This window comes from Pseudoalteromonas sp. APC 3694 (genome assembly GCF_030407565.1).
GTDB lineage: Bacteria > Pseudomonadota > Gammaproteobacteria > Enterobacterales > Alteromonadaceae > Pseudoalteromonas > Pseudoalteromonas tetraodonis.
The window spans coordinates 57,219-172,561 of sequence record NZ_JASDDE010000001.1; the positions used below are offsets into that span (position 1 = coordinate 57,219).

General features: G+C 40.6%; 108 protein-coding genes, 1 tRNA gene and 1 pseudogene (2 of these 110 cut by a window edge). 29 read left to right on the top strand and 81 right to left on the bottom strand.

Annotation, left to right across the window (positions count from 1 at the left end; translation table 11 throughout):
• The 18 genes from flhA to QMA00_RS00385 form a co-directional block, all read right to left on the bottom strand.
• Nucleotides 1–215 carry the 5' end (the start) of a flagellar biosynthesis protein FlhA gene (gene flhA, locus QMA00_RS00300; RefSeq protein WP_214551940.1) on the bottom strand. 1,894 nt of this gene lie to the left of the window's left edge, so the window shows 215 of its 2,109 coding nt (coding positions 1–215); it begins with the start codon at nucleotides 213–215; the stop codon falls past the left edge of the window.
• A gap of 71 nt (nucleotides 216–286) precedes the next feature.
• Nucleotides 287–1,417: a flagellar biosynthesis protein FlhB gene (gene flhB / locus QMA00_RS00305; RefSeq protein WP_290155418.1), complete on the bottom strand. Its 1,131-nt coding sequence runs from the start codon at nucleotides 1,415–1,417 to the stop codon at nucleotides 287–289.
• A gap of 9 nt (nucleotides 1,418–1,426) precedes the next feature.
• Complete coding sequence (gene fliR / locus QMA00_RS00310) at nucleotides 1,427–2,206, bottom strand: flagellar biosynthetic protein FliR (RefSeq protein WP_290155419.1); 780 nt, start codon at nucleotides 2,204–2,206, stop codon at nucleotides 1,427–1,429.
• Between the two features lie 2 nt (nucleotides 2,207–2,208).
• Nucleotides 2,209–2,478 carry a flagellar biosynthetic protein FliQ gene (locus tag QMA00_RS00315; protein WP_010387922.1) on the bottom strand — a complete coding sequence of 90 codons (270 nt, stop codon included), beginning with the start codon at nucleotides 2,476–2,478 and terminating at the stop codon, nucleotides 2,209–2,211.
• A gap of 41 nt (nucleotides 2,479–2,519) precedes the next feature.
• Nucleotides 2,520–3,260: a flagellar type III secretion system pore protein FliP gene (fliP, locus tag QMA00_RS00320; RefSeq protein ID WP_013465552.1), complete on the bottom strand. Its 741-nt coding sequence runs from the start codon at nucleotides 3,258–3,260 to the stop codon at nucleotides 2,520–2,522.
• Nucleotides 3,261–3,264: 4 nt separating this feature from the next.
• A complete protein-coding gene (gene fliO / locus QMA00_RS00325) occupies nucleotides 3,265–3,648 on the bottom strand; it encodes a flagellar biosynthetic protein FliO (RefSeq protein WP_010387917.1) in 384 nt (127 codons plus the stop codon).
• A complete protein-coding gene (gene fliN, locus QMA00_RS00330; protein WP_138563536.1) occupies nucleotides 3,645–4,043 on the bottom strand; it encodes a flagellar motor switch protein FliN in 399 nt (132 codons plus the stop codon). The genes fliO and fliN overlap by 4 nt, the downstream gene beginning before the upstream one ends.
• A gap of 20 nt (nucleotides 4,044–4,063) precedes the next feature.
• The gene (fliM, locus tag QMA00_RS00335; RefSeq protein WP_262976046.1) at nucleotides 4,064–5,155 is read right to left on the bottom strand and encodes a flagellar motor switch protein FliM; all 1,092 of its coding nucleotides are present in this window, start codon (nucleotides 5,153–5,155) and stop codon (nucleotides 4,064–4,066) included.
• Nucleotides 5,156–5,164: 9 nt separating this feature from the next.
• Nucleotides 5,165–5,671, bottom strand: a complete 507-nt coding sequence (gene fliL / locus QMA00_RS00340) for a flagellar basal body-associated protein FliL (RefSeq protein WP_290155423.1) — start codon at nucleotides 5,669–5,671, stop codon at nucleotides 5,165–5,167.
• 57 nt (nucleotides 5,672–5,728) lie between these two features.
• Nucleotides 5,729–7,540 carry a flagellar hook-length control protein FliK gene (locus tag QMA00_RS00345; protein ID WP_138563530.1) on the bottom strand — a complete coding sequence of 604 codons (1,812 nt, stop codon included), beginning with the start codon at nucleotides 7,538–7,540 and terminating at the stop codon, nucleotides 5,729–5,731.
• 87 nt (nucleotides 7,541–7,627) lie between these two features.
• Nucleotides 7,628–8,074 (bottom strand): flagellar export protein FliJ, encoded by a 447-nt coding sequence (gene fliJ / locus QMA00_RS00350; RefSeq protein ID WP_008112186.1) that lies wholly within the window; start codon nucleotides 8,072–8,074, stop codon nucleotides 7,628–7,630.
• A complete protein-coding gene (fliI, locus tag QMA00_RS00355; RefSeq protein ID WP_076920613.1) occupies nucleotides 8,074–9,408 on the bottom strand; it encodes a flagellar protein export ATPase FliI in 1,335 nt (444 codons plus the stop codon). The genes fliJ and fliI overlap by 1 nt, the downstream gene beginning before the upstream one ends.
• A gap of 17 nt (nucleotides 9,409–9,425) precedes the next feature.
• Nucleotides 9,426–10,229, bottom strand: coding sequence for a flagellar assembly protein FliH (fliH, locus tag QMA00_RS00360; RefSeq protein ID WP_290155426.1), 804 nt, complete (start codon nucleotides 10,227–10,229; stop codon nucleotides 9,426–9,428).
• 3 nt (nucleotides 10,230–10,232) lie between these two features.
• Nucleotides 10,233–11,273, bottom strand: coding sequence for a flagellar motor switch protein FliG (gene fliG, locus QMA00_RS00365; RefSeq protein ID WP_036981734.1), 1,041 nt, complete (start codon nucleotides 11,271–11,273; stop codon nucleotides 10,233–10,235).
• Nucleotides 11,266–12,981 carry a flagellar basal-body MS-ring/collar protein FliF gene (gene fliF / locus QMA00_RS00370; RefSeq protein ID WP_069438712.1) on the bottom strand — a complete coding sequence of 572 codons (1,716 nt, stop codon included), beginning with the start codon at nucleotides 12,979–12,981 and terminating at the stop codon, nucleotides 11,266–11,268. Before fliF ends, fliG begins: the two co-directional genes overlap by 8 nt.
• Before the next feature lie 20 nt (nucleotides 12,982–13,001).
• Complete coding sequence (fliE, locus tag QMA00_RS00375; protein WP_008112177.1) at nucleotides 13,002–13,334, bottom strand: flagellar hook-basal body complex protein FliE; 333 nt, start codon at nucleotides 13,332–13,334, stop codon at nucleotides 13,002–13,004.
• Nucleotides 13,335–13,491: 157 nt separating this feature from the next.
• Nucleotides 13,492–14,916: a sigma-54 dependent transcriptional regulator gene (locus tag QMA00_RS00380; protein ID WP_290155428.1), complete on the bottom strand. Its 1,425-nt coding sequence runs from the start codon at nucleotides 14,914–14,916 to the stop codon at nucleotides 13,492–13,494.
• Nucleotides 14,913–16,025 carry an ATP-binding protein gene (locus QMA00_RS00385; protein ID WP_290155430.1) on the bottom strand — a complete coding sequence of 371 codons (1,113 nt, stop codon included), beginning with the start codon at nucleotides 16,023–16,025 and terminating at the stop codon, nucleotides 14,913–14,915. The genes QMA00_RS00380 and QMA00_RS00385 overlap by 4 nt, the downstream gene beginning before the upstream one ends.
• Before the next feature lie 129 nt (nucleotides 16,026–16,154).
• Here QMA00_RS00385 and QMA00_RS00390 point away from each other — a divergent pair, with 129 nt between their 5' ends.
• Entirely contained in the window at nucleotides 16,155–16,742 is a 588-nt protein-coding gene (locus tag QMA00_RS00390) for a DNA-3-methyladenine glycosylase I (RefSeq protein WP_076920617.1), read from the top strand.
• Between the two features lie 138 nt (nucleotides 16,743–16,880).
• Here the strand turns inward: QMA00_RS00390 and QMA00_RS00395 are convergent, their stop codons facing one another.
• Nucleotides 16,881–18,317, bottom strand: a complete 1,437-nt coding sequence (locus QMA00_RS00395) for a sigma-54-dependent Fis family transcriptional regulator (protein ID WP_290155431.1) — start codon at nucleotides 18,315–18,317, stop codon at nucleotides 16,881–16,883.
• 362 nt (nucleotides 18,318–18,679) lie between these two features.
• On the opposite strand from QMA00_RS00395, the gene fliS reads away from it, so the two are divergent.
• A complete protein-coding gene (fliS, locus tag QMA00_RS00400; RefSeq protein WP_290155432.1) occupies nucleotides 18,680–19,081 on the top strand; it encodes a flagellar export chaperone FliS in 402 nt (133 codons plus the stop codon).
• Between the two features lie 5 nt (nucleotides 19,082–19,086).
• Nucleotides 19,087–19,383 (top strand): hypothetical protein, encoded by a 297-nt coding sequence (locus tag QMA00_RS00405; protein WP_069438718.1) that lies wholly within the window; start codon nucleotides 19,087–19,089, stop codon nucleotides 19,381–19,383.
• 108 nt (nucleotides 19,384–19,491) lie between these two features.
• Here QMA00_RS00405 and fliD read toward each other — a convergent pair whose 3' ends face one another.
• The 17 genes from fliD to QMA00_RS00490 all read right to left on the bottom strand — a co-directional run bounded on the left by fliD (nucleotide 19,492) and on the right by QMA00_RS00490 (nucleotide 38,326).
• Complete coding sequence (gene fliD / locus QMA00_RS00410; RefSeq protein ID WP_290155435.1) at nucleotides 19,492–20,931, bottom strand: flagellar filament capping protein FliD; 1,440 nt, start codon at nucleotides 20,929–20,931, stop codon at nucleotides 19,492–19,494.
• 52 nt (nucleotides 20,932–20,983) lie between these two features.
• Complete coding sequence (locus QMA00_RS00415; RefSeq protein WP_290155436.1) at nucleotides 20,984–21,406, bottom strand: flagellar protein FlaG; 423 nt, start codon at nucleotides 21,404–21,406, stop codon at nucleotides 20,984–20,986.
• Nucleotides 21,407–21,561: 155 nt separating this feature from the next.
• On the bottom strand, nucleotides 21,562–22,962 hold the full coding sequence (locus QMA00_RS00420; protein WP_290155480.1) for a flagellin: 1,401 nt from the start codon (nucleotides 22,960–22,962) through the stop codon (nucleotides 21,562–21,564).
• A gap of 309 nt (nucleotides 22,963–23,271) precedes the next feature.
• A complete protein-coding gene (locus QMA00_RS00425) occupies nucleotides 23,272–24,438 on the bottom strand; it encodes a flagellin (protein WP_290155438.1) in 1,167 nt (388 codons plus the stop codon).
• A gap of 944 nt (nucleotides 24,439–25,382) precedes the next feature.
• Nucleotides 25,383–26,639 (bottom strand): flagellar hook-associated protein FlgL, encoded by a 1,257-nt coding sequence (gene flgL / locus QMA00_RS00430; protein WP_290155440.1) that lies wholly within the window; start codon nucleotides 26,637–26,639, stop codon nucleotides 25,383–25,385.
• Between the two features lie 2 nt (nucleotides 26,640–26,641).
• Nucleotides 26,642–28,654, bottom strand: a complete 2,013-nt coding sequence (flgK, locus tag QMA00_RS00435; RefSeq protein ID WP_290155442.1) for a flagellar hook-associated protein FlgK — start codon at nucleotides 28,652–28,654, stop codon at nucleotides 26,642–26,644.
• A gap of 1 nt (nucleotide 28,655) precedes the next feature.
• Nucleotides 28,656–29,651, bottom strand: coding sequence for a flagellar assembly peptidoglycan hydrolase FlgJ (gene flgJ, locus QMA00_RS00440; RefSeq protein ID WP_290155444.1), 996 nt, complete (start codon nucleotides 29,649–29,651; stop codon nucleotides 28,656–28,658).
• 275 nt (nucleotides 29,652–29,926) lie between these two features.
• Nucleotides 29,927–31,036, bottom strand: a complete 1,110-nt coding sequence (locus QMA00_RS00445; RefSeq protein WP_290155445.1) for a flagellar basal body P-ring protein FlgI — start codon at nucleotides 31,034–31,036, stop codon at nucleotides 29,927–29,929.
• A 12-nt stretch (nucleotides 31,037–31,048) separates the two neighbouring features.
• On the bottom strand, nucleotides 31,049–31,732 hold the full coding sequence (flgH, locus tag QMA00_RS00450) for a flagellar basal body L-ring protein FlgH (protein WP_290155446.1): 684 nt from the start codon (nucleotides 31,730–31,732) through the stop codon (nucleotides 31,049–31,051).
• A gap of 14 nt (nucleotides 31,733–31,746) precedes the next feature.
• Complete coding sequence (flgG, locus tag QMA00_RS00455) at nucleotides 31,747–32,535, bottom strand: flagellar basal-body rod protein FlgG (RefSeq protein WP_010387879.1); 789 nt, start codon at nucleotides 32,533–32,535, stop codon at nucleotides 31,747–31,749.
• A 21-nt stretch (nucleotides 32,536–32,556) separates the two neighbouring features.
• Nucleotides 32,557–33,300 carry a flagellar basal body rod protein FlgF gene (locus QMA00_RS00460; RefSeq protein ID WP_076920629.1) on the bottom strand — a complete coding sequence of 248 codons (744 nt, stop codon included), beginning with the start codon at nucleotides 33,298–33,300 and terminating at the stop codon, nucleotides 32,557–32,559.
• 133 nt (nucleotides 33,301–33,433) lie between these two features.
• Nucleotides 33,434–34,819, bottom strand: coding sequence for a flagellar hook protein FlgE (gene flgE / locus QMA00_RS00465; RefSeq protein WP_033104114.1), 1,386 nt, complete (start codon nucleotides 34,817–34,819; stop codon nucleotides 33,434–33,436).
• Nucleotides 34,820–34,877: 58 nt separating this feature from the next.
• Nucleotides 34,878–35,555: a flagellar hook assembly protein FlgD gene (locus QMA00_RS00470; protein ID WP_076920630.1), complete on the bottom strand. Its 678-nt coding sequence runs from the start codon at nucleotides 35,553–35,555 to the stop codon at nucleotides 34,878–34,880.
• A 13-nt stretch (nucleotides 35,556–35,568) separates the two neighbouring features.
• Complete coding sequence (gene flgC, locus QMA00_RS00475) at nucleotides 35,569–36,000, bottom strand: flagellar basal body rod protein FlgC (protein WP_013465593.1); 432 nt, start codon at nucleotides 35,998–36,000, stop codon at nucleotides 35,569–35,571.
• Nucleotides 36,001–36,002: 2 nt separating this feature from the next.
• The gene (gene flgB, locus QMA00_RS00480) at nucleotides 36,003–36,413 is read right to left on the bottom strand and encodes a flagellar basal body rod protein FlgB (RefSeq protein WP_076920631.1); all 411 of its coding nucleotides are present in this window, start codon (nucleotides 36,411–36,413) and stop codon (nucleotides 36,003–36,005) included.
• Between the two features lie 129 nt (nucleotides 36,414–36,542).
• Complete coding sequence (locus QMA00_RS00485; RefSeq protein ID WP_033104115.1) at nucleotides 36,543–37,373, bottom strand: protein-glutamate O-methyltransferase CheR; 831 nt, start codon at nucleotides 37,371–37,373, stop codon at nucleotides 36,543–36,545.
• A gap of 20 nt (nucleotides 37,374–37,393) precedes the next feature.
• Complete coding sequence (locus QMA00_RS00490) at nucleotides 37,394–38,326, bottom strand: chemotaxis protein CheV (protein WP_076920632.1); 933 nt, start codon at nucleotides 38,324–38,326, stop codon at nucleotides 37,394–37,396.
• Nucleotides 38,327–38,464: 138 nt separating this feature from the next.
• On the opposite strand from QMA00_RS00490, the gene flgA reads away from it, so the two are divergent.
• From flgA to flgN, 3 genes are all read left to right on the top strand, one after another.
• Entirely contained in the window at nucleotides 38,465–39,172 is a 708-nt protein-coding gene (gene flgA, locus QMA00_RS00495; RefSeq protein ID WP_076920633.1) for a flagellar basal body P-ring formation chaperone FlgA, read from the top strand.
• 75 nt (nucleotides 39,173–39,247) lie between these two features.
• Nucleotides 39,248–39,568, top strand: coding sequence for a flagellar biosynthesis anti-sigma factor FlgM (flgM, locus tag QMA00_RS00500; protein ID WP_036983407.1), 321 nt, complete (start codon nucleotides 39,248–39,250; stop codon nucleotides 39,566–39,568).
• A complete protein-coding gene (flgN, locus tag QMA00_RS00505) occupies nucleotides 39,561–39,992 on the top strand; it encodes a flagellar export chaperone FlgN (protein ID WP_013465599.1) in 432 nt (143 codons plus the stop codon). Before flgM ends, flgN begins: the two co-directional genes overlap by 8 nt.
• A gap of 86 nt (nucleotides 39,993–40,078) precedes the next feature.
• Here flgN and QMA00_RS00510 read toward each other — a convergent pair whose 3' ends face one another.
• Nucleotides 40,079–40,537: an LPP20 family lipoprotein gene (locus QMA00_RS00510; RefSeq protein WP_010387855.1), complete on the bottom strand. Its 459-nt coding sequence runs from the start codon at nucleotides 40,535–40,537 to the stop codon at nucleotides 40,079–40,081.
• Nucleotides 40,538–40,676: 139 nt separating this feature from the next.
• On the opposite strand from QMA00_RS00510, the gene QMA00_RS00515 reads away from it, so the two are divergent.
• Nucleotides 40,677–41,864 (top strand): flagellar assembly protein T N-terminal domain-containing protein, encoded by a 1,188-nt coding sequence (locus tag QMA00_RS00515; protein WP_013465600.1) that lies wholly within the window; start codon nucleotides 40,677–40,679, stop codon nucleotides 41,862–41,864.
• A 14-nt stretch (nucleotides 41,865–41,878) separates the two neighbouring features.
• On the opposite strand, the gene QMA00_RS00520 is transcribed toward QMA00_RS00515, so the two are convergent.
• Nucleotides 41,879–42,778: a LysR substrate-binding domain-containing protein gene (locus QMA00_RS00520; RefSeq protein WP_076920634.1), complete on the bottom strand. Its 900-nt coding sequence runs from the start codon at nucleotides 42,776–42,778 to the stop codon at nucleotides 41,879–41,881.
• 114 nt (nucleotides 42,779–42,892) lie between these two features.
• On the opposite strand from QMA00_RS00520, the gene QMA00_RS00525 reads away from it, so the two are divergent.
• The 4 genes from QMA00_RS00525 (at nucleotide 42,893) to QMA00_RS00540 (ending at nucleotide 46,885) form a co-directional block, all read left to right on the top strand.
• A complete protein-coding gene (locus tag QMA00_RS00525; protein ID WP_008466566.1) occupies nucleotides 42,893–43,621 on the top strand; it encodes a glutathione peroxidase in 729 nt (242 codons plus the stop codon).
• 54 nt (nucleotides 43,622–43,675) lie between these two features.
• Nucleotides 43,676–45,124 (top strand): dihydrolipoyl dehydrogenase, encoded by a 1,449-nt coding sequence (locus tag QMA00_RS00530; protein WP_076920635.1) that lies wholly within the window; start codon nucleotides 43,676–43,678, stop codon nucleotides 45,122–45,124.
• Between the two features lie 133 nt (nucleotides 45,125–45,257).
• Nucleotides 45,258–46,190 (top strand): exopolyphosphatase, encoded by a 933-nt coding sequence (locus QMA00_RS00535; RefSeq protein WP_076920636.1) that lies wholly within the window; start codon nucleotides 45,258–45,260, stop codon nucleotides 46,188–46,190.
• Nucleotides 46,191–46,480: 290 nt separating this feature from the next.
• Nucleotides 46,481–46,885, top strand: a complete 405-nt coding sequence (locus QMA00_RS00540) for a DUF1801 domain-containing protein (RefSeq protein ID WP_054201741.1) — start codon at nucleotides 46,481–46,483, stop codon at nucleotides 46,883–46,885.
• Between the two features lie 343 nt (nucleotides 46,886–47,228).
• Here the strand turns inward: QMA00_RS00540 and QMA00_RS00545 are convergent.
• The 13 genes from QMA00_RS00545 to rppH all read right to left on the bottom strand — a co-directional run bounded on the left by QMA00_RS00545 (nucleotide 47,229) and on the right by rppH (nucleotide 57,380).
• A tRNA-Arg gene (locus tag QMA00_RS00545) sits at nucleotides 47,229–47,303 on the bottom strand.
• An 81-nt stretch (nucleotides 47,304–47,384) separates the two neighbouring features.
• Entirely contained in the window at nucleotides 47,385–48,056 is a 672-nt protein-coding gene (locus tag QMA00_RS00550; protein ID WP_076920637.1) for a FlgO family outer membrane protein, read from the bottom strand.
• Between the two features lie 8 nt (nucleotides 48,057–48,064).
• Nucleotides 48,065–48,742 carry a FlgO family outer membrane protein gene (locus QMA00_RS00555; RefSeq protein ID WP_076920638.1) on the bottom strand — a complete coding sequence of 226 codons (678 nt, stop codon included), beginning with the start codon at nucleotides 48,740–48,742 and terminating at the stop codon, nucleotides 48,065–48,067.
• Nucleotides 48,743–48,754: 12 nt separating this feature from the next.
• Nucleotides 48,755–49,348, bottom strand: a complete 594-nt coding sequence (locus QMA00_RS00560; protein WP_076920753.1) for a FlgO family outer membrane protein — start codon at nucleotides 49,346–49,348, stop codon at nucleotides 48,755–48,757.
• A 67-nt stretch (nucleotides 49,349–49,415) separates the two neighbouring features.
• Nucleotides 49,416–49,679, bottom strand: coding sequence for an SPOR domain-containing protein (locus QMA00_RS00565; protein WP_076920639.1), 264 nt, complete (start codon nucleotides 49,677–49,679; stop codon nucleotides 49,416–49,418).
• Nucleotides 49,622–49,927 carry a hypothetical protein gene (locus tag QMA00_RS00570; RefSeq protein ID WP_249928742.1) on the bottom strand — a complete coding sequence of 102 codons (306 nt, stop codon included), beginning with the start codon at nucleotides 49,925–49,927 and terminating at the stop codon, nucleotides 49,622–49,624. The genes QMA00_RS00565 and QMA00_RS00570 overlap by 58 nt, the downstream gene beginning before the upstream one ends.
• Nucleotides 49,928–49,993: 66 nt before the next feature.
• Entirely contained in the window at nucleotides 49,994–50,845 is an 852-nt protein-coding gene (locus QMA00_RS00575; RefSeq protein ID WP_175610025.1) for an SPOR domain-containing protein, read from the bottom strand.
• A 276-nt stretch (nucleotides 50,846–51,121) separates the two neighbouring features.
• The gene (galU, locus tag QMA00_RS00580) at nucleotides 51,122–52,000 is read right to left on the bottom strand and encodes a UTP--glucose-1-phosphate uridylyltransferase GalU (protein ID WP_076920641.1); all 879 of its coding nucleotides are present in this window, start codon (nucleotides 51,998–52,000) and stop codon (nucleotides 51,122–51,124) included.
• A gap of 17 nt (nucleotides 52,001–52,017) precedes the next feature.
• Nucleotides 52,018–52,869, bottom strand: a complete 852-nt coding sequence (locus QMA00_RS00585; protein WP_010387816.1) for a thymidylate synthase — start codon at nucleotides 52,867–52,869, stop codon at nucleotides 52,018–52,020.
• A gap of 13 nt (nucleotides 52,870–52,882) precedes the next feature.
• Nucleotides 52,883–53,686 (bottom strand): prolipoprotein diacylglyceryl transferase, encoded by an 804-nt coding sequence (gene lgt / locus QMA00_RS00590; protein ID WP_076920642.1) that lies wholly within the window; start codon nucleotides 53,684–53,686, stop codon nucleotides 52,883–52,885.
• 12 nt (nucleotides 53,687–53,698) lie between these two features.
• Nucleotides 53,699–54,508 (bottom strand): sulfite exporter TauE/SafE family protein, encoded by an 810-nt coding sequence (locus QMA00_RS00595; protein WP_069440014.1) that lies wholly within the window; start codon nucleotides 54,506–54,508, stop codon nucleotides 53,699–53,701.
• 65 nt (nucleotides 54,509–54,573) lie between these two features.
• Nucleotides 54,574–56,838, bottom strand: a complete 2,265-nt coding sequence (gene ptsP / locus QMA00_RS00600; RefSeq protein ID WP_076920643.1) for a phosphoenolpyruvate--protein phosphotransferase — start codon at nucleotides 56,836–56,838, stop codon at nucleotides 54,574–54,576.
• A gap of 23 nt (nucleotides 56,839–56,861) precedes the next feature.
• Nucleotides 56,862–57,380, bottom strand: a complete 519-nt coding sequence (gene rppH, locus QMA00_RS00605) for an RNA pyrophosphohydrolase (protein WP_008111786.1) — start codon at nucleotides 57,378–57,380, stop codon at nucleotides 56,862–56,864.
• Between the two features lie 528 nt (nucleotides 57,381–57,908).
• Between rppH and mutH the strand changes: the two genes are divergently transcribed.
• Nucleotides 57,909–58,580 carry a DNA mismatch repair endonuclease MutH gene (mutH, locus tag QMA00_RS00610; protein WP_033102795.1) on the top strand — a complete coding sequence of 224 codons (672 nt, stop codon included), beginning with the start codon at nucleotides 57,909–57,911 and terminating at the stop codon, nucleotides 58,578–58,580.
• A 118-nt stretch (nucleotides 58,581–58,698) separates the two neighbouring features.
• Here the strand turns inward: mutH and eno are convergent, their stop codons facing one another.
• The 5 genes from eno to rlmD form a co-directional block, all read right to left on the bottom strand.
• On the bottom strand, nucleotides 58,699–59,997 hold the full coding sequence (eno, locus tag QMA00_RS00615; RefSeq protein ID WP_076920644.1) for a phosphopyruvate hydratase: 1,299 nt from the start codon (nucleotides 59,995–59,997) through the stop codon (nucleotides 58,699–58,701).
• A gap of 101 nt (nucleotides 59,998–60,098) precedes the next feature.
• A complete protein-coding gene (locus tag QMA00_RS00620) occupies nucleotides 60,099–61,733 on the bottom strand; it encodes a CTP synthase (RefSeq protein ID WP_076920645.1) in 1,635 nt (544 codons plus the stop codon).
• A gap of 161 nt (nucleotides 61,734–61,894) precedes the next feature.
• On the bottom strand, nucleotides 61,895–62,716 hold the full coding sequence (gene mazG, locus QMA00_RS00625; RefSeq protein WP_076920646.1) for a nucleoside triphosphate pyrophosphohydrolase: 822 nt from the start codon (nucleotides 62,714–62,716) through the stop codon (nucleotides 61,895–61,897).
• On the bottom strand, nucleotides 62,697–64,853 hold the full coding sequence (relA, locus tag QMA00_RS00630; protein WP_076920647.1) for a GTP diphosphokinase: 2,157 nt from the start codon (nucleotides 64,851–64,853) through the stop codon (nucleotides 62,697–62,699). Before relA ends, mazG begins: the two co-directional genes overlap by 20 nt.
• 8 nt (nucleotides 64,854–64,861) lie before the next feature.
• Nucleotides 64,862–66,187: a 23S rRNA (uracil(1939)-C(5))-methyltransferase RlmD gene (gene rlmD, locus QMA00_RS00635; protein ID WP_076920648.1), complete on the bottom strand. Its 1,326-nt coding sequence runs from the start codon at nucleotides 66,185–66,187 to the stop codon at nucleotides 64,862–64,864.
• 111 nt (nucleotides 66,188–66,298) lie between these two features.
• Between rlmD and barA the strand changes: the two genes are divergently transcribed.
• Nucleotides 66,299–69,085: a two-component sensor histidine kinase BarA gene (gene barA / locus QMA00_RS00640; protein WP_175610028.1), complete on the top strand. Its 2,787-nt coding sequence runs from the start codon at nucleotides 66,299–66,301 to the stop codon at nucleotides 69,083–69,085.
• A 23-nt stretch (nucleotides 69,086–69,108) separates the two neighbouring features.
• Complete coding sequence (locus tag QMA00_RS00645) at nucleotides 69,109–69,765, top strand: hypothetical protein (RefSeq protein WP_076920650.1); 657 nt, start codon at nucleotides 69,109–69,111, stop codon at nucleotides 69,763–69,765.
• Nucleotides 69,766–69,806: 41 nt separating this feature from the next.
• Here the strand turns inward: QMA00_RS00645 and pdxJ are convergent, their stop codons facing one another.
• The 10 genes from pdxJ to rpoE form a co-directional block, all read right to left on the bottom strand.
• Nucleotides 69,807–70,538, bottom strand: a complete 732-nt coding sequence (pdxJ, locus tag QMA00_RS00650) for a pyridoxine 5'-phosphate synthase (protein WP_076920651.1) — start codon at nucleotides 70,536–70,538, stop codon at nucleotides 69,807–69,809.
• Between the two features lie 21 nt (nucleotides 70,539–70,559).
• A complete protein-coding gene (gene recO / locus QMA00_RS00655; RefSeq protein ID WP_055013221.1) occupies nucleotides 70,560–71,252 on the bottom strand; it encodes a DNA repair protein RecO in 693 nt (230 codons plus the stop codon).
• 20 nt (nucleotides 71,253–71,272) lie between these two features.
• Complete coding sequence (era, locus tag QMA00_RS00660) at nucleotides 71,273–72,205, bottom strand: GTPase Era (RefSeq protein WP_013465632.1); 933 nt, start codon at nucleotides 72,203–72,205, stop codon at nucleotides 71,273–71,275.
• Entirely contained in the window at nucleotides 72,195–72,872 is a 678-nt protein-coding gene (gene rnc / locus QMA00_RS00665) for a ribonuclease III (RefSeq protein WP_076920652.1), read from the bottom strand. The genes era and rnc overlap by 11 nt, the downstream gene beginning before the upstream one ends.
• Nucleotides 72,873–72,874: 2 nt before the next feature.
• Nucleotides 72,875–73,810 carry a signal peptidase I gene (gene lepB / locus QMA00_RS00670; protein WP_010387798.1) on the bottom strand — a complete coding sequence of 312 codons (936 nt, stop codon included), beginning with the start codon at nucleotides 73,808–73,810 and terminating at the stop codon, nucleotides 72,875–72,877.
• Between the two features lie 15 nt (nucleotides 73,811–73,825).
• Entirely contained in the window at nucleotides 73,826–75,613 is a 1,788-nt protein-coding gene (gene lepA, locus QMA00_RS00675) for a translation elongation factor 4 (RefSeq protein WP_024602342.1), read from the bottom strand.
• Nucleotides 75,614–75,735: 122 nt separating this feature from the next.
• Nucleotides 75,736–76,185 (bottom strand): SoxR reducing system RseC family protein, encoded by a 450-nt coding sequence (locus QMA00_RS00680; RefSeq protein ID WP_010387796.1) that lies wholly within the window; start codon nucleotides 76,183–76,185, stop codon nucleotides 75,736–75,738.
• Entirely contained in the window at nucleotides 76,186–77,139 is a 954-nt protein-coding gene (locus QMA00_RS00685) for a MucB/RseB C-terminal domain-containing protein (protein ID WP_076920653.1), read from the bottom strand.
• Nucleotides 77,140–77,143: 4 nt separating this feature from the next.
• The gene (locus QMA00_RS00690; protein WP_076920654.1) at nucleotides 77,144–77,758 is read right to left on the bottom strand and encodes an RseA family anti-sigma factor; all 615 of its coding nucleotides are present in this window, start codon (nucleotides 77,756–77,758) and stop codon (nucleotides 77,144–77,146) included.
• Between the two features lies 1 nt (nucleotide 77,759).
• Entirely contained in the window at nucleotides 77,760–78,341 is a 582-nt protein-coding gene (rpoE, locus tag QMA00_RS00695; protein ID WP_010387792.1) for an RNA polymerase sigma factor RpoE, read from the bottom strand.
• Between the two features lie 244 nt (nucleotides 78,342–78,585).
• Between rpoE and nadB the strand changes: the two genes are divergently transcribed.
• Nucleotides 78,586–80,196: an L-aspartate oxidase gene (gene nadB / locus QMA00_RS00700; RefSeq protein WP_076920655.1), complete on the top strand. Its 1,611-nt coding sequence runs from the start codon at nucleotides 78,586–78,588 to the stop codon at nucleotides 80,194–80,196.
• Here the strand turns inward: nadB and QMA00_RS00705 are convergent.
• Complete coding sequence (locus QMA00_RS00705; RefSeq protein WP_254843605.1) at nucleotides 80,171–80,500, bottom strand: hypothetical protein; 330 nt, start codon at nucleotides 80,498–80,500, stop codon at nucleotides 80,171–80,173. The genes nadB and QMA00_RS00705 overlap by 26 nt on opposite strands.
• 82 nt (nucleotides 80,501–80,582) lie before the next feature.
• Nucleotides 80,583–80,834, bottom strand: a complete 252-nt coding sequence (locus QMA00_RS00710; RefSeq protein WP_010387788.1) for a succinate dehydrogenase assembly factor 2 — start codon at nucleotides 80,832–80,834, stop codon at nucleotides 80,583–80,585.
• Nucleotides 80,835–80,984: 150 nt separating this feature from the next.
• Between QMA00_RS00710 and QMA00_RS00715 the strand changes: the two genes are divergently transcribed.
• Both QMA00_RS00715 and QMA00_RS00720 read left to right on the top strand, forming a co-directional pair.
• Nucleotides 80,985–81,896: a folate-binding protein YgfZ gene (locus tag QMA00_RS00715; protein ID WP_076920656.1), complete on the top strand. Its 912-nt coding sequence runs from the start codon at nucleotides 80,985–80,987 to the stop codon at nucleotides 81,894–81,896.
• Nucleotides 81,897–81,907: 11 nt separating this feature from the next.
• Entirely contained in the window at nucleotides 81,908–82,393 is a 486-nt protein-coding gene (locus QMA00_RS00720) for a peptidylprolyl isomerase (RefSeq protein ID WP_013465643.1), read from the top strand.
• A gap of 41 nt (nucleotides 82,394–82,434) precedes the next feature.
• On the opposite strand, the gene QMA00_RS00725 is transcribed toward QMA00_RS00720, so the two are convergent.
• From QMA00_RS00725 to QMA00_RS00735, 3 genes are read right to left on the bottom strand one after another with little or no spacing between them, the layout of a single operon-like run.
• Nucleotides 82,435–82,920, bottom strand: coding sequence for a hypothetical protein (locus QMA00_RS00725; RefSeq protein ID WP_076920657.1), 486 nt, complete (start codon nucleotides 82,918–82,920; stop codon nucleotides 82,435–82,437).
• Nucleotides 82,921–82,947: 27 nt separating this feature from the next.
• A complete protein-coding gene (locus tag QMA00_RS00730; RefSeq protein ID WP_076920755.1) occupies nucleotides 82,948–83,760 on the bottom strand; it encodes a DUF481 domain-containing protein in 813 nt (270 codons plus the stop codon).
• Nucleotides 83,761–83,806: 46 nt separating this feature from the next.
• A complete protein-coding gene (locus QMA00_RS00735; protein WP_076920658.1) occupies nucleotides 83,807–84,127 on the bottom strand; it encodes an HI1450 family dsDNA-mimic protein in 321 nt (106 codons plus the stop codon).
• A 289-nt stretch (nucleotides 84,128–84,416) separates the two neighbouring features.
• Here QMA00_RS00735 and QMA00_RS00740 point away from each other — a divergent pair, with 289 nt between their 5' ends.
• From QMA00_RS00740 to QMA00_RS00775, 7 genes and pseudogenes are all read left to right on the top strand, one after another.
• Nucleotides 84,417–85,208: a crotonase/enoyl-CoA hydratase family protein gene (locus QMA00_RS00740; protein WP_076920659.1), complete on the top strand. Its 792-nt coding sequence runs from the start codon at nucleotides 84,417–84,419 to the stop codon at nucleotides 85,206–85,208.
• A gap of 83 nt (nucleotides 85,209–85,291) precedes the next feature.
• Nucleotides 85,292–85,645: a CidA/LrgA family protein gene (locus QMA00_RS00745; protein ID WP_076920660.1), complete on the top strand. Its 354-nt coding sequence runs from the start codon at nucleotides 85,292–85,294 to the stop codon at nucleotides 85,643–85,645.
• The gene (locus tag QMA00_RS00750) at nucleotides 85,638–86,369 is read left to right on the top strand and encodes an LrgB family protein (RefSeq protein WP_090495323.1); all 732 of its coding nucleotides are present in this window, start codon (nucleotides 85,638–85,640) and stop codon (nucleotides 86,367–86,369) included. The genes QMA00_RS00745 and QMA00_RS00750 overlap by 8 nt, the downstream gene beginning before the upstream one ends.
• A gap of 37 nt (nucleotides 86,370–86,406) precedes the next feature.
• Entirely contained in the window at nucleotides 86,407–87,240 is an 834-nt protein-coding gene (locus QMA00_RS00755; RefSeq protein WP_016899673.1) for a mechanosensitive ion channel family protein, read from the top strand.
• A gap of 76 nt (nucleotides 87,241–87,316) precedes the next feature.
• Nucleotides 87,317–90,571, top strand: a complete 3,255-nt coding sequence (locus QMA00_RS00760; RefSeq protein WP_290155458.1) for a winged helix-turn-helix domain-containing protein — start codon at nucleotides 87,317–87,319, stop codon at nucleotides 90,569–90,571.
• 23 nt (nucleotides 90,572–90,594) lie between these two features.
• A pseudogene (locus QMA00_RS18915) lies at nucleotides 90,595–90,978 on the top strand (DP-EP family protein).
• Nucleotides 90,979–91,306: 328 nt separating this feature from the next.
• Complete coding sequence (locus QMA00_RS00775; RefSeq protein WP_076920661.1) at nucleotides 91,307–92,302, top strand: GGDEF domain-containing protein; 996 nt, start codon at nucleotides 91,307–91,309, stop codon at nucleotides 92,300–92,302.
• A 451-nt stretch (nucleotides 92,303–92,753) separates the two neighbouring features.
• On the opposite strand, the gene QMA00_RS00780 is transcribed toward QMA00_RS00775, so the two are convergent.
• Together QMA00_RS00780 and QMA00_RS00785 are read right to left on the bottom strand one after the other, a co-directional pair.
• Nucleotides 92,754–94,106, bottom strand: a complete 1,353-nt coding sequence (locus QMA00_RS00780; protein ID WP_016899669.1) for a magnesium transporter — start codon at nucleotides 94,104–94,106, stop codon at nucleotides 92,754–92,756.
• A gap of 298 nt (nucleotides 94,107–94,404) precedes the next feature.
• Nucleotides 94,405–96,072, bottom strand: coding sequence for a methyl-accepting chemotaxis protein (locus tag QMA00_RS00785; RefSeq protein WP_076920662.1), 1,668 nt, complete (start codon nucleotides 96,070–96,072; stop codon nucleotides 94,405–94,407).
• 406 nt (nucleotides 96,073–96,478) lie between these two features.
• Here QMA00_RS00785 and purU point away from each other — a divergent pair, with 406 nt between their 5' ends.
• Nucleotides 96,479–97,309: a formyltetrahydrofolate deformylase gene (gene purU, locus QMA00_RS00790; RefSeq protein ID WP_036981614.1), complete on the top strand. Its 831-nt coding sequence runs from the start codon at nucleotides 96,479–96,481 to the stop codon at nucleotides 97,307–97,309.
• A 465-nt stretch (nucleotides 97,310–97,774) separates the two neighbouring features.
• The gene (locus tag QMA00_RS00795) at nucleotides 97,775–99,661 is read left to right on the top strand and encodes a hypothetical protein (protein WP_069440029.1); all 1,887 of its coding nucleotides are present in this window, start codon (nucleotides 97,775–97,777) and stop codon (nucleotides 99,659–99,661) included.
• Nucleotides 99,662–100,200: 539 nt separating this feature from the next.
• Here the strand turns inward: QMA00_RS00795 and QMA00_RS00800 are convergent.
• The 3 genes from QMA00_RS00800 to acs all read right to left on the bottom strand — a co-directional run bounded on the left by QMA00_RS00800 (nucleotide 100,201) and on the right by acs (nucleotide 104,650).
• Complete coding sequence (locus tag QMA00_RS00800) at nucleotides 100,201–101,808, bottom strand: AbgT family transporter (RefSeq protein ID WP_008111547.1); 1,608 nt, start codon at nucleotides 101,806–101,808, stop codon at nucleotides 100,201–100,203.
• 158 nt (nucleotides 101,809–101,966) lie between these two features.
• The gene (locus QMA00_RS00805) at nucleotides 101,967–102,617 is read right to left on the bottom strand and encodes a response regulator transcription factor (RefSeq protein ID WP_076920663.1); all 651 of its coding nucleotides are present in this window, start codon (nucleotides 102,615–102,617) and stop codon (nucleotides 101,967–101,969) included.
• A 92-nt stretch (nucleotides 102,618–102,709) separates the two neighbouring features.
• Nucleotides 102,710–104,650, bottom strand: a complete 1,941-nt coding sequence (gene acs / locus QMA00_RS00810; RefSeq protein WP_076920664.1) for an acetate--CoA ligase — start codon at nucleotides 104,648–104,650, stop codon at nucleotides 102,710–102,712.
• Between the two features lie 417 nt (nucleotides 104,651–105,067).
• On the opposite strand from acs, the gene QMA00_RS00815 reads away from it, so the two are divergent.
• Together QMA00_RS00815 and QMA00_RS00820 are read left to right on the top strand one after the other, a co-directional pair.
• Entirely contained in the window at nucleotides 105,068–106,237 is a 1,170-nt protein-coding gene (locus QMA00_RS00815) for a DcaP family trimeric outer membrane transporter (protein ID WP_076920665.1), read from the top strand.
• 202 nt (nucleotides 106,238–106,439) lie between these two features.
• Nucleotides 106,440–108,560 carry a TonB-dependent siderophore receptor gene (locus QMA00_RS00820; RefSeq protein WP_175610029.1) on the top strand — a complete coding sequence of 707 codons (2,121 nt, stop codon included), beginning with the start codon at nucleotides 106,440–106,442 and terminating at the stop codon, nucleotides 108,558–108,560.
• A 127-nt stretch (nucleotides 108,561–108,687) separates the two neighbouring features.
• On the opposite strand, the gene recA is transcribed toward QMA00_RS00820, so the two are convergent.
• Together recA and QMA00_RS00830 are read right to left on the bottom strand one after the other, a co-directional pair.
• Nucleotides 108,688–109,731 carry a recombinase RecA gene (gene recA, locus QMA00_RS00825; RefSeq protein ID WP_013465663.1) on the bottom strand — a complete coding sequence of 348 codons (1,044 nt, stop codon included), beginning with the start codon at nucleotides 109,729–109,731 and terminating at the stop codon, nucleotides 108,688–108,690.
• Between the two features lie 68 nt (nucleotides 109,732–109,799).
• Entirely contained in the window at nucleotides 109,800–110,288 is a 489-nt protein-coding gene (locus QMA00_RS00830; RefSeq protein WP_076920667.1) for a CinA family protein, read from the bottom strand.
• Between the two features lie 21 nt (nucleotides 110,289–110,309).
• Here QMA00_RS00830 and mutS point away from each other — a divergent pair, with 21 nt between their 5' ends.
• Complete coding sequence (gene mutS, locus QMA00_RS00835; protein ID WP_076920668.1) at nucleotides 110,310–112,895, top strand: DNA mismatch repair protein MutS; 2,586 nt, start codon at nucleotides 110,310–110,312, stop codon at nucleotides 112,893–112,895.
• A gap of 61 nt (nucleotides 112,896–112,956) precedes the next feature.
• On the opposite strand, the gene rpoS is transcribed toward mutS, so the two are convergent.
• From rpoS to QMA00_RS00850, 3 genes are all read right to left on the bottom strand, one after another.
• Nucleotides 112,957–113,928: an RNA polymerase sigma factor RpoS gene (gene rpoS / locus QMA00_RS00840; protein WP_033102888.1), complete on the bottom strand. Its 972-nt coding sequence runs from the start codon at nucleotides 113,926–113,928 to the stop codon at nucleotides 112,957–112,959.
• 117 nt (nucleotides 113,929–114,045) lie between these two features.
• Nucleotides 114,046–114,870 carry a peptidoglycan DD-metalloendopeptidase family protein gene (locus tag QMA00_RS00845; protein ID WP_076920669.1) on the bottom strand — a complete coding sequence of 275 codons (825 nt, stop codon included), beginning with the start codon at nucleotides 114,868–114,870 and terminating at the stop codon, nucleotides 114,046–114,048.
• 41 nt (nucleotides 114,871–114,911) lie between these two features.
• Nucleotides 114,912–115,343 carry the 3' portion of a YqaA family protein gene (locus tag QMA00_RS00850; protein WP_033102817.1) on the bottom strand. It continues 147 nt past the right edge of the window, so only the last 432 of its 579 coding nucleotides appear in the window; the start codon falls outside the window, past its right edge; the stop codon is at nucleotides 114,912–114,914.

Below are 115,343 nucleotides of genomic sequence, written 5' to 3' on the forward strand. Positions count from 1 at the left end.
ATCCCAAACTCAAGCGGTTTCATGGTGTATACAGTGACCAGTAATACAACTAACGCAAGCGCGATATTAAACGAAAATAATATATCAAGCAGAAATGGAGGCAGGGGTAAAATAACCATGCCCAGCGCAGCCAACACCAAAAGCGGTGTACCAACGCCTTTTGCATATTCTTTTTTATCTTTATTAAGTTGTTGTAATACCGCTTTAAATTCCATAACTCTACAATTTCAAAAAATTGACACTACGCTGAAATTGCAATAACTATTCCAAGTTAGCTGGTTAGCAGTTAATACTTAAATTCATCGGGGATAGGCAGCTTTTTATTAAGGGCAACAGGGCGTTTTCCACGGCCTTTTTTAAACCGTTTAAGCTGAAACACATAAGCAAGTACTTGAGCAACTGCAGTAAAGAGCTGATCGGGGATTTGATCCCCTACTTCAGCAGTATGATAAAGCGCTCGGGTTAAAGTTGGAGACTCAACAATAGGCACTTCATTACCCAATGCAATTTTACGAATTTGCATGGCGAGCTCATCCACACCTTTGGCTAATACAATAGGCGCGCCTGCTCGCTCTGTATCGTATTTTAAAGCTACGGAATAGTGAGTAGGGTTGGTAACAATAACATCGGCGTCTGGCACATCCTGCATCATTCTCTTTTGCGACATTTGACGTTGGGTTTGCCTTATGCGCGCTTTAATCTGCGGATCACCTTCTGAGTTTTTATATTCGTCTTTTACCTCTTGCATAGTCATTTTAAGCTGTTTGTTATGACTATAGCTTTGAAATGGGGCGTCAATAGCAGCAATAATAATTAAGGTGCAAGACATGGCTAAAAACATCCACGCTAAAATTTCCAAAGCATGAACAATATTGCCAGGCGCACTTTCTATACTTAAATGTAAGATTTCATCAAAAAACGTATTAATTAAAAAAATAGCAAATGCGGCCACCAAGCCAAACTTTAATAATGACTTAAGCAATTCTATAGCCGCTTGTGGACCAAACATGCGGGTAAAGCCTTTCATTGGCGACATTTTACTGGCTTTGGGCGCAGCTGCTTGCCAACTAAAATTAAAGCCGCCAAGCATGGTATTACCGATAAATGCAGCCAATACAATAATGAGTACAAACATCGACATAGGAAATAACAGTACGTCGGCCACCTCTCCCCATACGGCAAACATTTTGGTGGTGTCGTAGGTTTCATTGCGGTTAAGACTCAGCATTCTTCCCATAATGCGGTACAAGCCTTTGCCAATTTCAGGCCCATACATTAATAAGGAAATAGCAGAAAAAATAAGCACAAACATGGTACCTAACTCTTTAGAACGCGCTATTTGGCCTTTCTTTTTAGCATCATCAACTTTTTTTGGGGTGGGTTCTTCGGTTTTTTCTTGTCCGGAATCTTCAGCCATTACGCTCTCCTAAGGGGAACAACCAATTAGAGTACACATCAGCTCAACCATTTTTAGCCATTGGAACTCAAACTGAGTGACAAAGTTACCGAGCGTTGCCCAAATAATAACGAGCCCTGCCACTAAGGTAAACGGGAAGCCTATCGAGAAAATATTTAACTGCGGTGCAGCACGGGTCATAATACCAAATGCCATATTAATAACCAGCATGGCGGTTAATGGTGCTAATGACAGCACTAATGCAGTGGTAAACATCCAACCACCCCATGTCACTATGTCCCAGTAATGATCAACCGCCCACCAATTGCCATCAATGGGCAATACCTGAAAACTATGTACCACCATTTGAATCATCATTAAGTGGCCATTAAATACAAAAAATAATAAGGTAGCTAATATTAGATAAAATTGCCCCACTGCAGGCACACTCATCCCATTAGAGGGGTCAACAACAGATGCAAAACCTAAACCGGTTTGCATAGCAAGGATTTGCCCGGCTAACACAAACGTATTGAGTAATAGTGTGGACGCAAAACCAATTGCGACACCAATCAACATTTGTTGGAGTACCACTAAAATCATTTCAAAAGAAAATAGATTAGTAAATGTAGCAGCAGGAAGAACAGGAACAACTAAGAAGGTGACCACAACAGCCAAGCCCATTTTTATTCGAGCAGGTACGTTTTTTGCGCCAATACCCGCCATGATCATGATCATAGAGCTGATACGCACTAAGGGCAGTAAAAAATCACTTAACCATTGAATGACAACGGAAAATGGAAATTCCATTGTTAACCTGCAATTTCGGGGATAAGCAGCACTAAGCGATTAAAAAAGTCCATTAGCTCTTGAGTAAACCAATGACCTCCCACAATCAGGGCACTGATGGTAATTAATAAACGCGGTAAAAAACTCAGTGTTTGTTCGTTAATTGAGGTTGCTGCCTGAAACACAGCCACAACCAACCCAATAATTAAGCCAGGTACCACAATGGCAGACACCAGCTTAATCACTAAAAATAGGGCTCCACTTAAAATATCAACAAATACTTCAGGTTCCATGGACGACTCCTAGTGTGGTTGGTTCAATGAAGAGTGCACAACTACGTGCCCAAGCCAAAGCTTTTAGCGAGTGTACCCATCACCAAGCTCCACCCATCAACCAATACAAACAACATAATTTTAAACGGTAGCGACACAATCATGGGCGATAACATCATCATACCCATGGCCATCAATACCGATGCAACCACCAAATCGACAATCAAAAAGGGAATAAAAAACATAAAACCAATAATAAAAGCGGTTTGTAACTCACTGGTCACAAACGCAGGAATAAGCACAACCATTGGCGTTGCTTCAGGCGAGTCAAGCTGATCGTAACCTGCTATTTTAGCAAAGGTTTCTAAATCTTTTATACGTACCTGTGAGAGCATAAACGCTTTCATTGGCTCTTTGGCTAAATCAAGTGCTTCAAGTGACGTTACTTGTTCACTTAAATACGGTTCGATAGCGCGCTCATTTATTTGCTCATAAATTGGCGCCATAATAAAAATACTTAAAAACAGCGACATACCTAGTAATACTTGGTTCGAAGGCGTTTGCTGCAAACCAATGGCTTGGCGCAAAATAGCTAAAACAACAATAATTCGAGTGAAAGAGGTCATCATGATAATGGCGGCTGGAATAAAGCTCATAGCCGTCATGATCGCCAACACTTGTAGCGTCACTGAGTAGTCTTGGGTGCCATCGGCATTAGTGGTGATCGTCAGCGCGTCAATCCCCTCGGCATTGACCCCTGGGACGAACACCATGGCAAATAGGAAAAGCAGCCATTTAGTCATAATATTAGTTCTTTTTATTTTGATTAAGTTGCGGATTCAACATTTTGCCAAACCGCTTCGCTAATTCTGGTAACTCTTTTTCTGTTAGGGGGGTTTCTAACTTGTGTAGATAATTAATACTGTGTGGAGTAACCCCTAATAGGTGCTGTGCATTATCTATTTCAACCACCATTAAGCGCTCGCGTGATCCCAACGGAAGACTGCGGATCACTTTGAATTCATCGTTATTGGTTAAATTTGGATTAAGCTTTTTAACAAAAAAAGCCAACACTAAAATTAACACTACCACCACACCTAACGACATAACCATTGAAATAATGTCTGTGGTGGGTGTTGCAGCATCGGTAGCTGCAAACACTGAATTGCTTAAACCAAGTAATGCTATCATCGTAATTTTTTGATCCGTTCAACCTGACTAATTACATCCGTTAAACGAATACCGAACTTATCGTTCACCACAACCACTTCGCCATGCGCAATCAAAGTACCATTAACTAAAACATCAAGCGGTTCGCCGGCAACCCTGTCAAGCTCAATGACCGAACCTTGGTTAAGTTGTAATAAATTACGAATATTAATTTTAGAACGCCCTACTTCCATAGAAATAGTAACGGGAATGTCTAAAATAGTATCGAGTTTACGTTTTTCTTCACCGCTGAGTTCATGCTTTGAATCATCAAGCTCATCAAGCTCGGTTACTTTGACCTCAGGACTATCGTCAGTGCCTTCAGCTTCAGCAAGTGCTGCTGCCCATTCGTCCATTGTATCTTGATCATCGCTCATACTTTTAACCTTTTAATCAATTACCAGTCTAAGTCTACACCGTTTGAAAGGTGTAAATCATCTTCTAGTTCTGCTAATTCTGCATCTGAATCAATTTTTTTGCCGCCTTTGGTAAAGACATGTAGCTCAGATTTAACTGAATCAGGGCGTTTAATTTTTTCACTAATTTGTAGCGCAACGTTATCGCGTGAACGACCCATTTTAGCTCTAAATGTAGGGAGTTCTTCCACAAATACGGTAATATGCTCAGGCATTTCAACTGGAATTATATCCCCGGCTTTGAGCTCCATTATTTGTTTTAAGCTTAAATCAACTTCAAGTAGCTGGGTCGATAAATCGACTTCTACGTCCATTATTTCGTCACGAAGCGCCTTACTCCAACGTAAATCGGTATCTTCAGTATCAGACTGAACACCCGCATCCAATAGCTCTCTGATAGGTTCGAGCATTGAATAAGGTAGCGCAATATGGAAGTCTCCCCCGCCACCATCCAGCTCAATATGAAAAGAGCTAATAACCACCACTTCGGTTGGGCTAACAATATTAGCCATCGCAGGGTTTACCTCAGAATCGAGGTACTCGAACGACACATCCATCACTGGTGCCCATGCTTCTTTGTAATCTTCAAAAATTATTTTCAGCAGCATTTGCACGATTCGGCGTTCTGTTGGGGTAAATTCACGTCCTTCAATTTTGGCATGATAACGGCCATCGCCACCAAAGAAGTTGTCTACCAGTATAAATACTAAGCGTGCTTCCATGGTAATAAGGCCGGTGCCTTTTAGTGGACGAAAACGCACCATATTCAAACTCGTTGGTACAAACAAGGTATGTATGTACTCACCAAACTTGATCATTTGCACGCCGTTAATTGACACCTCAGCGGTGCGGCGCATCATGTTAAATAAGCTAATTCGCATATGACGGGCAAATCGCTCGTTAACAATTTCAAGTGTCGGCATGCGACCACGCACGATGCGATCTTGCGAAGAAAAGTCGTACTGTAGTGTACTTAGCTCACCATCTTCACCGTCGTGTGTATCTTCCTCTTCGACTTCATCGACACCATGTAATAGTGCATCAATTTCGTCTTGGGATAATAAATCGCTCACACTGGCCCCTTATTGCATCACAAAGCCGGTAAATAGTACCCGCTCAATTACTTTATTCCCTTCAATATCCATCATAGCGGCCTGTACTTTATCAAGTGCAGTAAAACGCAGTGTTTCTTTGCCTACACTGGTGCTAAGTTCATCAGCCGTTGTCATGGAAAATACACTCAGGAGTGTGCCTTCAATCAGTGGAATGTGTTTTTTAGCCGTTTCTTCATTATCATCGCCGCGCACTAATAATTGCACTTTAATCTGTACAACTCTATCGCGACTAGCCCCTGGCACATTAAAAATAAACGGTCTAGGCATCGCAACATATAAAGCAATGCCAACCGTTGCCGAAGAACTTGTTGGCGCAGCATCATCTGCAAGGGTTTCTACTGGCTCATCACCACCTGATAATAAAAAGTACCCTGCCACAGCGCCAACAATAAGTAATACAGCGGCAATAATTATTATGAGTTTGCTTTTACTTTTACTTACTTCTTCTATTTCTAAATTAGTATCTTCAGCCATTGTATTTCCTTTATTTGCAAAGGTATTTGCTTGTTTTAACTATTATAATAGCAGGACTTAGGCATAGTAATCTATTGATGATGACGTTTGTTGTCCAGAACCCTGTATTTGCTTATCTGGTTGCTCACTATTTGTCTCATCTGTAGAGCGATTATTGGCCATTTGCCCTTGTGCATCACCTTCTTGTTGCTGTGCTTGCTCACCTGAGGAATCACCGTAAGAAATACTGCTTTCACCTAGTTCTAAACCTTGCTGCATCAGCATGTCTCTAAGCCTAGGTAACGACTGCTCCAGCGCTTCTTTGGCTTGCTGGTTTTGCACTACAAAGTTGATTTGTGCTTGCTCAGCATCACTTCTAATACGAATTTGCATGCTGCCCATTTCTGGCGGATCTAGGCGAATTTCAGCTTCTTTATTATTAATACTTAACATTGAGCTAACCCGCTCTTGTAGCATTTTTGCCGCATCACTTTTAATAATGTTTAAAGCCTGTAACGTGGCAGGATCAATGCTTACTTGTTTCGCTTGTGCTGTACTTTGTAACTGTCCTGCTTGCAAGCTTTGCGCTTCAATAATAGCTTGTTCGTACCCTAAAGTATCGTATTTAGCGAGACTACTAAGCGACTGTTTGTCAAATATATTAATGATCTGAGAGAAAATTTGTGCTGCACGCGGTGGCATTTGCTCAGCATTAGTGCCGCGCATGCTCTCTTTTTGTAATGCGTCTAACTGTTTGGCAAGCTCTTCAGGGTTATCAGCTACCGATTTTGAACTCTCTAATTTTAGCTCAGGTTTTACATTGGCTGATTCAGTACCAGCCTGTGCTTTTGGCGCTATTGCTCCCGCCAAAGCATTATTTGAAAATAGTGGCTTATCTTTGGCGCTAAACAAGCTGTCCGCGTTAATCGCGGTCTCTAAATCACTGATTACTCCTTTTAGCGAGGTAAGTTCTTTCGTTGATAAAGATTCATTTTTAACGTAATCCTGCAACTGATTGAGTAAGGCCTGTTTTTCTGAGGTAGTTAACGTACTTATTTGTGCATTAATGGTCTGCTGAGGTGTTTGCGGCTTCTCACTTTCACTCACATACTTACTGAGTAATTGCTTTAAATCCGCTAGATTATCTTTATTAATTGGCTTGCTCATCGCATTAAGCTCAGTGGCTAATTCACCTTGCTGAGCAGGTGTTAAATTTGTCAATAATTTATCTGCTTTAATGGCATTATCATCTTTTGATAACAGCGCCAAAACGGAAGCATCTAGCGATGCTTTAATGTTCATAGTCTCGGTCGGCTTATCCGATGGTTTAGCAGCCGCGAGTTCATTTGTAACAGCCTCATACTGTCCGGTTGGGGCAGCTGTAGCTAAAGGTTTCGTGTCAAGCTGTGAAGACTCAGCTGCAGTTTTGCTTGCTGATTCAGAACCTACAGTCTTTTGTGACTGCACAATGGCCGTATCATCAACAATTTCATCACTTGGTAAATTAATAATAATAGGTGCCAGCTTATCTTCAGGCTTAGCGTTTATTTTAACAGCGTCTTTGTCTATTAACTGCGCACCACCATGGGGGTTATTTTTTACTGAGGTATCGATGACTTGTGCCGCATTAATTTGCGCCAGCATATCTTCACCGCTCAAAGGCTTTTCTTCGCTACTTTGCCCTTTTAGATCGGATTGTTGATCTGCTGATTGTTTGTTTGGCGCTTTAGCTTGCGTACTGTGTGTTTCAGAAGCTTGGTTAGCAAGGGCTAATTGATCAAAAAAGCCAGCATCATTACTGCTATCTAGCTTTGTTTTATCACTGTCTTTTTTAACTAAGTATGAGTCTTGCTCAGATACCGCTAACATTGAAATATCATTTATCGCCATAAATCACCTAATAAAAGCGGCAACAGCCCACCGCACAATCCTAAAAATCATTGCTCTTGTAGAATCTAAGCAATTAGCATGCCTACCTTATAGTGCTTTATGCCTTTGATAAAACTGATTAGAGGAAAATTCATCGAGCATTTTTTGCTCACTTTTAGCGGCCAACATATCCGCTTTTATCTGTTGTTTTTCAATTAACTTAGCAACCGCTTTCGCTTTTACTTGTTGCTTTAACCACAAGGTTTTACGCTGGCTAACCACCTGCTTTGCAGTGTTAACAGTGCTTGCTTGTTGACGTATCGCTTCTTCAATCTTAGCAATGAATGCATGATACTGACTAAATCCGGCACTTGATAAACCCGACTGCCCCTTAATATGAAGTTGCTGCGTGTATTCAAGTCGAAAGTCATTTAAGCCCTGCAGCTTTTGCTGATTTACTTGCAAATTTTGATTAGCTTGCAAGTAGCTCATGCGTAACGTTTCTTCTTTTTCGTTTTCAAGCCTGAGCAACAAATGCAGTTTATTTTTTGCCATTATGCTTGTCCTAATAATTGCGCTAGCCCTTGAAGGCCATCATCATAACTAATCACATCACGCATCCCTTGTTGTAAAAATGCGTTCACTCTTGGCATCATGTTTATTGCCTGATCGAGCATTTGATCACTGCCTTTTTGATAAGCGCCCAAGGTGATCATGTCTTTGTTCTGTTGATACATTGAATACACTTGCTTAAGCACCCGAGCTTGTTGCATGTGCGATTCAGACACCACTTGAGGCATAACTCGAGAAATCGATTTTTCTATGTCAATGGCAGGATAATGGCCGCTGTCGGCTAAATCACGCGATAAAACAATATGCCCGTCAAGTATGGCACGTGCAGCATCAGCAATCGGGTCTTGCATGTCATCGCCTTCACTCAGTACGGTAAAAAAGGCAGTAATAGAACCTTGCCCTTCCCCGCCGTTACCCGCTCTTTCCACCAGCGCAGGTAATTTAGCAAATACTGAAGGTGGGTAGCCTTTTGTTGCAGGGGGCTCACCCACAGCCAGCGCGATTTCACGCTGTGCCATAGCATAACGCGTCACCGAGTCGAGTAATAACAACACGTTTAAACCTTGATCTCGAAAATACTCTGCAATGGTTACCGCACTTTCGCAGCCTTTTAATCGCATTAATGGTGAGGCATCAGCGGGGGCTGCAACAACAACTGAACGTTTACGCCCTTCAACACCCAGTATTTCTTCAATAAATTCTTTTACTTCTCGACCACGCTCACCGACTAAACCCACCACAATCACATCGGCTTCACTGCCTCGGGTCATCATGCCTAATAATACTGATTTACCCACACCAGAGCCTGCAAATAAACCCATACGCTGACCTTGGCCTACCGTAATTACTGAGTTAATAGCCCGCACCCCCACATCCATAGGTTTACTAATGGGGCGCCGTGCCAGTGGGTTTATTGCATTTTGAGCAAATTTGAGTGTATGTTCTGCATTAATTTTACCTAAGCCATCTAAAGGTCTGCCTAAGCCGTCTACCACTCGACCAAGTAAGCTCATGCCAACAGGCAAACCTGTGTCATTAACTTGGGGGATAACTCGCGCACCAGGCAGTACGCCTGAAATGTGGTCGTTAGGCATTAAATACAAAGTTTGATCGTTAAAACCAACAATTTCAGCGTCAACAAAGCCGTTCATTGTTTCAATTTTACATTGGCTGCCTACCGGAGCGCGCAAACCTTTGGCTTCCAGTGTTAAACCAACCACACGGGTTAAAACGCCCGCAACCGCAGGCGTTGGAATTTTAATATGCCGTTGGTATTGAGATAAGCGTTCGCTTAATGAAGTATCGCTCACAGACATGACACGCCAATAAAAAGTTAGATACCACTGTTATGCAAAAAGCTATCCAATGTTTCTTTGATACGGGTTTTCAAGGTCATATCTAAAGATGATAACGTTGTTTTAACTTCACAACCGCCCCGCTCTAGAGTGGGTTCTGCAATTAGTTGCCAATGATTATCTTCAATAGCTTGCTCACCATAACTGGTTTTTATTAGCGTTAAGTCATCTGGATGAAGATGAATTTTAACTTTCTGTTGTTCTGCATTGAGTGCATCAATACTTTTTTTCAAAGTATGTAAAATAATATCAGGTGATGTTTTTACTTCTTGATAAATAATCGCTTCACTGAGCATAGTGGCTAGCTGTACCAGCTGTCTTTCTGCTTGCTCGTCCACTTTTTTAAGCGGGTCGCTTAAACTATCTAGTAAGCCACGCAGGCTGGTCAACTGCTCATCAATTAATGGTTTAACGTCTTCTTGACCTTGTGTTTTACCCAGCTCTACACCTTCTTTGTAACCCGCCTCTTTACCCTCGGTTACGCCTTTGTCAAAGCCATCTATATAGCCTTGTTCGTGCCCTTGTTTAAGGCCTTCTTCGTAGGCATCTTGGCGAATACGCTCCAGCTCTACCATAGTTAATGAAGGCAGCTCTGGTTCTTCCGGTTCTTCTACTTGTTCTTTTGCTATTTTTTTACGGTATAGCTCGGCTAAGGGTGTGCCATAAGCCGTAGAGCGATTGCCAAAACTTCGCTCATCGGGAGCAACATCAGGAATTGGCCAATTTTTTAATAACTCATCAGCTTCATCTGCATGTAATGGGCGACCTTTAGAGTGACTCATAGATTATAAGAACTCCTCACCACCGCCACCACCAAGCATAATTTCACCTGAATCAGAAAGGCGACGTGCTGTTGATAAAATTTCTTTTTGCGCCGCTTCTACTTCACTAATGCGCACAGGAGCCATAGCTTCTAAATCATCAGCGAGCATTTCAGCGGCACGTTTTGACATGTTACCCAAAATTTTCTCTTTAAGGGCATCGTCGGTCCCTTTAATGGCTTTCATTAATACATCTTGCGGCACTTCACGCAGGATTGCTTGAATGCCTCTGTTGTCTACATCCATTAAGTTTTCGAAGACAAACATTAAGTCTTGAATTTGTTGCGACATTTCTTCGTCATGCTCACGGATAGAATCCATTAACTGCCCTTCAACATTGGTATCGAGGTAGTTCATAATATCTGCAGCCGCTTTTAAGCCCCCCATCTTCGCAGCTTGTGCGCCTGCTTGACCAGCAAATTGTTTTTCCATAATTTCGTTTAATTCTTGTAAAGCTGCTGGTTGTACTTCTTCTAAATTGGCAATACGCATGGTTAAATCTAGGCGCACTTTTTCAGTAAATTGCGCTAAAATTTCAGCTGATTGTTCAGGCTCTAGGTAAGAGAGAACAATTGTTTGAATTTGTGGATGCTCATTACGAATAATGTTAGCCACCTGTTTAGAGTCCATCCATTTTAATGAATCAAGGCCTTTAGCGCCTGAACCCATCACTATTTGGTCTATCAAGCTGGCGGCTTTATCTTCACCTAATGCGGCTGTAAGTGCTTTTTTGATGAAGTCTTCAGACTGAAAACCTATCGTACTAAAGCTTTGAATTTGTTCAATAAATAAATTATGAACCGCGCTAATTTTAGCTTGTGACAAATCATCGATTGCCGCCATGGCCATACCGACCTTTTGCACTTGTTTTGGCTCTAAGTGCTTTAGGATTTGCGCTGCATCTTCTTCAGATAAGCTCAGCAATAATATCGCCGCTTTATCTACACCATCGAGCTTATCAACATCAAACGCCGCTGGTAGTTGTTTTTGTTCTTGATCAGTCATCTTCTGTTAACCACGCTTTCACTACTTGTGATGATAGTTCTGGTTCATTGGCTACAAGCGCACGAACCGCTTTGAGCAAGTCTTCGTCGCCATGTAGGTCTGGTAAGCGTAGTGTACCATCGCTAGAGAAGCCAACAGAAGCAGAATCAAAGTCATTATTTAGCATATCTAATGTGCTGTCACCAAGGTCAACACCTGAACTAAGAGAGTCTTCATCGTATTCTTCAAGTGTATTATCTGGGTAAATTAAGCGTTTAAGCATAGGTTTAACAACAGCTAATATCAGTACAATAATAACCAGCGCACCTAACACTAAGCGCAACATTTTCATAAACCAGTCTTGTTCCCATAAAGGCAATTCAAAATCAAGCGCTGAGTCTTCACGAACAAATGGTACGGTTACTACTTCAAGAGCATCACCCCGTTGCATATCAAAGCCTACGCCACCTTGTAACAAGCGACGAATATTTGACAGGGCTTCAACCGAGCGTGGCGTCATAGTTGTTTCACCATTTTCACCCACCGTAGGCAGGTAATCAACCGCAACAGAGACGCTTATTCTGCGGATCACTCCAGTTTGCTGACGCTTATGTGAAATAGTGGTATCGAGTTCATAGTTACGAGTGGCTTCTTTGTGAGTTCTACTCGGTGAGGTTGCAGTGCCTGCACCGCCCGCCATCGCATCTTCAGGAATAGTTGAGTTAACTGGTGGCTGATTAGTCAGCGCGCCTGGAATACCAACCGCTAGGCCACCAATATTATTTTCTTCAAAGGTCGTTTCACTTCTTACCGCAGGTAAATCTGGGTTGTAACGTTTTTGTGTTTCTTCTACCGCACTAAAGTCCATACTTAAATCTACTTGTGCGGTGTAATTACCTAATCCAACCACGGGGATCAAAATACTGTCGATTTTTTCTAGGTATTCTTGCTCACGTTTACGTTCTATATCGTATTCTTTACGCGAGCGTGCAGCTAAAGAGGTTTGCGAGCCTGAATTTAATAAACGACCATTTTGATCGGTCACAGTAACGCGCGAAGGCTCAAGCCCTTGTACCGCTGAAGCTATCATATCAACAACCGAGTCAACTTCTTCGCCATCTAGAGAGCGACCGCGTTTAAGAGTAAGTACAACAGTCGCAGAGGGTTTTTTCTCTCTACGGGCAAATACATTTTCTTTGGGAATAGCTAACAATACTTTGGCGCGAGTAACATTATTTAGCTCTTCTATAGTACGGGCAAGTTGTTGCTCACGGCCATGTTTAAGGCGCTCACGTTCTAAACGTTGGCTTACCCCAAACCCCATGTCTTGCATAATAATGTCGCTACCTGATGTAGGCCCTTGATCTAAACCTTCACGGGTCATCAATAACTTGATATTTTGATATTCAGTTTCATCCACCGAGACCACATTGCCATCAAGTTGGTAGTCAATTTTTTGTGCATCTAAAAAGTCGAGTGTTTCTATTAACTCTTCAGTTTGCATTTTACCTAAAGGGCGCATATCTGGCTGACGAGCCCAAATAATAACGAAAATAGCAATGGCTAAACAAATAGCTAATGCAACAATCAGGGTAATTTGACGTAAAACATCAACACCGCCAAGGGCACTGAAATAGCCTGATTTTTGCTCTTGTTGATCTTCGTTTTCACTTTGCTCCATCATGCCATCAGCAAGTGCCAGATCTGTAGATTGATTAGATTGCGCCACAATAATTCTCCACTACCTAATTAAACAGGCATGTTCATAATTTCTTTATAAGACTCAACAAGCTTATTACGAACCTGTACCGTAGCTTCAAATGCCACAGAAGACTTTTGCGAAGCAATCATAGCCTCGGCAAGTGACACGCTTCTGTCGCCATTCTCTACCGCTTTTACTTTTTGCCCTGCGTCTTGCTGAAGTTCATGCACTGTATTAAGGGCATTACTCAACATGTCACCAAACTGTGCTGTAGAGGTTGATTGCACTTGCGTTGGCAAGTTATTAACTTGATTACTACGTGTGGCCTCTGCAGCCATTGATTGCATTTCTTGAAATAAAGCACTGTTTTGAATTTTCATAATTGTCTCTGATAATGCAGTAAACTCTTAAAGAGAATAATGCACAAAACATGCCAAAAATTAAAATCAATTAAAACAACGCTTTAAGTAAAATAATTAAGCAGTCAGAGTTTTGACAGCCCTAAATTCAAGTGATTGAACTTAGGGCTTATGGGGGTTATGCTGGGAGGGAAATACCTAAATCACGCATTTGTGCTAATTTGTAGCGTAAAGTACGCGGGCTAATACCTAAGGTTTCGGCGACCTCTTTACGCTTTCCTTGACAGCGTGCCAAGGTTTCTAAAATAATACGATGTTCTTTATCTTTAAGCTCATCTTTGTAACTACCAGTATCGACGGCTAACAAATCATTTTTTTGCTCATCTACAGGCGCTGCTTTTTCATCATAATAAGCGTTACTGAGACTACTTTTTACAGGCTCAATGTCAGCTTTAGTTTCTGCCACAAAATGCGTTGGGGCTAGATTTTCGATAAAAATAGCATGCTCATCAATACTATTCCCACTGCGTAAAATTAATGCTCGCTGAATAACGTTATCTAGTTCGCGTACGTTACCGGGCCAGCTATGGCTAAGCAGTTTTTGCTCTGCACTGCTATCTAAATACGCCATTGGCTCTTTGCTTTTACTTAAGTGACGTTCAATCAAATGTTTAGCCAACACTATAATGTCCCCTGGGCGCTCACACAGTGGTCGCCACAGCAGTGGGAAAACATTGAGTCGATAGTATAAATCTTCGCGGAACTGGTTTTCAGCAACCGCTTCTTTTAACTCTCGGTTACTTGTGGCAAGCACACGTACATCCAGTGCAATGGTTTTACGACCACCTAAACGCTCAACTTCACGCTCTTGTAGTACACGTAACAGCTTGGCTTGCAGGCCTAAATCCATTTCGGTGATTTCATCAAGTAAAATAGTACCGCCCTGTGCTTGTTCAAACTTACCAGGGCAAGCTTGAATAGCACCGGTAAACGCGCCTTTCTCATAACCAAATAAAGTGGCTTCGAGCATATTTTCAGGAATAGCCGCACAGTTAATCGCTACAAACGGTTCGTTACAGCGTTTTGATTTGTCATGAATATAACGCGCCAGTACTTCTTTACCAGAGCCACTTGGGCCAAGCACCATCACACTGGCATCTGATCGAGCAACTTTACCGGCAAGTTCGAGTAATTGAATACTACTAGGATCGGCGACAATGGGCCCGTCTGTTTCTTTTTCTTTTTCTGGTAAGTAACGACTCACCATATTCAATAGCACTTCTGGTGCAAATGGCTTAGCCATATAATCAATCGCGCCTAAACGCATTGCCTCTACAGCATCATCAATAGTGGCGTAGGCCGTCATCATTAGTACGGGTAAATCAGGGTAATTTAATTTAATACTACGTAATAAATCCAAGCCGCTCATTGCGCCCATTTGTACATCACTGACCACCAATGAAAATACTTCTTTTTTTAGTAGCACCATGGCTTGCTCTGCACTATTGGCCGCCATACAGGCTATACCTGACATTTCAAGCGTATCAATTAATGCTTCACGAAGTCCGGCGTCATCTTCTACAACTAAAATAGTGTTACTCATTGTGACTCCCCTAATTTAGATGTGACACTAATAGGTAGCAACATACTAAAAATTGCTCCCCCTTGTGGGTTGTTGTTTGCTTCAACACGTCCCTGATGTGCACTGGCCACTGAACTTACAACGGCAAGTCCTAAACCAGTACCTTGGCTTTTAGTGGTATAAAAAGGTTCAAATATTTTTTCACTTTGTGCTAAATCAAGCCCAGGGCCATTATCACTAACACTAATGCGGACATAATCAGGGTCTTGCATATCACGCAAAGCACTAAGATGTACTTGTGCGCCACTGCCAATGACTTGAATACTATTATGAATTAGGTTTTGAATTGCGCTAGCCAATGCTGTTTTGTTACCCATAATTTCAATATCGGGTTCAGGTAAGCTCACATTTAATTCGCTATCATTGAGCGCTACCATAGCATCGACACCGGTTTTAACTTCACTTAGTAGCTGTTGCATCGACACTTGCTCAACAACTTGCTGATCACCACTTTTAGCAAATAACAGCATGTCGTTTACTTGGGTTTCTAAATCTTTTAAACGTGACATTAATTTAGTATGAAAACTGCCGCGAGACGCTTCGGGTAAGCGTTTTGAGCCTAAATTTGCGGCATACAACATAGCCGCTGATAACGGTGTGCGTACTTGATGAGCTAAAGACGCAACCATTTTACCTAAGGCACTTAAACGCTGCATATGCGCGACTCGCTTTTGTAAGCGTCGGGTTTCGGTTAAATCGGTCATTAGTATAAGTTGCCCAGGCTCTGGCGCAAGTGCAGTAATATCGAGCTTTATTAAGCGTCCATCTTTTAACGACACTTCATGACCATCATCTTGATGAGGACGAAATGAGCGCTGAATAACGCTAAACCACTTCTCACCTTCTAATGGCTCGCCGAGCATATCGATAGCTATTTGGTTTGCCTTAGCGATCATTCCTTTACCATCGAGTACAATCACGCCCGCAGGCATGGTATCAACCAGATGAGAGAGCCAACTTGCTTGTTGACGCAAATCACTCAACTCACCAACATACTCCTCTTGCAGTAAACATGGGTTATACTGATTAGCAGAAATAAACTGAGGTTTTAGCACACTTGCAAGGGCCATAATCAACTCTCTAAAATAATGTAGATACACTGGCTAATGCACAATATGTACCAAAATTATTTTCTTATAATATCAACAACTTAAACGATTAAAATACGTGTCGTAAAAATGACGCGCTAAGGAATAAGTATGAAAGAAGAAGCTCAGTATCGCTGTCCATGGTTAGATACTTCAAAACCAGACTACGTGGATTACCATGACCATGAATGGGGCGTACCTGTGTATGACGATCACCTACTTTTTGAGTGTTTAACCTTAGAATCGGCACAAGCAGGGTTAAGTTGGTACACCATATTAAAAAAGCGCGCTAATTATAAAAACGCCTTTGCAAACTTTGATGTAAATAAAGTAGCGGCCTTTACTGAGCAGGACCTAGAAACATTAATGCAAAATCAGGGAATTGTTCGCAACCGCTTAAAAATAGCCGCAGCAATTAATAATGCAAAGTGCTTCATAGCTATTCAAAAAGAGTTTGGCAGCTTTAGTGATTACCAGTGGCGGTTTGTTGGCAATAAACCTCAGGTAAACGATTTAGAGACGCTTGCGGATTACCCTGCAGTTACTGAAGCATCAACGTTATTTGCAAAAGATTTAAAAAAGCGCGGTTTTAAGTTTTTAGGCCCAACCACAGTGTATGCCTACATGCAGGCGTGCGGTATGGTTAACGATCATAGTAATAATTGTTTTAGAAAAGAAGAAGTTAAAAAACTCGGCTAGGAGCGGGTTTCGGGTTACGAGACGCGAGGTTAACCCGCTGACAAGTATAGCGCTGAGTTTGCATTAAACGCGGTGTTTATTTTTTCTAACCTAACACCTAACACCTAGCGCCTAGTACCTAGCACATGCACTTAGCTCTCAATCTCTCGACAGGTTATATTTTTTCATTTTTTCGACCAGAGTGGTTCGTCTTACACCAAGTACTTCAGCAGCACGGGCGACAACGTAATCAAAGCGCTCTAATGCCTGTGTGATTAAGTTAATTTCAAGCTCAGCTAAGTACTCTTTAAGCTCAATACCTTCATCGGGCAATAAACCAGGTGCGGCTTGAACAAAATCATCTTCTAGATCTATTTCATCTTCGCTAAATCCGCCACTAAAAATATCATTAAAAGCATCACGCTCCATCAGCTCTTCTGGGTACTGTGGCTCATAGGCTTCAACTTCAATGTAGCGGTATTTATTAGGTAAGTCAGGAACATCCACCACCTTATCTGGAAACATAATAACCATGCGTTCAACAAGGTTCGCCAGCTCACGAATATTACCCGGCCAAGCATGTTCTTTTAAACTATCAATAGCACGCTCTGTAAACTTAGCCGTAGTACCGCTTTGCTCATTTACGCGGCGCATAAGCTCTTTAAGTAGTAATGGTATGTCTTCTGCGCGTTGAGCAAGAGATGGACTCTCAATAGGAAAAACATTTAAGCGATAGTATAAATCTTCTCTAAATGAGCCTTTTTCTATCATGCTTTCAAGGTCACGGTGGGTTGCAGCAATCACACGCACATCAGCTTGGATCGCTTTGGTACCACCAACGCGCTCATAGCTACGCTCTTGGAGCACTCGCAGTAACTTAACCTGCATTTGCAGTGGCATATCCCCTATTTCATCTAAAAATAGCGTGCCACCTTGCGCTAACTCAAAACGGCCTTTTCGTGCTGAAATAGCCCCAGTAAACGCGCCTTTTTCATGACCAAATAGTTCACTTTCTAGTAGCTCTGCAGGAATTGCCCCACAGTTTACTGGTACAAATGGGCCTTTATTACGTTTAGAAAGCAAATGTACGTTACGGGCGACTACTTCTTTACCTGTGCCCGACTCACCTAAAATAAGTACGTTAGCATCGGTTTTAGCAACTTGAGTAATTAAAAAGCGTAAATCCTTCACGGCTTTGGTTTCACCTACAAGGCCATCAAAGGTACTTTTTTCTTTATTGTGCTGATGCTCATGAGGGAGCATACGCTGATATTGCTGACAATCATGTAGTAACTGGGTAGTAACTTCATGAGTAAATGGCTCACAAATTAGTCCAACAACATTAGCCAAACTCAACAAAGGTTTAAGCGTTTCACCTATCAGTAAAAAAGGAAATGTTGGGTATCGTTTAATTAAACTTTCATGATCTAAAGACTGCAAAGCACCTAACACCACAATACATTCTTTGTTTTGATAGTGGCTACATGCCTGTTCAAAGTCAGCTTCAGTTTGCAATTGTACCGCTTCACCAATAAAAGTAAGGGATGCATATAATCCAATAGAGCGATTGTTATTATTATCTAAAATTAAGATCATCTTTAGCGAGCCATTTATTTCACTAATTTGTTTTATTAATCAAATTGTAAGCCAGTTGGATTTTGATGCAAGTAATAGCGGCGATTTTTTGACATTAACGCCAAAAAACAGACACATCAAATAAAAACCACCCCTAAAAGCTAGGTAATTAGTACTAGAATGAAAATAATTAGTTAACAAAATGCTGCCACCCTCTTTATTAAGCAAGTTCATCCTGTATTGTTATTATATTTATAATTAATTTAAATTGTTTACTTAAGTTGTGACCATAAATGCCGATAACAAGTTATACAAAAAATGTTTGGCATTATAATTGCTTTCATTTAGTCACTTTTTTATTTAGCTAAATTTAGGACTTCCCCATGGCTCATGCTTCGTTAAAAAAATATTCTCAAGTTCGTACCAGCAGCATCGCCGAAATGGCACCGTATGAACAAATAAATCTAATTTTTAGTAACATAATTGGTCGCTTGGCCGCGACTAAAGGTTTTATTGAACGCAAAGAAATAGCAAAAAAAGGCGAAAACATCTCTGCCTGTATTTTACTATTAGGTGCACTGCAAGATGCGCTTAATTTAAAAGTAGAACAAGACCCGAGTATTTCGGATAATTTATTGGCTCTTTATGATTATTGTCAGCGTCGTTTAACGCAAGCGAACATAAACAACGATATTGAAGCGATTACTGAAGTATCAAGCATTGTTAAAGAAATTAAAGAAGGTTGGGAGGGTATTCCTGCCGACCAACGTATGCCGGCTATTTAATAACTATGCCAAAAAAGTCAACACAAGCCGCAGAGCAAATTAAACAATTACTCTGCGAGCTTCAAGCTCAAGTTAATAGCAACAGGGCCGATGGTGCTGCTAATTCGCTTGAGTTATTAAATAAACACTTAGTAAATTGGTGCGAAAGTACCTCACCGCCAAGTGTTGATGAGTTAAGTGTACTGCAAACGCAAATTAATATGATTTTAGCAACCGCAGAAAACCAAAAAGTAGAGTCGTTTAATGCGATACTCAAACATAAAAAGTCGGATAAAGCCATAAACGCTTATAAGTCGACTTAACAGTAAAAACCAACCCTTAGCATACCATCACCAAGCACACTAAGTGGCACACAATAAAAAGGCCGCTAAGTTAAATACTTAGCGGCCTTTTTAAATCAATAATACATATTATTTAGACTGCCTTACCACACCTGGCATATTGTCTAACTGCGCTTGAATATAGCTACTGGTAGAGTTTAAGCCTGCCACCAATAAATCCATACTATTGTACTGCGCATACAAGCGCGACTCTAGTGACTCCATTTTACGCGCAAACGACACGCGCTCGTCATCAATATCGCGCAGCTGCCCTTCTTTACTTTCTATTCTGTTTTGAATTAAACCATCTGACTTAGTATAAAAGTTCATTAACTCATCAAACGATTGGGCAAAGCCGCCTTCGTCTTTATTTTCACCAATAAAAAACTGTTGCACTAAATCAACATCATTTTTTACTTGCTCATCTAAGCGTTCGCTATCTAAGCTTAATTTACCATAGCGGTCGGCTTCTACACCTAACTGCGACAACGACAAAGAGTTACCATCGCCCAAATCAACACTGTTGGTAATTTCTTGCCTTAACTTTGACATAACACCGCGCAGCAGAGAATCACCCGCCATTACGCCTGCGCCATCTTCGCCAGATTTACCTAAGTTTTTACTCAGCTCTAACAGCTCATTGTAACTTTTAACAAACCCATCAAGTCCAGCTTTAATATTATTATTGTTTTCTTTTACTGTTAATGTACTTACGTCATCATCAATACCTTGGGTTTTTTTAGCCGTAATATCTACGCCATCAATAACACTTTTAAACTCGTTCGTACTACTTGAAGCAATTAAAGTACCATCAATGGTTATTTGAGCATTTTGCGCCGCATTTACCTCAGTTAAATTAGTCGTATGGTTTGCAGGGTCCGCATCAGACACGTCATAGGCTAAGCGAGAGAGCCCGCCTACATCGGTATTGTTACCATCGCTATCTTGTACGGTAATGGTAATGGCGTTTTCTTCACCGGTTTGTTTACTGGTTAAAACCAAATGTTGACCTGCATCACTGGTTACTATCGTTGCTACCACAGAGTCATTAGAGTCAGAGCCAGTGTATGGGCCGTTATTTATTTGGTCTCTTAAATCTTCCAGTGTATTAGTAGGCGACAGCACAGTCGAAAAACTGTTATCTCCAGAGCCAATAGTAATCACACCACCACCAATCGCCTCATCGGCAGCAAATGCAGGAGACGATAACTTATGGGCTTGTGCCAGTGCATCAACTTTTACATTATAACTGCCTGGCTCGGCGTCTTTGTTTGAGCTAAGAGATATAAAATCATCATTACCCGATGCTGTGCGCTTTTGGTAGTTATCGACCTTGCCAAGCGCGGTCATAGATTCTTGCACTTTTACAAGTGCCGCCTTAAGTGCCCCAGCGGCAGAAATATCTGTGGTTAAATTACCCTCTTTTCTATTTAAACGCGATTCAAAAGGGGCTTTTTCGGCATTTACCAATGCACCTACAATTTCTGATACTTGTAAGCCTGAGCCTAACCCTGTAAACGAAATAGCCATATTACCCTCTTTAATAACTATTTAAATGAAAAATTAAGCCACCATTTAGGCGCTATACAGTGTGATCTATCAATAAGCCCGCAGTTTCAGATAACTTAGACACTAAATTTAACACCTCTTCCGATGGATATTGTTTAATAATATCGCCAGTGTCTTTATCTAGCACTTTAATTACATCGCGGCCAGAGTCCTCGTCTACCTGAAACTGTAAGCTACGGTTCATTTCACCCATAAACTCCTGCAATTGCTGCGCCATTTTTTCTAGTTGTTCACGCTCTAACGGCTGAGCAGTTACTTCTTGGTTATTTTTTTCGTATTGATTTTGCTGTAATCGTTGCTGATTTTGTGTATCAGCTTGCTTTACATCGTCAACAGCGCGTTCGGTTAGCGAACTAGCCGCTTGACCAACTACTTTATCTTCACTCGCAAGCGGAGTTGGTAATGTAACTTCTGCATTGGAATTAATGGTATTCATAACAGATTCCTATTTATTAGTTAATTAAACAATAGCTCAATTAAAACCCTTAAACCACAAAAGGAGGTAGCTAAAGCCACCTCCTTTTTTGTAAAACTAATACTGACTTTATGTACTAGCTAGCTAACTAACCATTAAGCTATTGCTTTAACTTATTAACCTAATAAGCTAAGTGCTGCTTGTGGTAACTGGTTCGCTTGCGATAAGATTGACGTACCTGCTTGTTGCAAGATTTGGTTCTTCGTCATGTTAGCTGTTTCGGTTGCAAAGTCAGTATCTTGAATACGGCTACGTGACGCAGATACATTTTCTTGAATGTTTGCAAGGTTACTAATAGTGTGACCAAAACGGTTTTGTACCGCACCTAAATCGGCACGTTGACTATCTATTTGCGCAAGCGCATCATCAATTACATCAATTGCACTTTGTGAACCTAGCTCTGTTGTTAAATCAATATCTTCAACAGTATCGCCTGTGGCTGCAACAGTAACAGGACCTGCAGCGCCATCAGTTACAGTAAAATCAGCTTTTGAAGATAAAGTAACAACTTCCGTTGTAGCTGAAGCTGTCGCTGCAGTTACTGGAGTTCCTGTTTCATTCAGGTCGGTCTCATTTGGAGTCGAAGCGCTATCAGTAAATTTTGCTGCAGCAGCAGTACCTGTACCTGCACCTGAAAAAGCAGTCAGTGCAATAGGAGCCCCTGCAGCATTTGTGATTGTGATTGTACCTGAATCATTAACTGCTGTGTAACCATCTATATCATTTATTGAAGCTGCAAGTGAATCAGCATCAGTACCAGTTACATTATTAGACCCATCCAATGTAAAATCGATTGTGCCGCCATCAAAGTTCATAGCTGAAAGAGTTGCAGTTGTAACATCAGCAACTGCTGCTGTTACACCATGGTCACCTGTTGTTGCATTAATCGCTGCCGCTTTACCGGCTGCGTCTGATGCACCTGAAGCATCTACATCGTAAGTTTCACCACCTACTGCAAATGAAACGCTTCCAGCTGTAGCAGTGATGTTAGTAGTTGCTTCTAATGAACCAATTTTATCTGCTGCTGTGCTACTTAAGCTAATAGAGATAGTTTCATTGGCATTTGAGCCAATTTGGAAGTTTCTTGAACCAAAATCTCCATTTAATAACTGCTGACCACCAAATGAAGTGGTATCAGAAATACGAGTTAGCTCGTCTTGCAGGGCAACAACTTCTTTTTGCAGTGACTCACGATCTTCTGTTGAATTTGAACCATTCGCTGATTGAAGTGCTAGTTCACGCATACGTTGCAAAATGTTTGTTGACTCTTGCATTGAACCTTCAGCAGTTTGCGCCATAGAAATACCATCGTTAGCGTTACGCTGCGCTACACCTAAACCATTAATTTGCGATGTTAAACGGTTAGATATTTGCAGGCCTGCCGCATCATCTTTTGCGCTATTGATACGCATACCTGATGATAAACGTTCCATTGATGTTGCTAAATTAGAACCTGATTGAGACAGGTTACGTTGAGCGTTTAGTGAAGATACGTTTGTGTTTACTGAAATCATAATAAAACTCCTGATTACTTTCGTAATGTTGCTATTTTAATTTAACCAAGAGCTGTCACAAATGTATGCTCAGCTCCGTACTGATTAAGTTAACGGCAGGAGATAAATTAACTTTAGGAGTATTTTTAAAATAAATTAGTTTATTTACTCAGAAAAAGCTAACTGACTGTTTTAAAATTAAAAATAGTTATTTGTTAATTTTTATAACGCATAAATTTATGCTCTAAATAATTTTTACTATCTCAAAAAACAAAAAAAACGCACTTCAAATTGAAGTACGTTTATATAAACAGCTATTAACAAGCTGAATAATTAGCCACCTAATAAACTAATGGCTGCTTGTGGTATTTGGTTTGCTTGCGAAAGTATTGACGTACCCGCTTGTTGTAATATTTGGTTTTTAGTCATTTGTGCAGTTTCGGTCGCAAAGTCTGTATCTTGAATACGACTACGTGACGCAGATACATTTTCTTGAATATTAGCAAGGTTACTAATTGTATGACCAAAACGATTTTGTATAGCACCTAAATCAGCACGCTGATCATCAATTTTCTTGAGGGCGGTATCGATTGAAGCAATCGCGCTTTGTGCTCCAAAGCCATCATCAGCACTAATATCAATCGTGTTAATATTTTCAGATACAGTAAATGTGTTTATTAAGCCAATCGTACCAGCTGCAGATGTCGTTGGTACAACACCTGCATCGCTTGCAATATCACTTCCTATTGCTACTGCACCTACAGTATTATCCGCATAAAACTCTATTGCACCATTTTTATCAAATCGAGCATGTACACCCTGTTCATTTAATGTTGCATTAGCAGCATTTACGAAATCCTCAGCTGAATCTCCAGCCGAAATACTTAGTTCGGTACTAACAGTATCAATAACGAAAGTTAACTTTTCATCAACAGCACCTATTTTAGTTGAGTCAAACGCTGTAAAACTCAATGTTTTTGCTTTTTCCTCACCTAAATCTTTAGCCCTGAAACTACCTAAAGTCATATCAATCGTTTCATTTGCATTAGCACCTACCTGAAACGATTTAGTTCCATAGTTTCCATTAAGTAAATTTTGACCGCCGAATGATGTAGTATCAGCTATTCTAGTTAACTCTTCTTGTAATGCTGACACTTCTTTTTGTAATGAATCACGATCATCAGATGAATTTGAACCATTTGCTGATTGTAATGCAAGCTCTCGCATACGCTGTAAAATACTAGTTGACTCTTGAAGCGCACCTTCAGCCGTCTGCGCCATCGAAATACCATCGTTTGCGTTACGTTGAGCTACAGCTAAGCCATTTATTTGCGAGGTTAAACGGTTTGAAATTTGCAAACCTGCCGCATCATCTTTTGCGCTATTTATACGCATACCTGATGACAAACGCTCCATTGACGTTGCTAGGCCTTCGCCAGATTTTGTTAAGTTACGTTGTGCGTTTATTGACGACACATTAGTATTTACTGTTAATGCCATTTTACCATCTCCGAGTGTTGAACAGGGTGTGGTTCAAAATGCTTTTGCAGGAACCACTATTAGATGTAGTTAATAAAGCAGGTTTTGTGCCAACTCACCTAACAAACTCAACGCATTGTTTTTAATGCAAAATATAAAAATTAAATTGGATTTTAGAGTAAAAGTGAGCTTTATAATGGAAAGTTAATAAATAGTGACGTTTTTTTGCCGCTTGGTTAGTGGGAATATTCGGGGGCGATTACCGGGGTATAACATGTTTTTACTTTAGTGTATTTGGCTCTCTACAGCGTAGCGCCCTCTTAGCTTTTTTGTGAGTAAAGCATTTAAATATTATTGTGCACAAAGAGAAAAAAATGAGGATAAATGAGAACTAAATTGAAAAACTCGGAAACACATAATTGAGTGCTTTTTTCTTCTCTAAAGCGTAGCGCCCTCATAACCTTTTTGTGAATAAAGCATTTAAATATTACTGTGTACAAAGAGAAAACAATGAGAGTAAATGAGGAGTAACTTAAACACATAATTTATGTGTTTTTCTTCTCTAAAGCGTAGCGCCCTCTTAGCCTTTTTGTGAATAAAGCATTTAAATATTACTGTGCACAAAGAGCAAACAATGAGGGTAAATGAGGAGTAACTTAAACAGGTAATTTATATGTTTTTCTTCTCTAAAGCGTAGCGCCCTCATAACCTCTTTGTGAATAAATTCACTTAAATCCATTTGCACAAAAAGCAGTAAATGACAAAAACTAAAGGTGTCAGATAGTCGATAACCAAAAAGCGCGGTATATAACCGCGCCTCCATCAACAAAAACGCCTAGCTTGGCTTGTTTTTGTCTAAAACCTGATACCTGATACCTAAAACCTGCTCTTTCACACCGTTCTTGGTTAATTTTTGCCTAAAACCTGATACCTGATACCTGACACCTAAAACCTGCTCTTAACCTTTAAATATAATCAAATAACGAGAGTTTGGCTAAGCGGCCAAAGGTGGCTTGCGATGCTTGTAGTGCGGTTTCTTGCTGAGTGAGTTCGCTAATTGCAGCAGCCATATCTACTTCAAGCAGGCTTGAACGATTACTTTGATTTTGAATGTCTAACGCAGAGTTAGAGTCGGTTACTCTTTCTAGCACATTCATCCGCCCACCTAAACTCGCTTGGGTAAACACAACTTGTTCGCTGGCGTTTTGCAGCTGCGTTACGCCATCGTTAAGTACTTGCTGAAAATCATCCCCCGCAAGCGTGCCATTATTTAAACCTGTAATTAAACCCTGCAGTGTATTAAGTACGTTTTCTTTATGAGGTGGCTCTAGGCTAAAATCAAGCTGCCCAGGTGCTGCGCCGGTTAGCTGAATTTTCATTCCGGCAAACTCTATTGGCTCGTCGGTTACATTACCGCTAACTGGTGGTATTTGCGCTACTCCATCACGTAAAATTTCATACTGATCCGGATCGCCAGGGTTAGCACCAGCAGTAACCACTACATTAAAAGTATTTGCTGTGGCTGACACTAAAGGGTCTGGATCAGGGTTATATTGCTCTTTATGAAACTGATCGAAAACACCTTGTTTATCTACATAAACAGAACCCGTAAGCGTACTTGATGCATCGCCTGTGTTAGATGCTACATCGAGGCGTGCATTGGTTTTTTCAAAGGTGTCGTAGCCGTTGTCGCTAGATTTAATCGACACACCTTCGGCAATAGTAATTTTATGCTGGCCTTGATCGCCTTGGTAATTGTACTTGCCGCTAGCGGCATCAAACTGATACGGTTGCGTGCTGTCTTGGTAGCCTGAAAATATGTATTTACCGTCTTCTGAACGGGTGTTCATTAAATTAGCTAACGTTTTTTGTATTTCGGTTAGCTCCGACGCTAACGACTTTAAGTCGTCTTTACTGTATGCGCCATTACCTGCTTTTAAGGCAATATCTTTAGCTGCTTGAATACTTTCGTTAATACCTTGCAGTACGCTTTCTTCGGTTTTGAGTCGGCCATTGAGCTGGTTAATGTTTTTTGTATATTGCTCATTACTTTGTATTTTATTGGTATACAGCATAGCTTGCGATATATCGGCAGGCGCTTCTGAGGTAGATAAATACTTTTGCCCGGTATTTACTCGCTCTTGTGCGTTTGCTACGCCATTTTGATTTTGTAGTATTTTATTAATGCTATTTTGATACATTAAGTTATTTGATAAACGCATAATTACCTCGCCGCACTCAGTAAAGTGTCAAAAATAGAACGTGCTGCAGACAATACTTGAGCTGATGCAGCATAAGATTGCTGAAAACGCAGCAAATTAGCCGCCTCTTCATCTAAGTTTACGCCAGATAATGACTCGTACCATGCCTCTGACTGCTGTGCTAAAGCATCAAATGCAGCACCATTGGTTTTTGCTTGACTGGTTACCACACCAATGTCGGTTACTAATCCGGCATACGCTTGGTTAAAGGTTTTATGGTTATCGGCATCTGAGCTTGAAACAACATTTTGGCGCACTAAGTCACCGTTTTGTAACTCAGCTAATTTTAAGCCATTGCGGTTATCGTCAAAGCCGCCTTTGTTAAACTCTAACGTAAAGCTATCGCCTGTGGCTGGCGAGCCTTCAATATCAAAGTCAAAACCATAACCGTCATAAGGAGCACCAAGGCCTGCCAAAACATTTTTACCTGGTGGTGCAATAGTAATTGGCACATTGGCGCCGTTTCCATCGCTAATTAAGTAATCATTTGTACCCGCGGCTTTAACAATGGTTATATCTCCATTAGCGAGTGCAGGAGGAGTGGTAGTTGTAAAGCCACCAGCGGTAACACTACTCACACTGCCAGCAGAAATAGCGCCGCTACCGGTGTTATTTATGTCATCGGCGGTGCGTATTGGCGATGCTAACGCTAGGTCTTCACCGCGCCCAGTGGCGAGGGTAATATTAGCTGCTGCTTCTGAATTGAGCTTAATTTGAAATTTATCGCCTTCATTTCCTACACCAGCCATAGTTAACTGCAAGCCAAATAAATCAACACCAGGGTTATTTGCCGAGTTAATTTCGCCGCCGACAAATGTTGCTGTTGTAGCAGCGCCTAATGGCTCACCTTTATTATCTACTGGCTGAATACTCACTTCGTTTGGGTTTGCGGTATAAGTCACAATAAAATCACTGGCAGGTAAATTACTGCCTTTGCCGGGCTCTACTGTTGCACTAACCCCTGCACCACCGGTATTAGCTTGATAGGCAAAGCCTTTTGCCGTAGGTATATTGAATAAATCGCCACCCAATTTACCGTTAGCATCCATTCCCAAGTGATTTTGCTGATTAAATGCATCAGCTAACGCTAAACCCATTTGGCCTATTTGATTTTGCGCAGGTACTAAAATATCGTCTCTGAAGGCAAGTAAACCACCTATTTTGCCTTTTAATTTACTGGCATCAACTTCAAGCGGCACGGCTTTGCCGCCGTTTACATCAAGCTTGAGCTCTTTAAAGTTAGGATCTGGATCGCCGGTTGTTGAAAATAAATTAAACGAACCATTTTGCATTACCACCGCTTCGCCTGTGCCCATAAATATGAGCTTTTCGCCGTTGGGGCCATCAAGTGTTTCTATGTCTATTAGCTTTGATAAGTCACGAATCGCTTTATCACGCTCGTTAAATGTTGAACTGGCGTCGGCGGCATTATTGGTGCCATTTACAGCAGCTATGTCTTGATTTAGTGTGCCAATTTTTTGAATCAATCCATTTGCTTCATCTGTAAAAATATCGAGCTGTTGATTAACCACATTTTTTTGATCCAATACAATCCCTGACAATCTATCCATTTGGTTTATTAAGTTTTCAGCGTCGGTCATAACTAAAGAGCGTGCAACTGTTGATGAGGGCTGATTAAGGGACTCTTGTACATTATTAAACAATGAGTTAATACTGGTTGATAAGCTATTAGACTCCTCAGAAAATAAGGTGTCAACACGGTTTGACTCAACCACAAATTGATCAAAAAATGTTTTGTTTGATGTATCTCGGTTTAGTTGTTTTTGAGCAAATTCATTCAGTAGTCGATATGTATTTCCCCGCCCTACCTGATTGTCGATCATGGTAGAATGCTCTGTGCGTTCACGCACATAACCATCTGTATTCACGTTGGCAATATTTTTACTTGTCGTTTGCAATAACTCAGAGTTTGCTCTTATTCCTGAATTAGCAATATTTAATAAATTAAACGACATGTTACTCTACTCCTTGGCGGATAACGCTTGTGGCGATATTCTTTAACTCGTTACTGTTAAGCACTCTTTTTATTTTGTCTGCATAGTTAGGGTCGGTTGCATAACCTGCTTGCTGTAGAGAGTCTAAAAATTTATGCGGCTTTGCTGTATTTTTTAATGCATCTTGATAGCGAGGGTTTTGTGTTAAAAAGTCCACAAAGTCATTTACGCTCTCTTTAATTGAGTCATACGCTCTAAAATTTGCCTGCTTTTTAACGGCTGTGCCATGTTCAAATTCAAGTGTTAGTTTACTGGCCTTTTCACCATTCCAACGATTATCAGCTTTAATATTAAATAAGTTATTGGAGCTATTGCCATCGCCCTTATTAATAATATGCTTACCCCAGCCGGTTTCTAATGCCGCTTGAGCGACCATAACCGCCGGATTTAAACCAATTTTTTTAGCCGCTGTTTTTGCGTGTTCCCACACTGTACTTACAAATTCCTCAGCATTTTCAAATGTGCCAGACGCTATGTTTTGTTCGCTTTTTTCAGTTGAATCAACGAGCGGCACTTTTTCAGTGACCTTTTGGTTTTCTTGATGAGGTAAGGTGCTACCCGCACGTTGGTCACTAAAGAAATCTGACGTTGTACGAAGAACAGAGCCTGGCATAAAGTTTTTTCCATCTGGCGATAGTTGCTGCACAATTAAATCTGCAAGCCCTAATGAGCCATTTGATGAAAGCTCTGTAGCCATCTGTTGGTCGTGCATTTCTTCAAAAAACTTCACGCCACTTGCATTAAATGGGCTTTCTTTGTCTTCAAAAGCCTCATTGGCTTTACGCATACTTTTCAGTAGCATTTGGGTGAAGATAGCTTCAAATTGTGCCGCCGCTTTTTTTAACGCCGCTTTAGATGCATCGGTTGATGCATCACCGCTGTTTAAAGCATCTCGACGCAAAGAGTCTAAGTTGCCTAAATCAAAAAAGTTTTGCTTATCTAGATGATTTGTTTCCATCAGCTTTTTGACACAATAATTAATAATACCTAGTTAAATGCAATAATTGAGCCAAGAGAAGTGAAAGGTTCTAGGTTCTAGGTTCTAGGTTCTAGGTTCTAGGTTCTAGGTTCTAGGTTCTAGGCAAAGATTAAACTAAGTGAGAGACGCGAGGTAAACTCGCTGCTACTTATTGTGAAAGGTTAAATTCAATGTTTATTGTTGTGGTAGCAGGGGCTTTATGCCGCGTCTTTTTTAGGTTAACTGTTAAAGACCCTAAATAGGGTCTTATAAAACTAAATTACAACAAGCTGGCCATTAATGGCGCCGGCTTCTTTAAGTGCTTCAAGAATCGCCATTAAATCGCCAGGGGCAGCGCCAACTTCATTAATAGCACGTACTAAATCGTCAAGGCTCACGCCAGGGTTAAACACAAATGCCCGTGAGTCATCTTGGTCAACGTCGATGATACTTTGGTTAGTAACAACAGTTTCCCCTTCACTTAACGCATTAGGCTGAGATACATTTTGCTGTTCTGCAATTGTAACCGTTAGGCCACCATGGGTAATTGCCGCTGCTTGTAACTTTACATTTTTACCTATTACTATAGTGCCTGTGCGTGAATTAACGATAATTTTTGCCGAGGTATCGGCTGGTTTAAACTCTAAATTTTCAAGCGTTGATAAATAAGCAACACGCTGTGATGCATCACGCGGAGCAATCACACGAATTGATGCGGCATCAAGTGCATGGGCACTATCAGGGCCAACCAACTCATTAATCGTTTGCTCTAAACGTTTTGCAGTAGTAAAGTCAGGACGGTTCAAATTAAAGGTAATGTAATCACCTTGCATAAAAGGACTGTTAATCGCACGTTCGACTGTTGCGCCGTTAGGAATACGCCCAACTGTTGGGGTATTCATTACAACGCGACTACCATCAAGGCCTTCAGCGCCTAAACCACCTACAATTAAACTACCTTGACCAATAGCGTATACGTTGCCGTCGACCCCTTTTAAAAAGGTTTGTAGTAAAGTACCACCACGTAAACTACCTGCACTACCAATAGATGATACGGTAATATCTATAGTTTGCCCGGGCTTTCTAAAAGGCGGTAGCTCAGCATGCACTGCAACCGCAGCCACGTTTTTAATTTTTAGTTTTAAGCTTGCCGGTAGCGTAATGCCAAAGCTGTTTAACATGCCTTTAAAGCTTTGCTCGGTAAATCGGTTTTGCTCGCCCGTACCAGGCTCGCCCGTACCAGGTAAGCCAACAACTAGGCCATAGCCTACTAATTGGTTTGAGCGTACGCCCTCAACCGTAGACACATCTTTAATGCGCTCGGCCATGGCAGGAAGTTGCCAGCCAAGTAACACCATTAAACAAAGAACTTTAAAACCATTCATGTTGAATGTCCTCTAAAAGGGAAACAATGAGCTACTAAAGAAACGCGTTAACCAACCCGGGCTTTGTGCCTCTTGAGTTTGACCCTTACCTGAATATTGAATTCGTGCATTAGCAATTCTATTTGACTGTACGGTATTATCTGCAGTTACATCTTGCGGGCGAACAAGCCCTTCAAGACGAATAAATTCTTCACCGGTGTTTAAGGTAAGCCACTTTTCACCACGGATCACTAAGTTACCATTGGGCAATACTCGCATCACATTGACCGATATATCACCAAACAAGCTATTTGACTGATTCGATCTAGAGTCACCTTTAAACGATGAATCACTGCCAATACCAAATTGGATACTATCGCCGCCAATATTAACTGGTAGTCCGCCTAAACCAATGACAGGGTCGAGGCTAGCATCTGTTTGTTTATCCGTTTCAGTTTTAGCTGCTTTTGATGATTGCGTTGATTCTTGCAGTTTAACTGTAATGATATCCCCGGTGCGTAAGGCTTTTTTGTCTGAATATAAATCGTTTGATAATTGTGTACTGAATAAAGAGCCAGTTGCTACCACTGGCTCCATATTAGGCTCAGGATACATAGGTGCATAGTAGGGATCGTCCTGCACTACTTCATTATTTTGTGTAGATACACAACCGCTTAACAGTAAAGTCCCTACTGCAAATAACATAATATTACGCATACAATCCCCCAAAACTATAATTGTTGATTGATGTAGCTCATCATTTCATCAACCGCTGAAATTACCTTTGAGTTCATCTCATAAACGCGCTGCGTTTCAATCAAATTCACCAACTCTTCGGTCACATTTACATTTGATGTTTCAAGTGAACCTTGAATAATTGTACCTAAGCCCTCAACCCCCGGGTTACCTTGAACAGGTGCACCACTTACTGCAGTTTCGGTATAAAGGTTTTGCCCTATAGGCTCAAGGCCCGACGGGTTAATAAAATCACTAATCGTGATCTGACCAATAACCACGTTTTCGGCCTGACCTTTAACGCGAACTGACACTTCACCATCTTGAGATACGGTGATCGACTGTGCATCGTCAGGTACATTCATTTCAGGCTGAACAACATAACCAGCGCCCGAGGTTACAACACGCCCGTCGCCGTCGGTAGTAAACTGGCCGTTACGCGAATAAGCAATATTGCCATCTGGTTGCAATACTTCAAAAAAGCCAGGACCTGAAATCATCCAATCTAATGAATTTTCAGTGGTGAGCATATTACCTTGCGAAAAGTTTTTTTGGTTAGCCACCACCTTAGTACCCGCGCCCAACATTAAGCCTGACGGCATTTCGGTGTCTTGCGATGAGCGACCGCCTGGTTGATTAATATTTTGGTAGAGTAAGTCCTCAAAAATAGCGCGGCTTTTTTTGTAACCCACTGTACTGGCATTCGCTAAGTTATTTGATATAACCGATATATCAGTTTGTTGAGCGTCAAGCCCTGTTTTACTTATCCATAATGCTGGATTCATAATAATATCCTCACGTTATAGTTAAACGATGCGCATCAGCTGTTCTTGACGTTCGTCAATCTCTTCAGCTGTTTTCATCAGTTTTACTTGTAATTCAAATTGGCGTTGGTGACTGATCATATCGACCATTTCATGCACAGGATTTACATTCGATTTTTCTAATGTGCCACCTAATACTTGTACATTGGCTGATGTTTCAACTATTTGGCCTGGTTTAGCTCTAAATAAGCCATCGTTACCCTTTTCGAGTGTAGCGTTGTTTGCATCAACTACTTTTAGGCGATCAACTTCTTCTAAAAAGTTAGCCGGTGCACCTTGAGGGCGAACTTGAATAGTGCCATCTTTGCTAAATTCAATTTTTTCAATCGGTACAGGTAATATGACTGGCCCACCTTCGCCAATAACTTGACGACCGTCGCTAGTAGTCAACATACCTTCAGCAGTTATATTTAACGAACCCACTTTTGTATAGGCTTCATTACCAGAGGCATCCTGAACACTCAGCCATGCGTTATCACTCATAGCAATATCAAGGCTGCGACCTGTTTCAACAACACCGCCCGATGCCATGTTTGATCCTGGGCGCTCCTGCATAGCAAAAACACGAGTCGGCAAACCTTCACCGAAAGCCTGCATTGATCGTGCTTGCGCAAAATCAGATTTAAACCCAGTGGTATTCGCATTTGCCAAATTATTGGCTTTAAGAGCAAGCCCTTGCATGCTTTGTTTAGCGCCAGATGCGGCTATGTAGACCATTTTATCCATAACATCGACTCATTAAGAAATCTATATATGGGTAAATGCAATATAAGTGCCAAATTAAATTAAAGCATGAATAAGATTTTAAGAGAGGAATAAAAAAGGCTGCACGTAGCAGCCTAAATAAATCAAAATATGATTATCTGATCTGAAGGATGTTCTGTTGAATAGTTGAGTTAACCTCAAGCGCACGAGAGTTTGCTTGGAAGTTACGCTGCGCACTAATCAAATCAACCAGCTCATTGGTTAAGTTTACGTTAGACTGCTCAAGAGCTGACGAATTAATGTTGCCTAGTGTGCCTGAACCTGGCTCACCCGCAATTGGTTCCCCCGAGGTCAAACTTTTTTTCCATGAAGTGTCACCTACTTGCTGTAGACCTTGCGAGTTTGAAAAGCGTACCATGGCAACTTGTCCCAAAAATGTTGAATCGCCGTTACTATAAGACGCCACTACTTTGCCGTCGGTGCCAATATCAATACCCGCTAAACGTCCTACTGTCGCACCATCTTGTTCAAGTGCTTTTACTTCAAAGCGACTTGCATATTGTGTTGGTACTTTATTGGCGGTTCCAGCCTGATCTCGCCAATTTATATCTATGTTAGCAGGAAAACTAGCTCCATTTGTTAACATATCAGATAACCCTGGTGTCCCTCCTCCACCGGCTACAATAGATAACGGATTAAATGTGTTACCTACATTAGGTGTTGTTGTGCCATTTACAGTTGTGGTCGAGGGTAAACCGCTCGAATCAAATTTAAACGTACTAATAGGCTCAAACGGAAGAGCTGCTGTTCCATCCTGTTCAACGCCATCACTACCAAAAGATTTGCCATCAAGCGTAGCATGTACATCCCATTGGTTTTCATCACCAGGGACTGATGGATCGTTCTTCACAAAGAAAAACTGAAGCACGTGAGGTTCACCCAAAGAATCATAAACAGTTGTTGATGTTGATGAATTGTATGTTGCGCTTTCAGTAGGATTAAAAGGAAGCGTTGGCGCATCTGCACGGGAGTCTAAATTAAATGAACTGTACACACTAGAGGTAGCACGTGGAGACCCGGACGAGTCTGGTATTTGTAGTGCTGAAGAGGTACTTAAGCTTACGGATGTTGTATCACCAGTTGCTTCGTCAACGGGGAACCCTTGTAAAAAATTACCCTTTGCATCAACAACAAAATTGTCTTTGTTTAATTTAAATGCCCCGGAGCGTGTGTAAGTAAAATCTTGAGCGCCTAAATCTTGACTCATGGCAAAATAACCCTCACCCGTAATCGCTAAATCAAGTGAGTTATTAGTAAACTGCAACGAGCCTTGGTGAAACTGCTGGGCAACCATAGTGGTTTGTACACCATCACCATTTTTCGTTTTACCGGCGCTAAATACTGATGATGCGTATACATCAGCAAATTCAGCGCGAGACTCTTTAAAGCCCGTGGTATTTACGTTGGCAATATTATTGGCGGTAACATCTAAATCTTTTTGTGCGGCAGCAAGGCCTGTTAATGCAATATTGAAGCTCATAATTAACCTCTAACCTAAAAAATATTTAGCCTATTGGCTAAAAAATACATAAAATCTATTACGCGATTTCTGCGACATCAGTCAGCCTAACCGCACCTTCTTTGGTATTAATAATAATGCCGCTTGAGCCATTAATATTAACACTCTCAATATTTTTGAATGTAGCTAATGGGAGGCTTGAAAATTCCCCATTTGTACTACCTTCGGCCGCTACATTGTATTCACCAGGAGGTAGACGCTCACCGTCTTCATTGGTACCATCCCATGCAAAGCGGATAGCTCCTGCAGGCTGAGTGCCTAAATCTATAGTTTTAACCAATTGCCCTGATGCATCTTCAATGCGAATCATTAAACTATCGACTGGCTTTTCAGCTACAACAGAACCTCTTGATTCACCCGACTCATTAAGCTCCAGTGTATCCGACTCCAACAAAGCTTGTTTGCCAACCAGTGTTGATGCTTGCAATGCTGAATTTGATGTCATCGACGCAGCTAAAGACTCAAAGTTAGAGTTTAAATTTGAGATCCCTTCAGCCATGGTAAAGTTTGTCATTTGTGCAATCATCTGATCGTTATCAGCTGGTTTGCTGGGATCTTGATATGACAACTGCTGTGTTAACAACGAAAAGAAATCTTCTTGGGTTAACGCATCACTCTCATCTTTTTTTGGCACTTGCTTATCTTGCCAACGTAAAGAGTCCATGTAGGATGAAGAAGTACTAATATCGTTACTCATGAGCTACCCTCAGTTACCGCTGACCTAACAGCAGTGTTTTACTTAACATTTGCTTAGCTGCATCAGCAACTTGAACATTTGTCTGATAAGAGCGAGAAGCAGAAATCATATTTGCCATCTCCTCAACAACATTCACGTTGGGTTTGTAAATATATCCATTTTCATCCGCACTCGGGTGATTTGGGTTATATTCGATTTGTAGTGGTTTATTACTTTCAACCACTCCTAACACTTTTACACCAACGGCAGAGCCCTGTGGGTTGCTTGCTGACGCTGACGCTTTTGTTAGCTCCGCAGCAAATACAGGTTGTCGCGCTCGGTACGTCTCATTTTGTGAAGAGCTAATTGTATTGGCATTAGAGATATTACTTGCCGTGGTATTTAATCGCACGTTTTGCGCGCTCATACCCGAACCTGCAATATCAAACACATTATATAAACTCATAATTAGGCTCCTTGACTACCGAGGGCTTTTTTCAGGCCTTTAAATTTACCATTAAGAAACTGGACACTGGCCTGATACTCCATAGCATTCTGTGTATACAAGTTCCGTTCCACTTGTATATCAACAGAGTTGCCATCACCTGTATCTGTTTGATTTGGCGTACGAAATAGTTCATTACTAGCTACACTACGGGTACCACCGGCAATGTGTTTTTCATTGGTTCTTACCATGGTATTGCCGCTTAGTTGGTTGGACTTTGCCGTTTTTAATGCTGAGGCAAAGTCGATATCTTTTGCTTTATAGCCGGGCGTATCAGCATTTGCGATATTAGTAGCGAGCATTTCTGCTCTTTGCGAACGGATCAACATCGCATGCGGATGCACGCCTAATGCTTTATCAAAACTGATAGCCATAACTACCTCCAAAAAATTGACTCAGTACCGATAAAGCAATAAATGAGCCAGCAGTGAAAATAGTGATGATAAAAACAAAAAACGACGCAATAGGCGTCGTTTAGAGGAGGGATAATATATTAATGAAGGTCATTTCTTTTGATAAATGATACCAGGGTTACAACGCACCATATCAAAGTCAGTACTTAAACCAGACATAGACTCCGACGCACCTAAAAATAAATACCCCTTAGGGTTAAGTGCTTGAGAGAATTGTGCAATTATTTTGGCTTTCACCTCAGGTGAAAAGTAAATTAAAACATTACGGCAAAATATAATATCGAACTTACCCATTAAAGCGTACGAATCGAGCAAATTTAAATGCCTAAAGCTCACTTGCTTTTTCAATGAATCAACCACTTTTGCCATACCATTGCCGCTGTCTTTAAAAAACTTTTTACGACGTTCAGCAGAGAGTCCGCGAGCCAATGCCAATGCATCATATTCAGCATGTTTACACATATCAAGCATGGTATTTGATATATCTGTACCAATTATTTGTGCACCCATTTTTAAAACACCAGGGCTGCTGGATTGAAACTCAGCAACCGACATCGCTATTGAGTAGGGTTCTTGTCCTGATGAGCTCGCCGCAGACCATATTTTTAATGGCCTATTTAACGTTTTAAACTCAGGGAATAATCTGGTTTTAAGTAACTCAAACGGATACTGATCTCTAAACCACAATGTCTCATTGGTTGTCATGGCATCAACAACGGCTGCGCGCAACTGGCGCTCATGCACACCGAGAGTTTTACTTACCAATTCAGACAACGATTCAACATTAAATCGAGACATTAATGGTGCCAAACGGCTCTTTACCAAATACTGCTTATTTTCACCTAAAACAATACCGCACTGTTGTTCTAAAAATAAGCGAAATTGATCGTATTCGTTTTGCTGCAAATCTTTATTAGTCAAATCAATAACACCTATGTTTATTAATCACGATGAACCCATTTATTAACGGCTGTTGCAAGCTCGTCTGGGTTAAATTTTGCAATAAAATCATCTGCTCCTACTTTTTCAATCATCGCTTGATTGAAAACACCACTCAATGATGTGTGTAAAATCACATGTAGTGGCGCAAGTTTAGGATTAGCTTTGATTTCTGCAGTCAGCGTGTAACCATCCATTTCTGGCATTTCTACATCAGAAATGAGTAGCCCTACTCGCTCTGTAATATCATTTACGCAATCGAGCTCTGCAATTTCTTTTAATCTTATTAAAGCTTCTTTACCATTTTTAGCCAACTCAATTGTTACACCTAATGGTTCCAATGCTCGTTTTACTTGATTTCGCGCAACAGCCGAATCATCAGCAATAAATACTATTCTCTCGCCTAAATCTTTTTGTATATTACCTTGCGAGGCAACATCATCGCTCACGGTAGTATTAACTGGGCAGATTTCGTTTAAGATTTTTTCTACGTCGAGTATCTCAACGAGCTCATTTTCAATTTCAGTGACGGCTGTTAAATAAGAATAACGACCCGCTCCTGACGGCGGTGGCATTATTTTTTCCCAGTTCATGTTAACTATACGCTCAACACCACCTACTAAGAATCCTTGCACTGTACGGTTATACTCAGCAATTATTATAAAGCCATCTTCGATGCTTTTTATTGGGCGCCCGCCTACGGCCATAGATAAATCAATCACCGAAATAGTTTGTCCACGAATATGTGCTACGCCACGGATATAAGTGTTAGATTTCGGCATGCTAGTCAATGGAGGGCATTGAAGAACTTCTCTTACCTTGAACACATTAATACCAAAGCGCTGACGCCCATTAAGCTTAAATAACAATAATTCCAAGCGGTTTTGCCCAACCAACTGTGTACGTTGGTTTACTGAGTCTAAAATGCCGGCCATTTAAATCTCCTAAGAAAACAAATATAAGGAACGATAATTGCTTTCAATTAATAAAGCGTCATAACACAACGGGGGCGTCTAAATTCTGACACAAAATATTTATACCCTGTTTGCAACCATAAGCATAGTCGAAACATTATGAGTTTATTCAAAAAAACCAGAAGATACAGTGTTTTTTATTTTCTTGCTAGCCTCTGCTTCGCTTTGCCACTAAAGGCACAAGTATTTAGTAAAGAGTTATTGCAAGAAATAGCTGTATCTTATGTTGCTCAAAAAGCAGTGACTACAAATGATAACAAAATACAGTTCAGTGCATTACCGTTAGATAGCCGCATACCTGATCGCCATTGTAACTCAGAACTAGCGCTAGCAACCCCAAGTGAGCCCCCATTTAATCGTCAGGTCACCATTCAGATAAAATGCAACGATAATGAGAACTGGGCACAATACGTGCACGTTAGAATCACTGAATCAGCACCGGTTGTAGTTGCAACTACTAACTTAGCACGAGGTGAAGTGATTACTCCATCCCATTTAAGTATTGATATGCGCCCTGTGCACTTTATACGTGTTCAGTATCTTGATGACCCTGCACTACTTATTGGTAGCCGCAGCAAACGTAATATTCGTGAAGGTATGCCAGTACTACTTAATCAAATTTGTATGGTATGCAAAGGCGACTCTGTCAACATTTTTGCCAACATTAAAGGGTTAAGAGTAAAAACCACGGGTGTTGCATTAGAGGATGGCACCTTGGGTGAACAAGTACGAGTAGAAAACAAAAAGACAGGTAAAGTTTTAAATGCGCGTGTAGATGGTGTAGAGTCAGTTCAGGTAAATATTTAATATAAATTTATGCTAAAGTATCTTTAATAAATGCCGATATGAAGGCATCAGTTGGGTAATAAATGGGCTTTTATTATGGTCGGTCAAGTAAATAAATCAAATCAACAACCGAGTGTTTTAACAAACACTCAACAGCAAAAAGTTGATTTAAAAAGAGATAATGCAAATACACAGGCTGCACAAACGCCTTCACCTAAAGCTGCAAGCGATTCGGTGAGCTTAACACCGCAAGCTAAGCAATTAAAATCGTTACAAGAGAAAGCGCAGCAGTCTTCTGATTTTGACAGTAACAAAGTTGCTGAGCTTAAAAAAGCGATTACTGAAGGCAAGTATCAAATAGACAGTGAGAAACTTGCCAAAAATTTAGCAGACTTCGAGTTTAATGTTTATGGCTGATCACAATAGTTTAATTACGATTAAACTAAATGAGCAAATTACTTGCTTAACAAAACTGAGCGAGTTACTCACTCAGGAGCTTACTGCGATTGCATCTCGAAGAGGCGAAGGTTTAAAAGAAATTGCCCAACAAAAAATGTCTTTTTTAACCAGTATAAGCACCCTTGATAAAGAACTCAGCAAACTAATTGCCAGTAATGATCAGCAAACAGATGAAAACGCTGACTTAATAAAGCTAACTCGAGAAAAGCTTGAGCAGTGTCAAAAACAAAATGAAGTTAACGCTCACGCAGCGCACCAGGCACAGTTAAGTGTTAAGCAACTGAAAGGTATTTTAATTGGTGCACCTTCGTCTATGACCTACGATCAAGCCGGTAGCGTAGTTAATACTGACAACAGCATTGTGCGTAACCTAAAAGCCTAAAGAATACTCATAAAAAACGCCTAAACGAATATTCGTTTAGGCGTTTTTTATGAGTAATAATTTGTCGGTTAGTAATAACTTGTCGATTAGTAATAAGTGACCTTTTTCACTTCCCGTGGTTTTATCTCACCGATGTACAAGTCGTGTACGCGCTTCATATTAAGCTCAAGCTCAGTAATATACATATCATTAACAGCATAAGTTTTTATAATTTGCGCGCCTTTTATAATACCTTGCACTTTACTCTGTAAATAATCATCTTGGGCAACAGAGCCTGCGACGGTTGTGCCAGCGGTAATTTTTTGCCCGTACACTTGTTCCGTTAGTTCGCGGTATGCTTCTAGCTTGGAGGCTTTAATTGCCATAAGCTGTTTTTGAGTGTCATTACTTCCCGACTGTAAACTAATGGGCGCGTACCCTATTGCTTTTAATACAGGGTAATTATTTGGCTCAACATATTTATATTCAACGTGCTTATCAAATATATTGCTACAACCGCTTAACGTTAAGCAGCCTAATGTGATCATTAATGGCATTACTCGCATCATACAGGGCCTTTAAAAACTAATTAAACTCAGTTATGCACGTTTAATGCCAGTGATACCTATATTCTGTAACAACAAATAATAGTGGTACATTACTTGCTGAGACTCATTAACGCTAACGTTTAATTGGAGTAAGAGTATGAAATCGTTTTTAAAAGCAGTATTGGCAGGATTAAGCACCACTGCTGTATTAACGTTTTCACCTTTTACCCACGCTCAGTGGTATGAGTCTACAGGCCATGCGGTTATTCAAAATAGCGACATTCCCGGTGCAAAGGCCGCTGCAATAAAAGATGCGATTACCCAAGCCCTTGTATTCTCTGGTGCGCGGGTGAGCTCGGTGCAAACACTTGTTGATGGTGTTTTAACCCAAGATCAGCTAAAAATAAGTAGCCAAGGCGAAATTCAAAAAATAGAGCTCGTTAGCGAAAACCGCAGTAGTGATGAGTTTGCAATTACCTTACGCTTAGATATCTTTGCGCAAACAGAGCAATGTCCACAAAGTAACTTTAATAAGTTTATAGCTGTCACGCAAAGCCAACTAACAAATCGTGAACAAGCGAGAATGGGTCAAATATTTGACATTAACAAAGCAGTCAGTAAAAACATTTATACCTCGTTGCAAAAATCAAAAATGAGTGCAATACCCGTTGCCTATTTCAACAAAGCTATAAAGGTTGATACCTACTTTAATCAACAGCATGACTATTCAAACAGTCAGTTAGAAGAAATTTCATCACGCAGCAACGCGCAATATGTGCTGTTAAGTCAAATAACCAGTTTATCTACCAGCGATAAACTCAATAGCGACTATGCGTTTTGGCAAGATGAAAGCTATCAGCGCCACTACCAAATAGAGTTTAGCTTATTTAATGGCACCACTTATGAGCCGTTATGGCAAAATAGCTATCAAAGCCAAGCAATTTGGCCATTTGAAAAAACAGCCATTATTGATGTAAATAGTAATCGGTTTTGGCAATCACCTTTTGGCCAAAGCATTAGTGATATAAACCAAACCTTAAGTTACGACCTACAAGCTGCCATGGCCTGTCTACCTACTCAAGGTAAAATAATGCATATGGAAAATAATAAATTAGTGATTAATTTAGGTAAGGCTCATGGCTTAGAAAAAGGCCAACAACTGAGTATTGCCCATCATAATTATTTAACCGACGCACAAGGCAACACTATGCCGCATACCATCACTACACTTAACCGTATACGAATTGAACAGCTTTATCAGCACAGCGCTATTGCCGTTAGTATTAATGATCAGCCTTTGCCGGGCGTACAAATTAATGACATTGTAGAGATTGCCGAGCAATAGCCGCATGTAAAATGCTAAAGCGCCTCGCTTAGTTTAGCCTTTAAATTAGAGTGGGCGCTTAACCAATCTGCTAACTGCTCAACCCCAGATAAGTGCGGGTAATGCTTTCTGCATGCAAACACAATATTACGTTGTTGATTAGGAAAAATAGGCAAATAATGAATACCCACTCGTGGTATTGCTGCAAGTTTTGGCACAAATGTAATTCCATCATCCATCGCCACCAGCGCTAATAAAGTCTCAAGGCTATTTCCTTGATACTGGCTGGAAACATCGACCCCTGCCGAAAAACAAAACTGCTGGGCTTGATCTTTAAAGCAATGGCCATCACTTAACATTAGTAGGTTGCAACCTTGCAGGTCTTGCAGTGCCACTTTTTTATGCTTACACAATGCGTTATCGCTTGATACGGCAACTAAAAAGTCTTCTTTATATAAATCAATGGTATGGTAACTTTTAAGTTCAGGTACATCCGCTAAAATTGCAAAATCCACCTCGCCACTTTCTAGCGCAGCTAAAATAGTGGTTGTTTGCATTTCAGTAAACGAAAACTGGCTATTTATAAACGCTGCTTTCATTGATGTTAGTAGCGTAGGTAATAAATAAGGCGCAATCGTTGGAATAATACCAATGGTAAGCTTACCCTGCAGTGGTTCATTAGATGTTGCTGCCAGCTCTTTTAATATTTGTGTTTGCTCTAAAACGACAGCTATTTGTGTCAATAAACGTTCACCTTTGGCAGTTAAGGTAACGTGCTTGGTAGAGCGATCAAAAATAATAACACCCAATTCTTGCTCAAGCTTTTTAATTTGCCCGCTTAAAGTAGGCTGGCTTACAAAACAGGCATCGGCCGCTTTACGAAAATGCTTATAGCGGGCAACCGCTTTGACATACTCTAAATCTTTTAAGTTCATATTCACACTCAACCTGGTAGTTTACATCTATCAGTTTAATACAAACAAACGATTGGAACTATATTTAAATACTCGCCATAATGGCTATCAACAAATCAAGAGGAACTAAAAAACATGTTAAACAATATTGAAGGTCAAACAATCCCAAACGTAACATTCGCAACGCGTCAAAACGACGAATGGAAATCAGTGACTACAGACGACATTTTTAAAGGTAAAACGGTTGTTGTATTTTCACTACCAGGTGCATTTACACCTACGTGTTCATCAACGCACTTACCACGCTATAACGAACTAGCTGGCGTACTTAAGCAAAATGGCGTTGATGACATTGTTTGTGTATCAGTAAACGATACCTTTGTAATGAACGCATGGGCTGAACATCAAGAAGCGCAAAACATTACCTTACTACCAGATGGTAACGGCGAATTTACTGACGGCATGGGTATGCTAGTTGATAAAAACGATTTAGGTTTTGGTAAGCGCAGCTGGAGATACTCTATGCTGGTTAAAGATGGCGTAGTAGAGAAGATGTTCATCGAACCAGATTTACCAGGCGACCCGTTTGAAGTATCAGACGCTGACACTATGCTTGATTACATCAACCCAACTCAAGTAAAACCAGAGGCGGTTACTCTATTTACTAAGCCTGGCTGCCCTTTCTGTAAAAAAGCAAAAGAGCTACTTACAGCTAAAGGCTTTGCTTTTGAAGAAATCGTAATGGGTGCTGGCGCATCACTTACCAGCCTTAAAGCGGTATCGGGCCGTGAAACCGTACCACAAGTATTTATTGGCGGTAAGCACATTGGTGGCTCAGACGACCTAGAAAAATACTTTGCTTAATTAAGTAAATAAAACAGGGGCTGCAACGCCCCTGTTTACTAAAGGAAAAACACTATGAAAGAATTGCAAACCGACGTTGTTGTTATAGGTGCAGGTACCGCTGGTTTAAGTGCCTATCGTAATGCTAAACAATTTACTCAAAACGTACTTATGATTGAATCTGGCCCATACGGTACAACCTGCGCACGTGTTGGTTGCATGCCAAGTAAATTATTGATTGCCGCAGCAGAAGCCGCCCATTCAATAGAAATGGCCCCTGCCTTTGGTGTTCACAGCTCAAAACCGGTTATTGACGGTAAAGCCGTTATGGCACGAGTAAAAAGTGAGCGCGATCGCTTTGTAGGATTCGTAGTAGAAGCGGTAGATGAAATACCTAGCGAAGATAAAATTCGTGGCTATGCACAATTTTTAGACGCCAACCGCGTACAAATAGACGACCACACCATTATTACTGCCAAACGCTTTGTAATTGCAACGGGTTCACGCCCTTCTTACCCAGGCGTATTTAATAACTTTGGCGACCGACTGATTATAAATGACGATGTATTCGACTGGGATGATTTACCAGAATCAGTAGCCGTATTTGGCCCAGGTGTTATAGGCCTTGAAATTGGCCAAGCGTTACACAGATTGGGTGTAAAGGTAAAACTATTTGGTGTAGGTGGTGCCATAGGTCCATTAACCGACCCAGTAGTTAAAGATTACGCTAATACCGTATTTGCAGAAGAATTTTATGTTGATACCGACTCAAACGTATCTGACATGAAAAAAGTTGGTAATAAAGCAGAGCTCACCTACACCAACAAACAAGGCGTTAAACACACTGAACAATTTGACTACGTGCTGGCTGCAACAGGGCGAGTACCAAACACAGATAAACTAGGGTTAGAAAACACCGGCATAGACCTCGATGAACGTGGCGTACCAACGGCCGATGCCCATACTATGCAATGTGGCGACTCAAACATATTTATTGCCGGCGATGCCAGTAACATGATCCCACTGCTTCACGAAGCATCCGATCAAGGAACAATCGCAGGGCAAAACGCAGGCCGCTACCCTCATGTACGTGCGGGTTTACGCCGCGCTAAAATTGCCGCTGTGTTTAGCGACCCACAAATAGCCATGGTTGGTGAAAGCTTTAAAGAAATTAGCCAACGATTAGGAAGCTGTGACTGCTTTGAAATAGGCGAAGTCAGCTTTGAAAACCAAGGCCGTAGCCGCGTTATGCTAAAAAACAAAGGCCACATGCGTGTGTATGCCGAGCACGGCACCGGCTTATTTTTAGGTGCTGAATTTATTGGCCCTCAAGCAGAGCACATTGCTCATTTATTAGCATGGGCTGTACAAAACAAAATGACTGTACCACAAATGCTTGATATGCCTTTTTATCACCCTGTTATTGAAGAAGGCCTACGCACTGCACTACGTGATTTAAACGCTAAATTAAAATTTGGCCCAGACATTATTAACCATTGTATGGAATGTGGCCCAGGCGCATAACACATCACTAATACACACTTGCTACTCAAAGCCAAAACCATTGTTTTGGCTTTTTTTATGTTAAAAACTGGTATATAAAATGGAGTTTAAACTGCTACACTCAGATTAATAAACAAACAAAAATGGACCGAAAATGAGCAATAATAAATATAGACTTGTCACTCGAAGCGATTTTGACGGCCTAGTGTGTGCCGTATTACTTAAAGATTTAGATTTAATCGACGATATTTTATTTGTGCATCCAAAAGACATGCAAGACGGTAAAATAGCCATTACCAGCAACGACATTACCACTAACCTCCCCTATGTTGCCGGTTGTCATATTGCATTTGATCACCACTTGAGTGAAACCGTTCGTAACGCAAGCGATATAAAAAATCACATTATTGACCCAGATGCGCCCTCTGCGGCACGCGTTGTTTATGACTATTATGGTGGCGTTGAAAAATTCCCTAATATTTCAACTGATATGATGGAAGCGGTTGATAAAGGGGATTCGGCACAATTTACAAAAGACGAAATTTTAAACCCAACAGACTGGGTACTGATGAACTTTATTATGGATGCACGCACAGGGCTTGGCCGTTTTCGTGAATTCAAAATTTCTAATTACCAGTTAATGATGAAGTTAATTGACGCCTGTAAAGATCACAGCATAGAACAAATACTAGCAATGGAAGATGTTGCCGAGCGCGTTGCTTTATACCATGAACATAACACACAGGCTAAAGAGCAAATAGACCGCTGCTCATCAGTACACGACAACTTAGTGGTACTTAATTTAACCGAAGAAGAGACCATATTCGCCACTAATCGCTTTGTTATTTATGCCATGTTCCCCGAGTGTAATATCTCAATTCATAAAATGTGGGGGCTTAAAAAGCAAAATGTGGTGTACGCCATTGGTAAATCAATCACCAACCGCAGCTCCAATACTAATGTTGGCGAGTTATGCCTTAAATACGGGGGCGGCGGCCATTTAAATGCCGGTACTTGCCAAGTAGACACTGACAAAGCTGAGCAGGTATTGAGCGAGCTGATTGCTACAATTACTAGTGATGGCTGAGTTATAGCTTCGGGGTTCGGGGTTCGGGGTTCGACAAAGTACTTTATAAAGCGGGTTAATTGATAGCTCGCTTTTTTATTATGCAGAATTTAATGGAGGGCTTCTTTGAGCGATAACCGGACATTGAGGTGAGTTGTCATTTACTTAGTAAGAAAGAAGAAAACTTTCCTCTTTTTTATACGCCCAGATAAGCTAAAATAATAATAGAAGCTCATGAGATATGGACGTTTTCGCGCTAGAATAGGGGAAAATGTCCTCTGATAAAGTTGTTATATGAATAGGAGCTTTCAATGGACGAGGTAGTCAAAAATCGCTTCGAAGAATATCCCGAAAAAGTTCGGCTACGACTTGAGGAGTTACGAACTTTAATCCTCAAGCTTGCATCCGATTTGGAGCTAGGTGAAGTCGAAGAGTCACTGAAATGGGGTGAGCATAGTTATAGTGTAAAAACAGGCAGCCCAATTAGAACTGATTGGAAGTTGAAATCGCCAAACCAATACTACTTGTTCTTCAACTGCCAAACTAAGTTAATCGATACATTTAGAGAGCTGCACAATGACACACTCGAATTTCAAGGTAATAGAGCAATCGTATTAAGTTTATCGAGTTCGTTTCCTGAGGCGGAAATCAAGAACTGCTTAGAGCTAGCTTTAACCTATCAGCAGCGAAAGCATTTGCCACTTTTAGGCGCGTAATAGGTAATCACATATAAGGTACTAAACCCGCACCTTTCGGTCACTACCCGTTAGCTTAGCGTTACTAATGTCCGCAATTAGCACTCAGCCGATAGTCGGTATAGAGTGGTTTAACTTACAGTGTAAGGCAGTTGTCTCTGGTAAATTTATCATTTTTGTCGGATGGCGTGGCTCCGCCACTTATCCGACCTACGCCAAAATGTAGGTTGGTTAAGCCGAAGGCGCCACCCAACAAGCTTTCAAATTCACTTTTTATCCGAACGGCACAAAGCTGACATTGCTACAAATATACTACATATAGTTGATATAGAAACAAAGAAAGAACATAACTCATTGATTTAATTGGTAGCCCCTGCAGGAATCGAACCTGCAACTGCCCCTTAGGAGGGGGCCGTTATATCCATTTAACTAAGAGGCCACATCAAGCTTACAGCTTACAGCTTACAGCTTACAAAAATTATAACGGCATCTGGTTTTTTATATCAAGTATCAAATTAAGTTAATTGCTTGATAAATATATATCTTCTTTATTTAGTACGTAAAGCGGTATAAATGTTCGGCTGCTGGCGGCAAGGCGCTTATTTTCAATATTTATTACGCGAGCGTTAATAACAACCCCATCTGCACGGTAAATTAATGTACCCGATAAAACATGGTTGGCTATATTCGTACCTGCAAGCTTGCGAGTGTTTCGGGTGAATGCAAAGTCGCCTTGTTCATTAACGGTAATTAAATTGGCTGTTTTAAAATCAACGGCGCTATAACCAAATTTTTGCAGCTGGTGTATAAAGGTTTCTGATAACTGATTACCTAACTGGCTTGCTGTAGTTAAACTTGCATCTAAATCAACGAACGAAGTCACCGCAATCGCTGCATCTTGCGGGGCAACTTGCATGGTGTCGGTTAAATCCAGTGCCATTTGCTCTACGTAGTTAACTAAACTTTTATGATGCTTGTTTGGGTTAAACTGCGTTGTATCGGCGTATTGTTCTTGCTCGTCATTTTGCTGCATTTGCGCCATGATCTGGTTAAAATCAAGATTGCTTACCACTTTTTGCTCAGGCTCAGCGGGTTCAGTCATGTTAGATTCACCAAGTAAATTACAGCCTGAAAGTAATAATGATAATGCACTTATGCTAATTAAAGCTGAGCGCTTAGCTAAGTTAGCCATGATAAACCTCACTTACTCGCTTGTTTTAGCATGATGCCATCAGCACTGTTACTGCTATTTAACGCGTCGATCACTGATTGCGGAATAAAACCCTGTGCAGAGCCTACAACCGCTTTACTCGCTAAACCAACAATACGTGCGTTTACTAGTATGCCACCTTGGTGGTTTACTAGCGTGCCGGCTAATACGTAACTAAAATTTTGTTCTTGGTTAAGCTCTAAGTAGTCGCGACTAAAAACAAAATCGCCGCCAGGTGTTACACGCATATAATCGGTGGTTTTAAAATCGATTACCGGCACACCAAAATTATGCAGCTCATGCATAAAGCTCTCTGCTATTTGGTTACCCACTAAGTTGGCATTGTTGTAGTCACGGTCTAAAAAAACAAAGCTTGATACCGCTAATGGCGTTTTAGTATTTACGTACTGTAAATTTTCAGCCATGTCTTGCATGATGCCACGCACATAATGATTAATATTTTTACGTGTTGGCGTGTTAACTTGTTTGTTTTTATTCATCACTGCGGCTTTATTTTGATACAGCGAGTCGCTTTGTGTTGGTGCAGCTACAGGGCGTTGCTCAAAAAACATAGGCGCATCGTCGGTAATTTGTGTGTCACTATGGTTTGTCATTTGTGAACAACCAAAGCCCAGTGGCAAACATAAAGTTAATAGTAGGCGTTTCATGTGTGCTCCTAATTAATATTCACTGCGGTAAATGTAGTCACCGCGCTGCTGTATTTTTTCATTGCTCCACATCACATTGATTGGAATTTCAGTACTGCTGGCAGATACAACTTGGTTGGTTTGCATATTTACCATTCGTGCATTAACAATATAAGCATGCTCTTGGCGAGTTAAAGTACCGGTGATGACAAAGTCAATAATCTGACGCTGCTTTAAATTGCTAGTATTGCGGCTAAGTACTGAGTCTGCACTCGCTGATAAGTTAAGTTGGTTTTCAAGCCGATATTCAACCGTGTTATAACCTAATTGGGTGAACTGGGTTATTAAGCTTTCCTGAATCTGCTGGCTAAGCCCTGCCCCCTGCCCTTGAGCAACGTGAGAACCAAGGGCATCTGCTAAATAAAAGCTACTGACCGCAATTGAAGCAGTGCTTTTAAAAGGCTCTTTGATATGGCTGAGCTGAGCACTCAAGCTATTTACATACTGGCTCACCGTATAGGGTGCCATGACCGCTTTAGGCGCATCAGTGCTTATACTTGGCTTTGGCTGGGGTGTTAAGCTACAGCCCGCTAAATTTAATAATAGTAAGGGTAACAAAAGGCGCATAGTTGCCATCCTCTAAAAACATAATAGTTATAAAGCAATTATTATGCCTAATACCCTAGATACATATTTATTTTAATGGCTGTTGGGTGTAATGGCTCACAATGCAGTTGATTTGGCGCTGTTTAAGTCTATCGCAATCAGCAGCGGCATTGGCTTGATTTTGATAAGCTCCAAGCTTTAAACGGTAGTAAGTCATGCTACTCACGTTGATAGTTTCTACATTCGCCACAAACTCCCCCTCAAATAACGAAGATGCGCTGGCTTTTATTTGATTTAAACTTTGGCTAAGTCGGTCTTTGTCGGTAACGGCTGCAACTTGGAGGGCAAACAGCGCTTCAACGGCTCAGGTATGGCATCAATATCTGTTTGTGCAGAAAGAGCTTGAATCAGTAATGATAAGTCCTCTTCCATGGTGCTTAAACGCGCTATTTGCTCTTTGTTGTTATCCCATTGCTCTAAGTAAGGTTTTATATCTTTTTCACGCACAAGCTTGTCGCTTTGTGAGTCGGCGGGCATTAGCTGGTTGCTACAACCAGCTAATGCAAATGGTATTAGTAATATTATTAAACGAAGTTTCACTTTAAAGCACCTATTGCAAAAAAACTAGCTCTAGCTATTATGCAATAAAAGCGCCAAATTAATAATTTATAATCTAATTGGTTTGTCAGTGTAGTTACTCACAAAACAATCAACTTTATAGAATTTAAATACCTCACAATCATCCTCAGCACTTTTAAAGTTATAGTATTCACCTAACTTTAATCGATAATAGGTTTTGTTATTGACCTTGGTTTTTTCAATGTTTGTCGTGATTTTATCCTTAAACAAAGGCGCTGCTTTTTTGTTAATGTGCTTCCACTCTTTAACAACACTTTCTTCTGAATCGAGTGACGCAACCTGCAATGCAAATACTTTTTTGTTGGTATCAACCATTGCCACTTTTGTTAGCTTCGATGTTTGAGGGAATACTTTTTTCTTTACAATTGAGTTCGTTGCTTTCACAGGCAAACTAACAGCGTGCTTACTGTAGCTTTTTGAAGGGGCTGTAATCATTTTTGTAGACACGCTAGCATAGCGACTACTGTGTCGCTGATTGTATGGAGCGTCCCCTTTAGAGGATTTTGCGTAGCGATTACTATACCTTTGCCTTGGTCGTTCAACTTTATCTGAAGTGCTTGCGTAATTATTACCATATCTAAGATTTGGCGGCGCTTTTGTGTTTATTACTGAGCGAGCATAACGATTGCTAATAGCCTGATTAGATTGCGCTATTGCTTTACTGTTAATAATATCTAGGTGATCAACTAAATATGTGAGCTCACGTTCTAACTTTAATAGTCGCTCTATACCAGAACGTGCTTGTTGCCATTGCAAGGCTGCATCTTTTAGCTGTGCTAGCTCAAGTGCGGTGATAGTTACATATTCAGGGGAATCTTTAACTTCTTCATTTAACGTAGTTTTATCTGGCGATACAGTACAGCCACTCCCAATTAACATGAGTAACGCTATAACCAGATATCGGTGATACTTTATGCTGTATTCACACATTGATTGTTTCTCTTTCAATAGTTTAGACCGCTCAATTAAGTCAATTTTCAATTGAATCAATAAAGCACGTTAACAACAAAACAACTTGGGTTAACATAAAGATTACAATACAATGTTAAATATGTCTGTATAACTGCAAAAATAGTGATAATTTAAAATACTAAAAAAACTATTTTACAATCAAAAAAAGCGCCATATAGGCGCTTCTAATAATGATAAGTTTATTTAAATTAACGTTTTAATAAACGTTTTAAGCTCACCGGCGAATTCATCACGACGAAGAGCAAATTCAATGGTTGCTTTTAAATAACCAATTTTACTGCCACAATCATGGCTTCGGCCTTTCATTGCGTAGGCATCTACTTTTTCATCTTGCATAAGCATGGCTATTGCATCTGTTAGCTGAATTTCATCACCAGCACCTTGAGGGGTTTTAGCCAGTAATGGCCAAATATTTTTACTCAACACGTAACGACCAACCACAGCAAGGTTTGAAGGTGCCTCGTCAACGGGTGGCTTTTCTACCATACTCTTAATGGGTGAGCTTTCACCTTGGTTTAACTCAACATCACCTAAATCCACGACACCAAATTTATCTACGTCATCTTTAGGAACTGGTTCAACCATAATTTGACTGTGTTTAGTTTGCTCAAAGCGAGTAATCATTTCAGCTAAGTTGTCTTTTGTTAAATCACTTTCCACTTCATCGATAATAACGTCGGGTAAAATAACCACAAAAGGTTCATTGCCAATAATAGGGGCGGCACAGTTAATAGCATGGCCTAGGCCTTTTGCTTCACCTTGACGTACATGAATAATCGTCACGTCGTTAGGGCAAATAGACTGTATTTCGGCAAGTAATTGCCGCTTTACACGTTTCTCTAATGTTGCCTCTAGTTCAAAGCTGGTATCAAAATGATTTTCAATCGAGTTTTTACTCGAATGGGTTACTAACACTATCTCTTTGATGCCAGCGGCAACCGCTTCGCTAACAACGTATTGAATGAGTGGACGGTCTACAACGGGCAGCATTTCTTTTGGAATTGCTTTAGTGGCCGGTAACATACGTGTTCCAAGGCCGGCTACGGGGATCACTGCTTTCATTATGCTCTCCTTATTTTTTAAACTGAAAATGGGTACTGAATCGCTTCATGGCATTGATAGCCAACCACCTCAAAATCATCACGTGTTACCCATGTTTCTATATCTTCGAGTGACTTAATCTCTGGATTAATTTTTAATTGAGGAGAAGCAAATGGCTCGCGCTTTAATTGCACATCTCGCATTAAATCTAGCTGATTTTCGTAAATGTGGGCATTGGTGATTTTATGATATGCCTTACCTGCTTTGTGGCCAGTAATTTGTGCAACCAGTGCCAATAAAACAAAACATTGAATTTGATTAAAGTTTAGACCTAGCGGTACATCACAACTTCGTTGGTACGAGGTTAAATACAGGGTATCGCCTAGTAATGAAAAGGTATGTGTATGCATGCATGGGCGCAAGCAGCCAAGCTCAAACTCACCTGGGTTGTAAAAGGTAATAATTTCGCCGCGATCATCAATGCCATTTTTTAAATTATTGATGACCTTTGCCAGTTGATCCAGTGTTGAACCATCAGGGCGTTGCCAGCCTCGTCCTTGCACGCCATAAACGCGCCCCATATCATCCTCACCTTTACGGTTAGGATTATTGAGCCAGGCACTATTTTCATTGGCGTTAGCATCCCAGGTTTTACAGCCAATACTACGAAACTGTTCAGCACTGTCATAGCCTCTTAAATAACCTAATAATTCAGCAATAGCCGCTTTGTAATAGCTTTTTCGCGTGGTGATCATTGGGAACTGATTATTAGCCACATCGTATTCTAAATCAGCGTTTATAACCGTTAAACAACGTGTACCGGTGCGTTTATTTTCAACCCATTGTCCTTGGTCAACAATGCGCTGACATAATTCTAAATATTGTTTCATCTAACTTCTTCTTTTAAACTTTTGCCGCTGTTTTTGATTGTGGTTGTTTATAGGCCCAAATAAGTAAGCCTAACCCGCCAATGATCATAGGTAACGATAGAATTTGCCCCATAGAAATGAAGTCGGCAAATAGCCCCAATTGCGCATCTGGTTGGCGAAAATATTCAATACAAAATCTAAATACGCCGTAACCCAGTAAAAACAAACCCGACACACTTCCCGCAGGACGTGGACGCTTAATAAACCACAATAATATGACAAACAATACAAGCCCTTCAAAAAAAGCTTCGTAAAGTTGTGAAGGGTGGCGTGCAAGCGGGCCTCCCGTTGGAAACACCATTGCCCACGGAACATCAGTGGTACGCCCCCATAATTCGCCATTAATAAAGTTACCTATACGCCCAGCCAGTAAACCAACAGGCACTAAAGGTGCTACAAAATCACCGACTTGTAATAACGATTTTTTACGCTTGTAAGCAAAAATAGCAATTGCAGTGATCACCCCCAGTGTTCCACCATGAAACGACATGCCTCCTTGGTCTATTCTAAACAAATATAAGGGGTTTTCGATAAAATAGCTAAATTGATAAAACAGAACATAACCAATACGCCCACCTAATATAACGCCCAGCATGCCGTAAAAGAGTAAATCGCTGACCTCGTCTTTAGTCCAACCTGAACCGGACTTATTAGCTTGACGATTAGCAAACCACATCGCAAACGCAAAACCAATTAAGTACATTAACCCATACCAACGAACGCTAAGTGGTCCAATAGAAAATATTATTGGATCAATTTGAGGAAACTCCAGTGCCATAAAAATAAACCTTTAGCTAAAAACCATTTTAATAGCGATGATAACAAGTAACATCGCGAAAACTTTCTTAATTGTATTCACAGGTAAGTAATGCGTTGCTTTGGCGCCTATTGGCGCTATAAACCATGAGGTAACAACAATCCCTAACAATGCAGGTAAATAAACAAATCCCATAAAACCATGCGCTAAGTCAGTTACTCGCCAACCGGCGCTGATATAACCAATAGAGCCAAAAAAGGCAATTACAATACCACATGCAGCAGCGCAACCAATTGCCTTTTTAATATCAACCGAAAAATAGTGCAGCATAGGCACAAGTAATGCGCCACCGCCAATCCCAATCAACCCAGATAGTGCCCCCATTATCGCACTAATACTTCCTAGCACGGGGCCTGCAGGCATCGGGTGACCTACGCTCACTTTATTACGGGCAGAAAGCACCATTCTCATAGCAATAAAAACCACACTCACTGCGAACACGGTTCGTAACATTTTCTCAGGGATAAAGCTGGCAGCAAAGCCGCTAATCAAGGCGCCAATGGCCACACCCGACATTACCCAAGGGGCAATTTTCCAAGGCACATTATCATTTTTATGATGAGCTAACGCTGAAGAAGTCGAGGTAAATAAAATAGAGGCTAAAGATGTCGCAATAGCGATAACTAATACATGATCGGCAGCGGCCACATTAAAACCCAGTAACAAGCTCGTTAGCACCGGCACAATGATTAAACCACCGCCTATGCCTAGAAGTCCTGCTAAAAAACCAACAATGCAACCTAATAACGCACAACTTGCAACTAGAAGTCCTAGTTCATACATAGTTATCTCTAATACATTTAAGAATATGTATATTTTAATTGATTATATAAACAATAACAGCTCTATCATTTAGGTGTATAAAATAAATTACCTAGCTGATGCTCTATCATAAAATTACGGGTTAAACGCAACACTTGTTTAGCATTGGGCTGTGCTAAACACTCGCTCAGTAATTGTTCCATGTCACTAACATTTAAGCGCCTAAGCACCCATTTCACTTTATTTAACGACGATAAGTTCATACTTAAACGTCTATAGCCCATGGCAATGAGTAATATTGCTCCCTCGGGATCGCCGCCAAGCTCACCACATAAACTAAAGGGCAATTCATAGTGCTCACATTCGCTGGCAATATTATTTAATACACGTAACACAGCTGGATGATAAGGATTGAATAAATCGGCCACACGGGCATTTGCTCTATCTACCGCTAATAAATACTGAGTTAAATCGTTACTACCCACTGAGCAAAAATCGACTTTTCTAGACCACTCTGGCAGCATAAATACACTTGAAGGTACCTCAAGCATAATGCCAATATCTGGCTTTTCTATTAGTTGCTCAGGAAATGTTTCGCTTAACTCATAATAGGCTTGGTTATACAGTGCCAGCGACTCTTCAACTTCATCAGTGCCACTGATCATAGGAAGCATTATTTTTAAATTACCTAAGCCAATATTCGCTTTGAGCATGGCTTTGAGCTGATCTAAAAAAAGCTCAGGATGATCTAGGCTAATTCTAATACCACGCCATCCTAAAAACGGGTTTTCTTCGGTAATATTAAAATAATCTAAAACTTTGTCGCCACCAATATCTAACGTTCGCATAACTACGGGGTTAGGGTAATAGCTACTGAGTACTTCGCGATACCATTTTTCTTGTTCTTGTTGCGATGGAAACTGCCCTTTTTGCATAAACCACGCTTCGGTTCTGTAAAGACCAACACCATCACAAATATGGGCACTATTTTGTTGCGTATTAAGTTCAAGCCCAGCGTTGAGCAATAAACTAATATGCTCCCCATCCAAGGTAATTGCAGGCAGTGATTGCTCTTCTAAAAAACGATTGTTGAGTAAGTTATCTTGATGTTGTAACTCGGTATACTCATCAATAAGCATTTGCGAAGGCGAAATATATAAACGCCCAGCAAAAGCATCTAAAATCATTTCTTTACTATCAAACTGCAATAGCGGTAAATCTTCAATACCCCAAATCGCAGGCACGCCCATAGCACGGGTTAAAATAGAGGCATGGCTATTGGCAGAACCATTAATACTCACAACCCCCGCTAAACGCTCATTGGGCACCTCTGCTAACATAGCTGGCGTTAGTGTGTGCGCTATTAAAATGGTGTTTTCAGGGTAGTCTTTTATTGCGTGTTCGGTATTCACTAAGTGATGCAGCACTCGTAAGCCAATGTCTTTAACATCAACCGCACGCTCTTTAATGTAAGGGTCTTGCATTTCATTAAACTGTGCAACTAAACGTTCAATCACAATTTTTAATGCACTTTTTGCACACCACCCTTCTTGTAATTGTGTCTCTACATTATGACCTAAACTTTTAGCATCTAGTAATTGCTGATATACATCAAATACAGCCAGCGCCTCTTGCGGTATGCTGTCACTTAACGTCATCGATAAGGTGCTAAATTCTTTGCGCGTAGCAGCAACTGCTTGGGTGAATAAACGGCGTTGTTCATTCACATCACTATTTTTAGTAAGCTCTATGGACTTAAAATTAAGTTTAGGAATAACAACAAAGGCTTTACCAATACTAATGCCTGGCGCACTAGACACCCCTTTTAAAACCGATGTTTGATGAGACGACTCATCTTGGCGCAATACTTCTTTTATTTCGGCATGCGCAAGCTGTGAAGCTAACTGCGCAGAAAGCGTAATTAAAAAAGACTCCTCATCTTGAGAAAATACCCGCGCCATTTTCTGTTGAACAACAATAACACCTAACACTTTTTTTTGATGAACAACAGGCACAGACAAAAAGGCGTTATAGCCTTCTTCGTTAACTTCTGGGGAGAGTTTAAAACGAGGATGCGACTTGGCAAAGGCAATGTTAATTGCTTCTTCACGCTGAGCAACAAGCCCAACTAAACCCTCGGTAAAGCCAATTCTAAATTTGCCCACCGCATCAGGGTTTAACCCTTCGGTAGCCATCAGTACAAAATTATCTTGGCTGTAATCTGCAAAATAAATGGAGCAGCACTGGGTATTCATGGCATCTTTTACCATTTTCACAAAGCACACTAACGCGTCGTCTAAATTCGCTTGTTGCGAAACAGACTCAGCTATCGCTCTGAGTGTTGCCAGCATACACTGCTCCTTTTTATGTAAAACTACCTTTTATTTCGCCAGTGATCTTTTTGTTGCTCTCGCTTATTAAAGGGCATAGCAAAGGGAGCAAACTCTTTCATAACACGTCGATAAACGTCCCGTTTAAACGACACAACCTGTCTAACCGGGTACCAATAACTTACCCATCGCCAATCATCAAATTCCGGATGATGGGTTTTCAGTAAGTTAACATCTTCATCTTTACAGCGCAGTTTTAGTAAAAACCATTTTTGTTTTTGCCCAATACACACCGGACTTGAATCTCGGCGGATTAATCGTTTGGGTAATTTATAGCGTAACCAATGTTTTGAGCTTGCAACTATTTCTACATCTTCTGGTCGCAAACCTACTTCTTCGTGTAATTCACGGTACATAGTTTGTTCTGGTGTTTCACCATCATCAACACCACCTTGGGGAAATTGCCAAGAATGTTGACCATAGCGTCTGGCCCAAAACACTTGCCCCTGATTATTGCAAATTACAATTCCGACATTGGCACGAAAACCTTCGGCATCAATCACCTTAGTGCCTCATTTGTAAGTCGATTTTTTATGATTGTTCCACATTAGCTGCAATACGGCAAATACTATTACGTGCAAGCCTCGTTAACACCTTCACTTAAAGCAAATTAATGGCGAAATCCATTGCATGTGAATAACAAACTACACTGCCATACGTAAATACATAAAAACCACACTGTTTGTGCTGGTTACTCACAGCTTGTGCATAACTTTTGTAAAACACGCTCATTTACCAAACAAATCCACAATACAAGATCAAAAAAGTGATGTTCTCCACAGAATCTGTGGATAAACATGTTTATACATCTGTATTTATCCTTACAACAATTATAGACCTTAATTAAAACTGAACACCAAAAACAAAAAAAACAATGTAGTTCAGTTACTTAGTTAATTTTAGCGTTTTAAAGCAGTGCATAAAATTGCACCAACCACGGCACGTATAAAAATCAACCAACCACTAAAGATATCCACTATCAAGCTAATTTGCTATCATGGCGTTGGTATTTATTCAACTAAATTAACAGTATGCAACCTTTAAAGCCTCATTCAATTAATCAACTAATGCAACGTGTCAATAATATTGCAGGGCTCACACTTGGACAACTAGCACAGCAGTACCACTTTAAAACGCCAGATGATTTATTGCGTGAAAAAGGCTGGACAGGTCAACTGATTGAGTATGTATTAGGCGCAAGTGCTGGGTCAAAACCGCTCCCCGACTTTGAGGATTTAGGCATAGAGCTTAAAACATTGCCTATTTCATATAAAGGTAAACCGCTAGAAACCACCTTTGTGTCGGTTACCCCGCTAATGAATGTAACTGGCATGACGTGGCACACAAGTAGCGTACGTAAAAAGTTGAATCATGTTTTATGGTTACCTATTTTAAGTGAGCGCAATATCGCCCCGTTTGATAGAACCATAGGCAGTGGCTTTTTGTGGCAACCCTCCCCCGCGCAAGATGCGCAATTACAGCGAGACTGGGAAGAGCAAATGGAGCTTATAGCGCTTGGTCGGGTAGATGAAATATCAGGGCATTTAGGCGACGCCATGCAAATACGGCCAAAAGCCGCTAATAGCAAAGTAGTTACCGATGCCATAGGCCCCAACGGACAAATTATACAAACACTGCCGCGTGGCTTTTATTTAAAAACCAGTTTTACAAAAGAGATATTAAAACAGCAGTTTCAGTTGTAATAAGTCTTAGGTTCTCTACTGTAGCTTCACTATGGACAGCCCTTCCCATTACTTTATAACACGCATAAAAAATCCCCGCATAAGCGAGGATTTTTATAATTTTAAACAAATTAAAGAATTACTGACCTTTAACTTCTTTTAAACCATTGTACGGTGCTTTAGCGCCTAATTGCTCTTCAATACGAAGCAATTGGTTGTACTTAGCAACACGATCTGAACGGCTTAATGAACCTGTTTTGATCTGGCCTGCAGCTGTACCAACCGCTAAATCAGCAATGGTTGCATCTTCAGTTTCACCAGAGCGATGAGAAATAACCACTGTAAAACCAGCATCTTTCGCCATTTTGATTGCCGCTAACGTTTCTGTTAGTGAACCAATTTGGTTAAATTTAATTAAGATTGAGTTAGCAATACCATTGTCGATACCACGTTTTAAAATCTTAGTATTGGTTACGAATAAGTCATCACCCACTAATTGAACTTTATCGCCCATTAGCTTAGTTTGGTGTGCAAAGCCATCCCAATCAGACTCATCTAAGCCATCTTCAATTGATACAATTGGGTATTGCTCAGTTAAGTCTTTTAAGAAGTAGTTAAACTCTTCAGAGGTAAACTTTTTACCTTCACCTTTAAGGTCGTAGATATTTGCTTCTTTGTCATAAAACTCAGAGGCAGCACAATCAAGTGCAAGGGTAATATCTTTACCAAGCTCATAACCGGCATTTGCAACAGCCACTTTAATTGCTGCAAGTGCTGCTTCGTTTGATGCAAGGTTTGGTGCGAAACCGCCTTCGTCACCTACAGCTGTTGAATGACCATCCGCTTTAAGCACTTTTGCAAGGCTGTGAAATATTTCAGCACCCATACGCAATGCTTCACGGAAATTAGCAGCACCAACAGGTTGGATCATGAATTCTTGAATATCCACTGAGTTATCAGCGTGCTCACCGCCGTTGATGATGTTCATCATTGGTAGTGGCATAGAGTAAACACCTGGCGTGCCATTTAAGTCAGCAATGTGCTCGTATAGCTCTACTTTTTTAAATTGCGCGGCGGCTTTGGCGGTAGCGAGTGATACTGCTAAAATAGCATTAGCACCTAGTTTTTCTTTGTTTTCAGTACCATCTAAATCAAGCATTACTTGGTCTACATCACTTTGAGCAAGTGCGTTTTGACCTTTTAGCGCTTCTGCAATTTCATTATTAATGAAGCCAACCGCTTTTAATACGCCTTTACCTAAGTAACGCGCTTTATCACCATCACGTAATTCTAATGCTTCGCGAGTTCCTGTAGATGCACCTGAAGGTGCAGCAGCACGGCCCCATGAACCATCAGCTAAATATACCTCAGCTTCAACAGTTGGGTTACCACGCGAGTCCATAATTTCACGACCGATTACTTTTACGATTTCTGACATCTTGATTCCTCTATATTCCCAAAATGGTGAGTGCGGCTAACCTGAGTTTGGCTAGCCTTAGAAACAAAAAAGGCCGCGCAATATGCACAGCCTTTTTTAAATTATGAAGGCGCTTTTTGGTAGGTATGAGCCGCAGCTACAAACCCTTCAAATAGCGGATGACCATCGCGTGGTGTTGAAGTGAATTCCGGGTGGAATTGCGCTGCAATAAACCAAGGGTGATCTTTATTTTCAATAATCTCTACTAGCTTTTTATCTTCAGATAAACCAGTAAAGCTTAAACCTGCTTGTTCAAGCTGTGCAACGAAGTTGTTATTAACTTCGTAACGGTGACGGTGACGTTCAACAATTTCGTCGCTGCCATACACTTCGTGTACTTTAGAGCCAGGCGTTAAATGGCATTTTTGTGCGCCTAAACGCATTGTGCCACCTAAATCAGACTTTTCATCACGTACTTCTACGTTACCCTCAGCGTCTAGCCACTCGGTAATTAAACCAACCACTGGAGCCTCTGAATTTGCATTAAATTCCGTTGAGTTTGCATCAGTTAAACCGGCAACATTTCGTGCGTATTCAATTAGCGCTACCTGCATACCTAAACAAATGCCTAAGTAAGGCACTTTGTTTTCACGGGCATATTTAGCCGCTAAAATCTTACCTTCAACACCACGACCACCAAAACCACCTGGCACTAAAATAGCATCTAAACGAGAAAGAATATCGGTTCCTTTAGTTTCTAAGTCTTGTGAATCAACGTATTGAATATTAATAGTTAAACGATTTTTTAATCCTGCATGTTTTAAAGCTTCGTTTACTGATTTGTATGCATCCGGTAATTCAATGTATTTACCAACCATACCAATCGTCACTTCACCCGTTGGGTTAGACTCTTGATACAATACTTGTTCCCACTCAGCTAAATCAGCTTCAGGTGCATCTAAATGGAAACGACGACATACAAAGTTGTCTAACTCTTGCGACTTTAATAACGCAGGGATTTTATAAATACTGTCTACATCAGGCAGTGAGATAACGGCTTTTTCTTCAACGTTTGTGAATAATGCAATTTTTGCACGCTCGTTATTTGGCAGCTTACGGTCTGAGCGACAAATAAGAATATCTGGTTGAATACCGACTGAGCGTAACTCTTTAACTGAGTGCTGAGTTGGTTTTGTTTTCACTTCACCGGCAGGGCCTAAGAATGGCACTAGCGTTAAGTGAATAAATAGCGCACGTTCACGACCAATCTCTGTGCCCATTTGACGAATAGCTTCGATAAATGGTTGTGACTCAATATCGCCTACCGTACCACCAATTTCAACGATTGCTATATCATGGCCTTCTGCGCCATCATAAACACGTTGCTTAATATCATTAGTGATATGAGGAATAACTTGAATTGTTGCGCCAAGATATTCGCCACGTCTTTCACGACGTAGTACATCTTCATATACGCGCCCTTGCGTAAAGTTATTACGGCTGGTCATTTTGGTGCGAATAAAACGTTCGTAGTGACCTAAATCAAGGTCGGTCTCTGCGCCGTCTTCGGTAACGTATACTTCACCGTGTTGAATTGGGCTCATTGTGCCTGGGTCAACGTTGATGTAAGGATCCAGCTTTAAAATGGTAACATCTAAGCCACGGGCCTCTAAAATAGCGGCCAACGATGCTGCTGCAATACCTTTACCCAACGAAGAAACAACTCCGCCAGTAACGAAGATAAATTTTGTACTCATGCGAACCCTAGAATATCAGGAATTAAAAGGAATATAATACCCAAACAAGTGATTTTGGAATATAAACAAGACGGGGCGAAATTGTACCAAAACATAGCTAAGCAATCCAGCTAAAAATGGCAAATCTGTGCACAAAAAACAGACATTTTTTATGTCCCTATTTATTTAATTTTTTTTATCGCATCCCATGCTGCACCCATTTCCTCTAAAGACGCAGAATCAATACATTTACCCTGTGCAATTAAGTAGTTTTGCACCTTTTCAAATCGTGCAGAAAACTTATCGTTTGCACTGCGAAGCAGTTGTTCGGGGTCGCGTTTAACATGGCGCGCTACATTAACAGTAGCAAACAGCAAATCACCTAGCTCTTCTGCTGTATGATCTGAGTATGGGTCATGAGCTAAGGCTTCTTTCACTTCTTCAACCTCTTCACTCACTTTATCAATAGCACCGTGATAAGTCGGCCAATCAAACCCTAACGCAGCGACCCGTTGCTGAATTTTTTTAGCTTTTGTTAAGCTAGGTAAACTGTTTGGTATATCCTGCCAAAGTACTGAGCTTTGACCTTGGGGTTTAGCCGCACGCTCTTGTGCTTTTATTGCTTGCCACTGCGCAGCTAATTCGGCATCGGTTTTAGGTGTGTCTTGCGCTGAAAATACATGCGGATGACGACGCACCAACTTTTCATTTAACTGTGCCACTACATCGTTAAAATTAAATAATTGCTGCTCTTGTGCTAGTTGCGCATAAAACACAATTTGAAATAGTAAGTCGCCTAACTCATTTTTTAAATCGCTTAAATTATTCGTTTCAATACAATCAGCCACTTCATAGGCTTCTTCAAGAGTATACGGCACGATTGACGCAAACGTTTGCTTGAGATCCCAAGGGCATCCGCCCTCAGGGTTTCTCAGTGTTTGCATTATTTCCAGCAGTTGGCTTATAGCCTCATTATTAGCCTGATTACTGCCCTCGTTTTGCACTGTGCACCCCTTCTATCTGGTGTAACTTAGAAAGCACTTTATTTGTGCCTTGTAAGTCATGCACTTCTATTTGCATCACAAAAATAGCCGTTTGAGTGCTATCAACCGTGTTGACATTCATATTGAGCACATTGACTTTTTCATTCGCCAAAGCAGAACTAATATCACGAATTAAACCAGACCGATCGCTGGCTTCAATACGAATAGTTAACGCGTAGGAGCTGCTAATATCATCTGACCAACTTACTGAAATAACGCGCTCTGGGTGCTTGTTTTTTAAATTACTAAACGAGTCACAATCCTCACGATGCACGGCAATGCCACGGCCTTGGGTAATATACCCAATAATTTCATCCCCAGGTACAGGGCGGCAACAGCGAGCAACATGGCTCATTAAACTGCCTACTCCATCAACCACAATACCGTTTTTATCGCCAGTCACTTTACTGGGCGATTTAAAGCGAATAACCGGCTCGTGCTCCGTTCTATCGGTAATAAAGTTGAGCATTTGGTTAAGGCGAATATCGCCTGCACCAATGGCGACCATTAAGTCATCAAGCTCTCTAAAGTTAAAGCGCTTTATCGCTGGGTCTAAATCTTTGTAAGTTAACTCTAACTTTTGTAATTCGTTATCAAGGATTTCTTTACCCGCGCTTAAATTTTTATCGCGGTCGAGCTGTTTAAACCAATGGTGGATTTTGGCTCTAGCGCGAGAAGACTTAATGTAACCTAATGACGGATTTAGCCAATCACGACTTGGATTTGGCTGCTTTTGGGTCAGTATTTCAACCTGATCGCCGGTACTTAATTGATGAGTAAACGGCACTATTTTGCCAAATATTTTTGCACCAATACACCGATGCCCTACATTGGAGTGAATGTAGTAAGCAAAATCAAGAGGCGTTGCCCCTAGCGGTAAGTCAAAAATATCTCCACGTGGAGTAAACACATAGACGCGGTCTTCAACCACTTGGTTTTTAAGCTCTTGCGCTAAATCGCTGCCATCAACCACTTCTTCTTGCCATTGCAGTAACTTACGCAACCAGCTAATTTTTTGCTCATAGCCTGAACCACGCCCTGGTAACGCACCTTCTTTGTACATCCAATGTGCGGCAACACCCAGCTCTGCATCTTGATGCATGTCGTGGGTTCGTATCTGAATCTCAACAGTTTTACCTTCGGGGCCAAATACTACGGTATGAATAGACTGATAGCCGTTTTGTTTTGGGGTTGCAACGTAATCGTCAAATTCTTTATTTAAATGGCGCCAATTAGTGTGCACAATACCTAGGGCACCGTAGCAGTCTTGCAGGCGCTCAACCACAATTCGCATCGCGCGTATGTCAAACAGCTGATCAAACTCGTAGTTCTTTTTCGCCATTTTTTTATAAATGCTGTAGATATGTTTTGGCCTGCCGTATACCTCGGCTTTAATACCCGCTTCATGTAGGCGCTGTTTTACTTGCTCAACCATATCAGCCATATACGCTTCACGGGCAAGGCGCTTATCATCAAGTTGTTTAGCTATATTTTTATAAATATCTGGGTGTAAATAGCGAAAGGCTAAATCCTCTAGCTCCCACTTTAATTGGCCAATACCAAGGCGATTAGCAAGCGGTGCAAATATATCCGCAGTCTCTTTGGCTGCAATAACTCGTTCTTCTTCAGCCGCGTCTTTTACGTTGCGTAAATGGCACACCTGTTCGGCTAATTTAATCACCACGGCACGCACATCTTCCACCATAGCAAGCAACATACGGCGAATATTATCGACCTGCACGGTGCCATTGCCTTGATGAGCTAACGTACTTATGGTGGCCATTTGCGACACACCCGTTAATAACACCGCAACATGATTGCCTAAATGCTCTTCGACAGCGTCAATACTCACTACATCATTTAAATAATAAGGGGTTAAATAGGCGGTGGCTAACGAGTCAGCATCTAAATTTAGCTCAACCAAAATCTCCACCATCTCTATGGCGGTATTTTCGCGTTCGCTGTTATCACAAGTTTGGCAAAGTTGCTGCGCTTTATTGAGTAAGCTAATTTTTTCCTGAGACAAATCAAGAGATTCTACGCGTGAAAAAAAATCACCCGCTTTGTCATGTTGATGAGATTGACGTGTCGCTACCATAATGCGCTTTACCTCCGTTGAAATAACGCCATAGTTTCGATATGCCCTGTATGAGGGAACATATTCATTAGCCCTATTTTATTAAGTTCAAAGCCGGCTTGCGAAATAATAGCGCTGTCACGGGCTAAAGTAACAGGGTCGCAAGAGACATATAAAATCGCTTTAAACTGCGTTAATGGAAGCTGCTCTAAAACTGCCATAGCACCAGTGCGAGAGGGGTCGAGTACTAAAATATCTAACTCTTTATTAAACCACGGCGCTTTTTTAATACTCGTGGTTAAATCAAAGCAATGAAATTGGGTATTTGTAATAGAGTTAGTGTGCGCATTTTGCGTCGCTAATGCAACCGCCGAAGTAACGCCTTCAATTCCTGTTACTGTTTTAGCCTGCTTTGCTAACACTAGAGAGAAATTACCAATACCACAAAATAAATCCAGTACATTTTCATCACCTTGTAATGCTAACCAACTCGCCGCTTGAATTAACATTGCCTGATTTACACTCGCATTGACCTGAATAAAGTTATTTAGTCCAAATTCAAATTTTATATCTAACTGATCAAGCTTATAAAATGGCATCGCTAAATGGGCATGATCAATGGTATCGCTATCACTTTGCCACACTAATTGCCAATGATGCGCCGAGACACTTTGCTCAACAAACGCTTTATCTGTGGGCGAAATGGCTTTTGTATGACGAATAACAATAAAGTGTTGTTCATCTGCAGCGCATAACTGCAAATGACTTATACTGTGCAGCGCCTTATTATGATTAATTATGTTATCAAATACGTTAAATACCTCTGCAAATACGTCACTTAATACTGGGCACTGATTAATGCTAACAATACTTTTAGAGCCACGTGCTCTATAGCCTACCCGCATTTTTTTTGCTGCTTTGTCGAACATTACGGCAATGCGGGCACTACGTCGGTAATGCGTTGCTTGGCTTAGCAGTGGAGCTTGCCAGTTCAAATCAGTTAATTTTGCAAACTTGGCAAATAATTGATTTACCGCCGCTTGCTTTTCAACGACTTGTTGTGTGGCATCTAAATGCTGCAACTGACAACCACCACATTGGCTGTAGTGTTCACAAATGGGTGTGGTGCGATATTCACTGGCTTTGAGTATTTTAAGCGTGTCAGCTTGGCTGTAACGTGCTTTATCATCAATTAACTTGGCTTTTACTCGCTCACCAGGTAATGCCCCACTGACAAAACACACTTTATTATTGTACTTAGCAATACCACGTCCGTGGTGATCCATTGCCCTTATATCAAGTTCAAGTGATTGCTGTTGAAGTGGTTTTTTCTTTGCTTTAAATATTTGTGCCATTAGGCATTACCTTAAAAGGTTGATGAATCACGTCTCTACCTAGATACTTTGAGAATAACTATGAGTATGTATATACTCACATTCAATAAAAATGATAATAATGCTCAGATTATGACCAAACTAGGCTTGCGCGATTCTGTTTTAACACTCACCCTGATCCCCACAGTGATCATCGGGCTATTACTAGGTGGTTATTTTACAATAAATCGTTACATTGAGCTTGATGAAATTTTATATCAACAAGGCACAACGATTGCTGAACCTCTGGCTATTGCACTTGAACAACCTTTACTGGAAAAAAGTAAAAAACTGCTTAATCGCATAATTCGCTATACACACAACAAACACTCTCCTTCGATTAAATCGATTGCCATCTTTAATGATAACAACCAACTTATTATAACCAGTAATTATCATCGCTCATTCGACACTTTAATTGAGCAGACGCAATTAAATGGCTTTAAAGCCACCTATGTTCAGCAAAGTGAAGACTTAGTAACCTTTTTCACCCCTATCATTAACCATACAACCCCCAATAGCGACTGGAATACTTCTGAGTTCCAAACCTCGTTGGGCACCGTTGTTATTCAGCTTAACCGCGATAAAGCTGTTATTGGCCAACAACGTGCATTATTGGTCAGCGGTATTATTATTATTCTCGCCTTAGTATTAGCCGCTATTTTAGCGCTAAGACTTAGTCGGATGTTTATGACCCCACTTAATAAGTTAGTACTTGCTACCGACAGGTTGATTGAAGGTAAAAGACAAACCGGATTAACTGAACCCATGAATGGCGAGTTTGAGTTATTACGTGAGGGGCTCAATACCATCTCGCATTCTATGGTGATGCAAAAAGATGAAATGCAAAAAAATATTGATCAGGCAACCAGCGATTACCGCGAAACGCTTGAACAATACGAAACACAAAATATCCAGCTCACCATGGCTAAAAAAGAAGCGCAGGATGCTAACCGTGTTAAATCTGACTTCTTAGCTAAAATGAGTCATGAGTTACGCACCCCACTTAACGGGGTTATTGGATTTACCCGTCAGCTTTATAAAACGCCTCTGAATAAAAACCAAAAAGATTACCTTGATACCATAGAGCTTTCGGCTAACAGCTTAATGACTATTATTAGTGACATATTAGATTTCTCCAAGTTAGAAGCAGGAGCCATGGAGCTTGAGTCTATTCAGTTTCAACTGCGCGATAGCGTAAACGAAGTAATGACCTTACTGGCACCTAGCGCACACGACAAACAACTTGAGCTTTCTATTTATATTAATCCTCAGGTGCCCGATCATTTAACTGGCGACCCCACACGGTTTAAGCAAGTGCTGATTAACTTGTTAAGTAACGCAATTAAATTTACTGAAAAAGGCGCGATAAAAGTTGATATTAGCCATCGTTTGCTTGATGAAGAGCGCACCTCTGTCTTAGTGTCAGTCGCAGATACTGGGGTAGGTATTCCAGCAGATAAACAAGACGCGCTATTCACCGCCTTTGGTCAAGCCGACTCCAGTATTACCCGCAAATTTGGCGGTACCGGCTTAGGGCTTATTATTACTAAACATATCGTTGAAGCAATGAGCGGCCGTATTACCTTAAATTCAGCCCCTGGTAGCGGTACTTGTTTTACCTTTAATGGCGTATTTAGATTACCAAATCATGTACTTATCAACGATTTGCCTACCCAGTCATTAATTGGTAAACGTGTTCTTTATTTAGAGCCGCATAAGCATACCCATCATGCTGTTGCCTCATTATTACAAGAGTGGAAAGTCAGTGTCACTCCTTGCTATAACGAAACCGAATTTTTAGAGTGCATAAAAAATTCAGAGATCAATTTTGATATTTGTCTTATTGGTCACATGGCATCAGTTGACGATATGCAGCGTTTAAAAAGCTATGTAAAAGCGGTTAGAGAATCAACCGATTATTTATATTTAATGCTCAATACCGTATCGCACAACATGCGCGAAGCCTTCATCGGCAGCGGCGCTGACGCCTGTTTGAGTAAACCTCTTAACCACCGAAAGCTATGTGAACTATTAGCTGCGCCTTATCGACTTGACCACCCGGCACATAATATAGAACAGCATGAACAAACCCTGCTGCCACTAAAAGTGTTAGTGGTGGATGATAATGACGCTAATTTAAAATTAATTTACACCCTACTCAACGAGCAAGTTGAATTAATTGATACCGCACATAATGGGTCACAAGCGTATAGTTTAAGCAAAAGCCATAAATATGATGTGATTTTTATGGATATTCAAATGCCTATAATGGATGGTATTACAGCCTGTAAACTCATTAAAGAGTCATCTTTGAATGAAGATACGCCTATTATTGCCGTGACGGCGCATGCACTTAATAGTGAAAAAGAACAGTTATTAAAAGATGGTTTTGAAGGTTATTTAACTAAGCCTATCGATGAAGATATGCTAAACCAGGTTATTTGCGATCATAGCCCGCAATTACCAGTGAGTCGTGATAAGTCAAAAAGCACATTTGAACATAGCCCTGCTCCTTTTGATAGCACTCGCCTTGACTGGACGCTGGCATTGCAACGTGCAGGCGGTAAAGCAGAATTAGCCAATGAAATGCTTAATATGTTACTGCTAAGCGTGCCCGAAACCCTGAACTTACTAAATCAAGCAATAACCAGCGAAGATTGCCCTCAAGTACTTAGCGTTATCCATAAATTTCATGGCGCATGCTGCTATACAGGTGTACCAAAATTAAAAACATTGGCTGAAACGATCGAAACATCACTTAAAAATGAATGTACGCTTGAGAATATTGAGCCCGAGTTATTTGAGTTGCAAGACGAGCTTGAAAACTTACTTGTTGATGCCAACATTGATATCACTAATAAAAAAGACGAGCATTAATATAACTTATAGGGATATACAAATTGATACTTAAAGATTCACTAAAAACAGAAGTAGAAGATGAATTTGAGTTACTCGAATGCCTAATTAATATTACTAATAAAAATATCAAGGAATGTGCATATTTATCTTCCGGTGTGTATGAGGAAATTGAAGTAGATGCCCCTGACGGAATAGGCAAAATAACAGAAGAATCTGTATGTAATATCGATTCACGATGTTGGAACCTTGATGCTGTAATGGATAGAATAAAAAATCAGCTATGGCGGTCTACATTTTTAACATATATAAATTCTGTAGAAGAGTTATTGATAAAAATAGCGATACAAGAGCATGGATATGAAAAATGTGATCGCAACGATTTCGATGAATGTATCCAACTCTTATTCAAAGATAGTCCCGATAAAATATACTTTGATACACTTCGTATATTACGAAACAACATTGCTCACTCTAACTGTTTTGAAAAGCACATTGGTAAGGTAAAAACAGAAAGCCCAGTATTTGAATGTAACGAGCAATTTCCTTCGATTAAATTTCGAGAGGAAAATATTGAAATTTATAAAGGCGAGCGCAAGGACTCAAAAATAAAAGATGAAGTAATTATTGAGTATTCATTTTTGAAAGAGGTACATCAAAAATTGAAATCCCCCTGTATTGAATTAGTGAAAAATACTTGAGACCAAAAAGCGTGACTGGCACATCACGCTTTTAATATTTATTATGTACGCGCTTCAAGCATTAAGCGTTTCATATCACGAACCGCTTTATCTAAACCGTCAATGGCTGCGCGGGCAATAATAGCGTGGCCAATGTTTAGCTCATAAATCTCTGGCATCGCCGCAATTGGTTTTACATTGTGATAATGCAGACCATGGCCAGCATTAACAATTAAACCAATACTGGCTGCATATTTCACCCCTTGGCGAATGTGCTCAAGCTCTTTGGCGGTGTCTTCATCGTTAGTGGCATCTGCGTAAGCCCCAGTGTGAATTTCAACATAAGGTGCACCACACGCTTTTGCAGCGTCTAACTGCGCTTTATCGGCATCTATAAACAGTGACACTTTAATACCGGCTTGCGTTAAAGTTTTAGTCGCTGCGGCGATTTTATCAATATTACCCGCTACATCTAAGCCGCCTTCGGTAGTAAGCTCTTCACGTTTTTCAGGTACTAAGCAAACATATTCAGGTTTAACCTCAAGTGCAATCGCAATCATTTCATCGGTTACTGCGGTTTCAAGGTTCATACGTGTTTGAATGGTTTTAGCCATCACATACACATCGCGGTCTTGAATGTGTCTGCGGTCTTCGCGTAAATGAATCGTAATGCCATCAGCACCGGCATGCTCTGCAACACTGGCTGCATGGGCTGGATCTGGGTAAGAAGTACCTCGAGCTTGGCGAAGCGTTGCAATATGATCTACATTCACGCCTAGAAGAATATCTTTCATGTTTGTACCTGTGAAATTTGTTTATTGAGAGCTAATAAATAACTCACGACTTTTTAATGGCTTATTGCCCAATAATGGCTTTAATAAATAACGACTTAATTGCTTTGCCATATATAACACATCCGCTTGGCTAAAGTCATGATTTGCTATGGCATTAAGTTGTGAACCGGTAAATCCAGAACGCGTGTCATGTTGCACCGAAAACCCTACTTCTGCAAAGTAGCTATACGTTTGCGTGTCATCAATTGGCTCACCGTCCGCATCAAAACTAAAATCAACTCCATATCCTAGTAACTCTAACAATTGAAATTCATAAGAGCGCAATACTGCTTGCATGTCAGTACCGCTATTAAGGTTTTCTAGGTGTGTTTTATAAAGTTGAAAAACTTGATCAATGGGCTCATTAATCGGCACAATGCGATTAGTTAGCTCATTTAAATAAAAGCCACAATAAAGCTTATCACCAGTTAGAAATAACGGGTTGCCGTAGAGCTCAAATTTATTAATATATTTTAAATCGTATTTGCCATTGTAATGGACGAGTAAGGATTGAAATGGTTGCAATTGGGCTTTATGTTTAGTGGCCTGGCGGCCACTAACTCGTGCGAGCATTCTAAGCTGGCCAACGCCTTCTACCAGCATATCTAACATTACTTGCGAGTCACTGTAGGGACGTCGATGTAATAAATAGGCTTTGTAAAAGTCGCTGTCCATATTAGGCTATTCGATACTTATTAATCTTCACCGTAGCCTAAGCTTCTTAAGGCACGTTCATCGTCAGCCCAGCCCGATTTTACTTTAACCCATAGTTCTAAAAATACTTTATTTTCAAGCATTTCTTCTAGGTCTTTACGCGCTTCACGGCCGATTACTTTTAGCTTTTCGCCTTTGTTACCGATAACCATGCGCTTTTGCGTTTCACGCTCAACTAGTATCAGGCCATTAATATGCCAAATACCGTTTTCTTGCCATTTAAACTGCTCTATTTCCACAGTCACTGAATACGGTAACTCTTCACCCATAAAGCGCATTAGCTTTTCACGGATCACTTCAGCCGCCATAAAGCGCATTGAGCGGTCAGTTACGTAGTCATCAGGAAAGTAAAATTCGCACGGTGGTAAGCGCTTAGTCACTTCTTCTTTGATCAGGTTAATGTTTTTACCCTGAGTCGCAGATACGGGCATAATACCGACAAAATCAAACTTATCGCCTAAAAACTTCATATGTGGAAGTACAAGGTCGCGATCTTTCACTTGGTCAATTTTGTTAATAACTAACAATACCGGCTTGCCACTTTGGCTTACTTTGTTAAGTACCATGTCGTCATCGGCATTCCAATGAGTGCCTTCAACCACAAAAATGATCAGCTCAACATCACCAATTGAGCTAGACGCTGCACGGTTCATTAAACGGTTAATAGCACGCTTTTCTTCAACGTGCAGGCCTGGGGTATCGACGTACACCGCTTGGTGCTTACCCTCAGTATGAATACCCATAATACGGTGGCGCGTAGTTTGTGGCTTACGTGAGGTAATACTGACTTTTTGTTCAATAATTTCATTAAGCAGTGTTGATTTACCCACATTAGGACGGCCAACAATCGCAACCATGCCACAAAATGTGTCTATTTCGCCTTCATGAGGCTGTATTAAGGTATCAAGATTCATTTTTAAGTATCTTCAATGCTTTTTCGGCCGCTTTTTGTTCGGCTTTACGCCGTGAGCTGCCAACAGAAATAATGCTATCCATTCCATCAACGATACATTCAACCGTGAATGTTTGATTGTGTGCCTGACCTTTAGTATCAACGACGGTGTAGCCTGGTAATGATAGCTTACGAGCTTGCAAATACTCTTGCAGCAGGGTCTTAGGATCTTTTTGGTTAAGCCCTGGTGAAATAGCATCTAAACGTGATTCATACCACGCTAAAATAAGCTCGCCGCAGCGATCTATGTCTGAATCTAAAAATACAGCGCCAATAATAGCTTCAACTGCATCCGCTAGGGTTGACTCGCGTCTAAAACCACCACTTTTTAGCTCGCCAGGACCTAAGCGTAGGTAATCACCAAGCTCAAATTCAAAGCCAAATTCAGCTAAAGTCTGGCCGCGAACTAAAGTCGAACGCATGCGGCTTAAATCGCCTTCGCGTGCTTTAGGAAATTTAGCGTACAGTGCATTGGCAATGACAAAGCTCAAAATTGAGTCGCCCAAAAATTCGAGTCGCTCGTTATGTTGACCTTTGTGGCTGCGATGCGTCATTGCTTGCTCAAGTAACCCTTGATCAGCAAATGTGTAGCCAATTCTTTTGTATAACTCTGTTACATTTTTTTTCATTGTTACTGAATATTACCTAGGCGTTCAAAACGAACACCAGTTGGAACCCATCCTGGTAAAATGTCATCTGGGCCATTATCAAATTCAAAACTCATCCATATAAAGACAGCTTTACCCACCAAGTTTTCTTTTGGTACAAAGCCCCAAAAGCGACTATCTTGGCTGTTATCGCGATTATCACCCATCATAAAGTAATGATCAGCTGGAACCACCCATTCATCCGCAGGTGTGCCCAATTGCTGGTAGTAACGCCCTTTACGTTCAGGCGATTTTGGGTTGATTAAAATATCATGGCTAGAGGTCGTTAAATCTTCATTTAAACGCGCTAAAGCCATTGGGCCTTGCATAAATTCATCATCATTAATTAATTTAAAATCAATTTTATTGAATTCGTTGCAAAGAAGCGCGCCTTTTTGAACTTCGCCTTCTTCACATTTTGGTTGAATATATAAACGCTTGTCGCGATAAACAATTTTATCGCCAGGTAAGCCTATAGCGCGTTTAATATAATCAACTCTCTCATCTAATGGGTATTTAAAAACAACAATATCGCCACGCTCTGGTTCGCTCACATCCACTAACTGGCTGCGCCATACAGGGTCTTTAATTCCATAAGAATACTTTTGCACTAAAATAAAATCACCCACTAATAAGGTGGGCATCATTGAACCCGATGGGATCTGAAACGGCTCAAAAATAAATGATCTAAAAATAGTGATAGCAGCAATCATCGGAAAAATCGACTTTGCTGTTTCAGTAATGACTGGCTCAGGCGCAATCAATGCTGCGGTTTCTTCATCAAGTTGACCACCGGCAGAAGTTTGAGCAATTGCTAAACGTTCCTGCCTTTTAGGAGCAAACATTAAGTGATCTATTAACCATATTAGACCTGAGCCTAAAGTTAACAACACCAATAAAACTGAAAAGTAGCCAGCCATTTATTATCCTTTATTTTATTTACCAACTTTCAAAATGGCTAAGAACGCTTCTTGAGGCACTTCAACGTTACCAAGTTGCTTCATTCGCTTTTTACCATCTTTTTGTTTTTGAAGTAATTTTTTCTTACGGCTCACGTCACCACCGTAACATTTAGCGATTACGTTTTTACGTAGTTGCTTAACAGTTGTTCGAGCGATTACATGTTGTCCAATCGCTGCCTGAATCGCAATATCAAACATTTGACGTGGTATAAGTTCTTTTAACGCATCAGCAAGCTGTCGACCACGTGATTGTGCGCTGTCGCGGTGAACAATGATAGCCAATGCATCCACACGCTCGCCATTGATAAGTATATCTACACGTACCATGTCTGAAGTTTGGAAATGCTTAAAGTTATAATCAAGCGAGGCAAAACCACGGCTTGTTGATTTTAGCTTATCAAAGAAGTCCATTACCACTTCAGCCATTGGCAGTTCATACGTTACTGCAACTTGCTTACCGTGATAACTCATTTTAGTTTGCATACCGCGCTTATCAACACATAAGGTGATTACGCTGCCTAAGTACTCTTGTGGAACTAAAATATTAGCTTCTACAACCGGCTCACGTATCTCTAAAATATCGTTAACTGGTGGAAGATCAGACGGGTTATCAATTTGCGTCGTGCCCTCTTTAGTTACCACCTCGTAAATAACCGTTGGTGCCGTGGTGATTAAATCAATGTCGTATTCACGCTCTAAACGCTCTTGGATAATTTCCATGTGTAACATGCCCAAGAATCCACAACGGAAACCAAACCCTAACGCAGTTGAATTTTCTGGTTCAAAGAATAACGAGGCATCGTTTAAGCTAAGTTTGTTAAGGGCATCGCGGAATGACTCGTAATCATCAGAGGCTATTGGGAACATACCCGCATAAACTTGTGGTTTAATTTTTTGAAAACCAGGTAAGCGCTCAGGTGCCGCATTTTTTTGATGAGTAATAGTATCACCCACCGGTGCACCGTGTATTTCTTTAATACCGGCAATAACAAACCCTACTTCACCTGTACGTAAAATACCGGTATTAGTTTGTTTAGGTGTGAAAATACCTACATGATCTGCAGTATGAATATGCTCATTCGACATAATTTTAATTTTGTCGCCCGCGCGAAGTTCACCATGTTTAATACGCACTAGCGATACAACGCCTTGGTACGGGTCAAACCAAGAATCGATAATTAGCGCTTGTAATGGCTCGTCTTTATCACCAACTGGTGGCGGTACATCTTTAACGATCATTTCAAGTACTTCGGCAATACCCACACCTGTTTTAGCACTACATTGCACGGCATCAAGGGCATCAATACCAATGATGTCTTCAATTTCTTCGGCTACACGTAATGGGTCAGCTTGTGGTAAATCAATTTTATTTAGAACCGGTATAACTTCTAAGTCCATTTCGATGGCGGTATAACAGTTAGCCAATGTTTGTGCTTCAACACCTTGGCCAGCATCAACAACCAATAATGCACCTTCACACGCGGCTAATGAACGTGATACTTCATAAGTAAAGTCAACGTGACCTGGAGTATCGATAAAGTTGAGCTGGTAGGTTTCACCATCGTTTGCTTTGTAGTTTAACGTTACACTTTGCGCCTTGATGGTAATGCCACGCTCACGTTCAATATCCATTGAATCCAGAACCTGCTTCTGCATTTCACGGTCGGTTAAACCACCACAAACTTGGATCAAACGGTCAGAAAGGGTCGATTTACCATGGTCAATGTGGGCGATGATCGAAAAATTACGGATATGCTTCATAAACTGGATTCTAAACTTCTATTTTAAAGGACTAAGGTCGCATGCCTAAATAACTTGAAAATACTTGCTGTGCATTTTCAAGTTACTGTGGCATAAAAACGCAATTTTACATTTAATTGGCGTCAATCACCATCTATTTGAGTTAAAGGAAGACTAATTGGATGAATTTTTATCACTTTAATCTCATGCCTAAGTGATTTTACCCATGTTTTAGCAATTAAGAAGCCGGTGATGCCACCCAATATCGCTGCTAAAATTTGCCAACCTTCAGCCAATAGTATTAATTCACTGGTTATTAAGGCGAAGATTAAACTCAAAAATAAGGGCAGCATGTAAACGGCAAAGGCATGTTTTACAACGTGGCTGTCATCCAGTGACATAGTCACTTTTTGTCCAACTTCTAATTGCGTTTCGAATTTATAGGGTAAGGTTTTCTTTGCTGTACCAAATAACTTACTAAACACTTGAGAGCCACAACGACCATTACAGCCTTCACAGGCCTGCTTTTGTTGAGCTTCTAAATGCGCAACGTGGCCACTAAGGGCCACGACGGTTAACGTTTGTTCTATCATCTATAATGCCCGTGAAACAGACTCAGCAATCGCTTTAGCGCTCATGGTTGGAATGTTTCCCACCACGGAGACATCAAAATTTCCGCCGTTGTGCACATAAATAGTGGTTGCTCCTGAGGTGAGAGCTCCGCTTAAGCGCTTACCTGGTAGTGGCCGTTGCACAAATACTGATACCTCAACAAATCCATCAGAAAATAAATAGTAATCTGTTAATTCATTGTTTAAGTCGAGCTTATGTCTATCGGACTTAAGTAATTCAAACCCTTCAGGTAGCCATCCAATAGTCCAATTCATAGCATTCGCTTTGCTTTGTTCATCAATTGAATTAGCGGGTAATGGTGTTGGAAAATTACGATTAAGCACTTCTAATAATAAGCTTGCCGGTTGCTCAGTTACGCTAATGTGGGTAAGTTGTAATTGCTCAAGCGCTTCGCCTTGATGATTAACATACGCCGCTTTTAATAATAACGACGACTCAGTATCAATCCATATCCAATAGTTATATTTGTCTTCGTTTTTAGATTCAATTCGAACTAATTGCGCGGGACGCCCAGCAATACGGCCTTTACCACCAAGCACAAAATCATAATGCGCACTTAAGCGGTTAATATCTTTAAAAAGCACTTCAGGAATAGGGCCGGCAATTGAGTCTGTTGTTAATGAATACGGCTCTGATTGTGGCTCAAAATAGGTAACTTGGTTGTCAATGCGGATCATTTCAAGGCCAGCACCATTAAGCAAACTTAAATGTTCAAGCTCTATATCACCTTGTTTAGCATGCACCCAACGGTAGGGCTCCATACTTTTACCCTTAACAACAACAAAAGAGGCGTCGAAATTACGAGTGTGAACTGCACTGGCCATTTCAAGCAGTAAATCTTTAGCAGGGTTTGTGTCATTGGCAAAAGTATTAAAACTCAGCACCAATGACATAATAAAAGTAATTACTTTCATCTAATTAGTTTTTTTCCTCTGGGGATGTTTCATCTGTTTTAGCTGTTTTTAACGAATGAGCTACACGCGCTTGACGCTGATGTTCAAGTACTAATGCGCCAATGCGTTGCTGCTGAAGCTCTCGCAAACCTTGCTCTGCGTTATCAAGTGCAGGTGCCGATGAGTAGCTTACTGGCGATGCCATGCCGGTTAACGGCGTGGTTTGCAATAATGGAATTTCGTTTTGCACAGCATCTTCCCCTTGCGGTAAGGTGTTCACACCAACAATAGTAAACATTGCTACGCTCGCTGCGATCGCTAATTGAGCAACTGGTTTACGCCAATTAAACGCCACTACTTTATTTTCTGTTTCGGTATTTGAAGGGGTTGCCAACTTATCAGACTGGCTAAAGTCTGCATAAACGGGCTCACTCTCAAGTGCTAACGAAATGCGATCACTAATATCAAAATCCATATTATTGTTATTTTCTTTAGCTCGCATTGCATCACCGATTAACGCGTAACGGCCAAACGTAGCAACATCATCCGATGCAATAGTTGCATCATTTAATGTTTGTTCACCGTCAATTAATGCTGATAACGATTCGTTATCTAAGCGGTTAACGTGTGATTTTGTCATACTAAGACTCGCCTATTAATGGGTTTAATTTGTTATCAATTGCTTCACGGGCACGAAAAATACGCGAACGTACCGTCCCGACTGGGCAATCCATAACCACGGCTATTTCTTCATAGCTCATACCCTCAATTTCTCTAAGAGTAATCGCGGTTTTAAGATCTTCAGGCAAACTATCAATCGTATTAAAAATAACAGCGCGGACTTCTTCGCTTAATAGTAAATTTTCAGGTGACGCGTTAGAACGCATTGAATCTGCACCTTCATAAAACTCGGCATCGTCAGCATCTATATCATTTGCTGGCGGTTTACGCCCTTGAGCCACTAAATAATTTTTAGCACAATTAACGGCGATACGGTAAAGCCAAGTATAAAAAGCACTATCACCACGAAAATTAGGAAGGGCACGATACGCTTTAATAAACGCTTCTTGTGCTACATCAGCAATGTCACCTTGATTTGATACATAACGTGAGATCAAACCGGCTATTTTGTTCTGATACTTCTTAACTAATAGGTTAAAGGCGTTTTTATCTCCCTGCTGGACCCTTTTCACTAACGCTAAATCTAATTCCTGCTCGCTCATTCGAGCCGGTACTCCTCTGATTGATTCTTGCTTATTATTCATAGTGTCGCCATTGTTCACACCTACTCTGACCCTTAGATGAATAAAAAGTTCTGCTTCATATTGTTTTTTTATAAAATAGCTACAAATTACGCGTTTATACGCTAAAACCACTTAGTAGTAGTTCAACAAATATGGTACAACTGTAAGTATTAAAAATAAATATTGCTCTATCTGAGCATTGTAACCGCAAAGTACCTCACAGATGAACCAAAATAAACATCACATTACCGATGTCGCTATTATTGGTAGCGGCGCAGCAGGCTTATCACTTGCTTTATCTTTGGCTAATTACTGTAACGTTACCGTGATCAGTAAAGGTGAATTAACCGAAGGTTCTACTCTTTATGCCCAAGGCGGAATTGCCGCTGTTTTTGATAAAAAAAATGACAGTATAGAGTCTCACGTTGAAGATACCTTAGACGCCGGCGGCGGTTTATGCGACAGAGAGGCGGTTCATTATACTGCCAGCAATGCTCATGACTGCCTGCAATGGCTGATTGACCAAGGCGTGCCTTTTGATATGGAGTTTGATAGCAAAGGTAAAGAGCGCTTTCATTTAACTCGTGAAGGGGGTCATAGCCACCGACGCATTTTGCATGCTGCCGATGCTACAGGTAAAGCTGTGCAAACAACCTTGATTAGCCAAGTTCAAGCGCACAGTAATATCACCTTGTTAGAGCATTATAATGCGATTGATCTAATTACAGATAAAAATATCGGTAAAACGGGGTCACATGTTCATGGCATGTATGTGTGGAATAAAAAAGCCAAAAAAGTAGAAACCATTGGCGCAAAATTTGTTGCCCTAGCAACGGGTGGCGCAAGTAAAGTATACCTTTATACCTCTAACCCTGATGTTTCTAGCGGTGATGGTATTGCCATGGCATGGCGTGCAGGGTGTCGCGTTGCTAATATGGAATTTAATCAATTTCATCCAACCAGTCTTTACCACCCAGAATTACAAAACTTTTTAATTACTGAAGCAATGCGTGGTGAAGGGGCCTATTTAAAACGCCCTGATGGCACTCGCTTTATGAAAGAGTTTGATGAACGAGAAGAACTCGCTCCTCGCGATATTGTAGCGCGCGCTATCGACTTTGAAATGAAACGCCTTGGCGCAAATTGCGTATATTTAGATATTAGCCATAAAGACAAAGATTTTATTATTGAACACTTCCCTACTATTTACGCTAAATGCTTGAGCGTAGGGCTTGATATAACCAAAGAAGCAATCCCTGTCGTTCCTGCGGCACATTACACCTGTGGTGGCGTAATGACCGACTTTAACGGCAAAACGGATTTAGCAAATTTATACGCTGTGGGTGAAGTGGCTTATACCGGCTTACATGGTGCTAACCGCATGGCAAGTAACTCATTATTAGAGTGCATTGTATTTGCCCATGCAGCAGCAAAAGACATTTTAAGTAAAATAGAGACCGCACCCGCGCTGGTAGATTTACCTAGTTGGGATGAAAGCCGTGTATCTAATTCAGATGAAGAAATCGTGATCACCCATAACTGGCATGAGCTACGATTATTTATGTGGGATTATGTGGGGATTGTACGCTCAACCAAACGCCTTGAACGTGCGCTGCATCGTGTTGAACTGCTACAACAGGAAATACACGATTATTACGCAAACTTTAGAGTGAGTAATAACTTACTTGAGTTACGTAATTTGGTGCAAGTTGCCGAGCTTATAATTAGAAGCGCTATGGAACGTAAAGAAAGTCGTGGACTACACTTTACTATTGATTATCCAGAGCAAAATGAGAACCCAACGCCCACTATTTTGACTCCGCTACGTAATTAATTGCTTCAAGCGTTGCCCGTTTTAAGCGCGCATAGCTTTGCTCATCCACACTATTGGCTGAGATAATCAGCCAATAGTTTTTACTAAAGCCATTAATATACAGCCACACACTCTGACCAAGTAACCGGCTTTGCTTACTAATTACCCCTTGAATTTGCCTGCCTGATCCTTCAAAACGAAATTGATTCGGCTCTAAGAGTATAATGCCTTGCTGTGGTTGAGCAGCCACGATTTTTCGCCAAACAATAATGCCAGCAAGTGTATTAAGTGCAATACAAAAAAGAGTTGCCTCCACCGAGTTCATAAATAGGCACAACACTAGAGTCAGCACACAAAAAAAGACCACAATCGGTTTGTGGTCTGTTTTATTATCTGTAACGGTAAATCTATACACGAACTCGGTCTAAAATTAGCTGAACCATGCTGTTTAGCTCTGCGTCTTTACATTCTTCATGGCCCATAAACCAAGCGAATAAATCTGGGTCTTCTTGCGTTAATAGACGCTGAAAAATCGCTTGCTGTTTAGCATCTAACGAATCATAAGCTTCTTCAACAAACGGCATAAACAAAACATCTAGCTCTAACATGCCACGGCGACAAGCCCAACGGATACGTGCTTTACTATGTATTTCAACCATTTTAAACCTCATATTTAATTAACTCGAGTTTACCAAATACGCGTTAATTTAACAGCACTAAGTTATAAAAACATCGTCTGTTAGTCGCTGTACCATACGCTTTAACTACGTTATTATGTGACCTCATTTGTTATTGCAAAGAAGGTGTTTATGTCTCAGGTTTATGCATGTCCTTTATCACATCAGATTATTAGCCTCTCAGGCACAGATAAATTATCTTACCTACACGGACAAATCACTCAAGATCTCAATAAAATCAACAACAACAACTTTTTGTGGACAGGTCACTGTAGCGCAAAAGGTAAGCTGTGGGGTGTATTTAAGCTATTTTCTTACCAGCAAAACTATTATTTAACCGGTTCAAGTGCTGAAGTAGAACGCTCACTGGCTGAGTTAAAAAAATACGCTGTATTTGCAAAAGTTGAAATTAATAAAGCCCCAGAGCGATTAATTGGTTTATTAGGTGATGACCTAACTGATTTGCTTACGCAACTTGATATTCACTTTAGTGACGATGCCACAGCATGCGACTTTGCTAACGGCAAAGCCCTTAAACTTGCGCCAAACCGCGTTTTACTTATGGTTGATAGCCAATTTTGCTTACCTGATGAAGTATCTACCCTCGACAACGACGCTATGTGGCAACAGGCCTCACTGCTAGCTGGTGAGCCTCAGTTAAGCGTTGATGCAATTGATGAATATGTGCCGCAAATGGTTAACCTTCAAGCCATCAATGGCATCAGTTTTAAAAAGGGTTGCTACACCGGCCAAGAAACCGTCGCACGTATGAAATACTTAGGTAAAAATAAACGTGCCATGTATATCGTTACAGGGCAAAGTGAAGGATTGCTCGATGCACCCGATATCGAAACTCAGTTAGGTGAAAACTGGCGCCGCGCGGGCAAACTTATTGCGCAAAGCTTTAATGAAAAAACACACACTTTAACTGGCTTAGTTGTGTTGCCAAACGATACTGACACCGCTCAGGTTCTTCGTGCAAAACATACCCCTTCGGTAGAGCTAAACATTCTGCCTCTACCTTACTCTCTTGAAGATGAATAATAGGAATGACTATGATCGTTGCAGCAAATAAAGTGGTAAAAATGCATTACTCTGTACTAGATAATGACGGCAATACCATTGATAACTCATTTGGCGGTGAGCCATTAATTTTTATCGTTGGTACGGGTTACCTTATCTCAGGACTTGAAAACGCGCTGCAAGGCAAACAAGCTGGCGATACACTAAGTGTAAAAGTTGAACCTGAAGAAGGTTACGGTGAACGTCATGATCACCTAATGCAAGCCGTGCCAAAATCAATGTTTGAAGGCATGGACATTGAAGTGGGCATGCAATTTCGTGCAACCACCGATGACGGCGACCAGTCAGTCATGATCATCGATATTCAAGACGAAGAAGTGATTGTTGATGGTAACAACCCACTCGCTGGTATTACGCTCAATTTTGATGTAGAGATTTTAGAAGTACGCGATGCAACGGCTGAAGAGCTTGAGCATGGCCATGTACATGGTGAAGGCGGTTGTGGTCACGACCACTAAACGCTAATCCAGTAATAAAAAAAGCGCCTCAGGCGCTTTTTTTATAGCATATTATTCTGCGTTCGCAATTTGGCTTGAGGCTCTGCTGCTGGCATTTCAACAGGGGTTATTTTATCTTCAAGCGCAGCAACTAATCCTGCTTGGTCATTCGTGCCTAAGCGGTATTGGCTGCCATCTTTAAGCGTTAATTGCACCGCACTAAAGCCTGATACTGAATAAATCCAACCATCGTGTGTAATGCGAATACCAATACCATGGCGGTATGAATTTTGTACTGCTTTTACATCGACAATATCTTCTAATGCTAATTTTTGGCCTGCAACACCAGGGCCAAATGCCCAGCTAACATGAGTTTCGTCAACTTTAATGGTTAAACCGTGGAACAAAAAACCCACCAGTACTAAAATACCTGCAAATACGATTAACGGGGCATCGGCACCCATTAAATTCCATGCAAGCGCAACAAAACCACTGATCCACGCTAATACTACAAATATAAATACCGCATACTGCTTATGCTGATACATAACACTCTCTATTAAAAAGTTAAAAAATTAAAAACTGTACACTAAGGTGGCACTGAGCTCTGAATCGTATTTAAGCTTATCTTCTTCAGGCTTAGAATTATAACGATACATATAAGCAAACTTGAGCGATACCGCGCCAACCACTTGGCTAATTAAGGCGGTTTCTGACTTTAACCGTGAGTTAAGCCCAGATAAAGACTGCTCTATACTGATATCTTGATTAAATCGGGTACGCTTAGATACCAACCTCTCCCACTGCATTGCAATACGAAGTAAATAACCCATTTTGTCTTTATCGTCTTCAAGTGCTGTTGACTCATCATCAGCAACTGAGCGGTATAGACCTGGGCCTATATCTATATCTACCTTATTTTTAACCCCTTGATAAACACGTGCACCATAGCCGGTTGCCACCGTACTTTTAAAATCCAGACCGCTAAATTCATCCTCTTCATAATCGCCATAAATAAAGAAAGACGAATTTTTAACACCAACTTTATAGTTACCCTGCGCAGAAACAAACACGCGATTAGCCGTAACATCCGACTGGCCCGTTTCTTCGTTTTCGTCACGTTTGTATAAGGAATCTATTTTGAATTGATTACGCCAGTTTTCAAAATCTTGGTAAAGATTACCTTTGAGTTTAAAACTGGTTGAGTTGGTATTACCTTTACTTAAAATAAAACCAAACTCGGTATCACCATAAAGTACTTCGCCTTTGTGTAGCTCATGAATTTCTTCATCAGAGAGCTCCCCATATTGATGAAAATCTTCAAAGGGATCAACTGCCCAGCTAAAGCAGCTAAATAATAAAAGCAGTAATACAAAGGAGTTTCGCAAAATACGTTCTCTTACATATGGCAATAACAAAAAAGCAGAGAAATGGTTATTCACTTTCTTTCCACAAAATATGACAAAAAGGCGCATCTTTATCACGGCTAATTAAAATTTTCGCAAATAAGACGTCTTCGCTATCAAACTCAAGGCCCACTAATACTTGAATAAAATGCTCAGGCTCTATTTCTAGTGCAACAAAATCTTGCCACTGTTCATCGGGCTCATCTTCTTCAATAAAGCCAAGTTCTTCACGATGCAGGTTAAATTCTTCAACATCTTTATCACTCAGGTTGTTGGGAGCCAGCTCCAAAAAAATATCATAAGCTTGATGGGTTGCTTCTTCTACCGTAAATAAACGTGGACCTGACATAAGTGGTTAACCTCTGAGCTTTTAAGTTGGCGCCATAATATCAAAAGTTGTTAGTGTTTTGATAAAAAAACACGTTAAATACTGACTTTTTTACTTTTACCTAATACTTATAGATATTGTTGGATGGGTTTGTATTAAGGTCTGCTGACCTTTTAAAGATTAAATTTGCCTTGAAAGATAACAGACCGCAATTGCATTAAAAAATTCACTTTGTTTTTATTCATCTTCATCCACTTTACTTAACATCAATAAAAACATAAGCTCAAACAACAGGTCAGAGGAGTGCAAGATGATAAAATTAGAAAAAAAACAGGGTATTGCCACTGTTACATTAAATCGTGTAGAAAAACAAAATGCCTTAAGCTTTGCTATGTTTGTTGAGCTTAACAAGGTGATTAAAAATATAAAAAGAGATGCCAGTATTCGTGCGGTTGTATTAACCGGTGAAGGCGAACACTTTTGTGCGGGACTCGATATTAACGCGGTTATGGCCTCACCATTCAATATCATAAAGCTCCTATTCAAATGGCTACCTGGTAATCAAAACCTAGCGCAAAAGGTCGTACTGGGCTGGCAGTCATTGAGTGTGCCTGTAATTGCAAAAATAAACGGAAATTGCCTTGGGGGTGGATTGCAAATAGCACTGGGTGCCGATTACCGGATTGTTCACCACGATGCCAAACTCGCCATTATGGAAGCGCGCTGGGGGTTATGCCCAGACATGGGCGCTAATGTTATGCTTTCAGGCTTAGTAAAACGCGACCAAGCACTTTGGCTAGCAAGCCATGCCGAACCAATAAACGCACAAGACGCTTTTGAACTCGGTTTAGTAACCAAAACAACCGACGATACAGATAAAGCAACTAAAGAGATGCTTGATACACTGCTAGCGCGCTCACCTGACACATTAGCCGCAATAAAGCGTGTAACTCAACAAAGCTATAAAGCCCCTGCTCGAAAAATACTCGCTAAAGAAACATGGAGCCAAATTCGCTTACTGATCAACCCTAATACTAAAAAAGCCATTGCTAAAGCTAAAGGGAAAGCTGATATTGAGTTTACAAACGCCAAGCGCTGGTAACATTGATGGTAATACTAAGGAACAATGCATAAAACAGCGTTATTTGTTAAAGTTAGGCTCTTCTATTCTAGTGAGCCAAATTAATGAAATACCTACTAAGTAGCGCAATTATTTTATTGTGCTTGGCAACAAGCAAATTCATTATGCATCTTCTTGATGCAAGTTTTCCTGCTCCTCTACTCGCCATGGTTTTGCTGCTAACGTTACTGTTATTGGGCATAGTTAAAGAACATCAACTCGCTCCCTGCGCATCACCTATTTTGAATGTAATGCCTATTTTCTTTATTCCTGCAGGCGTCGGTTTTATAGAACATTTAGGGCTAATTAAATCATATTGGCCTTTCTTAACTGCGGTCATCTTATTAGTCCCACTCAGTAGTTTAATTTTAGTGGCAAGCCTAGTGGGCTATTTTAAAGGCAGAGCTAATAATGACTAACTTAACCACCAGCATAACCCCCAGCCTATGGTGGTTAACCGTGCCATTTATTATTATTCTCTTTATTGCACTAAGAGCGGTTAATCTTAAAATAAATCAGACTATTTTAAAGTCATTAACCAACCCTGTTTTTTTAAGCATTGGTATTATTGCCCTACTGTTAGTCAACCTTAAATTACCCTATTCACAATTTGCCTCACATAGTCAGTTACTAAGTTGGCTATTAGAGCCGGCCATTGTTGCTTTAGCCTTGCCGCTTTATCAGCAATTTATGCACGTACGTAAAAACTTACTATTAATTGTCGCTACTTGCAGTATAGGTATTGTTAACGCCACACTAGTGGCTTTTGTATTAAGTATTTTGTTTGCTGTGCCCTCACAACTGAGCGCCTCTGTTGCGGCACTCAGTGTAACAACGCCTATCACACTGCTGGTTACTGACTCATTAGGAGGAATTAGTTCGCTTGCCGCTGCCATGGTTATTTTTATTGGTTTATTGGGGGCTTTGTTTGGCTTTATGTTACTCAAATTAGTTAAGATTTATAACTTTGAGGCACAAGGAATTGCAATCGGTACCGCGTGCCATGCAATTGGTACGGCGGCAGCTATTGCCGAACACCCAAAAATAGGCGCATTTTCATCAGTGGCTATGGCACTCAGTGCATTATTAACCGCAGTGATAGTACCACTATTATATCCAATTTTAGTTAACACTTTGTTATAGTAAGCAGATAACAGTATCGCTAAAAATAGAGCCCAGCATGATCAGTTCCGAAATTCAGCAATTTGAAAAGTACTACGCCCTACTTACCGAGTATTTAGTTACCTACAGTATGCAAATAGTGGGCGCTATTTTTATTCTACTCGTTGGCCTGTGGGTCGCTAAAAAGCTCGCCGAAGTTGTCGCAAACTTAATGACCCGCCATAACATTGATATCACCCTGACTAATTTTGTCAGTAATGTTGTAAAAGTACTGCTGATCATTATGGTGATCATTATTGCGCTTGGTAAAATTGGCATTAGTGTGACCCCATTTGTAGCTGCAATAGGTGCCGCCTCATTAGGCGCAGGCTTAGCGTTACAAGGTATGCTTTCTAATTATGGCGCAGGGCTTGCTATTATTGCTACGCGGCCATTTGTGGTTGGCGATACCATAGAAGTAAAAGGCGTTAGTGGCCAAGTAAAAGTAATTGAGCTGGGGCACACCATATTAATTAATGAAGAAAAAGTAGAAATAACCATTCCTAACAAACATATTGTTGGCGAAATTCTGCATAACTCATTTAATTATTCACTGGTAAAAGGTGAAATAGACATAGCCTACAGTGCCTGTAGTGATACTGCGATAAGCCTTATTGAAAACGTATTAGTCAATCATGAACTCGTAGCTAAACACCCTAATGCACAAATTGGTATAGAACGTTTTGCTGATAGCGGCGTCACCATTAGTTATCGTTATTGGGTGCCCACCACTAAAATTATTGAAACTAAACTCGCAATAAATGGCGGTGTGTATAAAGCGATTAACGATGCCAATATTGAAATTCCGTTTCCACAACGCATTGTTACGCTTAATAAAAGCGACCTAAAATAAATAAAAACCTTAATATGATTTTAAATCATATTAAATTAATTAAGCGTGCTTACAAATAAAATAATAACGAGTCCTTATGCATCAATCACCTTTTTATCTAGGCGACTGGCAGGTAACACCTGCCAGCAATTGTATACAATGTGCTGAAAAAGTAACGCAATTAGAACCTAAAGCAATGGATGTATTATTATATCTTTGCTTACAAAAAGGCGATATGGTCACCAGCGACGAATTACTCAATCAGTGCTGGCAAAACATTGAAGTAGGCGATAACCCACTGCATAAAACCATCACACAACTGCGAAAAGCACTGGGTGATAAGGCAAGCTCCCCGCTATACATAGAAACCATTCGCAAACGCGGCTACCGTATTATTGCAAAACTTGAGTTTCCATTTGCAGAAGATACATCAAGCTCTATAAACACGTGGCAAGGCGGTTCTCCTTTTTTAGGTTTAAGCCCGTATAACCCAACCGATACCCATTTATTTTTTGGTCGTAACCAAGCCATCACCACCTTACTCGAAAACGTATCAAACCAAGTAACATTGCAGCGCGCATTTTGTTTAATTCTTGGCCCTAGTGGCACGGGTAAATCATCATTAGTTAATGCGGGTATATTGCCAAAACTACTCGGCGAGCGAGGCTATAACGGCATTAGAGTGATGTCGTACACCCAACTCGACTTTGCAGATGTGCATCAAACTAGGCTGTATTTAGATTTAGCCTCTGCCATGCTTGATTGGGATATAAACCAACACCCCGTATTTGAAGGATTAAGCTCGCAAACACTGGCGCAGCAATTAGAGCACACAATTGACGAAGTGATAAACACGTTACAAACTGCAATCAGTAAGGCAAATACAAAACTAAACACACCGCAGTTTTTTTTGTTTATAGACCGCTTAGAGGTGTTGCTTTCATCGCCACTATTTAGTCCCAACACCCGAAGTCATTTTTTATCGATTATTGAACGTTTAGCCACCTCTAAAGCGGTGATCGTATTTAGTGCGTGTCGTAACGACTTTTACCCTTTAGTGGTAGAGCAACCCAGCCTTATGGCCGCAAAAGCGAATGGCGCCCATTATGATTTAACCCCTCCCAACCGCCAGGAACTACAACAAATTATTCGCTTGCCGGCATTAACCGCTAATTTAACGTTCTCACACGACCCGCAAACCAAAACTCCGCTGGATGAAATACTGTGTGCAGATACCGCCAACAATCCTGATGCCCTGCCCATGCTGCAATACACACTGCAAGAGCTGTATTTACAGCGCAGTGAAAATAATGAGTTATTGCACAGCGTGTATGAAAAACTCGGCGGTATTGAAGGCGCTATTGGTAAAAAGGCAGAAGATGTTTTTATTGGGCTGAGCGCAAAACAACAACAGCAACTAAAAAGCGTATTATCGCAGTTAGTGACGCTAAACCCAGATGGTAAAACCATTACTAGCCGTGCGGCCCGCTTACAAGCATTAACCAACACCAGCCAAAAAGAGCTTGTACAAGCCATGGTCGACAGTCGCTTATTTGTATCGCACTTACAAAACCAAGAAGCCTGCTTTAGCCTTGCCCACGAGGCATTATTACGCCAATGGCCACGTGCTAAACAGTGGATAAACGATCATAAAGATGCCCTTGCTATTAAAAGCCGTTTGCACCACCACACGCAACAGTGGCTTAATGAACATAAAAGTAGCGCTTACCTATTAGCGCCGGGTAAACCATTGCAAGAAGCGCTCACGTTATTAAACGACAATATATTCAAACTAGACAATGACGAACGCGCCCTTATAAATAACTCTCTCAAAAATAGTAAAACAAAAACAATAATAAAACGCGGCACGATTGCACTGCTTTGCTTACTTACCTGTGTTGCCCTATTCATGAGCTTCACTAGTTTTCAAGCGCAGCAACTTGCACAGCAAAAGCGCCAAGAAGCCGAAAGCCTACTTGGCTTTATGGTCGGTGACTTTGCCGATAAACTGCGCAGCGTTAAGCGTATGGATTTGCTCGATGGAATTAGTAATAAAGCACTTGAGTATTTTACCAATCAAGTCGAGGAGCCAAGCTCACTATTTAACTTTAGTAATCAACAAGCCGAATTTAAAAGTCGCTTTCAGTACGCACAAACTTTGGAAGCCATGGGGGAAGTGGCCTATTCGCGCGGTAAAACCATTGAGGCCTTCACCGCCTTTGAAAACGCCCGCACTCGCCTTGAAGCATTATTAAAAATCCAACCAAACAACTTAGAGTTACTCACGCTTGCCGGTGCCAATGCTTTTTGGCTCGGTCAGCTTCATTATGATAAAAGCGATTACGCAGCCACTGAGCCATTATTTAAAAAATATCATGCCTACAGTGAGAAAATGTATTCATTAGCACCGAATGATTTTAACTCGATTATGGAGCTATCGTATTCGCATAATTCGCTGGGCTCTTTGTATTTAAAGCAATTTAACTACACTGCCGCGAAACTACGCTTTACAAAATCGCTGGCCCTTAAAAACAAAGCGCTTAAGCTTAAACCCAATAATAAAAACTTATTGCGCGATAAAGCAGATACCATCAGCTGGCTTGCTAAAACCGAAGAAGGGCTCGGTGATTTTAATGCCGCGCTAACCATGTATGTAAATGCCTCAAGTGAATTGTCAAATATGCTATTGAATTATCCCGATGATGCAAGTTTATCAAGCAGTTTAGCTTATACTTATATTCAGCAAAGCTATCTTTTAAGTTATTTACCCAATAGACAACCTGCCTACGAAAAAGCACAGCAAGCCACTAATACAATTAATAACGCTATATTGCAGGATCCAAAAAGTAAGTACTTTCAAGATTCATACTATCGCTTTTTAGCCTACCAATTGATGCTTTCAGCCGATAAAAATATTAATGAACAAGTAAATGAAATTATTAAATTTGTCAAAAATCAATACTTCGACAATAAATTTATTATAAATACACAAGTAAGCCTTATACACTATTTTATTGATAGGCTGTCACAGCACAAAGCACAGGAGTTATTAATTGCGCTGGAGAGTGATACAAACTATCAAGAGTACATAGCTAATCAAATGAAAATTGGCGATAACATAATACCGATACGGGTTAATTTACTTAAAGCTAAGTTAAGTACAACCAGCAAGCAGCGAGAACAGTTTTGCTTAAATGCGCTTCAAGCCATTATTAAAACAGCAGAAAAAGATCAAAGTGTTCGTATCACATACCCGCTGGTACAGGTGTACACTTGCTTAAATCGAGCTGATGAAATCCCCAAAATAAAAGCAAACCTAGTAAAACTAGGCATTACTAATTTCAAACTATGACTATGAATAAAAAATGAAATAATATGAATAACACTCAAGAACTAATTCACTTTACAGTTAACATTGTACTAGGCAGTGACGACGAAGCTAACTTTACATACTCTATAGATGGCAAGGAAGTGACAGGCGGCGGAGTTGTAAGAACCTAAACGGCGGGCGTTTATAGTTTAGATGAAGCCACGCTTGCTAAAGGTTTTTTATTCACCGGCGCGACTATTACTGATGTCGATAAAGAAACGCCTTGCGCCCAAAACTTCAGCTTTAAAGTAAGCGATAATGGCCGCAAAATTACTATTATCGATACCGATGAAAACCCAGGTACTGCCTGTTTGATATTTAATGTTGAGTGCAACGGCACAGCCTATGAAAGCACTGATCCGCAAGTTGAAAATAGAGGTGAAAATTAATTAACAACGATTAATTATTGATTTTTAAATTGCACAGGGCTGATTTATTCCTTTGCGATTTTATAAGCCAAACACTTTAACGTTTACACATACCAAGCAGCATCATTAATAACTATCCTTTCTTACTAATTTATAATAAAAACCTCAACTTTCAATTGCTGAGTAACTAATTTTCACCTTGCATAGGTTACTTGAAACCTGTGCAAAAATGGTTTTTATCATTAAATATCAGCAAGTTAAAAACAGAAGATTACCGAAAGGTTTAATTGCACTTTTTTAAGTAAATTTGTAGACATCAAAAACGTCTGTACCATGCTAAGGCTAAAACGTGTCTAAACAAATTAATAACAAAGAAACTGCAGCAATTAAAAATGATAAAGCGCTCTCCTTAGATTGTGCTTCATCGAGCCCTTTTTTAAATGCTCAATTTAGTGCTTTAATTGAATTGTTTAATGGCACTGCTGAAGGAATATTTGTAATTAATGAACAAGGTGATTTTGAGTTTGTTAATCCAAAAGCTGCGCAATTGTTTGGTCACTCACAGCAGTCATTGATTGGTGATAATTTATTAACATTTTTAAACGATGCCGACCTTGAAAAGTATAAGCAAACCCTATCGAATTGGATTAGCATTAAAGATACAGCGCTAAGCTATGGCCCTAATGAAGTAACAATTAATAAAGCCAATGGCGATGTGATTGAAGCCGACCTATCAATCTCAAGCATGCCTAAAAATCTCGCATCGGCGCAAAAGTTATACGTGTGTATACTTCACGATCTTAGTACCCATAAAGCCATGTACAACCGTTTAAAAGTACAGGCCTCAACCGATCATTTAACTGGGCTTGCTAACCGTTTAGCTTTAGATGAGTCATTAAAAAAATATTGGCAAGAGAGTATTCAAAGCCAACAACCTCTAACCAGCATATTGATTGATGTTGACCACTTTAAAAAATTCAACGATACCTATGGGCATATTAAAGGCGATAAATGCTTACAGAAAATAGCAAAAATGCTATTACAATGCATTCCATCTAGAGAGTGTTTAGCTGCTAGGTATGGCGGTGAAGAGTTTGCAATTATTTTACCCCGTTGCGATATAAAAACCGCCACGGTTGTGGCCAACCATATACAACAACAAATTGCACAAATGAGCTTTACCGACATAGGCTTGCCGCCAGAGGTTAAAATTACGGTAAGCCAAGGAATTGCCAGTGAAAATAATAACCAGTACCGCAACTACGAGGCGCTGTTATATGCCGCAGACACGGCTTTATACCGAGCAAAAACAGAAGGTAGAAATAAAATAAGTACGATTATTTAAAGTTTAAATTAAAGGCCTTTTCATGACGCTATATCTATATTAAACGCCACTTCATGGAGGTGGCGTTTAGTTAAATAACAGCTGATTAAACTAGGGTCTGTTGACCTTTACGGATTAAGATTCGTTCAAACTAGGGGCTATTTAATCGCGGCGCGAGGTTTGTAACCTAGTGGGCTCGATAACTGCTCCTGCGTTATTCTACTGGCTTACATCCATGTAAGAATAAGTAAAAACCGAGCAAAGCTTCCGCGTCCTGCTCACGCCCCTTACCTACATCCATGTAGGCAACAAAGAGTAAATCGCCCTTAGGCAGAACCCTTCGGGCAGCGCCTGTTTGGCATTGATGCTGCGTTATCGCCTATTTATGGGGAATAACCACACCACATAGGCGCTGCCTTGCCTAAATACCAAACAGACTGCTGTAAATTTAACCTTGAAAGATCAACAGACCCTAAAGTAACAATAAACTACCTAATCCTAAAAAGGTTACAAAGCCGACAATATCAGTGACTGTGGTTAAAATAACTGAGCCTGATAATGCAGGGTCAATTTTCATTTTATCTAAGATAGACGGGATCACTACGCCCGCCAACGATGCTGCCACTAAGTTAAGTAATATTGCCACAGTAATGGTTATACTGAGCATAATATCGTTAAACCATACAAAGGTTAGCAAACCAATCACTAAAGCCCATACCAAGCCATTTACCGCCCCTACACGCAGCTCTTTTTTAAGTAATGCGTTACGGTTTGAGTCGGTAACTTGACCAAGCGCAAGACCGCGCACTATAACTGTTAAGGTTTGACTACCGGCAATACCGCCCATTGAAGCAACAACGGGCATTAAGACGGCTAAAGCAACCACTTGCTCTATGGTTGCGCCAAACAAACCGATAAACCACGAGGCTAAAAATGCCGTTGCTAAGTTGATACCTAACCAAATACCACGGTTTTTAGCACTTTTACGAACACTGGCAAATAAGTCTTCGTCTTCTCGTAAACCACCGGCCTTTGCTGCCGCTTCGTCGGCTATTTCTTGACGTAACTCATAAGCTGATGCAATGGTTAAACGCCCTATTAATTTGTTATCGGCATTAACCACGGGCATGGCCATTTTCTCGCTATGAATAACCACTTCAGCGGCTTCATATAAATCATGGTCTGCGTGCAATGAGGTAAAGTCATGATTAGCTAGCGTCATTAAACTCTCGTTATCATGCGCTTTTATCAGATCATTAACCGCAACTTCACCGATTAAGCTACCTTTACGGCTCACCAAATAAATAACTTCGCTGTATTGCGGTAAGCCTTTGTGTAGCAGCTTTTTAGCGCCACCCGCAGTGAGTTTGTCTGACACCTTTAAAAAATCAAACCCAATCCAGTGACCTAATTGCTCTGGCGTATATTGCTGAGCCAGTTCGTATTGCTTAGTTTGTGCTTCATCGAGTTGTTTTTTAGCGTAATCAATAAAACGTTGTGGAATAACTTCTTCTAACTCAAGTAGCTCTTCAACATTTACTTCGTCTAATAATTTAAATCCGGCACTGTCATCTAGTGTTTGTAGTAACCATAAACAGCTATCTTCACTTAAATTAACAAAAATTTCGTGCTGCGTGTCTTCATCTAATAAATGCCAAATTTCGAGACGCTGCTCTTTAGGGATCGCCTCAAACAATAAAGATAAGTGCTCAGTTGATAAAGTTTGCTGAGCATCTATTAGTAATTTATTTTTGCGCTCAGTGGTATCACACTGCAATAAGTCATTTATGAGTTGTGGTAACTGATCAACCGGATACTCTATCATTTAAAAACCCTAAAATAGTCGTTTCACTATAAATTTACTGTAATAAGTAAGTACTTATTAATGAGATTAGCTAGGATCTGTTTGTCTTTCGAGGTTGAACACATTTCAATCCAAAAGGTCAACAGACCCTTATAGGGTACATTAGTCGCTAATAAAAATATTAAAAAAATCGCTGTGCTGTTAAATATTTATAGATGTAGCAGGCTATAAACTATTGCGCTTTAGCTAAAAATAAAGCAAAAAAAGCCGTAACTAAATAAGTCACGGCTTCTAAAAGCAATTAATAGCTAAATGTTATTTATATTTTAAACTGACCGACTAAATCACCTAAGTTTTGACCTCGTCCCGCTAAGTGCTGACTTACCGAAGAGGTCGTTTTACTCGATTGCGTTAATTCATTCACAATTTCTTGAATTGCATAAACGTTACGGTTTATCTCTTCTGTAACGCTACTTTGCTCAGTAGCTGCGGTGGCAATTTGTGTACTCATATCGTTAATTGTTGTTACCGATGTAGTAACCGCACCTAAACTTTCAGATATAGCGCGTGAAGACTCTACAGAGCGGTTACAGCTTTGTTGACTCGCTTGCATGGCTCCTACAGCCGCAGTAACTAAGTTATGTAATTCGCTAAGCATTTCATTAATTTCTAATGTGCTATCTTGGGTTCTGCTCGCTAAACTTCTAACTTCATCAGCCACCACCGCAAACCCACGACCTTGCTCACCTGCGCGTGCCGCTTCAATTGCCGCATTTAATGCCAGTAAGTTAGTTTGCTCAGCAATACCCCCAATGACACTCAATACGCTATTAATCTTTTTAGATTGTTCACTTAACGAGTTAACCTGCTCTGCGGCTTGGTTAATTTCGCCCATTAAGTTTGAAACTTCACTCAATGAAACATCCACACAATCTTGCGCATTAGCCACTTCTTTTGTTGCCGCCTGCGTTGATATCGCAACTTGTGTGGTATTTTGCGCAACTTCATGTGAGGTTGCTGACATTTCGGTAATCGCCGTTGCCACTAAATCGGTTTCATGGTTATGCTTTAATAACTTGTCTTCTATCAGTAATGTTTGCGTATTAATATCTGAGGAGGCTGTTTTAACGTCACTTGTTACATCAACCACACCGGCAATAATACTGTGTAGCTTGCTCACAAATACATTGAAAGATTCACCTAACTGACCAATTTCATCATGGGTATCTATTTCTAAGCGTCGGGTTAAATCCCCCTCCCCTTTAGCAATATCATCTAAGCTTTGCACCATACGTTTGATCGGTTTTAGCATATTGTTAGAAGCATACAACGCACCGGCTGCTGCTAAACCAAGAAGCAGAAGTGATATTAAAACCAAAGTGGTCATTTTTTCGCTTAAATGGCGCTCCATAGTTGCTTGATACTTTACCAGCTCAGCTTCAATATCATCCATATAAGTGCCAGTTCCAATCATCCAATTAGTACCTGGGATCATGGCAGCATAGCCAATTTTTTCGACTAAGCCTGTGGTATTGGGCTTTTGAAAATGATAAGTAAACGAGCCACCGCCCTTACGCGCTTGTTCAAGTAGGCCAACCACTATTTTTTTACCGTTTGGGTCGGTCATCCCTATTTTATTTTGACCTTCTATTGCATCACCCAGTAATGCATGAAAAACACTAATACCATCGGTATCATAAATAAAGTAGTAACCATCTTCGCCAAAAGTTAAATCTCGCAACGCATTTTTTGCGTCTTGTTCATTACCTTGTGCTAATTGGTATTGCACTATTTGAGAACCAATTTCTACTTCTGTTTTTAATAGAGTCTGTTTATCAGCAATTAATTTAGTTTTGAACTCATTAAAGTTTTGCTGTTGATTCTGCTTCTCTAAATAATAAGAGCCCGCCATAAAACTGATTAGTAATACTATCAATGGTAAAACAGCCAACAATAGCAATTTGTTTTTTAAGCTTAAATTACCCATTATTTCTCCAATTAACATTATAAGCCATTAAGCTTTTTATTTTGCAGCCGCTTAGCAGCTAAGTTTCCATTGTTTATATTACTGACAACAGCGCCACACTTGTATACAAATTAAGCACAAACAGAGTTAATTCGCAATTTAATATACTCGTATGCTAGTAAAGCACACTAGAAACAACTTTTTAACTAGGCAATAGTATAAATATAGTAATAAACAACTGATTTAGTTCCTTGTTTTAAATCCCTACTAGAACACAATTTGTTAAACTTACTCAAAGCTAAATTAACCTTACTAACGCTATCTTAGCGTAAATTAAAATTAAACATTGGCCATCACACAAAGGTCTTGCTTTCTGAGTTAAAACACAAATAATGAAGCAACTAACCACTGGGTAAGAATGAGGAAAATGAGTTATATACTAACCACCCAATGCGCAGACGATATAGGCTTAATCGCCAAAATTACCGGACTGTGTAATCAGCATAATTTAAATATTATTCGTAACAACGAATTTGTTGATAAAGATGCACAACGCTTTTTTATGCGCACAGAGCTTACAGGCGAACCACATGCTGAGTTTTTGTCACAACTTCGCGACGTATTACCAGCTGGCGCAGAAGTGGCACTACACGGTGAAGAAAAAACCAAAGTGGTACTATTAGCCACAAAAGAAGCTCATTGCTTGGGCGGCATGTTATTAAAGCAATTTGAACAAGCTCTAAACATAGAGATACTCGCCGTTATCGCTAACTACCCTACTCTAGAGCCTCTAGTGAAAGGGTTTAATATTCCTTTTCATGTGGTTTCTCATGAAGGACTTACGCGCAGTGAGCACGACGAAAAAGTCGGTGACTTAATTGCCAGCTATAACCCTGACATTATTGGCCTAGCTAAATACATGCGTATTTTAAGCCCTGAATTTGTGGGTCGTTTTGAGGGTAAAATCATTAATATTCATCACTCATTTTTACCTGCTTTTATTGGTGCAAAACCGTATCACCAAGCATTTGAACGTGGTGTGAAAATTATTGGTGCCACGGCTCACTTTGTTAATAATGAGCTAGACGAAGGCCCGATTATTTTACAAGACGTATCGAGTGTGACTCATGCGAATACAGCTGAGATGATGGCTAAAATGGGTAAAGATGTAGAGAAAACGGTGTTTTGTAAAGCACTGCAACTAGCATCAGAGCATAAGCTGTTTATTAATGGCAATAAAACCGTCGTATTTTCATAATTAGCTTTATATAGCTATTAAAAATGCCAGCTAACAAGCTGGCATTTGTTTATCCAATATAACTAAACCTGAACATTGATTAAGAGACTTTATTAAAACAAAGTAAATTTACGTATCAGCTGTTTTCTATTGCAAGTAAATTCAACCTAATAGAACCGAAAATAGAGCCTTTTTTTAGATTTATATCATTATTTTCCTCGACCTTTACTATCAACTTCCACGGCCAAAATATGCAATTTTCCTCTTGGCAAAACATTCACTTTATGGATTAGCTGAAATACCAGGTTATTTACTATACTCCCTTTTAAGCAATAACAACTTTTAAGAGATTTAACTTATCATATTCAAGTAACCTTAAGCTGAACAATATTATTGATATATAATCAGAAATTAAGCAATAATATATGCATTATTTTAGCTATGCTGATATTCCCTTTTAGGGTTACTATTTATAAGGAGCATTTGATGGCTTTTGATTACGGATCAATCGATCTTGGACTAAAAAACCCTTTCAAACTGGAAGGTAAAGTAAAAGCAATAAGAGGGCTTATTGAATCTGTTGTTGGCATCAGCTTGCTTGTTATCGCATCTAGCTCTGTAAAAGAAGATGCAACAGCAGGTTGGATCTTAATGATATTTGGCATGTTAATACTCGCCCTAGGAATTCGGACTTTATCAGGTGGTATTTATGCAACGCTTAAGTACTTCGTAGGTAGAAACCACCCGACATCGTTGGCGTTTAATTTTAGTAAGTCACAAACCTCAACTGCACAAGAAGAAAAAAACGAGGTAGCCTACACTGCGCAAACATTAGAAGAAATGCTTGTTGGTCGCAAAAACAGTACTTTTAAAGAACCGAATGGCTTTTTATCGCGTTTGCTACATAGTTTAGTACCAAAACTATTATTTTTACCCTACCCAATACGTAATGTTGCCCAACGTTTATTTGGCTCATGGATAAGCACACTGGTTGCTCTTATCGCTTACGCATTGGTCGCTTTTGTGTCACTGTCTGGTTTTACCGGTGAAGCTGGCGAACTAGCTTTTCCAATATATAGTGCCATATTAATGTTTTATGTGCTGTTTTCTTGGCGCTCTTCTGGCAAACCTATTTCACGTAATGCAGAGAAAAATATTGAAGCCTTAGGTACTGGTGCTCTTGCTAAAATCATTTCTTTATCCTTTATATTGCCCATTGCTATAGGCCTGTCTATGTCGTGGATAATGCAGGAACAGCGCATAAGCAAACAACAAATAGACAATTGGCTTGAGCAATTACCCAACCTTAACGCGGGCCTCTATTTAACTGCCATTATTATTTTAGCTGCATTTAGTTGTGCACTTGTTTTTGTGATGATTAAAGCGCGTTTGAACGAAGTGACACCAAGCGCTGAAGTATCAGAACTACGTGAAAATTGGCAAGAGTCTGTTCATCCAGATGAAATTTTTATAAATCTTGATAACTTAGTAATGGCTAATCGCCGTTACAAAGAAGTACCTAATAGAGTTTATCGTGAGCTAGATCCTAAACTACAAGAGCAAATTGAAGGAAAAGGCGGGTTTAAAGGCGAAATGATTCAAGAAATTCAGCCTAAACTACACACAATGGATTTAGGTAAGCACTTTAACCTTTCTCGTTTAGTTGCGTTAATTAGTGGTAACTTACTCTACATTGTAGCGCTTACCTTTACTGTGTTGCTTGCTTACTCTTTTATTAATATTTACCACTATATTGACGCTGCTAATATAAATAGTATTGAACAAGCCTTTAATAATAAAAATATTATTGAGTTTAGCGAGCTGTTAATGGCAAGTGTTCATTTATTGCTTATCGGCATATTAGTTAAAGCATTTGCTCAGCTGCTGAGCAATAGTGCCCATTTATTTTTTGCTGAAATGCAATTTGAATCTTTACTCGTGTACTTCAAGTGCGAGGGTACATTTACTGAGTCAAAAATATCAACGGGCACCGGTATTCATGATAGCACACGCTCGGAAAATACCTTGGTACGTAGCAGCATAACGCCTTGGGTGATTGTTTCGCGCATTGTTTCTACAACCTTTGCAGCTACAGGCATGAAAAACCTCGAGCATCCTCGACATATTATGGAAATGCATAAAGATGAAGGTCAATTACAAGCAATCAAAAAAGATGTAATTGCATTTTTGAAAGACCGAGAATCAATTGCCTCTATCACTAGCGAACGCGATTTAGGCAATGCATCTCAACTGCACCAGTTAAACCAGCAAACACGGGCTATGCCTATGCAGCCAGCTTTAACCAAAGATGATGAGGAAGCCGCTGGTTTTTTACGTCAGGAAGACGATTTAGCGTCTGAGCCAAAAACCTAGCTTATCTATATGCCACCTTATTACTAGGTGGCATCTTTCCACACTAAATCCCCCTCTCTACACATTGATGTAAATGTAATTCCCCCCTGCAAGCGCATCAAAGACAGGGAGGGGATGAGGAAAATAAGTAATACACTAACCAATTAATACGCAGACGATATAGGCTTAGCCAAAATTACCAAACTCTGTAATCAGCATAATTTAGATATTATTAGGCCTTGTTGATAAAGATGCACAACGCTTTTTATGAGAGCAGAACTCACAGGCTAATCTCGCAGCGATTTTTATCATAACTTTGCGAAGGGTTTCCTGCTAACGTCAAAGAGGCACTGCACGGCGAAGAAAAAACCAAAGTTGTATTATTAGCTCCAAAAGAAGCCTTTGTTTAGGCGGCATGTTATTAAACCAATTTGGTAATACTCTAGCTGTTTATTAATGGCAATAAAACCGTCGTATTTTCATAATTAGCTTTATATAGCTATTAAAAATGCCAGCTAATAAGCTGGCATTTTTATAAGTAAATAATTAACCTTACTTAACTAGGGTGTGTAATACGTTGGTGCTCCAGGGCCTACTGGCATACCTAAAACAAATACCCATAAGTAAAACAGTACCACCCAGCCAACAAAGAAGATTAAGCTGTATGGCAACATAGTGGCTACCAAAGTACCTATTCCCATGTCTTTTTTGTATTTAGTGGCAACCGCAAGGATTAAACCAAAGTAACTCATCATGGGGGTAATTAAGTTAGTTACTGAATCACCAATACGATAAGCCGCTTGAATTGTTTCTGGTGCATAACCAATTAACATCAGCATAGGAACAAAAATAGGGGCTGTTACTGCCCACTGCGCTGACGATGAGCCTAGCGTTAAGTTCACTAAAGCACACATCAAAATAAACAGTACAAATACTTCCGGCCCAGTTAAGCTAAGAGCTTGTAATAACGCGGCACCGTTAATCGCTAAAATTGTGCCTAAGTTAGTCCATTTAAAAAATGCAACAAACTGCGCAGCAAAAAACACTAATACAATGTACATGCCCATAGAGCTCATACTTTTGCTCATGGCATTGATCACGTCTTTATCATTTTTCATGGTGCCAACCACTCGACCATACACAAAGCCCGGAATACCAAAGGTAACAAAAATAAAAACAACAATCCCTTTTAAAAACGGCGAGTGAGCAACTAGACCTGTTTCAGGGTTACGTAAAATACCGTCTGCGGGTACAATCGTCCAAGCGAGCAACAACGAAACAACAAGTAATGAAACTCCAGCCCATTTCAAACCTGACTTTTCTTTGGCAGTTAAACCGGCAATATTATTTTGAGCTAAATCTTCACTGGCTTCATCTGGGTTATATTTACCTAAACGTGGCTCAACAATTTTCTCAGTAACAAGCGTACCTAAAACAGCAATTAGCAATACTGAAATCATCATAAAATACCAGTTCGCTTCAGCGCCTACTTGGTAAGTTGGGTCAATCATTTGTGCTGCAGGCGTCGTAATACCCGCTAATAACGGATCGATAGTACCCAGTAATAAGTTAGCACTATAGCCACCCGATACACCAGCAAACGCTGCAGCAAGGCCTGCAAGCGGATGACGACCTAAACTATGAAATATCATTGCCGCTAGGGGGATCAATACTACATAACCCAGCTCAGATGCTGTGTTTGATAAAATAGCAGCGAATACCACCATAAAGGTAACTAAGCGTTTAGATGCACCCATAACCATGCCACGCATTGCCGCAGACAATAATCCTGAATGCTCGGCAACACTTACACCTAATAGCGCTACTAGCACCGTACCCAGTGGCGCAAAGCTGGTAAAGTTAGTTACCAATCCCGTTACAATACGCTGTAAGCCCTCGGCACTGAGTAAGCTAACTACTTCAATTACACCATCTGGATCGCGCCCAGCAGAGCCCTCAGGGCGAGGATCGATAGCACTAAGTCCAAACCAATCAGCAACGCCACTAAATAAAATAATGGCAATACAAAACAGCGCGAATAAGGTAATTGGATGGGGAAGCATATTCCCTAAAAATTCTACCGTGGCTAAAAATCGATTAAACCAACCGCCCTTTGCGGCCTGATTTTCATCTTGGGATGTGTGTGGTGAGTCCATTGAGTCTGACATACCATGCTCTCTTAATTACAAAATGCCCGTAACCTAGCATTATTTTCTGAGCAGGTCATGTAATAAAGATGAATGACTTGTTATCCCATGGTAATTAACTGATGGGTTTGTTGTGATGGGGTTACAAAAAAGAGGCTCTCGCCTCTTATTTAGTCTGCTTAAGCTTGCTCTATGGGTTCTAGTTGTAGTTTTGCAGCAATTAAAACAGCTTGAGTTCGATTATAAACACCGAGTTTTCTAAATATGGCAGTGATGTGAGCTTTGACTGTGGCTTCTGAAATGTGAAGTTCGTACGCAATTTGTTTATTCAGTAAACCTTCGTGCAAATATTGTAATACGCGGTATTGCTGTGGAGTGAGTGATGCCACTTGTGCAGCAATTTCTCTATCTGCGCCTTCTATTTCAGCCACTTTAGTTTTTAGTTCGGTTGGCAGCCAAGTATCGCCTTCGAGTATTTGGTTAATTGCGTTGGCAATATCGTCAGATGATGAAGACTTAGGAATAAACCCCATTGCCCCATAACCCATAACTTTCGAAACAATATTTACATCTTCACTACCCGAAACCACCGCAATAGGTAAGCTTGGGTAATCTTCACGTATACGGATCAAGCCGTATAAGTCACCGTTACCTGGCATGTGTAAATCTAGTAGTAATATATCAAGATCTTCTTGTTCGCTTAACACCTGCAATGTGCTATCAAAATCCGCTGATTCAAATACTTCCAAACCCGCAAACTTTGCACTCAAAGCGCCCTTTAGTGCTTCACGAAATAACGGATGATCGTCCGCTATTAAAAACTGACTCATTGTTCACTCCCAAAAATTCGGCTGCTGTCCAATAGACAACAGCCGATATACTACGTTTAGAATCAACTTCTAATCAAGCTTTTAACGCGAAATTAACGATTTAATCGATTTTCTACTAGCTCATCAACCACTGACGGATCAGCAAGTGTTGAGGTATCACCAAGCTGTTGGTACTCATTTGCCGCGATTTTACGTAAAATACGACGCATAATTTTGCCAGAACGTGTTTTTGGTAAACCTGGCGACCATTGAATCATATCGGGTGATGCTATTGGGCTTAGCTCTTTACGTACCCAATTACGGATCTCTTTGGTCAGCTCATCACTCACAGTAACGCCTTCATTAGGAGTTATGTAAACGTAAATACCTTGGCCTTTAATATCATGTGGGTAACCTACCACTGCCGCTTCAGCTACAGCTTCATGAGCAACTAATGCGCTTTCAATTTCAGCAGTACCTAAACGGTGCCCAGACACATTAAGTACGTCATCAACGCGTCCTGTGATCCAATAATCACCGTCTTCATCGCGACGACAACCGTCACCAGTAAAGTACACACCAGGATAAGCGCTAAAGTAGGTTTGTTCAAAGCGCTCATGGTCGCCATACACTGTTCGTGCTTGTGAAGGCCAGCTATCTAAAATCACAAGGTTACCGTCAACCGCACCTTCTAATGTATTGCCTTCAGCATCAAATAACGCCGGTGCAATACCAAAGAATGGACGAGTTGCAGAGCCAGGTTTCATATCGGTTGCACCTGGTAATGGCGCAATCATGATGCCACCGGTTTCAGTTTGCCACCACGTATCTACAATTGGACAATTAGATTTACCAATTTTTTCATAGTACCAGGTCCATGCTTCTGGATTGATTGGCTCACCCACAGAACCTAAAATGCGCAAGCTGTCGCGATGTGAGCTGGCAATCGGCTCTTCGCCTTTGGCCATCAATGCACGAATGGCAGTAGGTGCTGTGTATAAAATTGTCACGTTATGTTTATCAACCACTTCACCCATACGACCAGCAGTTGGGTAAGTTGGTACGCCTTCAAATACGACTTGTGTACACCCATTAACGAGCGGTCCATAAGCAATATAACTGTGACCTGTGATCCAGCCAACATCAGCACTACACCAAAAAATATCATCGTCTTTTAAATCAAAAATGTATTCGTGGGTCATAGATGAATAGACTAAATAGCCACCGGTGGTATGAACCACACCTTTAGGCTGACCCGTAGAACCCGAGGTATACAGAATAAACAGCGGGTCTTCAGCATTCATGTGTTCAGGTTCGCACTCTGGCGCTTGGTCTACAACTAAGTCATGCCACCAAATATCATGGTCGTGCCAATCAACATCGCCTGAAGTTAGTTTATGTACCACTACATGTTCAACAGTGGTGACTGAATCTTGTAATACGGCTTCATCTACATTGGCTTTGAGCGGAACACAATTACCTGCACGTCGGCCTTCATCTGACGTGATCACCACTTTAGCGCCCGAGTCGTTAATACGATCCGCAATAGCTGACGGTGAAAAACCACCAAAAATAACTGAATGAATTGCGCCTATACGAGCACAAGCCTGCATTGCATATATAGCTTGTGGGCTCATTGGCATGTAAATGGCAACACGGTCACCTTTTTTCACACCCAACTTTTTTAAACCATTGGCAAATTTAGCAACTTCATCATGTAGTTGTTGGTAGGTAATATTTTCGCTTTGCGAGGGATCATCGCCTTCCCAAATTAACGCTACTTTATCTGCTTTTGTTTTTAAGTGACGATCAATACAGTTATATGAGGCATTAAGGTAGCCATCTTCATACCATTTGATATTGATATGGCCTTTATCAAATGAAGTGTTTTTTACTTTTGAATATGGAGTAAACCAGTCAAGACGCTTACCGTGCTCAGCCCAAAACCCTTCAGGGTCCTCAATAGACTGTTTATACATCGTATTATATTTTTCATTATCGACGAGCGCTGCGTTTTTAATGTGCGCAGGAACTGGATAGATACTTTGTGACATATTAGTCTCCAATTTATATTACTTGCCTTAGGCTTTTCATCAAGGATTACTCAGCAGTGCACTATTAAATATTAGACATTAGTTGTATCTGAGTTCAAACAACGATTATCTTATCTATAATCCTCATGGCTACACCCTATTTACATAAAAAACATACTATTAAATAAAAGTATATGAACACTCAATAATTATTAAACCTTAGTCTAATAGACTAATAGTTGATTGAGTAAATTGTGTACATATACAACAGTAGCTTGAATATTTAAAAACTTTGATTGTTTATTAATAATTCGTATTTACTAACAAATTAGATTAAAGATAATTAAATTCAATCTGTTAGTACTATATAAGTAACACACATTAATACATATCATAAGCAAACAACATACAACAAGTAGCCTATAAAAGGACGCAACAATGAAATTTACTCCAATTAAAACACTGGCAGCTACAGCTGTACTTTGTGCACTTTCTAGCACAGCTTATGCCGCAACAGCTGCAAAAATAGGTGATACCGAATTCACCTACGGTGGATACATTAAACTCGACGCAATGTGGAGTGACTACTCAGCAGGTGCGCCTGCAGGCACCAGTGTTGGCCGTGACTTTTATGTACCAAGTACATTAACCGTTGGCAGCGATAATAACTCAGATGCTGTATTTGATATGCACGCACGTGAATCTCGCTTTAACTTTGGTACGTCTACACTTTTAGATAACGGTAAAACGGTTAAAACTAAAATAGAGCTAGACTTTTTATTGTCAGCTCCTGGCGGCAACGAGCGTGTGTCTAATTCATACTCTCCGCGCATTCGCCATGCATTTATCTCATATGATGGCTGGTTATTTGGTCAAACATGGTCAAACTTTCAAAACGTCGGTGCATTACCAGAAGCACTTGATTTTGTTGGTCCTGCAGAAGGCACGGTGTTTGTTCGTCAATCTCAAATTAAATACACTACGGGTGCATGGTCATTCTCGTTAGAGAACCCAGAAAGCACAATTACTACAGCCGGCGGTGGCATGGCCGTAACTGATGATGCCTCATTACCTGACTTTACCGCACGCTACACCCATAATGCTGATTGGGGTAACTTTGTAGTAACAGCCCTTGCTCGTCAACTGACCTACAAAGTAGGTGGTGTTGATGCCGATGAAACCTCATTTGGTGTTAGTGCATCGGGTATGGTGAAGCTTGGTGAAGACAATCTAAAATTTATGCTTACCCAAGGTAAAGGACTAGGTCGTTATGTGGGTCTAAACGTAGCACGTGGTGCGGTTCTTAATGGTGATGACCTAGATGCGATTGATTCAACATCTGGTTTTATTGCGTATCAACATAAGTGGAACAGCCAGTGGCGCTCGACGTTCTTATATTCTTTCTTTAGTGCTGACAATAACACTGATTTATTAGCTATCTCTGGCGACCCTGTTGAATCAAGCCAAAGCTACAGCGCAAATATTTTATACTCACCGGTTAAACGTCTAACCTTTGGCGCTGAATTTAAACATGCAGAACGCGAGCTTGAAAGTGGCGTAGATGGCGATCTAGATCGTTTACAATTTTCTGTAAAGTATGCGTTTTAATTTCCTAACCAATTAAAATACTGATTTACTTCCTGAGCGGCTTCGGCCGCTTTTTTTGTTTTTAACCAGAGCTCAAGTTAACCAAATCCATGCGCTTTACTTAAAAAATATTAAAGACGTGTAAAATACCCAGCAAACGCAATTGCAAATCACTCTCATTTAGATTAAATTACCACCCACATTTAATCTTATGGGAAACATGATGCTGTACAAACATAAAAACTCTGCATTTAAACTGAGTCTACTTACTTCACTGGTTTTATCTGGGCATGCTGTTGCAAACGACACGCAAGACGACCTACCTTTAGAAAAAATTGCCGTTTATGGGCAACATCATAAAAATTATATTACCGAAGAAGCACAGTCAGCGACTAAGCTAGGTTTAACCATTAAAGAAACTCCGCAATCAATTTCTGTTGTCTCACGCGCGTTGATGGATGACTTTTCACTTGATGATATTAATGCGGTATTAGAAAGCACCCCAGGCGTAACAGTGGAACAAATAGAAACCGATCGTACTTACTTTAAAGCCCGTGGTTTTGAAATAACTAACTTTTTAATCGATGGCTTAGGCACACCGCAAACCTCTGGTTCAATTCAAGGGACACTTGATACTGCAATTTACGACCGTGTTGAAATTGTACGTGGTGCCAATGGCATGATGACCGGTGCAGGTAACCCATCAGCGACTGTTAATATGGTGCTAAAAAAGCCAACCTACACAACACAAGTTCATGCATCGGTTTCTTATGGTTCGTGGAATAACAAACGTGTAGATATTGATGTTTCCACACCGATTAACGACGAGCATGCTGTCCGTGCTGTATTTACTAAGCAAGATAAAGAGTCATATCTAGACCGCTACGAAACCGATAAAACCATTGCCTACCTTGCCTATGAAGGAAAGCTAACCGACGATACACTTCTGAACATTAACTACGTAAACCAACAAAAAGATGCCGACAGCCCTCTATGGGGCGCGCTACCGCTTTATTACACAGATGGCTCCCCCACTAACTATGATGAGTCAACTAGTACAGCTGCAGATTGCTCGTATTGGGATAATAGCGCTGAACGTATCTATGTAACTCTTGAGCAAAATTTATCGGCTACCTGGGTCGCAAAAGCGCGTTATGCCCACATAAAGAATGAACAAAATTCTGAATTATTTTATGTGTATGGTACCCCAGATAAAGAAACTGGTTTAGGTTTAACCGGCTATGCGAGTCGTTATGATTACAAAGACACCCAAGATTTGTTTGACTTATATGCCAGCGGTAAATTTGAGTTATTTTCACTAGAGCACGACTTATCATTCGGTATTAGCCAAGCAAACATGGACTTTAATGACCAATCGCTTTATGACTACAGCACAGGAAATGGTTTCCCTGCGATGCCTGATTTAGCGACTTGGGATGGTGTTATCCCTGAGGCAACACTGGTTGATTCGCCTAACGGCAGTGATGTACAAAATACACAAAGATCTGCCTATATTTCAACTCGTATTAAACTAGCAGAGCCATTAAGCATTTTGGCAGGCGTTCGCTATACCGATTGGGAAACTAAAGGTACTGCTTATAGTGTCGTGCAAACCCGCGATGACTCAGAGGTTATTCCTTACATTGGTACGGTGTACGATTTTACTGAGTCGTTATCTGCGTATGCTAGCTATACCGAAACGTTTGTACCACAAAAAGAGTTAGGCATTAACGCTGAACAACTGGCTCCTGTAATTGGCAAAAGTACTGAGGTTGGCCTAAAAGCACAGCTTTTAGGTGAGCAAGTATTTGTTACACTCGCCTACTTTGATGCCGAGCAAGATGGACTTGCTGTTGCACTTCCAAACTCTCTTCCTAGCGATACGCGTTATTATGCTGCAGATGGTATCAATAGCGATGGATTCGAAATTGAGCTAAGCGGTCGCTTAACTGATGATTTAAGTGCCAGTATCAGCTTTAGTAATTTAAGTATTGATGGTGACGAACTTGTCAAAGATTACACCCCAGAAAACCAATTAAAAATGGCTGCCACTTATCAAGTGCCATTTATTGATGGTTTAACCTTAGGTGCTAATTACCGCTGGCAAGATTCTATTAGCCGTGTGCAAGTAAAAGATCCAGCAGGCAACGCATTGGTTACTACAAAACAAGGTGCTTATGGCTTACTAGATTTAATGGCCACCTACGAAATTACTCAAAACGTCGGTGTTACCTTCAATGTTAATAACAGCACTGATGAAAAATACATAAACAGCCTCTATTGGGCTCAAGGTTACTACGGTGCACCGCGTAACTACTCGCTGTCAGTTAACTGGCAGCTATAAATCTGAGTACTGGGCTCTCATGAACAGAGCTTAAGTCAATTTATAGCAAGCAATAAAAAAGCGCTAACCTAATTGGTTAGCGCTTTTTTTAAGCTCGGGTCAAATCAAGCTTTTAAAACTAATTGGCTTAAAGGTCGCCTTCGTCACCTAATACGTCTTCGCCATCTTCTGGCTCAACTGTTGCTTTTAGCAATAGCATTTCACGTAGTTTACCTTCAATTTCATCTGCAATTTCAGGGTTTTCTTTAAGGAACTTAATTGAATTAGACTTACCTTGGCCAACTTTGTTGCCATTATAGCTATACCAAGCACCTGCTTTTTCAACAAGTTTGTGCTTAACACCTAAATCAATCAGCTCACCCTGCTTAGAAATACCTTCACCATACATAATGATAAATTCAGCTTGTTTAAACGGCGGTGCAACTTTGTTTTTAACAATTTTAACGCGCGTTTCATTACCAACAACCTCGTCGCCTTCTTTTACCGAACCAATACGACGAATATCAATACGTACAGAGGCGTAAAATTTCAGGGCGTTACCACCGGTTGTTGTTTCAGGGTTACCAAACATTACACCAATTTTCATACGGATTTGGTTAATGAAAATACATAGCGTGTTTGAGCGCTTAATGTTACCAGTCAGCTTACGTAATGCTTGTGACATTAAACGTGCTTGTAAGCCCATGTGTGAATCACCCATGTCGCCTTCAATTTCAGCTTTTGGCGTTAATGCTGCAACCGAATCGACAATAACCACATCAACCGCGCTTGAACGCACTAACATGTCACAAATTTCCAGTGCTTGCTCACCCGTATCTGGTTGAGATACCAGTAACTCATCAATGTTAACGCCTAGTTTTTGTGCATAAATTGGATCAAGAGCATGCTCAGCATCAACAAAGGCACACGTTTTACCTTCTTTTTGAGCTTCAGCGATAACTTGCAATGTTAGCGTTGTTTTACCTGATGACTCTGGGCCATATACTTCAACAATACGCCCCATTGGTAAGCCGCCTATGCCTAAAGCAATATCAATACCTAGCGAGCCTGTTGATACAGCGTCAATGTTTAACGCCTTGTTATCACCCAATTTCATAATTGAGCCTTTACCAAATTGACGTTCAATTTGTGATAAAGCTGCGTCCAATGCTTTTTGTTTGTTATCGTTCATTTTACTCTCCAAATCCAGCTAATGCAGACAAGTATACTGTATGAAATCACAGTATCAAGCTAATTTTATTATTTTATCTTCTCTATTATAGTTTTTAAAGAAAATACAATAGCTTGCAGCCTAACTTGTGCCCTATCTCCATCAAATACTTGCTCAAACGTCCAATGTTTACCGTTAATTTGTAGCCCAAACCACACAAGCCCTACCGGTTTGCCCTCAGTGGCACCACCGGGACCTGCAATTCCTGAAATAGCAATGCCAATATCAGCATTAGCCGCCTTACATGCACCTGCTGCCATCTCAATGACTGTTTGTTCGCTCACCGCGCCAAATTCCTCGAGGGTATCACGCTTCACATTGAGTAATTCATGCTTTGCGTTATTGCTATAAGTGACAAATGCGCGGTCAATATATGCAGAGCTTCCGGGGGTATCGGTAAGCGAATAACTCACTCCACCACCAGTACATGATTCAGCGGTAGTGATCCATAAGCGTTTATCCGTTAAAATAGCGCCTAATTGCGCAGCAAGTGTCTTAATCTCTTGATGTAATTCCATATTCAGCCTTTGGGTAAATACATGTCGTTTGATCTTTATGCACCGCACACTATAAAACAACAAACCCCTATGATGCAGCAGTATCTAAAAATAAAATCAGAGCATCGCGATATTTTATTGTTTTATCGGATGGGGGATTTTTACGAACTCTTTTTTGACGACGCAAAACGCGCCGCGCAATTGCTTGATATTTCACAAACACATCGTGGCAAAGCCGGTGGCGATCCTATTCCTATGGCGGGCGTGCCTTATCATGCAGTAGAAAACTATTTAGCCCGCTTAGTCCAAATGGGCGAGTCGGTGGCTATTTGTGAGCAAGTGGGCGACCCAGCCACCAGCAAAGGTCCTGTTGAACGCAAGGTAGTACGTATTGTCACTCCGGGTACCATTTCTGACGAAGCCTTACTGCAAGAACGCCAAGACAACCTTTTAACCAGTGTTTGGCAAAATAAAAAAGGCCAATACGGTATTGCGTATCTTGATATCAACTCAGGACGCTTTAATGTTGTTGAAGTAAACACTGATGAAGCATTTAGCTCAACGCTACAACGCTTAGCGCCCGCTGAATTACTGTATAGCGAACACTTTGAAAATATTCACTTAATTGAACACATTAAAGGGGCAAGACGTCGCCCTGATTGGGAGTTTGACCTTGATACCGCGCAGCACTTACTGTGCGAGCAGTTTGGGACCAAAGATTTAGTGGGGTTTGGCGTCGACAAAGCACATAGCGCCTTGGTTGCAGCAGGCTGTTTAATGCAGTACGTAAAAGATACGCAACGTATTGCATTACCGCACATCCGCGCAATCACTCTTGAGCATAACGAACACGCGGTTATTTTGGATGCGCCAACCCGTAAAAACCTTGAGTTAACGGTTAATTTATCCGGCGGCTTTGAAAACACCTTAGCCCAAGTGCTTGATAAAACAGCAACGGCGATGGGCTCGCGATTACTTAAACGTCGCATTCATACTCCTATTCGTAATAAAGATGAACTCAACTCACGACTTAATGCTATTACTGCCATTTTAGATGCACAATTATGTGGTGAACTGCATGACGCGCTCAAAGAGATTGGTGATATAGAACGTGTAATTGCTCGCTTGGCATTACATACCGCTCGCCCACGCGATTTAACACGGCTTCGTAGTGCGCTTCAAGCATTGGCGCCACTGCATAGCTTATTAAACGATGCAACTGATACACGTATTTCGCATATAATTACGCATTCTAAAGAGCTTCCTGAGCTACAAGCATTACTTGAACGTGCTGTCATTGATAATCCGCCAGTGTTAATTCGTGATGGCGGTGTTATTGCGCCAGGGTATAACAGCGAACTCGATGAGTGGCGTAATTTAAGCCAAGGTGCCACCGATGTGCTTGAACAGCTAGAGCAGCGCGAACGAGAACGCACCGGTATTAGTACACTTAAAATTGGTTATAACCGAGTGCATGGCTTTTTTATTGAAGTGAGTCGCGCCAACTCGCACTTAGTGCCTGCAGATTACATTCGTCGTCAAACATTAAAAAATAACGAACGCTATATAATCCCAGAACTAAAAGAACACGAAGACAAAGTTCTCGGCAGTCAATCAAAAGCGCTGGCCCTTGAAAAACAATTATACGAACAGTTATTTGAATTTATAGCTCCGCATATTGAGCAGCTACAAATAATGGCCTCAGTAATTGCCGATCTAGATGTACTGAACAATTTAGCAGAGCGTGCTCAAACACTTAATTATGCCAAGCCTGAGCTTTGCGATAACGATAATATCAGCATTAAACAAGGCCGCCACCCTGTGGTAGAGCAGGTAATGAAAGACCCGTTTATTGCCAACCCTGTGGAGCTCAATAACCAGCGTAAAATGTTGATTATTACCGGCCCTAACATGGGCGGTAAATCAACCTACATGCGCCAAACTGCGCTTATTGTGCTTATGGCACATATTGGCTGTTACGTTCCTGCCGATAGCGCTAAAATTGGTAATATAGATAGAATATTTACCCGTATTGGCGCCAGTGACGACTTAGCATCTGGGCGTTCAACCTTCATGGTTGAAATGACCGAAACCGCGGCTATTTTAAATAATGCCACCGCGCAATCATTGGTGCTTATGGATGAAATAGGCCGAGGAACCAGTACTTACGATGGTTTATCACTGGCGTACGCGACGGCTGATCACCTCGCTTCAATAATAGCGGCTAAAACCCTGTTTGCAACCCATTACTTTGAACTTACAGAACTTGCAGAGCAAACGCCTGGGCTGGTTAATGTGCACCTAGATGCCATCGAACACAACGATACCATTGCCTTTATGCATACGGTATTAGATGGCGCAGCGAGTAAGAGCTTTGGTTTGCAAGTAGCGGCACTGGCCGGGGTGCCTAAAGCAGTTATTGCCCAAGCTAAACAAAAGCTAAGCTTGCTTGAAAACCATCAAAGCGTCACCACAGTCACTACAGAGCAACAGGTTTTACCGTTTGATAGTGAACCGCAAATAATTCAGCCTAGTGAGCTTGAGCAACAAATGAGCGCAATAGACCCTGATAACCTATCACCGCGTCAGGCGCATGAACTGCTTTATAAATTAAAAGCACTGCTTTAAACGCAAACAGCCCGGCTTAAAAAGCCGGGCTGTATTCATTTCTCTGTGTGTTTAGATTAGATTAAGCAAATTGTTCAAATAAGCTTTCGGTACTTAAGCCTTCTTGTTGCAAAATATCTTTTAAGCGGCGCAGCGCTTCAACCTGTATTTGGCGAACTCGCTCACGGGTTAAGCCTATTTCACGGCCAACATCTTCAAGGGTTGAGGGTTCATAGCCTAGTAAACCAAACCGACGTGCAAGTACTTCGCGTTGCTTAGGGTTTAATTCACCTAACCAGTCAATAATATGCGTATTCATATCGTTGTTTTGTACTTCACCTTCAGGGCCTACATTTTTTTCATCAGCTATCACATCTAATAATGCACTGTCATTCTCGCTACCAATGGGCATATCTACAGAGGCTATTTTTTCATTTAGGCGTAGCATTTTGGTGACGTCTTCAACCGGTCTATCTAAGCTTTCTGCAATTTCTTCTGCGGTAGGCTCATGATCAAGCTTTTGCGTTAGCTCACGTGCTGTACGTAAATAAACGTTAAGCTCCTTAACTACATGAATAGGCAAACGAATCGTACGCGTTTGATTCATTATCGCCCGCTCAATGGTTTGACGTATCCACCATGTAGCATAAGTAGAAAATCGAAAACCACGTTCAGGATCAAACTTTTCAACCGCTCTAATGAGTCCTAAGTTACCTTCTTCAATTAAATCGAGTAGAGCAAGCCCACGATTGTTATACCTGCGCGCAATTTTCACAACCAAGCGTAAGTTACTTTCAATCATGCGTTTACGGGAAGCTTCACAGCCTTTAAGCGATTTTCGTGCAAAAAAAACTTCTTCTTCGGCACTTAATAGAGGGGAAAAACCAATTTCGCCTAGGTATAACTGAGTGGCGTCGAAGTTTTTAGTGACTTCTTCTTTAACAAATACGTCTTCATCTTCCACGTCATCAAGTAGTTGCGTTGGCTCTTCAACTTTTGAATCGTCAAACTTATCATCAGTGGGGGTTTTCTCAGCTTTTGCTACATCAGCCATAAGACTTCTCCTGAGCAAGCTATCAATAACTTTATGATTAAGGTCTGTAGTCGTTTTATTAGCTTTTGCTGTATTAGCCATGAGCCTTCTCCAGAACTGTCAATCAACACCTTTAGTTCAGGGTAGGTATTTAGCAGGGTTAACAGCTTTTCCTCGATAACGAATTTCAAAGCGAAGTGCCGTTACTGAAGACTCTGAATTACCAATTTCTGCTATTTTTTGTCCCGCCTTCACTATTTGCTTTTCTTTAACAAGTAACTTTGAGTTATGTGCATAAGCACTTAGGTAATCATCATTATGTTTCAATATAATTAAATTACCGTAACCTCTTAGTGCACTACCCGCATAGACTACCGTTCCTTGAGCAGCGGCGAATACTGCCGTCCCCTTTTTATTAGCAATCTGTAGGCCTTTATAACCATTTTCCTTGTTAGAAAAGCGTTGGATTATTTTACCTTTAGCAGGCCAAAACCAACTCAACTTTCTGTTTGTAGAACCTTGAGGCTTGCTAATTTTTTGGTTAGCTTGTTTTTGAACATACCTACGTTTTTTCGGCTTATCAAGCTCTTTCTTTAATTTTATGTTGCCTTTTTGTAAATGGGATGAATTTTTAACAGCTTTCTTTTTATACTTTTTTTGTGTAACCCTTGACCTACTTGGTTCTAAAAGGGATACAACCTGACCAGGAACAATAGTGTAAGGTGATGGAATTGAATTGTTTTTTGCAAGCTCTCTGAAATCTTTTCCGGCACTAAAAGCAATCGAGTAAAGTGTATCGCCTTTTTGTACTGTGTATTTTCCGCCGTTAATATTAATCCGTGAGGGATAGTCATTAATATTATTATTTAAACTGCTTACCGGAGCGGGAACATGGCGAGACGAGCATGCACAGAGCAAAACACTAATAAATAAAGCAACATAACAGCGTATTTGTTTATTCAATGTGTTTTGCCCTCTGTTTTAATATCATTATATTATGGCGATTATCGCAACAATAGGTACGCAACAGCGATTAAAGCAACCACTGCCCAGCCAAGTACTTCAATATATTGGCGTAATTTTTGTTCCATTTTAACTCCGCCCCATTTCATTAAAGCAGATACTAAAAAGAAACGCGCGCCACGCCCAATACCTGAGGCAATAATAAAAGGTAAAAACGCCATTTGTAATACCCCTGCACCAATAGTAAATACCTTATAAGGAATAGGCGAAAACCCGGCTAAAAATACCACCCATACGCCATAATCTTTAAACCATGTAAGTGCCGTATTAAATTTATCTTGCCATTGCATTTGTGCAATAAAAGGCTCTACAACAGGTTCAAATAACCAAAACCCTAGTAGATAACCTAGCACGCCACCAAGCACAGAAGCTACGGTAGCAAAGCTTGCAAATCGCCATGCTTTACTCGGTTG

Bases quoted from the DNA above. Each gene is read 5' to 3' on its own strand.
- fliP (WP_013465552.1), bottom strand. From the start codon at position 3,260: ATGACTAAATGGCTGCTTTTCCTATTTGCCATGGTGTTCGTCCCAGGG.
- QMA00_RS00815 (WP_076920665.1), top strand. From the start codon at position 105,068: ATGAAATTTACTCCAATTAAAACACTGGCAGCTACAGCTGTACTTTGT.
- QMA00_RS00515 (WP_013465600.1), top strand. From the start codon at position 40,677: ATGAAATCGTTTTTAAAAGCAGTATTGGCAGGATTAAGCACCACTGCT.
- era (WP_013465632.1), bottom strand. From the start codon at position 72,205: ATGAATCTTGATACCTTAATACAGCCTCATGAAGGCGAAATAGACACA.
- rpoE (WP_010387792.1), bottom strand. From the start codon at position 78,341: ATGAGCGAGCAGGAATTAGATTTAGCGTTAGTGAAAAGGGTCCAGCAG.
- flhB (WP_290155418.1), bottom strand. From the start codon at position 1,417: ATGGCTGAAGATTCCGGACAAGAAAAAACCGAAGAACCCACCCCAAAA.
- QMA00_RS00685 (WP_076920653.1), bottom strand. From the start codon at position 77,139: ATGAAAGTAATTACTTTTATTATGTCATTGGTGCTGAGTTTTAATACT.
- QMA00_RS00780 (WP_016899669.1), bottom strand. From the start codon at position 94,106: ATGATAGAGTATCCGGTTGATCAGTTACCACAACTCATAAATGACTTA.
- flgG (WP_010387879.1), bottom strand. From the start codon at position 32,535: ATGAATCCAGCATTATGGATAAGTAAAACAGGGCTTGACGCTCAACAA.
- QMA00_RS00470 (WP_076920630.1), bottom strand. From the start codon at position 35,555: ATGAGTAACGATATTAGTACTTCTTCATCCTACATGGACTCTTTACGT.
- QMA00_RS00540 (WP_054201741.1), top strand. From the start codon at position 46,481: ATGGACGAGGTAGTCAAAAATCGCTTCGAAGAATATCCCGAAAAAGTT.
- flgL (WP_290155440.1), bottom strand. From the start codon at position 26,639: ATGCGTTTATCAAATAACTTAATGTATCAAAATAGCATTAATAAAATA.
- QMA00_RS00575 (WP_175610025.1), bottom strand. From the start codon at position 50,845: ATGTTAATTGGGAGTGGCTGTACTGTATCGCCAGATAAAACTACGTTA.
- QMA00_RS00735 (WP_076920658.1), bottom strand. From the start codon at position 84,127: ATGTCAGGTCCACGTTTATTTACGGTAGAAGAAGCAACCCATCAAGCT.
- ptsP (WP_076920643.1), bottom strand. From the start codon at position 56,838: ATGCTGGCAACACTCAGAGCGATAGCTGAGTCTGTTTCGCAACAAGCG.
- rnc (WP_076920652.1), bottom strand. From the start codon at position 72,872: ATGAAAAAAAATGTAACAGAGTTATACAAAAGAATTGGCTACACATTT.
- QMA00_RS00745 (WP_076920660.1), top strand. From the start codon at position 85,292: ATGAAATACCTACTAAGTAGCGCAATTATTTTATTGTGCTTGGCAACA.
- fliG (WP_036981734.1), bottom strand. From the start codon at position 11,273: ATGACTGATCAAGAACAAAAACAACTACCAGCGGCGTTTGATGTTGAT.
- fliH (WP_290155426.1), bottom strand. From the start codon at position 10,229: ATGAGTCACTCTAAAGGTCGCCCATTACATGCAGATGAAGCTGATGAG.
- purU (WP_036981614.1), top strand. From the start codon at position 96,479: ATGAGTTATATACTAACCACCCAATGCGCAGACGATATAGGCTTAATC.
- QMA00_RS00710 (WP_010387788.1), bottom strand. From the start codon at position 80,834: ATGGTTGAAATACATAGTAAAGCACGTATCCGTTGGGCTTGTCGCCGT.
- flgC (WP_013465593.1), bottom strand. From the start codon at position 36,000: ATGAGTTTATATAATGTGTTTGATATTGCAGGTTCGGGTATGAGCGCG.
- QMA00_RS00620 (WP_076920645.1), bottom strand. From the start codon at position 61,733: ATGAGTACAAAATTTATCTTCGTTACTGGCGGAGTTGTTTCTTCGTTG.
- fliI (WP_076920613.1), bottom strand. From the start codon at position 9,408: ATGTCTGTGAGCGATACTTCATTAAGCGAACGCTTATCTCAATACCAA.
- flgN (WP_013465599.1), top strand. From the start codon at position 39,561: ATGGCTGATCACAATAGTTTAATTACGATTAAACTAAATGAGCAAATT.
- QMA00_RS00520 (WP_076920634.1), bottom strand. From the start codon at position 42,778: ATGAACTTAAAAGATTTAGAGTATGTCAAAGCGGTTGCCCGCTATAAG.
- fliS (WP_290155432.1), top strand. From the start codon at position 18,680: ATGGCTCATGCTTCGTTAAAAAAATATTCTCAAGTTCGTACCAGCAGC.
- QMA00_RS00795 (WP_069440029.1), top strand. From the start codon at position 97,775: ATGGCTTTTGATTACGGATCAATCGATCTTGGACTAAAAAACCCTTTC.
- QMA00_RS00510 (WP_010387855.1), bottom strand. From the start codon at position 40,537: ATGCGAGTAATGCCATTAATGATCACATTAGGCTGCTTAACGTTAAGC.
- fliE (WP_008112177.1), bottom strand. From the start codon at position 13,334: ATGAAAATTCAAAACAGTGCTTTATTTCAAGAAATGCAATCAATGGCT.
- lgt (WP_076920642.1), bottom strand. From the start codon at position 53,686: ATGGCACTGGAGTTTCCTCAAATTGATCCAATAATATTTTCTATTGGA.
- QMA00_RS00805 (WP_076920663.1), bottom strand. From the start codon at position 102,617: ATGAGTCAGTTTTTAATAGCGGACGATCATCCGTTATTTCGTGAAGCA.
- fliR (WP_290155419.1), bottom strand. From the start codon at position 2,206: ATGGAATTTCCATTTTCCGTTGTCATTCAATGGTTAAGTGATTTTTTA.
- rlmD (WP_076920648.1), bottom strand. From the start codon at position 66,187: ATGGCACAAATATTTAAAGCAAAGAAAAAACCACTTCAACAGCAATCA.
- rpoS (WP_033102888.1), bottom strand. From the start codon at position 113,928: ATGGCTGATGTAGCAAAAGCTGAGAAAACCCCCACTGATGATAAGTTT.
- QMA00_RS00800 (WP_008111547.1), bottom strand. From the start codon at position 101,808: ATGTCAGACTCAATGGACTCACCACACACATCCCAAGATGAAAATCAG.
- flgA (WP_076920633.1), top strand. From the start codon at position 38,465: ATGAGTTTATTCAAAAAAACCAGAAGATACAGTGTTTTTTATTTTCTT.
- QMA00_RS00555 (WP_076920638.1), bottom strand. From the start codon at position 48,742: ATGAAACGCCTACTATTAACTTTATGTTTGCCACTGGGCTTTGGTTGT.
- lepB (WP_010387798.1), bottom strand. From the start codon at position 73,810: ATGGCTGGCTACTTTTCAGTTTTATTGGTGTTGTTAACTTTAGGCTCA.
- QMA00_RS00755 (WP_016899673.1), top strand. From the start codon at position 86,407: ATGATCAGTTCCGAAATTCAGCAATTTGAAAAGTACTACGCCCTACTT.
- QMA00_RS00560 (WP_076920753.1), bottom strand. From the start codon at position 49,348: ATGCGCCTTTTGTTACCCTTACTATTATTAAATTTAGCGGGCTGTAGC.
- QMA00_RS00395 (WP_290155431.1), bottom strand. From the start codon at position 18,317: ATGATCTTAATTTTAGATAATAATAACAATCGCTCTATTGGATTATAT.
- QMA00_RS00490 (WP_076920632.1), bottom strand. From the start codon at position 38,326: ATGGCCGGCATTTTAGACTCAGTAAACCAACGTACACAGTTGGTTGGG.
- QMA00_RS00720 (WP_013465643.1), top strand. From the start codon at position 81,908: ATGATCGTTGCAGCAAATAAAGTGGTAAAAATGCATTACTCTGTACTA.
- QMA00_RS00385 (WP_290155430.1), bottom strand. From the start codon at position 16,025: ATGGCCCTTGCAAGTGTGCTAAAACCTCAGTTTATTTCTGCTAATCAG.
- QMA00_RS00425 (WP_290155438.1), bottom strand. From the start codon at position 24,438: ATGGCATTAACAGTAAATACTAATGTGTCGTCAATAAACGCACAACGT.
- QMA00_RS00525 (WP_008466566.1), top strand. From the start codon at position 42,893: ATGTTAAACAATATTGAAGGTCAAACAATCCCAAACGTAACATTCGCA.
- recA (WP_013465663.1), bottom strand. From the start codon at position 109,731: ATGAACGATAACAAACAAAAAGCATTGGACGCAGCTTTATCACAAATT.
- QMA00_RS00680 (WP_010387796.1), bottom strand. From the start codon at position 76,185: ATGATAGAACAAACGTTAACCGTCGTGGCCCTTAGTGGCCACGTTGCG.
- barA (WP_175610028.1), top strand. From the start codon at position 66,299: ATGACCAAACTAGGCTTGCGCGATTCTGTTTTAACACTCACCCTGATC.
- flgK (WP_290155442.1), bottom strand. From the start codon at position 28,654: ATGTCGTTTAATTTATTAAATATTGCTAATTCAGGAATAAGAGCAAAC.
- QMA00_RS00740 (WP_076920659.1), top strand. From the start codon at position 84,417: ATGATAAAATTAGAAAAAAAACAGGGTATTGCCACTGTTACATTAAAT.
- QMA00_RS00530 (WP_076920635.1), top strand. From the start codon at position 43,676: ATGAAAGAATTGCAAACCGACGTTGTTGTTATAGGTGCAGGTACCGCT.
- fliN (WP_138563536.1), bottom strand. From the start codon at position 4,043: ATGAGCGATGATCAAGATACAATGGACGAATGGGCAGCAGCACTTGCT.
- pdxJ (WP_076920651.1), bottom strand. From the start codon at position 70,538: ATGAAAGATATTCTTCTAGGCGTGAATGTAGATCATATTGCAACGCTT.
- QMA00_RS00380 (WP_290155428.1), bottom strand. From the start codon at position 14,916: ATGAGTAACACTATTTTAGTTGTAGAAGATGACGCCGGACTTCGTGAA.
- flgJ (WP_290155444.1), bottom strand. From the start codon at position 29,651: ATGGAAACAAATCATCTAGATAAGCAAAACTTTTTTGATTTAGGCAAC.
- QMA00_RS00760 (WP_290155458.1), top strand. From the start codon at position 87,317: ATGCATCAATCACCTTTTTATCTAGGCGACTGGCAGGTAACACCTGCC.
- acs (WP_076920664.1), bottom strand. From the start codon at position 104,650: ATGTCACAAAGTATCTATCCAGTTCCTGCGCACATTAAAAACGCAGCG.
- flgB (WP_076920631.1), bottom strand. From the start codon at position 36,413: ATGGCTATCAGTTTTGATAAAGCATTAGGCGTGCATCCGCATGCGATG.
- lepA (WP_024602342.1), bottom strand. From the start codon at position 75,613: ATGAAGCATATCCGTAATTTTTCGATCATCGCCCACATTGACCATGGT.
- flgM (WP_036983407.1), top strand. From the start codon at position 39,248: ATGGTCGGTCAAGTAAATAAATCAAATCAACAACCGAGTGTTTTAACA.
- eno (WP_076920644.1), bottom strand. From the start codon at position 59,997: ATGTCAGAAATCGTAAAAGTAATCGGTCGTGAAATTATGGACTCGCGT.
- flgE (WP_033104114.1), bottom strand. From the start codon at position 34,819: ATGAGCTTCAATATTGCATTAACAGGCCTTGCTGCCGCACAAAAAGAT.
- QMA00_RS00830 (WP_076920667.1), bottom strand. From the start codon at position 110,288: ATGGAATTACATCAAGAGATTAAGACACTTGCTGCGCAATTAGGCGCT.
- QMA00_RS00725 (WP_076920657.1), bottom strand. From the start codon at position 82,920: ATGTATCAGCATAAGCAGTATGCGGTATTTATATTTGTAGTATTAGCG.
- relA (WP_076920647.1), bottom strand. From the start codon at position 64,853: ATGGTAGCGACACGTCAATCTCATCAACATGACAAAGCGGGTGATTTT.
- QMA00_RS00445 (WP_290155445.1), bottom strand. From the start codon at position 31,036: ATGAATGGTTTTAAAGTTCTTTGTTTAATGGTGTTACTTGGCTGGCAA.
- fliJ (WP_008112186.1), bottom strand. From the start codon at position 8,074: ATGGCAAAAAATAAACTGCATTTGTTGCTCAGGCTTGAAAACGAAAAA.
- QMA00_RS00595 (WP_069440014.1), bottom strand. From the start codon at position 54,508: ATGTATGAACTAGGACTTCTAGTTGCAAGTTGTGCGTTATTAGGTTGC.
- nadB (WP_076920655.1), top strand. From the start codon at position 78,586: ATGAACCAAAATAAACATCACATTACCGATGTCGCTATTATTGGTAGC.
- QMA00_RS00390 (WP_076920617.1), top strand. From the start codon at position 16,155: ATGAAAGAAGAAGCTCAGTATCGCTGTCCATGGTTAGATACTTCAAAA.
- QMA00_RS00550 (WP_076920637.1), bottom strand. From the start codon at position 48,056: ATGGCTAACTTAGCTAAGCGCTCAGCTTTAATTAGCATAAGTGCATTA.
- galU (WP_076920641.1), bottom strand. From the start codon at position 52,000: ATGAAAGCAGTGATCCCCGTAGCCGGCCTTGGAACACGTATGTTACCG.
- QMA00_RS00345 (WP_138563530.1), bottom strand. From the start codon at position 7,540: ATGGCGATAAATGATATTTCAATGTTAGCGGTATCTGAGCAAGACTCA.
- flgH (WP_290155446.1), bottom strand. From the start codon at position 31,732: ATGCGTAATATTATGTTATTTGCAGTAGGGACTTTACTGTTAAGCGGT.
- mutH (WP_033102795.1), top strand. From the start codon at position 57,909: ATGCAACCTTTAAAGCCTCATTCAATTAATCAACTAATGCAACGTGTC.
- QMA00_RS00415 (WP_290155436.1), bottom strand. From the start codon at position 21,406: ATGAATACCATTAATTCCAATGCAGAAGTTACATTACCAACTCCGCTT.
- QMA00_RS00715 (WP_076920656.1), top strand. From the start codon at position 80,985: ATGTCTCAGGTTTATGCATGTCCTTTATCACATCAGATTATTAGCCTC.
- fliO (WP_010387917.1), bottom strand. From the start codon at position 3,648: ATGATAGCATTACTTGGTTTAAGCAATTCAGTGTTTGCAGCTACCGAT.
- QMA00_RS00690 (WP_076920654.1), bottom strand. From the start codon at position 77,758: ATGACAAAATCACACGTTAACCGCTTAGATAACGAATCGTTATCAGCA.
- fliD (WP_290155435.1), bottom strand. From the start codon at position 20,931: ATGGCTATTTCGTTTACAGGGTTAGGCTCAGGCTTACAAGTATCAGAA.
- QMA00_RS00705 (WP_254843605.1), bottom strand. From the start codon at position 80,500: ATGAACTCGGTGGAGGCAACTCTTTTTTGTATTGCACTTAATACACTT.
- recO (WP_055013221.1), bottom strand. From the start codon at position 71,252: ATGGACAGCGACTTTTACAAAGCCTATTTATTACATCGACGTCCCTAC.
- QMA00_RS00585 (WP_010387816.1), bottom strand. From the start codon at position 52,869: ATGAAACAATATTTAGAATTATGTCAGCGCATTGTTGACCAAGGACAA.
- QMA00_RS00785 (WP_076920662.1), bottom strand. From the start codon at position 96,072: ATGGGTAATTTAAGCTTAAAAAACAAATTGCTATTGTTGGCTGTTTTA.
- QMA00_RS00820 (WP_175610029.1), top strand. From the start codon at position 106,440: ATGCTGTACAAACATAAAAACTCTGCATTTAAACTGAGTCTACTTACT.
- mutS (WP_076920668.1), top strand. From the start codon at position 110,310: ATGTCGTTTGATCTTTATGCACCGCACACTATAAAACAACAAACCCCT.
- fliL (WP_290155423.1), bottom strand. From the start codon at position 5,671: ATGGCTGAAGATACTAATTTAGAAATAGAAGAAGTAAGTAAAAGTAAA.
- QMA00_RS00750 (WP_090495323.1), top strand. From the start codon at position 85,638: ATGACTAACTTAACCACCAGCATAACCCCCAGCCTATGGTGGTTAACC.
- QMA00_RS00405 (WP_069438718.1), top strand. From the start codon at position 19,087: ATGCCAAAAAAGTCAACACAAGCCGCAGAGCAAATTAAACAATTACTC.
- QMA00_RS00460 (WP_076920629.1), bottom strand. From the start codon at position 33,300: ATGGATAAAATGGTCTACATAGCCGCATCTGGCGCTAAACAAAGCATG.
- QMA00_RS00315 (WP_010387922.1), bottom strand. From the start codon at position 2,478: ATGGAACCTGAAGTATTTGTTGATATTTTAAGTGGAGCCCTATTTTTA.
- QMA00_RS00535 (WP_076920636.1), top strand. From the start codon at position 45,258: ATGAGCAATAATAAATATAGACTTGTCACTCGAAGCGATTTTGACGGC.